This window comes from Bradyrhizobium neotropicale, from assembly GCF_001641695.1.
GTDB lineage: Bacteria > Pseudomonadota > Alphaproteobacteria > Rhizobiales > Xanthobacteraceae > Bradyrhizobium > Bradyrhizobium neotropicale.
Genome location: NZ_LSEF01000024.1, coordinates 57,672 through 140,419, shown reverse-complemented (window position 1 = coordinate 140,419; position 82,748 = coordinate 57,672). Strand labels below are relative to the sequence as shown.

At 64.2% G+C, this 82,748-nt stretch carries 85 protein-coding genes and 1 tRNA gene (1 of these 86 only partly in view); 37 read left to right on the top strand and 49 right to left on the bottom strand.

The window, feature by feature from the left end; translation table 11 throughout:
* Nucleotides 1-147: 147 nt before the first annotated feature.
* Nucleotides 148-402, bottom strand: coding sequence for a PilZ domain-containing protein (locus AXW67_RS03875; RefSeq protein WP_027555238.1), 255 nt, complete (start codon nucleotides 400-402; stop codon nucleotides 148-150).
* 230 nt (nucleotides 403-632) lie between these two features.
* On the opposite strand from AXW67_RS03875, the gene AXW67_RS03870 reads away from it, so the two are divergent.
* Nucleotides 633-707: transfer RNA gene (locus tag AXW67_RS03870), tRNA-Glu, on the top strand.
* Between the two features lie 41 nt (nucleotides 708-748).
* Here the strand turns inward: AXW67_RS03870 and AXW67_RS03865 are convergent.
* Nucleotides 749-1,942 (bottom strand): 6-phosphofructokinase, encoded by a 1,194-nt coding sequence (locus AXW67_RS03865; protein WP_035685462.1) that lies wholly within the window; start codon nucleotides 1,940-1,942, stop codon nucleotides 749-751.
* 45 nt (nucleotides 1,943-1,987) lie between these two features.
* Nucleotides 1,988-3,133, bottom strand: a complete 1,146-nt coding sequence (locus AXW67_RS03860) for a fructose-1,6-bisphosphatase (RefSeq protein WP_063676751.1) — start codon at nucleotides 3,131-3,133, stop codon at nucleotides 1,988-1,990.
* Between the two features lie 669 nt (nucleotides 3,134-3,802).
* On the opposite strand from AXW67_RS03860, the gene AXW67_RS03855 reads away from it, so the two are divergent.
* The 4 genes from AXW67_RS03855 (at nucleotide 3,803) to AXW67_RS03840 (ending at nucleotide 8,141) form a co-directional block, all read left to right on the top strand.
* Nucleotides 3,803-5,125 carry an ABC transporter substrate-binding protein gene (locus AXW67_RS03855; RefSeq protein ID WP_063676749.1) on the top strand — a complete coding sequence of 441 codons (1,323 nt, stop codon included), beginning with the start codon at nucleotides 3,803-3,805 and terminating at the stop codon, nucleotides 5,123-5,125.
* A 58-nt stretch (nucleotides 5,126-5,183) separates the two neighbouring features.
* Nucleotides 5,184-6,119, top strand: coding sequence for a carbohydrate ABC transporter permease (locus tag AXW67_RS03850; RefSeq protein WP_027553568.1), 936 nt, complete (start codon nucleotides 5,184-5,186; stop codon nucleotides 6,117-6,119).
* Between the two features lie 3 nt (nucleotides 6,120-6,122).
* A complete protein-coding gene (locus tag AXW67_RS03845) occupies nucleotides 6,123-6,974 on the top strand; it encodes a carbohydrate ABC transporter permease (RefSeq protein ID WP_063676747.1) in 852 nt (283 codons plus the stop codon).
* A gap of 75 nt (nucleotides 6,975-7,049) precedes the next feature.
* On the top strand, nucleotides 7,050-8,141 hold the full coding sequence (locus AXW67_RS03840) for an ABC transporter ATP-binding protein (RefSeq protein WP_063676745.1): 1,092 nt from the start codon (nucleotides 7,050-7,052) through the stop codon (nucleotides 8,139-8,141).
* Nucleotides 8,142-8,452: 311 nt separating this feature from the next.
* On the opposite strand, the gene AXW67_RS03835 is transcribed toward AXW67_RS03840, so the two are convergent.
* Both AXW67_RS03835 and AXW67_RS03830 read right to left on the bottom strand, forming a co-directional pair.
* The gene (locus AXW67_RS03835; RefSeq protein ID WP_145927400.1) at nucleotides 8,453-8,866 is read right to left on the bottom strand and encodes a gamma-glutamylcyclotransferase family protein; all 414 of its coding nucleotides are present in this window, start codon (nucleotides 8,864-8,866) and stop codon (nucleotides 8,453-8,455) included.
* 34 nt (nucleotides 8,867-8,900) lie between these two features.
* A complete protein-coding gene (locus AXW67_RS03830) occupies nucleotides 8,901-9,545 on the bottom strand; it encodes a hypothetical protein (RefSeq protein WP_082907745.1) in 645 nt (214 codons plus the stop codon).
* A gap of 305 nt (nucleotides 9,546-9,850) precedes the next feature.
* On the opposite strand from AXW67_RS03830, the gene AXW67_RS03825 reads away from it, so the two are divergent.
* The 7 genes from AXW67_RS03825 to AXW67_RS03795 all read left to right on the top strand — a co-directional run bounded on the left by AXW67_RS03825 (nucleotide 9,851) and on the right by AXW67_RS03795 (nucleotide 15,526).
* Nucleotides 9,851-10,555, top strand: a complete 705-nt coding sequence (locus AXW67_RS03825) for a hypothetical protein (protein WP_063676741.1) — start codon at nucleotides 9,851-9,853, stop codon at nucleotides 10,553-10,555.
* 115 nt (nucleotides 10,556-10,670) lie between these two features.
* Entirely contained in the window at nucleotides 10,671-10,877 is a 207-nt protein-coding gene (locus AXW67_RS03820) for a hypothetical protein (RefSeq protein ID WP_145927399.1), read from the top strand.
* Between the two features lie 125 nt (nucleotides 10,878-11,002).
* A complete protein-coding gene (locus AXW67_RS03815) occupies nucleotides 11,003-11,632 on the top strand; it encodes a PilZ domain-containing protein (RefSeq protein ID WP_063676737.1) in 630 nt (209 codons plus the stop codon).
* A 174-nt stretch (nucleotides 11,633-11,806) separates the two neighbouring features.
* Nucleotides 11,807-12,046 (top strand): hypothetical protein, encoded by a 240-nt coding sequence (locus AXW67_RS03810; protein WP_063676735.1) that lies wholly within the window; start codon nucleotides 11,807-11,809, stop codon nucleotides 12,044-12,046.
* A gap of 475 nt (nucleotides 12,047-12,521) precedes the next feature.
* Entirely contained in the window at nucleotides 12,522-13,562 is a 1,041-nt protein-coding gene (locus AXW67_RS03805; protein WP_027553573.1) for a PrsW family glutamic-type intramembrane protease, read from the top strand.
* Nucleotides 13,563-13,636: 74 nt separating this feature from the next.
* Nucleotides 13,637-14,215 (top strand): HdeD family acid-resistance protein, encoded by a 579-nt coding sequence (locus AXW67_RS03800; protein ID WP_063676733.1) that lies wholly within the window; start codon nucleotides 13,637-13,639, stop codon nucleotides 14,213-14,215.
* A gap of 225 nt (nucleotides 14,216-14,440) precedes the next feature.
* The gene (locus AXW67_RS03795) at nucleotides 14,441-15,526 is read left to right on the top strand and encodes a 3-deoxy-7-phosphoheptulonate synthase (protein ID WP_063676791.1); all 1,086 of its coding nucleotides are present in this window, start codon (nucleotides 14,441-14,443) and stop codon (nucleotides 15,524-15,526) included.
* Between the two features lie 57 nt (nucleotides 15,527-15,583).
* Here the strand turns inward: AXW67_RS03795 and AXW67_RS03790 are convergent, their stop codons facing one another.
* The 3 genes from AXW67_RS03790 to epmA are packed head-to-tail and all read right to left on the bottom strand — an operon-like array spanning nucleotide 15,584 to nucleotide 18,040.
* Nucleotides 15,584-15,850, bottom strand: a complete 267-nt coding sequence (locus AXW67_RS03790) for a hypothetical protein (RefSeq protein ID WP_063676730.1) — start codon at nucleotides 15,848-15,850, stop codon at nucleotides 15,584-15,586.
* A gap of 46 nt (nucleotides 15,851-15,896) precedes the next feature.
* Complete coding sequence (locus AXW67_RS03785) at nucleotides 15,897-16,991, bottom strand: lysine-2,3-aminomutase-like protein (protein WP_063676729.1); 1,095 nt, start codon at nucleotides 16,989-16,991, stop codon at nucleotides 15,897-15,899.
* Nucleotides 16,988-18,040 carry an EF-P lysine aminoacylase EpmA gene (gene epmA, locus AXW67_RS03780; RefSeq protein WP_063676727.1) on the bottom strand — a complete coding sequence of 351 codons (1,053 nt, stop codon included), beginning with the start codon at nucleotides 18,038-18,040 and terminating at the stop codon, nucleotides 16,988-16,990. Before epmA ends, AXW67_RS03785 begins: the two co-directional genes overlap by 4 nt.
* Nucleotides 18,041-18,202: 162 nt before the next feature.
* Here epmA and efp point away from each other — a divergent pair, with 162 nt between their 5' ends.
* Together efp and AXW67_RS03770 are read left to right on the top strand one after the other, a co-directional pair.
* The gene (efp, locus tag AXW67_RS03775) at nucleotides 18,203-18,769 is read left to right on the top strand and encodes an elongation factor P (protein ID WP_027553579.1); all 567 of its coding nucleotides are present in this window, start codon (nucleotides 18,203-18,205) and stop codon (nucleotides 18,767-18,769) included.
* 25 nt (nucleotides 18,770-18,794) lie between these two features.
* Entirely contained in the window at nucleotides 18,795-20,417 is a 1,623-nt protein-coding gene (locus AXW67_RS03770; protein ID WP_063676725.1) for a hypothetical protein, read from the top strand.
* 28 nt (nucleotides 20,418-20,445) lie between these two features.
* Here the strand turns inward: AXW67_RS03770 and AXW67_RS03765 are convergent, their stop codons facing one another.
* Together AXW67_RS03765 and AXW67_RS03760 are read right to left on the bottom strand one after the other, a co-directional pair.
* Nucleotides 20,446-20,949 (bottom strand): cupin domain-containing protein, encoded by a 504-nt coding sequence (locus AXW67_RS03765; RefSeq protein ID WP_027553581.1) that lies wholly within the window; start codon nucleotides 20,947-20,949, stop codon nucleotides 20,446-20,448.
* 21 nt (nucleotides 20,950-20,970) lie between these two features.
* Nucleotides 20,971-21,450 carry a carboxymuconolactone decarboxylase family protein gene (locus AXW67_RS03760; protein WP_063676723.1) on the bottom strand — a complete coding sequence of 160 codons (480 nt, stop codon included), beginning with the start codon at nucleotides 21,448-21,450 and terminating at the stop codon, nucleotides 20,971-20,973.
* A gap of 53 nt (nucleotides 21,451-21,503) precedes the next feature.
* Between AXW67_RS03760 and AXW67_RS03755 the strand changes: the two genes are divergently transcribed.
* Nucleotides 21,504-22,055 (top strand): MarR family winged helix-turn-helix transcriptional regulator, encoded by a 552-nt coding sequence (locus tag AXW67_RS03755; RefSeq protein ID WP_063676721.1) that lies wholly within the window; start codon nucleotides 21,504-21,506, stop codon nucleotides 22,053-22,055.
* A gap of 80 nt (nucleotides 22,056-22,135) precedes the next feature.
* On the opposite strand, the gene AXW67_RS40145 is transcribed toward AXW67_RS03755, so the two are convergent.
* On the bottom strand, nucleotides 22,136-22,501 hold the full coding sequence (locus AXW67_RS40145) for a hypothetical protein (protein ID WP_245315402.1): 366 nt from the start codon (nucleotides 22,499-22,501) through the stop codon (nucleotides 22,136-22,138).
* Between the two features lie 90 nt (nucleotides 22,502-22,591).
* Here AXW67_RS40145 and AXW67_RS03750 point away from each other — a divergent pair, with 90 nt between their 5' ends.
* A complete protein-coding gene (locus AXW67_RS03750; RefSeq protein WP_063676720.1) occupies nucleotides 22,592-23,821 on the top strand; it encodes a lytic murein transglycosylase in 1,230 nt (409 codons plus the stop codon).
* Between the two features lie 141 nt (nucleotides 23,822-23,962).
* Here AXW67_RS03750 and AXW67_RS03745 read toward each other — a convergent pair whose 3' ends face one another.
* The 3 genes from AXW67_RS03745 to recJ form a co-directional block, all read right to left on the bottom strand.
* Nucleotides 23,963-24,754, bottom strand: a complete 792-nt coding sequence (locus AXW67_RS03745; RefSeq protein ID WP_063676719.1) for an aldolase — start codon at nucleotides 24,752-24,754, stop codon at nucleotides 23,963-23,965.
* Nucleotides 24,755-24,850: 96 nt separating this feature from the next.
* Complete coding sequence (locus AXW67_RS03740) at nucleotides 24,851-25,660, bottom strand: SDR family NAD(P)-dependent oxidoreductase (protein ID WP_063676718.1); 810 nt, start codon at nucleotides 25,658-25,660, stop codon at nucleotides 24,851-24,853.
* Between the two features lie 87 nt (nucleotides 25,661-25,747).
* Complete coding sequence (gene recJ / locus AXW67_RS03735) at nucleotides 25,748-27,589, bottom strand: single-stranded-DNA-specific exonuclease RecJ (protein ID WP_063676717.1); 1,842 nt, start codon at nucleotides 27,587-27,589, stop codon at nucleotides 25,748-25,750.
* A gap of 279 nt (nucleotides 27,590-27,868) precedes the next feature.
* On the opposite strand from recJ, the gene AXW67_RS03730 reads away from it, so the two are divergent.
* On the top strand, nucleotides 27,869-28,954 hold the full coding sequence (locus tag AXW67_RS03730; protein WP_063676716.1) for a methyl-accepting chemotaxis protein: 1,086 nt from the start codon (nucleotides 27,869-27,871) through the stop codon (nucleotides 28,952-28,954).
* Nucleotides 28,955-29,207: 253 nt separating this feature from the next.
* Here the strand turns inward: AXW67_RS03730 and AXW67_RS03725 are convergent, their stop codons facing one another.
* The 3 genes from AXW67_RS03725 to AXW67_RS03715 form a co-directional block, all read right to left on the bottom strand.
* The gene (locus AXW67_RS03725; RefSeq protein WP_063676790.1) at nucleotides 29,208-29,603 is read right to left on the bottom strand and encodes a (R)-mandelonitrile lyase; all 396 of its coding nucleotides are present in this window, start codon (nucleotides 29,601-29,603) and stop codon (nucleotides 29,208-29,210) included.
* 181 nt (nucleotides 29,604-29,784) lie between these two features.
* Nucleotides 29,785-30,984 (bottom strand): arabinose transporter, encoded by a 1,200-nt coding sequence (locus tag AXW67_RS03720; RefSeq protein WP_063676714.1) that lies wholly within the window; start codon nucleotides 30,982-30,984, stop codon nucleotides 29,785-29,787.
* Between the two features lie 16 nt (nucleotides 30,985-31,000).
* Nucleotides 31,001-31,987, bottom strand: a complete 987-nt coding sequence (locus AXW67_RS03715; protein ID WP_063676712.1) for an aldo/keto reductase — start codon at nucleotides 31,985-31,987, stop codon at nucleotides 31,001-31,003.
* Between the two features lie 143 nt (nucleotides 31,988-32,130).
* Here AXW67_RS03715 and AXW67_RS03710 point away from each other — a divergent pair, with 143 nt between their 5' ends.
* Nucleotides 32,131-33,030 (top strand): LysR family transcriptional regulator, encoded by a 900-nt coding sequence (locus tag AXW67_RS03710; RefSeq protein WP_063676710.1) that lies wholly within the window; start codon nucleotides 32,131-32,133, stop codon nucleotides 33,028-33,030.
* Between the two features lie 20 nt (nucleotides 33,031-33,050).
* Here AXW67_RS03710 and AXW67_RS03705 read toward each other — a convergent pair whose 3' ends face one another.
* Genes AXW67_RS03705 through AXW67_RS03690 form a run of 4 tightly spaced genes read right to left on the bottom strand, consistent with a single transcriptional unit; the run spans nucleotide 33,051 to nucleotide 36,363 of the window.
* Nucleotides 33,051-33,461, bottom strand: a complete 411-nt coding sequence (locus AXW67_RS03705) for an ASCH domain-containing protein (RefSeq protein WP_063676708.1) — start codon at nucleotides 33,459-33,461, stop codon at nucleotides 33,051-33,053.
* A gap of 29 nt (nucleotides 33,462-33,490) precedes the next feature.
* A complete protein-coding gene (locus AXW67_RS03700) occupies nucleotides 33,491-34,168 on the bottom strand; it encodes a cupin domain-containing protein (RefSeq protein ID WP_063676706.1) in 678 nt (225 codons plus the stop codon).
* Nucleotides 34,155-35,195 carry an alcohol dehydrogenase catalytic domain-containing protein gene (locus AXW67_RS03695; protein WP_063676704.1) on the bottom strand — a complete coding sequence of 347 codons (1,041 nt, stop codon included), beginning with the start codon at nucleotides 35,193-35,195 and terminating at the stop codon, nucleotides 34,155-34,157. The genes AXW67_RS03700 and AXW67_RS03695 overlap by 14 nt, the downstream gene beginning before the upstream one ends.
* A 4-nt stretch (nucleotides 35,196-35,199) precedes the next feature.
* Nucleotides 35,200-36,363 carry a flavin monoamine oxidase family protein gene (locus AXW67_RS03690; protein WP_063676789.1) on the bottom strand — a complete coding sequence of 388 codons (1,164 nt, stop codon included), beginning with the start codon at nucleotides 36,361-36,363 and terminating at the stop codon, nucleotides 35,200-35,202.
* A 251-nt stretch (nucleotides 36,364-36,614) separates the two neighbouring features.
* Between AXW67_RS03690 and gcvA the strand changes: the two genes are divergently transcribed.
* From gcvA to AXW67_RS03675, 3 genes are all read left to right on the top strand, one after another.
* Nucleotides 36,615-37,544, top strand: a complete 930-nt coding sequence (gcvA, locus tag AXW67_RS03685; RefSeq protein ID WP_245315400.1) for a transcriptional regulator GcvA — start codon at nucleotides 36,615-36,617, stop codon at nucleotides 37,542-37,544.
* 173 nt (nucleotides 37,545-37,717) lie between these two features.
* On the top strand, nucleotides 37,718-38,461 hold the full coding sequence (locus AXW67_RS03680) for an SDR family oxidoreductase (RefSeq protein ID WP_063676700.1): 744 nt from the start codon (nucleotides 37,718-37,720) through the stop codon (nucleotides 38,459-38,461).
* A gap of 45 nt (nucleotides 38,462-38,506) precedes the next feature.
* Nucleotides 38,507-38,929: a cupin domain-containing protein gene (locus AXW67_RS03675; protein ID WP_063676698.1), complete on the top strand. Its 423-nt coding sequence runs from the start codon at nucleotides 38,507-38,509 to the stop codon at nucleotides 38,927-38,929.
* 35 nt (nucleotides 38,930-38,964) lie between these two features.
* Here AXW67_RS03675 and AXW67_RS03670 read toward each other — a convergent pair whose 3' ends face one another.
* The 7 genes from AXW67_RS03670 to AXW67_RS03640 form a co-directional block, all read right to left on the bottom strand.
* Entirely contained in the window at nucleotides 38,965-39,966 is a 1,002-nt protein-coding gene (locus AXW67_RS03670) for a L,D-transpeptidase family protein (protein ID WP_063676696.1), read from the bottom strand.
* A 121-nt stretch (nucleotides 39,967-40,087) separates the two neighbouring features.
* Entirely contained in the window at nucleotides 40,088-41,092 is a 1,005-nt protein-coding gene (locus AXW67_RS03665) for a 4-hydroxythreonine-4-phosphate dehydrogenase PdxA (protein ID WP_063676694.1), read from the bottom strand.
* Nucleotides 41,089-42,627, bottom strand: coding sequence for a tripartite tricarboxylate transporter permease (locus AXW67_RS03660; RefSeq protein WP_063676692.1), 1,539 nt, complete (start codon nucleotides 42,625-42,627; stop codon nucleotides 41,089-41,091). The genes AXW67_RS03665 and AXW67_RS03660 overlap by 4 nt, the downstream gene beginning before the upstream one ends.
* A gap of 11 nt (nucleotides 42,628-42,638) precedes the next feature.
* Nucleotides 42,639-43,121 carry a tripartite tricarboxylate transporter TctB family protein gene (locus AXW67_RS03655; RefSeq protein WP_063676690.1) on the bottom strand — a complete coding sequence of 161 codons (483 nt, stop codon included), beginning with the start codon at nucleotides 43,119-43,121 and terminating at the stop codon, nucleotides 42,639-42,641.
* Nucleotides 43,122-43,372: 251 nt separating this feature from the next.
* Nucleotides 43,373-44,365: a Bug family tripartite tricarboxylate transporter substrate binding protein gene (locus AXW67_RS03650; RefSeq protein WP_063676788.1), complete on the bottom strand. Its 993-nt coding sequence runs from the start codon at nucleotides 44,363-44,365 to the stop codon at nucleotides 43,373-43,375.
* Nucleotides 44,366-44,420: 55 nt separating this feature from the next.
* A complete protein-coding gene (locus AXW67_RS03645; RefSeq protein ID WP_063676688.1) occupies nucleotides 44,421-45,677 on the bottom strand; it encodes a CaiB/BaiF CoA transferase family protein in 1,257 nt (418 codons plus the stop codon).
* Nucleotides 45,678-45,686: 9 nt separating this feature from the next.
* Nucleotides 45,687-46,481, bottom strand: coding sequence for an enoyl-CoA hydratase/isomerase family protein (locus AXW67_RS03640; protein ID WP_063676686.1), 795 nt, complete (start codon nucleotides 46,479-46,481; stop codon nucleotides 45,687-45,689).
* 116 nt (nucleotides 46,482-46,597) lie between these two features.
* On the opposite strand from AXW67_RS03640, the gene AXW67_RS03635 reads away from it, so the two are divergent.
* Both AXW67_RS03635 and AXW67_RS03630 read left to right on the top strand, forming a co-directional pair.
* Nucleotides 46,598-47,263, top strand: coding sequence for a GntR family transcriptional regulator (locus tag AXW67_RS03635; protein ID WP_063676684.1), 666 nt, complete (start codon nucleotides 46,598-46,600; stop codon nucleotides 47,261-47,263).
* Between the two features lie 134 nt (nucleotides 47,264-47,397).
* A complete protein-coding gene (locus tag AXW67_RS03630) occupies nucleotides 47,398-48,039 on the top strand; it encodes a glutathione S-transferase family protein (RefSeq protein ID WP_063676682.1) in 642 nt (213 codons plus the stop codon).
* Here AXW67_RS03630 and AXW67_RS03625 read toward each other — a convergent pair.
* From AXW67_RS03625 to AXW67_RS03605, 5 genes are all read right to left on the bottom strand, one after another.
* Nucleotides 48,036-48,755 (bottom strand): haloacid dehalogenase type II, encoded by a 720-nt coding sequence (locus AXW67_RS03625; RefSeq protein WP_063676680.1) that lies wholly within the window; start codon nucleotides 48,753-48,755, stop codon nucleotides 48,036-48,038. The genes AXW67_RS03630 and AXW67_RS03625 overlap by 4 nt on opposite strands.
* Nucleotides 48,756-48,877: 122 nt before the next feature.
* Nucleotides 48,878-49,879 carry a class II fructose-bisphosphatase gene (gene glpX / locus AXW67_RS03620; protein ID WP_063676678.1) on the bottom strand — a complete coding sequence of 334 codons (1,002 nt, stop codon included), beginning with the start codon at nucleotides 49,877-49,879 and terminating at the stop codon, nucleotides 48,878-48,880.
* 135 nt (nucleotides 49,880-50,014) lie between these two features.
* The gene (locus AXW67_RS03615) at nucleotides 50,015-51,331 is read right to left on the bottom strand and encodes a homoserine dehydrogenase (RefSeq protein WP_063676676.1); all 1,317 of its coding nucleotides are present in this window, start codon (nucleotides 51,329-51,331) and stop codon (nucleotides 50,015-50,017) included.
* A 26-nt stretch (nucleotides 51,332-51,357) separates the two neighbouring features.
* Complete coding sequence (locus AXW67_RS03610) at nucleotides 51,358-52,578, bottom strand: LL-diaminopimelate aminotransferase (protein WP_027553610.1); 1,221 nt, start codon at nucleotides 52,576-52,578, stop codon at nucleotides 51,358-51,360.
* A gap of 229 nt (nucleotides 52,579-52,807) precedes the next feature.
* Nucleotides 52,808-53,083, bottom strand: coding sequence for a hypothetical protein (locus AXW67_RS03605; protein ID WP_027553611.1), 276 nt, complete (start codon nucleotides 53,081-53,083; stop codon nucleotides 52,808-52,810).
* Nucleotides 53,084-53,336: 253 nt separating this feature from the next.
* On the opposite strand from AXW67_RS03605, the gene AXW67_RS03600 reads away from it, so the two are divergent.
* The 3 genes from AXW67_RS03600 to AXW67_RS03590 all read left to right on the top strand — a co-directional run bounded on the left by AXW67_RS03600 (nucleotide 53,337) and on the right by AXW67_RS03590 (nucleotide 56,539).
* Nucleotides 53,337-55,145: a PHA/PHB synthase family protein gene (locus AXW67_RS03600; protein ID WP_063676674.1), complete on the top strand. Its 1,809-nt coding sequence runs from the start codon at nucleotides 53,337-53,339 to the stop codon at nucleotides 55,143-55,145.
* Between the two features lie 60 nt (nucleotides 55,146-55,205).
* On the top strand, nucleotides 55,206-55,604 hold the full coding sequence (locus tag AXW67_RS03595; protein ID WP_027553613.1) for an MAPEG family protein: 399 nt from the start codon (nucleotides 55,206-55,208) through the stop codon (nucleotides 55,602-55,604).
* 68 nt (nucleotides 55,605-55,672) lie between these two features.
* Nucleotides 55,673-56,539, top strand: a complete 867-nt coding sequence (locus AXW67_RS03590) for an ornithine carbamoyltransferase (protein WP_063676672.1) — start codon at nucleotides 55,673-55,675, stop codon at nucleotides 56,537-56,539.
* Nucleotides 56,540-56,870: 331 nt separating this feature from the next.
* Here the strand turns inward: AXW67_RS03590 and argC are convergent, their stop codons facing one another.
* The 3 genes from argC to AXW67_RS03575 all read right to left on the bottom strand — a co-directional run bounded on the left by argC (nucleotide 56,871) and on the right by AXW67_RS03575 (nucleotide 59,288).
* Entirely contained in the window at nucleotides 56,871-57,854 is a 984-nt protein-coding gene (gene argC, locus AXW67_RS03585) for an N-acetyl-gamma-glutamyl-phosphate reductase (RefSeq protein WP_063676670.1), read from the bottom strand.
* A complete protein-coding gene (locus AXW67_RS03580; protein WP_063676668.1) occupies nucleotides 57,851-58,531 on the bottom strand; it encodes an FMN-binding negative transcriptional regulator in 681 nt (226 codons plus the stop codon). Before AXW67_RS03580 ends, argC begins: the two co-directional genes overlap by 4 nt.
* 226 nt (nucleotides 58,532-58,757) lie before the next feature.
* Complete coding sequence (locus AXW67_RS03575; protein WP_027553617.1) at nucleotides 58,758-59,288, bottom strand: DedA family protein; 531 nt, start codon at nucleotides 59,286-59,288, stop codon at nucleotides 58,758-58,760.
* A 266-nt stretch (nucleotides 59,289-59,554) separates the two neighbouring features.
* On the opposite strand from AXW67_RS03575, the gene parE reads away from it, so the two are divergent.
* The 4 genes from parE to AXW67_RS03555 all read left to right on the top strand — a co-directional run bounded on the left by parE (nucleotide 59,555) and on the right by AXW67_RS03555 (nucleotide 64,150).
* A complete protein-coding gene (gene parE / locus AXW67_RS03570) occupies nucleotides 59,555-61,600 on the top strand; it encodes a DNA topoisomerase IV subunit B (protein WP_063676666.1) in 2,046 nt (681 codons plus the stop codon).
* A 440-nt stretch (nucleotides 61,601-62,040) separates the two neighbouring features.
* Complete coding sequence (locus tag AXW67_RS03565) at nucleotides 62,041-62,826, top strand: outer membrane protein (protein ID WP_063676665.1); 786 nt, start codon at nucleotides 62,041-62,043, stop codon at nucleotides 62,824-62,826.
* Between the two features lie 346 nt (nucleotides 62,827-63,172).
* Nucleotides 63,173-63,358, top strand: coding sequence for a hypothetical protein (locus tag AXW67_RS03560; protein WP_063676664.1), 186 nt, complete (start codon nucleotides 63,173-63,175; stop codon nucleotides 63,356-63,358).
* A 21-nt stretch (nucleotides 63,359-63,379) separates the two neighbouring features.
* Nucleotides 63,380-64,150: an SDR family NAD(P)-dependent oxidoreductase gene (locus tag AXW67_RS03555; protein WP_063676663.1), complete on the top strand. Its 771-nt coding sequence runs from the start codon at nucleotides 63,380-63,382 to the stop codon at nucleotides 64,148-64,150.
* A gap of 79 nt (nucleotides 64,151-64,229) precedes the next feature.
* Here the strand turns inward: AXW67_RS03555 and AXW67_RS03550 are convergent, their stop codons facing one another.
* Nucleotides 64,230-64,994, bottom strand: a complete 765-nt coding sequence (locus tag AXW67_RS03550; protein ID WP_063676662.1) for an outer membrane protein — start codon at nucleotides 64,992-64,994, stop codon at nucleotides 64,230-64,232.
* 194 nt (nucleotides 64,995-65,188) lie between these two features.
* Nucleotides 65,189-66,448, bottom strand: coding sequence for an FAD-dependent oxidoreductase (locus AXW67_RS03545; protein WP_082907744.1), 1,260 nt, complete (start codon nucleotides 66,446-66,448; stop codon nucleotides 65,189-65,191).
* A 118-nt stretch (nucleotides 66,449-66,566) separates the two neighbouring features.
* Between AXW67_RS03545 and AXW67_RS03540 the strand changes: the two genes are divergently transcribed.
* Nucleotides 66,567-66,851 carry a hypothetical protein gene (locus AXW67_RS03540; protein ID WP_027553624.1) on the top strand — a complete coding sequence of 95 codons (285 nt, stop codon included), beginning with the start codon at nucleotides 66,567-66,569 and terminating at the stop codon, nucleotides 66,849-66,851.
* A 61-nt stretch (nucleotides 66,852-66,912) separates the two neighbouring features.
* Here the strand turns inward: AXW67_RS03540 and AXW67_RS03535 are convergent, their stop codons facing one another.
* Entirely contained in the window at nucleotides 66,913-68,439 is a 1,527-nt protein-coding gene (locus tag AXW67_RS03535) for a caspase family protein (RefSeq protein WP_063676660.1), read from the bottom strand.
* Nucleotides 68,440-68,636: 197 nt separating this feature from the next.
* Here AXW67_RS03535 and AXW67_RS03530 point away from each other — a divergent pair, with 197 nt between their 5' ends.
* The 3 genes from AXW67_RS03530 to AXW67_RS03520 all read left to right on the top strand — a co-directional run bounded on the left by AXW67_RS03530 (nucleotide 68,637) and on the right by AXW67_RS03520 (nucleotide 72,598).
* Nucleotides 68,637-69,611, top strand: coding sequence for a helix-turn-helix transcriptional regulator (locus AXW67_RS03530; protein ID WP_063676658.1), 975 nt, complete (start codon nucleotides 68,637-68,639; stop codon nucleotides 69,609-69,611).
* A 287-nt stretch (nucleotides 69,612-69,898) separates the two neighbouring features.
* On the top strand, nucleotides 69,899-71,371 hold the full coding sequence (locus tag AXW67_RS03525; protein ID WP_063676656.1) for a DEAD/DEAH box helicase: 1,473 nt from the start codon (nucleotides 69,899-69,901) through the stop codon (nucleotides 71,369-71,371).
* A gap of 159 nt (nucleotides 71,372-71,530) precedes the next feature.
* Entirely contained in the window at nucleotides 71,531-72,598 is a 1,068-nt protein-coding gene (locus AXW67_RS03520; protein WP_027553628.1) for a GGDEF domain-containing protein, read from the top strand.
* 73 nt (nucleotides 72,599-72,671) lie between these two features.
* Here AXW67_RS03520 and AXW67_RS03515 read toward each other — a convergent pair whose 3' ends face one another.
* The 8 genes from AXW67_RS03515 to AXW67_RS03480 form a co-directional block, all read right to left on the bottom strand.
* Nucleotides 72,672-73,115: a TfoX/Sxy family protein gene (locus tag AXW67_RS03515; protein WP_063676654.1), complete on the bottom strand. Its 444-nt coding sequence runs from the start codon at nucleotides 73,113-73,115 to the stop codon at nucleotides 72,672-72,674.
* Between the two features lie 144 nt (nucleotides 73,116-73,259).
* Nucleotides 73,260-73,670 carry a HesB/IscA family protein gene (locus tag AXW67_RS03510; protein ID WP_082907747.1) on the bottom strand — a complete coding sequence of 137 codons (411 nt, stop codon included), beginning with the start codon at nucleotides 73,668-73,670 and terminating at the stop codon, nucleotides 73,260-73,262.
* A gap of 48 nt (nucleotides 73,671-73,718) precedes the next feature.
* Entirely contained in the window at nucleotides 73,719-74,090 is a 372-nt protein-coding gene (locus AXW67_RS03505) for an SUF system Fe-S cluster assembly protein (protein WP_027553631.1), read from the bottom strand.
* Nucleotides 74,087-75,334, bottom strand: a complete 1,248-nt coding sequence (locus AXW67_RS03500) for a cysteine desulfurase (protein ID WP_063676652.1) — start codon at nucleotides 75,332-75,334, stop codon at nucleotides 74,087-74,089. The genes AXW67_RS03505 and AXW67_RS03500 overlap by 4 nt, the downstream gene beginning before the upstream one ends.
* Nucleotides 75,331-76,635: a Fe-S cluster assembly protein SufD gene (gene sufD / locus AXW67_RS03495; protein ID WP_063676650.1), complete on the bottom strand. Its 1,305-nt coding sequence runs from the start codon at nucleotides 76,633-76,635 to the stop codon at nucleotides 75,331-75,333. Before sufD ends, AXW67_RS03500 begins: the two co-directional genes overlap by 4 nt.
* A gap of 12 nt (nucleotides 76,636-76,647) precedes the next feature.
* Complete coding sequence (gene sufC / locus AXW67_RS03490) at nucleotides 76,648-77,400, bottom strand: Fe-S cluster assembly ATPase SufC (RefSeq protein WP_063676649.1); 753 nt, start codon at nucleotides 77,398-77,400, stop codon at nucleotides 76,648-76,650.
* A 62-nt stretch (nucleotides 77,401-77,462) separates the two neighbouring features.
* Nucleotides 77,463-78,959 carry a Fe-S cluster assembly protein SufB gene (gene sufB, locus AXW67_RS03485; protein WP_063676648.1) on the bottom strand — a complete coding sequence of 499 codons (1,497 nt, stop codon included), beginning with the start codon at nucleotides 78,957-78,959 and terminating at the stop codon, nucleotides 77,463-77,465.
* Between the two features lie 94 nt (nucleotides 78,960-79,053).
* Nucleotides 79,054-80,211 (bottom strand): cysteine desulfurase family protein, encoded by a 1,158-nt coding sequence (locus AXW67_RS03480; RefSeq protein WP_063676647.1) that lies wholly within the window; start codon nucleotides 80,209-80,211, stop codon nucleotides 79,054-79,056.
* Nucleotides 80,212-80,563: 352 nt separating this feature from the next.
* Between AXW67_RS03480 and AXW67_RS03475 the strand changes: the two genes are divergently transcribed.
* Genes AXW67_RS03475 through AXW67_RS03465 form a run of 3 tightly spaced genes read left to right on the top strand, consistent with a single transcriptional unit; the run spans nucleotide 80,564 to nucleotide 82,025 of the window.
* Nucleotides 80,564-81,211, top strand: a complete 648-nt coding sequence (locus tag AXW67_RS03475; protein ID WP_027524593.1) for an alpha/beta hydrolase — start codon at nucleotides 80,564-80,566, stop codon at nucleotides 81,209-81,211.
* A gap of 8 nt (nucleotides 81,212-81,219) precedes the next feature.
* Nucleotides 81,220-81,738 carry a DUF1697 domain-containing protein gene (locus AXW67_RS03470; RefSeq protein WP_063676645.1) on the top strand — a complete coding sequence of 173 codons (519 nt, stop codon included), beginning with the start codon at nucleotides 81,220-81,222 and terminating at the stop codon, nucleotides 81,736-81,738.
* The gene (locus AXW67_RS03465; protein WP_063676643.1) at nucleotides 81,735-82,025 is read left to right on the top strand and encodes a DUF1330 domain-containing protein; all 291 of its coding nucleotides are present in this window, start codon (nucleotides 81,735-81,737) and stop codon (nucleotides 82,023-82,025) included. Before AXW67_RS03470 ends, AXW67_RS03465 begins: the two co-directional genes overlap by 4 nt.
* 12 nt (nucleotides 82,026-82,037) lie before the next feature.
* Here AXW67_RS03465 and AXW67_RS03460 read toward each other — a convergent pair whose 3' ends face one another.
* Nucleotides 82,038-82,361: a DMT family transporter gene (locus AXW67_RS03460; protein WP_082907743.1), complete on the bottom strand. Its 324-nt coding sequence runs from the start codon at nucleotides 82,359-82,361 to the stop codon at nucleotides 82,038-82,040.
* Nucleotides 82,362-82,372: 11 nt separating this feature from the next.
* Nucleotides 82,373-82,748, bottom strand: partial view of a glutathione S-transferase family protein gene (locus AXW67_RS03455; protein ID WP_063676784.1) — the 3' portion only. Its footprint extends 302 nt past the window's final position; only the last 376 of its 678 coding nucleotides appear in the window; its start codon lies beyond the right edge, outside the window; its stop codon occupies nucleotides 82,373-82,375.

Below are 82,748 nucleotides of genomic sequence, written 5' to 3'. Positions count from 1 at the left end.
CTTGCGGCCGCTCGGCGGCCGGAAGGCGCATGGTCTCGGCCGTGGCCGCGGACACCATGCCAAATCCAACGAGACTGATGAGGAGAGTTCGCATCGGCGCGTTTTAGCCCGGACGCAGGCTCGGCGCCATCGGGCATCTTGCCGGGGTCAGACGAACTTGATGCCGGCCGATCGGCCGCGGCGCCAGATCACCTGGCAGCTCCGCCCGGTGCGGGCATCGCGCGCGAACGCCATGCGGATGATGCCCGGGAGCTGGCTCGCATCCTCGTCGAGCGTGATCTTCGCGCCCGTCGTGGAGATGTCCTGGACCAGGCAATGCCGCGCGGCGAACCCGCCGTCGAGCGTGATCCAGGCATGCTGCGACAGCGATTTGCGGGCTGCACGCTTCTTGGGCGGTGGCATTGACGGAATTCTCCCGCTTCAGCGCTATCTCAGGGAACCCTAAGAAACCGTTGAAATCGGGCCGAATACCCCCGGGGCCGGCGCTTATCCCCGGCCCACGGGACCCGTTCCCGAATGGCTTGCCCGCGGGCGGAAAGGCCACTATACGTTCGCCCGCCGCGACCGCCGAGCGTGACTCGCGCGGGCTTCGGCACGGCGAACGGCCGTGCCGTGACAAGCGGCGGGCGTTTGCTCCCTTCGTCTATCGGTTAGGACGCCACCCTTTCACGGTGGAGAGAGCGGTTCGATTCCGCTAGGGAGCGCCAAATTTCCAAGACTCTTTTATTCCAGGCCATCCTATCGCCGCTCAGGACGCGCGATTGAGGAAGATCGGCAGCCCCCGCTTGTTGGAATAGAGCGGACGGTAGCGCTCGGTGTTGTACGTGCTGGCGACGTCCAGCTTGCGCGGCCCGAGCCTGGCGTCGGGGATGGGCACGAGGTCGTAGCGGCCCTCGACCAGCGCTGACATCAGACCGGTCTTGCCTTCCAGGATGGCGTCATAGGCCATGTTGCCGAAAGTCAGGGCGACGAGCTTGTCGATGAAGTCAGGATCGCCCGATCGCAGGTCGTAGGTGAGATCGGAGACGATGGTCTCCTGGCCGGCGCGGCGCTTGATTTCGTCGGCGAGCACTTCGGCCACGCTTGTCCTCTTGCGGTGACCGTAGGCGTCAGGCTCGCCGTATTCCTGCATCTTGTAGCCCTCCCACTCGGCGCCTTCGCTCAGCACGATCAGCGCGTAGTTGCTTGGGTTGGCGCGCTTCTCCTCGAGCAGCAGTCGGATCATCTTGTCGAGATTGACTTTGTACTCCGGTATCACGCACCGGATCGAGGTCGCGTATGCGGTGTAGAGTGCCGTAAATCCGGCATCGCGGCCAAAGATGCGGAAAATGCCGATGCGCTCGTGCGAGCCGACAGTGGTGCGCTGCCGCTGGATCGCATCGCTGGCGCGGGTGATCGCGGTCGAGAAGCCGATGCAATACTCGGTGTTGCGGACGTCGTTGTCCATCGTCTTCGGGATAGCAATGATCTTGACGCCGAGTCCGTTGAGCTTGTCTGCATAGCTGAGCGTGTCGTCGCCGCCGATGGCGATCAGGTGTTCGATCCCGAGCCCCGACAGGTTCGCCAGGACCTGGCCGGTGAGGTCCCAGGTCTTCGTGGCGATTCCGCCCTTGGTGCTCTCCGAGACCGGAAGGTCTTGGCCAGCCAGATGATCGGGCGGCTTTTTCATCTTGGAGGGATTGGTGCGGCTCGAGTGCAGCACGGTACCGCCGCGTCGGTCGATGACGCGGGTGTTTTCGCGGTTGAGCGGTATGAGGTAGTGGGATTTGCTGGCGGGGTCGTCAAGGTTCAGATGCGTGAGGGCCTCCCAACCGCGGCGGAGGCCGACGACCTCGATGTCGTCCTCGCTGCCGCGATAGGTCACGGTCTTGATGATGGCGTTGAGGCCGGGGACGTCACCGCCGCCGGTGAGAATGCCGATGCGTTTTCTCGTCACGCCCATCTCCCAGTATTGGCGTTTCGCAATAGCGTCTGCTTCACACGTTCCTTACTCGGCCGCTTCCGGCTTGCGCTCCTCGCGCAGACGAAAACGCTTCAGGAGTGCGGATACGGTGTCGCGGAAGCCGCCATACTCCAATTCGGAATAGGGCAGCATCGCAGCGCCCGACCAGCCTTGGCTGCGCATCTCGATTGCCTTGCTTTGCGCGCGCCGGCGCACCTCGTCCCACGCCGGATTGTCGAAGAAATCAGTATAGGACTCGGAGAAGCGGCCTTCCCTGTCGATCGAAAAGCCTGCGCAGGAAACGATCGGCAGGCAGTACATGCCAGTCACCGGTGTATTGAGCGGCACCGGCATCAGCGGCATCACGTGCGAGCCGCGCGCATCGCCACCCACGAAGTGCGCCTTGGCGAAGGGAGAGACGATTTCCTCGGGCGCCGGGAAAATTCCCTGGTTCCTGATGATCGCGACCGGGTCATCCTTGCCGGTGTACTTGCCTGCGATCGCGTGAAGACGCTGCGCCGACACGGCGGCGGCAACCTCGCCATATGTTTGAGAGACGATACGATCAATGCCAAAGCGCTCGTTGTCGCGGAGCAGCGCGGCAATCTGGTAGCTGTCCGCGGGCGCCTCGAGTTCGATCACGCTGTCACCCCCGGTGTGATCCATGTCGATGACATGGAAACGGAATCCCTTGATCATCGGGGGCAGCATCAGCCCCGCGCAATACATGGGATCGGCGAAGGCGAGGTAGAGCGGCAGGTTGTAGGCGCCGGGGCCGCACTTGTCGGCGGCGAACACCATGAAGGATTCCGCCGGTCTCGGGGCCGAGAGGTTATGGTCGAAGCTGAGTTCGGCGACGCCCGGACCGGCACCGCGAATGTTCCCGGAAGGTGCGTCTGCGAGGAGATCCTGGCCAGCGCCGTAGAGACCGGACGTCTTCGCAACCGACGTCGCCGCGAGAAACGTCTGCCAGGCGAATTGATGGATCTCGGGATGCCCCTCACCCCGCGTGTGAGTCATGATGATCGCAATGTCGTCGCCGGTGTGACAGACAAAGCCGTCGATCAAGAGACCATTGCAGATCGCCTTCGCGACCCCACCCTCGACGGCTGCCATCATCCGCGAAGACGGTTTTGTATGCCCGCCAATAGAGCCAACGTCAGCCTTAATGACAGAAATGGTGAGTCTCATGAGCGTTCCTCCCCGCACAAGCTCAGCGCCCTGCCTCGGCGCTTGCTGCGCCGGGGCGACGGCGCTGCTCATTCGCGGGAACGAACGTCTGATCTAGCGATTAGGTTCCACCTGGAGGCAATAGATATCTGGACCGCAATCTTGCAGCGGTGCCCGCGGGCGATTCTGTAGCCGCCTTAGATCAAGCGTCTTACTCGACAGCTTCGACACTTTGGAGGCTGGCCAGTCGACGAATTGAGGCCATGGCCGCCGCGTCAAAGCTAGCACTTGATTTCCTGCTGCGACGGGCGACAATGACGTCGCGCTAGCTTCCGGTACCGAACTCCACATAAGACGGAGCAAACCTGTTTGGCCACGGCAATACCGTCGCTGCGCGGGAGGTACCGTTATGACGGTAGGGTTCAAGCGCTGGCTCCGGCGCCGACACGGTCCAGGCCGCCGGTCGTATCTCCGTTGCGATCGCGAGCGATGTAATCGCGCCGTTGCTCTACGCAGAATTCACCCTCTATCGCAGCGCACTCGCCGCCACGGCGCTGCGAGTGGCAATGTATCGCGTCGGCGAAAACGTGCGCAGGCGTTGAACCACGGAGGCGCGATAGACTGAAAGGTACTCCAAGCCGGCGTAAGACTGGCCGAAGCATTAGCTCAGACACACCGAGGGAGGGATGCATGACGACGGTAACGCGGCGCAATGTCCTCAAGGGCGGTACCGCGCTTGTGGGCGGCATGGCCGGCATCCTGGCGACCGGCAAGGCGCCCGCCTATGCGCAAGCCGCCACGGTGCACTGGCTGCGCTGGACCGACTTCGTTCCGGCTTCAGATCAGCTTCTGCGCAACGAAATCGCCAAGGAGGGCGAGAAGGCGCTCGGCATCAAGCTCAATATAGAGACCATCAACGCCAACGATATCCAGGCCCGCATCACCTCGGCGATCCAGTCGGGGTCAGGCCCCGACATCGTCTGCGTCCTCAACAATTGGGGTCAACTTTACGGCGAGAGCGTCATAGATGTCAGCGACATCGCTGAGGCACTCGGCAAGGATCAGGGCGGCTTCTACGAAACTTCTCGCGCTGTCGCCAATGACGGCAAGAGATGGATCGCGGTGCCGTGGTGCATCGTCGGCCTGCAGATCGCATACCGAAAGTCTTGGTTTGCCGAGATCGGCTACACGGATGGAAACTTTCCCCAGACGTGGGAGGAGTATCGCGAAGCCGGCAAGAAGCTGAAGGCGAAGGGACGGCCCATAGGCCAAACGCTGGGTCACACCTTCGGCGATGCGCCCGCCTTCGCTTACCCCTACCTGTGGTCCTGGGGCGGCAAGGAGGTCGAAGCGGACGGCAAGACGGTTGTGCTGAATACCCCAGCAACGGTCGAGTCGGTGAAGTTCATGGTGGGCTTCTGGAAGGACGCCCACGATGAAGGCGGGCTCGCCTGGGACGATTCCAACAACAACCGCGCTTTTCTGTCCGGGACGTGCAGCGCCACGCTCAATGGAGCCTCGATCTACATTGAGGCACTGCGCAAGCCGGATACCTACAGGACGGAGGCAGGCGGGCAACTGAAGGACGACATCCTTCATGCCGCACTGCCCAAGGGCCCCGGCGGGCAGTTCAGCTATCACGTCCCGTTCTCGAACCTCCTAATGGGTTATTCGAAGAACCAGGATGCGGCGAAGAAATTCCTTGGCTGGATTCACTCCAAGGACGTCTACGACAAGTGGTTCGCCTCCCAGAAGGGCTACTCGGTCGGTCCGACCACGGATTGGGAAAAACACAAGCTGTGGGGCGACGACCCGGTCATGCTGCCCTACAAGCAAGCGGCGCGCACAGGGCGCTTCGCTGGCTACCAAGGGCCATCTACGCGCAAAGCAGCCGAGGTCGTAACCAAGTACATCATCGTTGATATGTACGCAAAAGCCGTCCAGGGCATGCCCGCCGAGGATTCCGTGAAGTGGGCAGAGGCTGAGCTCAAGAGGGTCTACGTCCGAGATTGAGCCCTCCTCTCCCCATTTTCGTCTGGCAAGGGAATCTTCCGGCCGACGAGGATCGAACATGTCGATAAGCGCGGTTTCCACCACCACGCTCCGCGAGGCGCCCCCTCCCAGGCGACAGCGTTTGCTCGAGGACGAGCGCTGGCTGGCGTTCGTGTTGCTGGCGCCGACCATCGTGCTGCTCGGCATGTTCATTGCCTATCCCTTCATTCGAGGGATATTGCTGTCGGTCACCAGCTCGCGCGTCGGTATGCCCGGCGACTTCGTCGGCCTCGCCAACTTCTACAAGATCTTCAATGACGGGATCTTTCGTACCGCCGTTTACAACACCTTCCTCTATACGGGCGTGACCACCGTCTTCAAGCTGGGGCTCGGGCTCTGGCTGGCCATGCTGCTCAACCGCAATTTCCGCGGCAAGGCTTTTATCCGTGCTTTCATCCTGCTGCCGTTCATTATTCCGACCGTGCTCTCGACTTTCGCCTGGAAGTGGATGTTCGACCCGACGTTCAGCGTTCTCAATTGGCTCCTCTACCATCTCGGTTTGATCACCGGTCGGATCAATTGGCTGGGCGATCCGGACCTCGCCATGATCTCGATTATCATCGTCAACATCTGGCGCGGGGTGCCGTTCTTCGCCATCAGTCTGCTCGCCGGCTTGCAGACGATCAGTCCCGAGCTCAACGAGGCCGCCGCGATTGACGGCGCCAAGCCGTGGCAGCGGTTCTGGCACATCACCTGGCCGCTGCTGCTGCCCGTGACCATGGTCGTGATGCTGTTCTCAGTGATTCAGACGTTCGCTGACTTTCAGATCGTCTATGTGATGACGGGCGGCGGACCGGCCAATGCAACGCACCTGTTCGCCACTTACGCTTATCAGATCGGCATCGGCACCGGCCTCTTGAGCGAGGGCGCCGCCATCTCGCTCGCAATGTTTCCGGTCCTGCTTCTGGTCGTCATCATCCAGCTTCTCTACATCCGCCGCGTGGAGGTCCGCTGAGCCATGATCGAAGGCGCAAGGTGGCGAAAGTGGGTGTTCTTCTACGTCCCCATGGCGCTGTTCCTGCTTTTCCTGCTGTTCCCGTTCTACTGGATGGTGATCACTTCGGTGCGGCCGGACGGCGAGCTTTACCGGCCCTGGAATTCGAGCAACTACAATCCGTTCTGGACTTGGAAACCGACCTGGGACCATGTCAGGTACCTGTTCGAGGAGACGCTGTTCGCATCGTGGCTGTGGAACACGACGTTCATCGCGCTCGCGTCAACCGCTATCTCGCTCGTGTGTGGCGTGTTCGCCGGCTATGCTCTGTCGCGGCTGAACTTTCCATTTGCCGGCAGCCTGGGCACCGGCATCTTCATTACTTACCTGGTACCTCAGACGCTGCTGTTCATTCCGCTGGCAGAGATCATACGCAACTATCGGCTGGGTGACACGCCTTGGTCACTGATTCTGACCTATCCGACCTTTCTTACTCCGTTCTGCACTTGGCTCATGATGGGCTACTTCAAGGCGGTACCCAAGGAGCTAGAGGAATGCGCGCGCATTGACGGCGCCTCGCGCTGGCAGGCTATGCTCTACATCGTCATCCCGGTGGCGATCCCGGGCATCCTCTCGGCCGGCATCTTCGCTTTCACGCTGTCGTGGAACGAGTTCATCTATGCGCTTGTCTTCCTGTCCTCGCCTGAGCAGAAGACTGTGCCGGTCGGCGTCACATCGGAGCTGATCCGTGGCGATGTATTCTACTGGGGGCCGCTGATGGCTGGGGCCCTGCTTGGATCGATACCGGTTGCTATCGCCTATTCGTTCTTCGTCGAGCATTACGTCGCAGGATTGACCGGATCGGTGAAGGGCTGACAGCACCGAGGATTATGGGATTCGAAAGCGCTTACGCAGACTGCGCATGGACCGTTGGGATGCAGGTGGAAGCGAATGGGCCAGGTCGTCCTCAAGGGGATCAACAAGTTCTTTGACAGCGTGCACGCTGTCAAAGACGTCAATCTGCAGATCCGCGACAAAGAGTTCATGGTGTTCGTCGGCCCCTCCGGCTGTGGCAAGACGACGACGCTCAGGATGATCGCCGGGCTTGAAGCGATCAGTTCCGGCGACATTTCGATCGACGGCAACGTGGTCAATGGATTGGCCCCCATGGACCGGGACATTGCCATGGTGTTCCAGAACTACGCCCTGTACCCGCACATGAGCGTGTACGACAACATGGCGTTCGGCCTGAAGATGCGCAAATTCGAAAAGCCCGAGATTGACAAGCGCGTGCTGGAGGCGGCTGACATCCTCGGCATCGGCGAATTGCTAAAGCGCAGGCCACGCCAGCTCTCAGGCGGCCAGCGCCAGCGCGTGGCGTTAGGCCGTGCTATCGTGCGCCACCCCCGCGTGTTCCTGTTCGACGAGCCGCTGTCGAACCTCGATGCCAAGCTGCGGGTGCAGATGCGCGTTGAGCTGAAGAAGCTGCATCTGCGTCTCGGCACTACAGCCATTTACGTTACCCACGATCAGGTCGAAGCCATGACGCTAGGTGACCGGGTCGTCGTCATGAAGGACGGCGTGGTGCAGCAGGTGGGGGAGCCACTCGAGCTGTACAATCGGCCCGCCAACAAGTTCGTCGCCGGCTTCATCGGCTCTCCGGCCATGAATTTCGCCGCCGTTACTGTGACCGAGGCGAACGGATCGCTGATCGCCGAGAACTCCGGCCTGCGCATCAAGCTGCCGGACGAGGCCGCGCAGCGGCTGCGCGGCCATATCGGACGCAAGGTCATGCTCGGCGTGCGTCCAGAGGACCTCACGGTGACGGGTAGCGTTGATCTCGGCCACCCATGCTTCGATGCTGTGATTGAGGTAGTCGAGCAACTCGGCTCGGAAATCCTGCTCGATATGAAGGTCGGCGAGAGCATCATGGTGGCGAGCGTCGAGCCGACCGCGAGCGTGAGGGTGGGCGACAAGCTGCGCGTTGCCATGCGGCCCACCAGGCTTCACGTTTTTGACGCGCAGACCGAGGCGGCCATCTAACACCGGCAGTTGGCCAATTTATTCCGAGTGTCCCGCCATTCCATCGACTGCGGCGGTTGCGACGATCTCTTGCACATTCCCGGAATTTTCGTTGCCGTCGGCTGGCGTAAAGCCGTTGGCAGCCCGTGAACCTCTCACCCCCGTGGTCTCGACAAAGGCCCGCTTCCGGCCGCTACGGCGGATACAAAGCATGTGGGCCATGGAGCAGCGCAAATCCACCTCGGACGGTCAAGCCGGCGCCCCTCGACGGATACGGCGCTGCTTATTCGCGGAAACGAACGTCTGATGCGAAGAGACCGGTCGTGGAGAACTTAGCGCGAGATCTCTGCGATATATTCGTCCGGCAGTCCTATCTTTCGCGCCACGGCTTGCAGCGCCGCCGCATATTCCGGGTTGCCGATCGGACCCTGCGGCGCAACAGGCAGATTGAAACAAAGCGCGAGCTCGGCGGTGCCGTCGGTCAGCCGCGCCAGCACCGGCTCAGGTCGATACGCCGCGACGCTGGGCTCCGAATATAGCTGGTCGACCTCGGCATGGGTGAGCCGCATGATCGTGCCGTAGACTCGCCCCTCTCCGCCCGGGCGCAACGTCGCCCGCGCACCGAGTATTAGCGCAAAGCGCTCGACATAGGCCTGCCTGGACCGGGATGGCCGCAGCCCCTTCGCTTCAAGGGCCTCAGGGTCCATGAACAATCCGTAGAAGAAGATCGTCACCTGCTCCGCCAAGTTGTCCTCCACACTCTTTTCCGCAGTCCGGGCTCTATCGATTCCGGTCCACCTGCTCTCGCCGCCAAAGACATGCGGCCATCCACATGCAGCCGGCTGCGACCAGTAATCCATGGGCAACGCGAAGGGGCTGCGCGCCGAAGAATTGCGGAATGTACAGGGAGATCCCGACGGCGAAGGGAATGCCGCATGCCTTCGGATAGCGACAGGAGCGCCAAAGCGCCGTTGCGGTCACAATTGCGGAGACGGCAAGCAGCAGCAGGCCGGCAAGGAACATCACAAGGCCCGGGCCGGAACGGATAGCCTCCGTTAACCCGAGCGGAGAGTCAGAGTGCAGCCGCAGCGCTTCCTGCCCGAGCGCATGAAGGCCATAGGTTTCTCCGCCGTAGAACGGCAGCGTAAAGCCGGTCCCGATCATGCTCAGGACGACGGCGACAAAGAGCAGGCGTTCGGCCGAGGTCCCGAGTAGAGAACGTTGCAGTCCGAGCAAGCCTAGCGGCAACAAGGTAAACGCAACAATGGCAAGCATGTGCGAACCCAGCCATGCCCCGGAGCCAAAGGCCGCGGCGCCCAGCAACGACCTCTCGTCGGAGAACGGGCGAAGTGCCGGGTAGATCACGAACAGAATCCCGGAGATGGCAAGAGCGCCGGCGCCGAAGCGGATACGGCTCGCAAACATCGGTTCCTCAAAGGCACTTACATGAGCAGCGGGCCGCGACCCCGCGGCCACGACGAAGCCGGGATGGCTTTTCGCAAATCCGGACGGTTCATCATAGGCCTACGGCCAAGCAATAGTGCTCATCTTCATCGGTCCGGGCCCGCTATTCCATCGACCGTGGTTGTTGCGACGATCTTTTGCGATCCCGGAGCACTCACGACCGCCTCGCCAGTGCGATCCGCAATTATCCCGTGAACCTCCCACCCCCTCGGACTCGACAAAGGTCTGCTTGCGGCCGTAACGGCGAATGCGAGGCAGAAGGGACCATGGAACAGGGCAAATCTGCCTCGGACAGTCGGACTGGCGCCCCCTCGACGGGGGCGGCGCTGCCGCTTTGGCTGCGCGCCCCCAACATGCGGCTTCCACTCGGCCGGCGCGCCACGATGCTGGAGCACATGGCGCGGGCCAGGCCGCAATCTCAGCGCCAGGCTGCAGTGTCCCCGACCGCGCCGTTCCACAAGAGCGGTCGCGACCTCTTCGCCGACTTCCTTGGCCACGTGGTCCTGTTCGGCATCATCGGGCTCTTGTTCCAGTCGCGCTTCCCCCTCTGCCTTGGTCTGTACTCCTTCTTCACCGACGAGGAGCGCGTCGAATGGGCATTCCGAAAAATCGGCATCCGGTTCGAGCCCGAGACGATCGGCCCAGATCTCCTCAAGTGCTTCGTGTCCTGGTTGGGATGGATTTGGTTGCTCGCCTCCTGGAAGGACTCGGCGCCTGCGTGGCTCGCGCCATGGATGCCCCCGTCCGCGTCATGGTCCTTCGTTGGCGGCGCGGCCTTTGTGTTCGCCATCGTCGAGGCAATCTCTACGGCGATGATGCGGCGCACGTTGCCGTGGCTTGGACTGGAGATCAGGCCGGACAGCCTGGGCTGGACAGCGATCAAATTCCTCGCCGGCGCTTGCTTGCTGGCTGCGCTGATTTCCTTCGACAACGCCACGTCGATCATCACCAACTTGCTCGCACGCCTGTGACCGCTTCCAGCCCTGTCAGGTCATCGTAAGCCGCCACGGCTAGCTTCGGAGAGGCTCCGATTCACGGAAGCCCGCTCCGCACCGGGGCCGGCAGCATGGCCACGCGCGGTGAGAGATGAGCCTTTTGGAGCCGCAGAAGCTGCGACAGATCGTGATCGTGTCGCGCGCGCTGGCGCGGCAGGACGGCATCGACTACCGCCAAACCTCGAGGCGTCAGCGGCATCAGTACCGGCGCGAGGCGATCATCACCTTGCTCGGCAACTGGACGCTGGACGACATCCGCCGCGTCGACGGCGTCCTCGCCCTTCGCTGCGACAGTTAGCCCTTCACGATCTCGCGCGCGTTTACCCGAAATTTACCCCTGCTCATGAGCGGCGGTATCATTTGCTTAGAATTTGCCGGCTACCGTGGAAATACGGAATCAATCCAAGACATCGTTGGCCCTCAATGTCCGTCGCAGAGTTCCTCAGGCAGCGCGCAGTGGAAGTCGCCGTGGGCGGCAGCTATTCGCTGCACCGCTGGTATGATTGCGAAGGCAAGCTGCGAACGTTCGCCTGCCGCACCAAGCGCGTCTCGCCGTTCCGCATGATCGTGGACGTCCCGGTTGTCGGCAAGATCGGCGAACGCGTGACGTCCTACTTCGAGGACTTCGGCGAGTTCGAATGCACGATCAGCGGGACGCTGAAATCGGGTTTCCTGATGGAGCTCGAGATGACCCGGGCGCGCCGCGCCTGGATGTCTGAAAAGCTGACTTGGCTCGAGAAGAAGCAGAAGGACGCGAGCATCGCCGAGCACCGTCGGGACGCGCGCTTCGTCCCACAGATCTCGCACACGTTCCTGACGCTCGCCGACGGCAGCACCCACCCATGCTTCATCATTGACGTTTCCACCGCCGGCGTCGCGGTGTCGGCCGAATACGACCCGCCGGTCGGAACGGCGCTTGCGGTCGGCGCCTGCGTGGGACGCGTGATCCGCAAATTCCACAACGGCTTTGCGGTGAAGTTCGCCGAGAAGCAGCAACGCGACGACCTCGTCCGCCTGATCGTACGCTCCTCGGCCGCGCTGCAGTCGGCCTGAGGCCGTCCGGGCGGACGAAATCCGCCGCCGGCCTTTGGCGGAGCCGGCGGCGCCGGAGATCACGATGCCGGGCCGCCCCCGGCTGCCATGCCGCGGCCCCAATGTCGGATCACCCTCGACAAGTCCGCGCCTCGCGCCGGCCTTCATTTGCAGAACTTGCGATCGGGGGACCGAATGGCTGTCAACAAAGTCACCTGGGACAAGGTCGGCCGGGTTTCCGAGCCCGGACGCTACATGTACACCTTCGGCTGGCTCACGATCACGGCCGGCGATATTGCGGTCTGGCAGCAATATCCGGACGCGGCGTTCACACTGCTCGCAGATCCGCTGCTGGACGAGACGACCGGCGACGAATTCCACCTCGGCGCCTTCGATATTGCGCCCGACGCCAAGCCGACGTTCACCACGCATTGACGGGCCGGCGGGCCTCCGCCTCGCCGGCGCACAACGGATAGTGACTGGGCCGGTCTGCCTGCTTGCGCGTTGTCCAGGCATTGGCGAAGCCGGCTCTGGACTTGCTGCGGGGACACGTGCATCGTGGATCGAAGAAACCTTCTTATTTCCTTGATCTAGCTTACCAATCGCAACCTGACGGGGCGTGCGCCTTTGCTGCCATCGACACCGAACAGGTCCTGTCATGCGATTGATTGCGCTTACACTTCTGCTCATGGCAGTGAGCCGAGCCGCATCCGCCCAAACCACGGAATGCGGAACGATCGCTGCGCCCAAAGCGAGGCTTGCCTGCTACGGAAGTGCGGACAACGCGCTGAAGCCGGGCGGATGAACGGAACCTGTCCCGGTCGTTAATGCCGGCGACAGCAGGCGCATGACACATGGTCGCATCGGTGAAAGTGGATAAGAGGGCCGAGGGAACCTATTTTCGACGCCGATGTACCTGATTGAAGCATTACCCACCGTCATCGGAACTGCCGCCATCGCGCCGGCGCTGCTGATGCTGTGGCTTGTCATTGCCGCCGAAGAGCGCCCCGGCCCGCCGGCCCAGGTGTGGACAGCGTTCCTGCTCGGAGCGGCCAGCATTTCGCTGCTGGGCCTTGCCCGCGCGCCCTTCGCCAAGATGGTCGCCGCTCCCGACAACCCCTGGGCGGCGCTGGCGATGCACTCGGTTTTCGGTGTCGCGCTGCCCGAGGAAGCCGTGAAGGTGATCGCCATCGTGGTGGTCTCCTCGACCAAGCGGCGGACCTTCGCCAATCCGATGGACACCGTCGTCTACGGCGCGGCGGTCGGCCTCGGCTTCGCGGCTTACGAGAACCTCGCCTACCTTGTGCAGCATGCCGAGATGTGGCGCTCGCTGGCGGCCCTGCGCAGCGTGCTGACGGTGCCCTTCCACGGCGCCCTCGGCATCATCGCCGGCGCTTATCTGACTATTGCACGCGCAGGCACGGCACTCGGCGCCAACCGCCATCATCGCGACTGGGCCCGTCTCTCCAGCCGCCTCCTGATGCTGGCGGGTCCGCTCGCCCTGCACTCGGCCTTCGACTTTCCGCTGCTGACGCTGCAGCGGATGCCCGATCTCGATCCGTCCTTGCGGATGTGGCTCGGCGCGGCGAGCCTTCTGATCGGCTTCAGCTCGATCGCCTTCGCCATCCGCCTGGTGCGGCGCGTCGCGCGCCATCATGCCCCACGCACCGATATCGCGCGCGAGCGGCTCAGCCAGTTGCGGCGCATGTGGGCTTTGCTGCTGGCCGGCGGCGGCGTCGGCTTTCTCGGCCTCGCCTTCGTGCTGACCTCGATCCATCACTGGCTGATCAACCCCGAGCGCAACCTCACGCTGGCCCTGATTCCGATCGGCCTCACCTCGATCCTGCTCGGCATCGCGCTTCTGATTGTCACAAGCGCGATCTACATTCTCGGCCGCAACCGCATCCGCACCAGCGCGGAAGGCTTTTCGTCGGCGCCGGGCGGCGGGTGAGCTCTCCGGAATGGTAACGCCGGTGCGGCCATACTAGATTGAGCCGCACCCGGTGCTGCGACCTGGAGGCCGCCATGACATCACCTGACGATTTCACACGATTGCAGTCCGCCATGAGCGAGGCGGTGAAGGCGCATTGGAAGGCCTTTTTGTTCGAGGGCATCCTGCTTGCCGCTCTCGGCATTGCCGCGCTGATCCTGCCGCCGCTTGCGAGCCTTGCGATCACGATCTTCCTGGGGTGGATGTTCCTGATCAGCGGCATCGGCGGGCTGATCGTGACCTATTGGGCGCGCAACATGCCGGGCTTCTGGTGGTCGCTGATTTCCGCTGCGCTCGCGGTGCTCGCCGGCATGATCCTGCTGGCGCGGCCAATGCAGGCCGTGCTGACGCTGACCATCGTGCTCGGCGCCTATTTCCTCGCCGAGGGCGTCGCCACCATCATGTACGCGCTGGAGCATCGCCGCGAGTTGAACAGCCGCTGGTCGTGGCTGCTGATCTCGGGCCTGATCGACATCGCGATCGCGTTCATGGTGATCGCGGGGCTGCCGAGCTCGGCGGAATGGGCGATCGGCGTCCTGGTCGGCATCAACCTGTTGTTCGGGGGCGCGACCCTGATCGGTGTGGCGCTGGCGGCACGCAACAGCAACACCTGATGTCCCCTGTCGATTTGGGGGGTGACAAGCCAAAGCGCCTGCGCTATAGACCCCGGCCATGATCACCCTCGCCACCAGCTATTTTTGGTACTTTAGCTACGACAGCTCGCTGGCGGCGGGAGGATCGCGCTCAATCTGACACATTGCAGCAAGACATCCGAACAGCCGCCAGACCTGGCGGCTTTTTTATTGGCCGGCAGGTTCTTCAAAGACAGGAGCCCCGCCGTGTTGAGCACGACCGACGACCTTCGTATCCGCGAACTGAAAGAGCTGAGTACGCCTGACGAGGTGATGCGGGAGATCCCGCGGACCCTCACTGCGACCCGCGTGGTCATGGCGGCGCGCAACGCAATCCATGCCATCCTGAATGGCCAGGACGACCGCCTTCTGGTCGTCGTCGGCCCCTGCTCCGTGCACGATCCCAAGGCCGCAATCGACTATGCGGATCGCCTCGCGAAACTGCGCGAAGACCTCGCCGACCAGCTCGAAATCGTGATGCGGGTCTATTTCGAGAAGCCGCGCACCACCGTCGGCTGGAAGGGCCTGATCAACGATCCCGATCTCGACGGCAGCTTCGACATCAACAAGGGCCTCAGGCTCGCACGCAACGTGCTGTCGGCGGTGAACAATCTCGGGCTGCCGGCGGGCACCGAATTCCTCGACATGACGACGCCGCAATATATCGCCGACCTCGTGTCCTGGGCCGCAATCGGCGCGCGCACGACCGAAAGCCAGATCCATCGCGAACTGGCTTCGGGGCTGTCCTGCCCGGTCGGATTCAAGAACGGCACCGACGGCAATGTCCGCATCGCGGCGGATGCGGTGAAGTCTGCCTCGCACCCGCACCATTTCATGGCGGTGACCAAGCGCGGGCGCTCGGCGATCGCCTCGACCGCGGGCAATGAGGACTGCCACATCATCCTGCGCGGCGGCAGCAAGCCGAACTACGACGCGGAAAGCGTTGCAGCCGCCTGCAACGAGCTGGCGAAATCCGGCGTCGCGCCGCGGCTGATGGTGGATGCGAGCCACGCCAATTCGAGCAAGAAGCCGGAAAACCAGCCGCTGGTCATGGCCGATATCGCCGGCCAGATCTCAGCAGGAGAAAGCCGCATCATGGGCGTGATGATCGAGAGCAATCTCGTCGCCGGCCGCCAGGACGTCGTCGCGGGCAAGCCGCTCACTTACGGCCAGAGCATCACGGACGGCTGCATCGACTGGGCGACCACGGCAACCGTGCTCGAGCAGCTTGCCGACGCGGTCGAGATCCGGCGCAACAACCAGCGCGCCGGGTTGCACGAGCGCACGGCCTGATCGGATGTCTCGCGGGCGGGGCGATGCTGTCGCGCCCTGCCCGCAAACCTGTCTGCGTCAGCAGCCGCGGCAGATGCTCTTGATCTTCTTGTCGAGCAAGGCGTCTTCCTTGTTTACCGGACTGTTCGGATCGCTCAGATTCTTCTCACTCGGAACGTCCGAGGCGCGCGGTTGACGGTGACCGACCGGCGCGGGCAGCACGGCTGATGAGCCCGCCGATGTTCCCGACGTCCCCGATGTCCCCGTGCCCTTGCTGCCGGTTTGCGCAAAGCCCGCGCTGGCGAACGCCACCAGGAGCGACATTGCCACGACGATCTTTCTCATTTGCTCCTCCAATCCTCAAACCGGCGCCGCCCCGCATCCCACCTGCTCAGGTCCCGGGCGGATAGAGATGAACGTCGCCGCAATAGTCAACGATACGATAACGCGTTTCCGACGCCGCTTCACGCCCATCCGGTGCGGTATTTTGCTCCGCCAACACATAATTCGGCCCGACCGGAGACTTGCCCGCGCCGCCGGGAATGTCGATGACATAGTCCGGCTGACACAATCCCGACACCCGCCCGCGCAACTGCCGCATCAGCTCCTGTCCGTGCGCCAGCGTTGTGCGCAGATGCGCGGTCCCCGGCGCGAGATCGCCGTGATGCAGGTAATAGGGCTTGATCCGGCATTCGACGAAAGCTCGCATCAAATCCGACAGAGCGGCGGCGTTGTCATTGACGCCGCGCAAAAGAACGGACTGACTCACCATGGGAATGCCGGCGTCGACGAGCCGTGCGCAGGCGGCCCGGGCCGCTTGCGTCAGCTCGCGCGCATGGTTGGCGTGCAGCGCAACCCAGGTGGTTGCGCCCTCGACCTTCAGTGCCGCGACCATCTCGTCGCTGATGCGCGCGGGATCCGCCACGGGAACGCGGGTGTGAAGGCGGATGATTTTGACGTGATCGATGCCGGCAAGATCGGCCATGATCTCGCTCATCCGCCGCGGCGACAGCATCAACGGATCGCCGCCGGTGAGAATCACCTCCCAGATCTCGCTGTGCGCACGGACGTAATCGATCGCCGCGCGGTAGGCATCGTCCGAGAGCGCGTTCTCCTTGCCGGGGCCGACCATCTCGCGGCGGAAGCAGAAGCGGCAATAGACCGCGCAGACATGAACGAGCTTGAACAGGACGCGGTCGGGATAGCGATGCACGATGCCGGGCACCGGCGAATGCGGATGATCGCCGATCGGATCGGCGCTCTCGCCCGGCTGCATCTCCAGTTCCGCGGCGGTCGGAACGAATTGCCGCGCGATGGGATCCTCGGGATCCGACGTGTCGATCAACTCGACCAGCGCCGGCGTGATCGCCACCGCATAGCGCGCGGCGACACGCTCGAGCGCCGGCAGCGCCGCGGTCGGGGCAAGCCCTTCGGCGACGAGCTCGGCCGGCTCGCGCAAGGTCCGTGCAAAATTGGTCTTCGTCATGTCTCACCCACAGGCGGCGTCCACACCACCTGATCAATCCGCGCTGCGCCGCTTGCCAGCATCACCAGCCGGTCGAAGCCGAGCGCAACGCCGCTCGCCTCCGGCATTTCGGCGACGGCGGCCAGAAAATCCTCGTCGAGCGGATAGGTCTCGCCGTAGCGGCGCTGCTTCTCCGCCATCGACTCGGTGAAGCGCCGGCGCTGTTCCTCGGCATCGGTCAATTCGCCAAACCCGTTGGCGAGTTCGACACCGCAGGCATAGACCTCGAAACGTTCCGCCACGCGCGGTTCGTCCGCCTTCACCCGCGCCAGCGCCGCCTCTGGAGATGGGTATTCGAACAGAATGGTCAAACGGCCCTGCCCCAGATGGGGCTCGACATGCTCGACCAGAACCTTGCTGAAAATGTCCGCCCAGGTGTCGTCCTCGCTGAGGCGGACCTTCCGGGCCGCAGCCGCGGCGAGCGCGGCACGGTCGCCCTCGCCGCCTGAAATGGTCGCAAGCAGGTCGATCCCAGCGAACCTCTCGAAGGCGCCGGCGACGGTCAATAGCTCCGGCTCGGCAAAGGGGTCGGCGGTCCGGCCGCGGAAGGCGAATTGCCCGATCGCGGTCGCCTGCGCAGCCCGGGCGATCACGGCGACGCAATCGACCATGATGGCGTCGTAGGGCGCACCCGCCCGGTACCATTCCAGCATGGTGAACTCGGGCAGATGCAGGTCGCCGCGCTCGCGGTCGCGGAACACCCGTGCGAATTCGAAAATCCGGGGCTCGCCGGCCGCCAGCAGCTTCTTGCAGGCGAATTCGGGGGACGTCCGCAGATAGCGGGTGGCGCGGCTGCCGTCAGGCCGGATGATCTCGGTCCGCGGGGCGTGCAGATGGGTCTCGTTGCCCGGGGACACCTGGAGGACTGAGGTTTCGACCTCGACGAAGCCCTGTTCGGCGAAAAAGCTCCGTACAGCCCCGGTAATGGCCCCTCTGGCTTGGAGGAACGGGCGACGGTCGATGTGCCGGCCGGGCGACCAGAACGGTGAAATCGGCTTGTCCCCAGCCATTAACCGCCCGCTCCGGCCTTGAGCAAAATGCTGGCATCCAACGGCAAAATCAGTATGTTGCGGCCCGAAACGGGCGCCGCGGTCCGATTTGAGACCCCGAGTCCCCCCGAGATTTGACCACGTCCTGGCCGGTGCCGGGCTAAGCAAGCAGGAAATATAGCTTTGAGAGTCATCGCCAGTTCTATTCGCAAGGGCAACGTGATCGAGCAAGACGGCAAGCTCTATGTCGTCGTGAGCGCCGAGAACATCCATCCCGGCAAGGGCACCCCCGTCAGCCAGATCGAAATGCGCCGAATCTCGGACGGGGTAAAGATCTCCGAGCGGTACAAGACCACCGACCAGGTCGAAAAGGCCACGATCGAAGAGCGCAACTACACCTTCCTGTATGAAGATGCCGACGGCTACCACTTCATGAACCCGGAGACCTACGATCAGGTCCAGGTCTCCAAGGACGTGGTCGGCGACGCGGCCGCGTACCTTCAGGAGAGCATGACGGTCAAGCTGTCCATGCACGACGCCAATCCGGTGTCGATCGCCCTGCCGCAGCGCGTGACGCTGGAAGTGGTCGATACCGAGCCGGTGACCAAGGGCCAGACCGCCTCCTCCTCCTACAAGCCCGCGGTGCTCTCCAACGGCGTGCGCACCACCGTGCCGCCGCACATCTCGGTCGGCACCCGTATCGTGGTGATGACCGAAGACGGCTCTTACTCCGAGCGCGCTAAAGACTAAGCTGGCAACCGAGCAATCGGAACAGGTGCCGCCGGGGGGCGAGACAGTGGTTGGGAAGTGTTTCCGCTTCGTCTCGCTGCTTCTGGCGTCGCTTTCGCTGCTGATCGCAAGTCCGCTCACCGCGGAGGAGTTCCGCAGCCCATCCCTGTCGGCCCTGCGCGTCGATTGGCGCGCAGCGCTCGACCAGCTCCGCACCGAGATCAGCAGCCGCCCCCAGATCGCAGGCGACTTCATCTTCGTGCCGCGCCGTTCGGTGCCGCGATACGATTCGCGTGCCATGCCGGCGCTGGTGCAGCTCAACGCGGTCTCCGGGCAATTCTTCACCGGGATTGCGCGCAGCTCAATTCCCGTACTGCTGCCTTTCGATGCCGCCGCCTACCGCGAGGCGCAACGTAACGCGGCCGCACCGAGCCAGTCGCTGGCGCGCTACCAGGCCGATTTCAGTCCCGTCGACATGTTCGATGCCGGCCCCGCCGGCTACAGCGCGAGCTTTTCGCTCGATCCTGGCGCCGGCGACGGCATGCCGGTACGGGTGTTCGCAAGGCCGGTCGAGGTGCAGATCACCGGTTCCGCGCTGATCTACGACGTCGCCGATCCCGCCGGCGGCAAGGGCGAGCAGGTCAAGTCGCTCACAACGCTCTATCCGGACCTGCGCAGGTTCATCCGGGAAGGCTATGTGCGCTACGCCTTCACGCGCTTCGGCGTCGCCTACGTGGTGTCGATCCAATGTCTCGACAGCATCGCGAAGCCGCGGCGGCTCGCCTGCAAGGAGGCCTATCCAGTTGCCGAACGGTTTCTGAAGGCGCTGCGCGTTGCCGGCGGCCAGCGCATGCGGCCGCTGATGGACGTGGCGTCTGACGTCGTCGATCGTCCCGCGGAGCGTTCGGCGGATTTCAGCTACCGGCCGAGCGGCGACATCATCCCAAACACGGGTTACCGCAAGCAAGGTGGCCATCCGGATGTGATGGCCTATGCGCAGATCCGCTTCCCACTGGAAAAGGCGCCCGCTGTCGTGCGTTCGCAATCCTACGGCAGGCGCGACAAGTTGGACGGCCCGACCGCCTATCCCTGGCGCGACAATTTCTGCGAGTCGCGCAGTTTCGAGGTCTGGCAATGCAACGGTGGCTATGGGCATCAAGGCGAGGATATTCGCGGCGCCGACTGCCCACCCGCCGGCGAAGGTAGCGGGCGCTGCGATCCCAAGCAGCGGGCCGTGGTCGCGGTGCGCGATGCCGTGGTGGTCCGCGGCATCAAGGACCAGGCCGCGACGCTCGAGGTCAACAGCCGCACCGAGCACATCCGCTTCCGCTACATGCACATGAACCCGCAGACCATGAACGCCGACGGCGTGCTCAACGGCCGCATGGTCACCGAGGGCGAAAAGATCGGCGTGGTCTCGAACTATCTCGATCATCCCGCCGGCACCTCGATGCACCTGCATTTCGACGTCCAGCTGTTTACCCGCGACGGATGGATCTGGGTCAGTCCCTACGTCACGCTGATCTCGTCCTACGAGCGCCTGATCGGCGCCCGCGGCCGCGAGATCGGCCCGGAGATCGCAGGCGCTTCACAGCCGGTCGCGCATGCGCTGCCGGAGGACGTGATCAAGCCGGACCTGCGCGAGGGCCTCGGCCGCGAGGAGAATTGAGGCCGCGCGCCGCTGAGGCAGCTACGGATTACTCCAAAAGCGTCGTGAGCTGTGCGCCCTCGTCGGCCACGAACACAGCGATTAATTCCGCCGGCTCCGTGCTGCTGGCGTTGGCCGACACCAGATGCGTCGAACCGGGTGGTTCGAAGAAGGACTGGCCGACGCCAAAGGTCTCGACCGGGCCGCCGCCGAGCTGGGAGCGGATCTCGCCCTTGGTGATGTAAGCGGTCACCGAGCCCGCGTGGCGATGCGGCCGGGAGAATCCGCCGGGCCCGTAGAAGACGCGCACGATGGTGACGCGCTTGCCCGGCACGTTCGGCAGCGCGTAGGACGCGATCGGCTCGACCTTGTCGAGCGGCGAGCTCTCGGCAGCCGTCGCACACAGCGGCGCGAGTACACCTGATACCGTGTCCATCGTCACCGGCAACGCCTTGCCGATCGCGAGCGCGAAGCCGAGCCCGGCAACGACGGCAAGCAACATCGACCGCGACGGCATTGGCCGCGGCGCGGCGGTCATCATCATTGTTGTCATGGCAACCTCCTCTCCTCGCGATCAGGACGCCGCTGCATTCGCCGCGGCCGGCCGCTTCGCCGGCGTCCAGCGAAAGGCCGCGCCAAACCGGTTCCAGACGTTGATCGAGGCGATCGCCGAGGTCAGATATGTCAGCTCCGTTTCAGAGAATTCGCGGGCGGCCTCCGCATAGTCCTCCTCGCTGACCCCATTCGGCAGCAAAGTCAGCGCTTCAGCCCAGGCCAGCGCCGCGCGCTCGCGTGCAGAGAAGATCGGCGCCTCCCGCCAGACCGCGACCAGGTGGAGCTTGTCCGCGGACACGCCGATGCGCTCCGAGAGGAGAACGTGATGCTGCACGCAGAAGGCACAGCCGTTGATCTGCGAAGCACGTAGCTTGACCAGCTCGAGGAGCTGCTTGTCGAGGCCGGCCTTGGCTGCGAGCTGACCGAGCGCGAGCACCAGATCATAGGCATCGGGCGCGAGCCGCTTGAAATCTTCGTACTCGCTGCGGGCATGTGGCATTTCGTTCACCTCGTGATATTATAAGAATTCTTACATTGTATGAGAGTTCTTATATGGACCGCAAGCGGGCTGACATCACGAGATCGCAACCAGGTCGAAAAGCGCGCCCCCGGCGAGAAGCGGCCGGACGGGCCGCCGATAGTCCGGTGCGCGTGCCCGCGCCCGGCGAAGGCAAGCGCGGGGAGCAAGGCTATCTCGGCTATCTTCTGCGTCAGGCCCATGCAGCCGTCCGGCTGAAGATGGAACGAACCCTCGCCGATCTCGGCGTGACGTCGCCGCAGTTCGCCGTGCTGACCATGCTCAACGCCTATCCGGGCCTGTCCGGTGCCGACGTCGCCCGCCTCACCTTCCTGACGCCGCAGACCGTCGGCGTGATCATCCGCAACCTCGAGCGCGACGGCGCGATTCTCATGACGCCGCATCCCGTCCACGGCCGCATCCAGCAATGGACGCTGACCGCGCGCGGCGCGACGCTGCTCAGGGCGTGCCGGGAACGCGTCATCGCGCTGGAGAAGCGCCTCGCAGCGGGCCTGGATTCCGAGGCGGAAACCACGATCCGGCGCTGGCTCTCCAACGTTGCAACCGAATTGCAGGACGACGATTAGGCGATGGTTGCGGCGCCTGCCGCACGGTCTGCAAAGCGACAGGCTCAAAGATTGGGATTTTGGATTGGCGCGAAACGGTCCTACCCGTCTCTCAATGCATTCCTGACCTCGCCGGCGGGCCAGGTCTCACCCGATGCAATCACCCGCACACAACTATGGTCTTCGGGATTGACCAGCACATGCGAGCTCACCCGATCGCCGTGCGGTTCGACGTGCAGCTCCGTGTCGGGTTTCCAGCTCAATGTCAGATCGAGATCACCGGGGAAGATCTGCCACCTCGATCCGTCATCGAGTTCAACGACATGACTCTCTGAGTGCGTGCGTATCTTCATCATCCTCCAAATCGTATTGATCCGGGCTGCAAGCGGCTCCAGCATCGTGGTGTCGAGGGAATGCGGCAGTGCGACACTTTGTTCCGCGGGAACAGTGAGTTGGGTCTTGCCCATTCCGTGCCGCGCGCGAGCCTGCGCGGGAACTCAACCGCACGGCCTCAGGAACCGACTCACGGCGGCCCTGTTTCCCGCTAGAATGCGCGCATGAAACAAGCTGATTCCTCGGCCAATCCCACCCGCCGCGCCCTGCTGCAATCCGCACTTGGCGCGACCGCCTTGCTCGCCTCGCCCGCGCGCACCCTTGCCGCCCCGCCCGGCTTCGACGAGTGGCGCGAAAGCTTTCGCGCGCGTGCGATGGCGAAAGGCATTTCGGCCGCGACATGGCAACGCGCGATGGCACGGGTCGAGCCCGACATGAGCGTGTTCAAGCAGATCCGCAACCAGCCGGAATTCAACGAGCAGGTCTGGCAATACATCAACCGTCGCGTTTCCGACCGGCGCATCATCAACGGCAAGATCGCGCTGAAGAACAACGAAGCGCTGTTCGCGCGCATCGAGCGCGATTTCGGCGTCGAGCGTGGCACGCTGCTGGCGCTGTGGGGCGTGGAGTCAGCCTATGGCGATCCCTTGGTGCAGCAGAACCATATGACGCCGGTATTTCCCTCGCTTGCGGCGCTCGCCTGGAACGAGCCGCGGCGCAAAGCCTATTGGGAGACCGAACTGATCAACGCTCTGCGCATCGTCGACAAAGGCTGGAGCACGCCGGAGGAGATGAACGGCTCCTGGGCCGGCGCCATGGGCCACTCGCAATGGATGCCGGAGGTCTGGCTCAATGTCGGCATCGACTATGACGGCGACGGCAAGGTGTCGCCATTCGGCAAGCCCGACGATGCGCTGGGATCGACGGCCAAATACCTGGTTAATCGCGGCAAGTGGCATCGCGGCGAGCATTGGGGCTACGAGGTGCGCGCCTCCGGCAACATGAGCGGCAACCGCACCTATGCGGCCTGGGCATCGGCCGGCATCACCCGTGCCGACGGCCAGCCGTTTCCGCAGCCGAACGCATCCGCGCAAATGTGGACGCCGGTCGCGGGTGGACCGACGTTCCTGCTCGGACCGAATTTCTATTCGGTGAAGAGCTACAATCCCTCGATGAACTATGCGCTGGCGATCTGCCATCTCGGCGACCGCTGCCTCGGCGCACCGCCCTTCATCCAGCCCTTCCCCGGCTCCGAGCGCGCGCTGACGCTCGCGGAGGTGCAGGAGATGCAGACGCGGCTGACCAAGGCGGGCTTCGATACCGGCGGCACCGACGGCCGCGTCGGCAATGACACGATGAAGGCGATCAAGGATTTTCAACAGCGCGCCGGAATCACACCGGCCGATGGTTATGGCGGGCTGAAAGTGCTGGCGAAGCTGCGGCAGGGATCGTAGGGCGCGCTCTATTGCCCGTCATTCCGCCAATCGACGCGAGCCCGGAATCCATTTTTCCACCTCGCTTGCTGCACGATGGCTTCCGGGTTCGAGGCTTCGCCTCGCCCCGGAATGACGATGTGGAGAGTGTAGCACTTCGCCCTAGTGCCGGTACTGCGGCTCTTCCGCATCGAGCTGGCGGCGGATCGCGGCGAGATGCAGACGCGCGGATTCGGAATCGCCCTCGCGCATCTGCTTGTAGGTCTCGGCCGCAATTGCGGGATCGACGGGCAGCACTTTCCGTCCCGTCGACATCGCCAGCACCTGCACCTCGGCGGCGCGCTCGAGATAATAGAGATCGTCCCAGGCCTCTGCGATGGTCGGCGCCAACACCATCACGCCGTGATGCTTCATGAAGACGATGTCGGCATCGCCGACGGCGGAGGCGATGCGCGCGCCCTCGCGGTTGTCGAGCGCGAGGCCGTTGTAGTCGCGGTCGACAGCCGTGCGGCCGTAGAATTTCAGCGCGGTCTGGCCGGCCCAGATCAAGGGGTCACCCTCGGTCATCGACAGCGCGGTGGCGTAGGGCATGTGGGTGTGGAAAGCGACCTTAGCGTGCGGCAGGCGCTTGTGCATCTCGGCATGGATGTAGAACGCGGTCGCCTCGGGCACGCCCTCGCCGTCGAGCACGTTGCCATGGAAGTCGCAGATCAGGAGCTTTGAGGCGGTGAGCTCGCGGAAGGCGTAGCCATAGGGGTTGACGAGGAAGAGATCGTCATGGCCCGGCACCACCGCGGAGAAGTGGTTGCAGATGCCCTCCTCAAAGCCGTTGCGCGCCGCCATCCGGAAGCAGGCGGCAAGATCCTCGCGCGCGGTGCGGATCGCGTCGGTGGCGAGGTCCGGCCGGTTCGAGCGATGGGGCGCGGGTGAGGAGGCGTGAAGGCTGTGCGCCATGGCGAGGGAAACCTCTTTCGATCGGAGACGCCGGCGTTCTACAGGGCCGACGCCCGCGCGTCAGCCCCTCCCGACCGCCACCCTGCCCTGCGCGGTTCACGTCCGCCGCGGCGCGCTCCCTGCGTTCATGCCGCCGTCGATGACGAGCTCGCTGCCGGTGACGTAGCGAGAGGCGTCAGAGGCCAGATACAGCACGCCGCTCGCGATATCCGCGGCCTGGCCGGCGCGACCGAGCGGCGTTGCGCCCCTGGCCCGCTCCTCGGGATCAATCGGCGCGTTCTGGCTCGCGCCGGTGGCGCCGGTCGGAATCTTGCCCCAGATCGGCGTATCGATGATGCCGGGATGCACGGAGTTGACGCGGATGCCGTCGCCCGCCCCCGCACACTCCATCGCGATGGATTTTGCGAACAGCCGCACGCCGCCCTTGGTCGCCGAATAGGCCGACAGCCCCGGCGCACCGCGCAGGCCCGCAAGCGAGGACATCATGATGATCGAGCCGCCGCCGGTCTTGCGCATCAAGGGCAGGCAGTGCTTGACCGACAGGAACACGCCATCGAGATTGATCGCGTTCTGCCTGCGCCAGTCACCGAGCGTCATGTCGACGATCGAGGGCACGGCAATGCCGATGCCGGCATTGGAGACCAGGATATCGAGCCGGCCGTAGCGCTTTGCGACCTCGGCAACGATCTCGACCCAACGCTCCTCGCTGGTGACGTCCTGCTCCAGGAAAATCGCCTTGCCGCCCGCCCTGGTGATGCGGCTCGCGAGCTCCGGCCCCCTGAGCTCGTCGATGTCAGTGATGACGACGGCCGCACCCTCACGCGCGAACAGCTCCACGATCGCTTCGCCGATGCCGGAGGCGCCGCCCGTCACCAGCGCGACCTTGCCCTCAACCTGCCCTGCCATGTTCACTCCCTTTTTTGTTGTTTGAGCGATCTATTTTTTACGCATGATCTTGTCGGAAAACCGCTTCGCACTTTTCCGGATCATGCGTTATCTAATCACGGAGGGGCCCTGATCCGGTAGCGCGACGTCGATGACGCGAAACTGCACGCGCTCGGCCCCCTGGTAGCGGTCGACCGACAGCGCACCAGCAACATGCAGCTGCTGGCCGCGGTTGGCCACCAGCGCATTGCCGAGCTTCTGGCCGACGGACCGGAATGCGATGCCGTTGACGATCGCGCCGTCGCCGGACTTGAAGCGCAGGCGCAGATGCGCCTGCCCGACCTCGTCGGCATAGACGAGCTGATGCGCCGGCAGCGCCAGCACGGCTTCCGGATTGCCGCTGCCAAAGGGTCCGGCGCGATTGAGCGTGGTCGCAAGCTCCGGCGTCACCGCGCGCGCGGACACCGCTCCGTCGATATAGAGCTCGTTGACGTGGCGCGCTTCTGCAACGTCGTGCGCCAGCGCATTTTCGAGATAGGCACGGAATTCGGCCAGCTTTTCTTTTCGCAGCGTCACGCCCGCGGCCATCGCGTGCCCGCCGCCCTTGAGCAGAATGCCGTCGGCAACCGCCTGCCGCACAGCCTTGCCGAGATCGACGCCGGCGATCGAGCGGCCCGAGCCGGTGCCGATGCCGCCGGGCTCCAGCGCGATCGCGAAGGCCGGTCGCGAAAACTTCTCCTTCAGGCGCGAGGCGACCAGCCCGACCACGCCGGGATGCCAGCCCTCGGAGGCGGTGACGATGACGCCGAGCTTGTCCTCGAACCCGATCGAGGCCAGCGCCTCGGCTTCAGCCTGAGCTTCCGCCGCCTGCTCGATGACGCGGCGCTCGTTGTTGAGGCGGTCGAGCTCGGCGGCGATCCGCGCGGCTTCGACGCTGTCGCCTTCCAGCAGCAGCCGTACGCCGAGATCGGCGCGGCCGATACGGCCGCCGGCATTGACGCGCGGTCCGAGCATGAAGCCGAGATGCCAGGCCTCCGGCGGGCCGTTGAGGCGCGCCACGTCCATCAGCGCGGTGTGGCCGACATGGTCGCGCCGCCGCATCGCGATCAGCCCCTTGGCGACGAAGGCACGGTTCAGCCCGATCAGCGGCGCCACGTCGGCGACCGTGCCGAGCGCGACGTGATGCAGCATGCCGAGCAGGTCGGGCTCGGGCATTTCACTAGTCCAGAAGCCGCGCTGGCGCAGCTCGCGATTGACGGCGACCAGCGTGACCAGCACGAGGCCAACGGCTGCGAGATGGCCGAGGCCGGAGAGATCATCGGGCCGGTTCGGATTGACCAGCGCATCGACCTCCGGAAGGTCGAACCCGCATTGATGGTGATCGATCACGACCACGGACATGCCGAGCCGCCTGGCCTCGGCCAGCGGCTCGATGCTGGTGGTGCCGCAATCGACGGTGACGAGCAGCGTCGCGCCCTTCGCGGCCAACGCACGAACAGCTTCGACGTTGGGGCCATAGCCCTCGAAGATGCGGTCGGGAATGTGGATCAGCGGGTCGAGCCCGCAATGGCGCAGGTGCCACGCCAGCAGCGCCGCCGAGGTCGCGCCGTCGACATCGTAGTCGCCGAAGATCGCGACCTTCTCGCCTTTCGCTGCGGCATCGGCGATGCGCTTGGCGGCGGCCTCCATCTCCGTCACGGTGAACGGATCGGGCAGCAGCTTGCGGATGGTCGGATCGAGGAAGTCGGCGACCGCGTCGATGTCGACGCCGCGCCCGGCCAGCACCCGCGCAAGCAGCTCCGGCAGCTGGTGGCGCTGCACGATGGCGAGCGCTCTCGCCGCCCCGCGTGCGTCCAGGCGGTCGCGCCAGAGCTTGTCAGTGAGCGAGCGCGCCACGCCAAGAAACGCCTGAGGCATTTCGACGGGCAAGGCTGTGGCGGGCGGCGTCATGATTCGAGCGTGTTCGAGCGGTCGGGTAAGAATAGCGGCGCGGGCGGCCGCCTTGGATCAGAGGATTCGTCGGCAATCCCCGGCAATTTGCAATCTCCACGCCCCAGAAAGCGGTGGATTGCCGAATTGCTGAGCGATCTGACTACCATTTGAGCAGTCACGCGGACAGCAAATTAAGTGGGCGTTAGGCGGAATCTTCGAAAAAGGCTCGTATTCGATCTGTAATTTGTTGTTCCGCGTTCGTTGCAGGTCAGACCTCATTGCCAAGGGAAATCCCCTATGTCTGCTGCGCTGGGTCTGAAGGCCAGGCCGATTGCAACCGGATCCACTGAACCCACTGATGATGATTCCGACATCTCCGCGCTGATCAACCGCCTCACCGCGGAGGTCAACCAGATCGCGGTCGACAAGACCAAGTCGATCCAACAGATCACCAACCAGATGAAGATGCTGGCGCTCAACGCGCTGATCGAGAGCTCGCGTGCCGGCGCGCAAGGCGCGGGCTTCGCGGTGGTGGCGCAGGAGGTGCGTGGCGTCGGCCAGCAGGTCGAGACCATCGCACGCGAGCTCGAGACTCAACTGACAAAACGCACCGGCGACCTCGTCGCCTCGATCGAGCGGATGAGCCAGCGCTCGCGCGGCGAGCGCATGGTCGATCTGTCGCTCAACGCCGTCGAGCTGATCGACCGCAACCTCTATGAACGCACCTGCGATGTGCGCTGGTGGGCGACCGACTCCGCCGTCGTCGATTGCGCGGCGTCGCCGAGCGCGGCCGCAGTCAGCCATGCCTCGCAGCGCCTGGGCGTGATCCTCGGCGCCTACACCGTCTATCTCGATCTCTGGCTCTGCGACCTCGAAGGTAACGTCATCGCCAACGGCCGCGCCGATCGCTTTCGCGTGGTCGGCCAGAACGTCGCCGGCACGAAGTGGTTTCGCGAGGCGCGGTCCTTGCGCTCCGGCGACGACTATGTCGCCGGCGACGTCGAGAACCAGCCGCTGCTCGGCAATGCGCAGGTCGCGACCTATTGCGCCAGCGTGCGCGCCGATGGCCAGGCCAATGGCGCGCCGATCGGCGTGCTCGCCATCCATTTCGACTGGGAGGCGCAGGCCCGCGCCATCGTGCAGGGCGTGCGCATCGGCGACAGCGACAAGGCGCGCGTCCTGCTGGTCGACTCGAACCTTCGCGTGATCGCCTCCTCCGACGGCCAGGGCATCTTGAGCGAGCGCATCTCGCTCTCGCTCAACGGCCAGCGCTCCGGCTTCTATCACGACCGCTCGGGGGCCCTCGTCGCCTTCCACGCCACGCCCGGCTACGAGACCTATCGCGGGCTCGGCTGGTACGGGGTGATCGTCTGCGGGCCGTGAGGCCCGACGCGGCCGATGCGGAAAATCGGCCGGTTCGCGGGCTCGACCAAAAATCTGAAAAACAACCCCATGCAAAGTAGCGCGGGGCTGTTGGTGCGACCTATTGCGCCGATCCAACCCGTTTGACATGTCGGGCAAAACAGGCGCAACCTGCGAATATCGGGCGGTTCGCCACCCCAGCCCCCAAGCGAACCTTCGTCCCCGATCGCGGCAGCCTCAGCGTCCGTGACGCTGCACGTCGCACACTCATCCATCACTTCCTATACTGCTCGTCACTGACCTTCTCCATCCAGTCCACGGTCTTGCCGCCGGCCGATTCCTGGATGGCGATGTGCGTCATGGCGGTGGTCGAGGAGGCGCCGTGCCAATGCTTCAGGCCCGGAGGAAACCACACGATGTCGCCGGGCCGGATCTCCTCGACCGGGCCGCCGTCGCGCTGCACCCAGCCGAGCCCTGCGGTGACGATGAGCGTCTGGCCGAGCGGATGCGTGTGCCAGGCCGTTCGGGCGCCCGGCTCAAACGTCACCTGGGCGGCATTCGCGCGCGCCGGCTCCGTCGCCTGAAACAGCGGATCGATGCGGACCGCGCCGGTGAACCAATCTTCCGGGCCCTTCTGCGAGGGTCGCGACCCGTTTCTCTTGATGTCGATGTCCATATCACGCTCCTTCACTGGTTCCAATTTTTGCGCATGCGTCCGGCTGATCCCGATCGACACGGCAGCGCCGGCGGCGACGAGCACGTGCCTGCGTGTGATCGTCATGTCCGCGGCTCCCGGCGCGCCGCGGCGGTGGCGATGACAGAGAACGAACACGAGGTCGCTTCGATCCGCCTCATTGCGCATTTCCCTCCATCGCGGCCGGATGCGCCATCAGCCACGCTGCGACGAGCGCGGCGCAGAGCACGGTCATGCTGCTTGCGAGAAATACGACATTCAGCCTTGCTCCGGTTGCGATCAATCCCAGCGCGGGACTCGCCAGTCCCTGCGCCAGATCGAGAAAGGCGGTGTAGGCGCCCATGGCGAGGCCGCGACTTTGCGCCGACACGCGGCGCACCGCTTCGACCCCGAAGCCGGGATAGACCAGCGAGAAGCCGAAGCCGGTGAGCGCGGCGCCGGCGAGGGCCATCTCGGGACGCGTGGCCAACCAGATCAGCGCCTGGCCGGCGGCTTCGATCAGGGCGCAAGAGAGCGCGACCTTTGCCCCGCCGATCGCATCGGCGACGTGGCTGAAGAACAGCCGGGCCAGAATGAAAGCCGTGGCGTAAGCCGTGTAGGCGAGCCATCCGCCCGCCCATCCGCGGTTCGCGAACAGCAAGGCAACGAACGTGGTGACCGCGCCGAAGCCGACGCTGCCCAGCGCCGAGCCGAGACCCGGGACCCAGACGGCACCGGCCACATCGGCGAACGAGACACGGGACTGCTGCACCGGAGCGACATTGCGCAGGGGCGCAACCAGCAGCAGTGTCGCGAGCGGCGCCGCTGATGTGGCGAATGCGACGGCCGCAAAACCGTAGGCCGAATAGAGCGCCGAGCCGGCCGGCGCGCCGATCGCGAAGGCGGCGAACATCGCCGAACCGACCCAGGCGATCACCTTGCCGGTGCTCCCCCGATCGACCAGCGCGAGGCCCCAACTCACCGCCGATGTGATGACAAAACTCTCCGCAGCGCCGAGCAGCCCTCGCCCGAGCAGGAGAACGGCGACCGAGGCCAGTGGAGCGCCACTGAGTCCGAGCGACAGCAAATAGAGCAGCCCTGAGGTCGCGGCTGCCAGCAGTCCGACGACGACGCCGCGTTTCGCGCCCCGCCTGTCGGAATAGTGGCCGGCCCACGGCCGCGAGATCAGCGAGGCCGCGAACTGGCTGCCCGCGACGAGGCCGACCACGAACGTGCCGAGCCCCAGACCATCGTGTACGTGAAGCGGCAGAACGGGCAGCGCGAAGCCGATGACGAGAAAGGCGACGAACACCACCGCCATGATCGGCAGCAGCGTTAGAGCCGCCGACCTCTCCTCGTTCCCCGCGATCGCCGACATTGATGGGCCGCTGGCGCTACCAGGCATAGGCAACCGGCGCCTCGCCGCCCGGACCGGGCCAGATCTTGTCGAGCTTCGCCATCGTCTCCCGCGAAAGGATCAAAGACGCCGACTTCAGATTCTGGCTGAGCTGCTCCACCGTCCGGGGGCCGCTGATTGCCGCGGTGACGATGGGGTTGTGGAGCACCCAGGCGAGCGCCACGTCGGAGGGCGCCTCGCCCAGTTCGTCGCAGAGCGCTTCATAAGCTTCGAGCTGCGGCCGCAGCTTGTCGATCCGCATCTGGAGCACAGGCGAGGCCCGCCGTCCTCCCGCGATCTTGCGCAATACGCCGCCCAACAGCCCCATTCCGATCGGGCTCCAGGGAATGAGGCCGACACCGAAATGACGCAGCGCCGGGATCACCTCCAGCTCGATGGTGCGCTGAGCTAGATTGTAGAGGCTCTGCTCGGAGGCGAGGCCGAGCTGGTTGCGCGCTGCGGCCGCGCACTGTGCGGTGGCGATATCCCAGCCCGCGAAGTTGCTGCTGCCGACATAGGTGACCTTGCCCTCGCGGATAAGCTGCTCCATGGCCTGCCAGATCTCCTCCCAGGGCGTCGCCCGATCGATGTGGTGCATCTGATAGAGATCGATGTGATCCGTCTGCAGCCGGCGCAGGCTGGCGTCGCAGGCGCGGCGGATGTGATAGGCGGAGAGCCGGCGATCGTTCGGTCCGGTCTCCATCGGCTGGTACACCTTGGTCGCCAGCACGATCTTCTCGCGCCGGCCGCCCTGCGCGAGCCAGCGACCGATGATCTCCTCGGAGATGCCGAAACCTTTCTCCATGTCGGGCGATTGCGGACCGCCATAGACATCCGCCGTATCGAAGAAACTGATGCCAGCCTCCAGCGCTTCGTCCATGATTGCGAAGCTGGTCGCCTCGTCGGTGAGCTCGCCGAAGTTCATGGTGCCCAGCGCAAGCCGGCTCACCTTCAGGCCAGTCCGGCCGAGATGCGTGTAGTCCATTGAGATGGCTCCCAGATGTTGCTGCGTAGGCGCAAGACCTCGCGCCGTTTCGATCGGGCCAAATAGCCGACCTGAACCTAGGACTTTCCGTCCCGCGCGATTAGGTGATAGATTTCGTATGCAGTCATTAGTGTGGCTTATCAATGCATCGAGACGACGCGAGCGATCTCCTCGCCTTCCTCGCGGTCGCGAGGGAACGCAGTTTCACGCGGGCCGCGGCGAAGCTCGGCATGACGCAGTCCGCGCTCAGCCAGATCATCCGGAATCTCGAAGAGCGACTTGGCGTCAGGCTCCTGAATCGGACGACACGCAGCGTCACGCCCACTCAGGCTGGAGAACGCCTGTTCGTGAGCATCGGACCCAAGTTCAACGAGATGGACCTGGAACTTGCTGCGCTCAGCGAACTCCGCGAAAAACCGGCCGGGACCGTTCGCCTCACGGCGACGGAGTATGCCGCGGCAGAGATATTGCTGCCCGCGCTTGGGAAGATCTTGCCGAAGTACCCCGAGATCCACGTCGAGGTGATCATCGATTACGGGCTGACCAACATCGTTGCTCAACAGGTCGACGCGGGTATTCGTCCCGGCGAACTCGTTGCCAAGGATATGATCGCCGTTAGGGTCAGCCCCGACCTACGGATGGCGGTCGTGGGCTCGCCTTCCTACTTCGCCGAGCGCAAGCGGCCCAAGGCGCCGCAGGATCTGACCAGCCACAACTGCCTCAACCTTCGCCTGCCGACACACGGCGGCAGCCTCTACGCTTGGGAGTTCGAAAAGAACGGGCGCGAGCTCAATGTGCGCGTCGAAGGCCAGCTTGTGTTCAATAGCGCAGGCTTGCTCCTGGAAGGTGCGCTCAAGGGCCTCGGCCTCGCCTACCTGACCGAGGGCCATGTGCAACCTCACATCTCGCAAGGACACCTGGTGCGGGTCCTCTCGGACTGGTGTCCGCCGTTCTCGGGATATCACCTCTACTATGCCAGCCGGCGCCAGGTTTCGCCTGCCTTCTCCCTGCTGGTCGATGCTCTTCGATATCGCGGGAAATAGCGAAAATCCCAGTGACAAGCTCACCTGGGCGGGAGATCCCCGAAGACCTCGACCAGGCGAAAACGCTCGCACATCAGCATCATGTCCTCGCTGAATCGTCCGAGCCGGCCGAAATAGGCCCGATGGGCGCTGCGCCAATAGGCCAGGCTCCGGTCGCCCTCTCCCTCATCAAACGCAAAATCGGCCTCAACGTCATTGAAGCGCCGATATGTCACCTCGGTGGTTTCGATGACACAGCGCGGTTCTCCGTGTCCATCGAGCACGACCCAGCGCTCACCGGGCGTAGAGGTGTTCGGCTCGTCCTCTGTGCTGCAAGTCGCGGTCTTGACTCCCTTCATGACAAGTTCAAGTAGTTCATCTGCGAGCGCGGGACTGTCGCCGAAGGCGAACGTTCGGAGATGTTGATACCGTTCGGGGATCAGCTCGTTCATGGTTTTCCACCTGCCCTCATCGGGTGCCATCACGGCAGTCGGCAGACGTCCGGATGCATCAGCGGCGCATCCTTCACCCAAACCTTCGCACCCTCTGGACCTGTGACGGCACGCAGCGCTTCGCCAGCCGGCAAGCGGATCCAGGCTTGAGACGTCAGCGCCTGATCGCCGATCGACAAGCTCCCCGCGAGGACGAGCGCTTCGAGCCCACGCGGGTTCTCGATCGTGATCGTCCTGCCCGGCACCCAGCTCTCGATGCGCACGTTTTCGAAGCCGTCGTCGAACAGTTCGATCGCGCTCGCCGCGCCCGATCTCGGGGCCAGAGGACGACCTTCCGCAGGCCGTCGCACGATCTGGTCGCGATCGCCGTCCCGGAATTGCCAGAGACGAACGAAGATCGTGCAGCCGTCCTTCGATGCGGGAACGTGCGAGGTCCCGGGCGGATTGCGGTAGTAGCTGCCGGCCGGGTAGTCGCCGTGTTCGTCCTGGAAGACGCCATCGAGAACGACGACCTCCTCGCCGCCGCCGTGGGTGTGGCGAGGGAATGCGCTATCGGGCGCGTATCGCACGATAGACGTGGCGCGCGCCACCTCGTCGCCGATGCGGAACAGCATGCGCCGCTCGACGCCGGGGGACGGGCTTGGCTTCCACGGCAGCTGTGCGGCGTGAACGATAACCGGAACCGTCAGATCATCATTGATGCGCATTGCGTTGCTCCGTCATGGTCAACACCATTCTGAATTTTGCCTGGCCGGACCTCATCCGAGCGACCGCCTCCGCGGCTCTCTCCAAGGGCACGATCTCGATGCGCGGACGGACGCCCGCGAGCACACTGAAATCCAGCGTCTTTTCGTTCTCGAAGGGCGTGCCAGTGATCGATCCCAATATACTACGCTCGCCCACCACCAGATGTCCCGCAGATACCGGCAGCGGATCCCGTCCCGCCCCCAGCAGCACCAATCGTCCCTGCGGCGCGAGAGCGCCCATGAGCGCTGCGACCGCCTGAACATCGCTTATGGTGGTGACGATCGCTTTCGCGCCGCCCAAGCTCTGCAGACGGGCGAGCGCATCGTCCTCTTTCGAGTCGATGTAGACATGGGCTCCCAGGCCGAGGGCATCATTCGCGATATCCGCGCCGCGTCCGACAGCCACGACCCTGAAACCCATCTTCCTGGCGTACTGAAGTGCGAGATGTCCCAGCCCGCCGATCCCCTGCACGACCACGGTGTCGCCGGCTTCCGCACCCGACTTCTTGAGCGCGTTGAACGTCGCAATGCCCGCGCAGAGCAGCGGTGCGGCCTCTTCGGAGCTCAGTTCGTCCGGAATCGAGACCAGCGCGGTCGCGCGCGCGATCATCATCTCCGCGTAGCCTCCGTCGCAGGATGATCCGACGAAGGGCTGCTTGGAACAGAGCTGGAATTCGCCCCGGCGGCACTGAACGCATTCGTTGCAATGGCCGCCGAGCCTTCCGACGCCAACCCTTTGACCCATTCTCCAGATCGACGGCGTTGCTGCGCCCAGTGCCACGATGCGCCCCACCACTTCATGACCGGGAACGCGCGGCGGGTGCAGAGCCGGATCGGCGCGGTCGATGTCGGCAGCATCCGCGCCGCAGACGCCGCAGGCCTCGATCGCGATCAGCACTTCGCCCGGGCCGGGCGAAGGCATCTGGCGTTCCGCGATTTCGAGCCTGCCGGCCTTCGCGACCTGAACGACGCGATAGGATCGCTTCATATCCTTACCTCCGATGGTCGTCTTCAGATGATTGCGCCGGACGAGACCCGACCTGAGGGCGCGGTGCGCGCAAGCGCGCGATCAAGGACGCGGCGGCGCCTTCCGCCGCGTTCACGGCGCCGGCAAGATAGCCAGGCTCGCGAGCGCTTGTCTCGCTTCCGGCCAGAACGATGTGATCACGCCAGCGTTCCCCGACCCATGGGCGCCGATCCGCAACGGGATGCCCCGCCGCGGCTCGGTCCCGGTTCGTCGCCGTAAGGGGATCGGTCGCCCAATCCTTGATGAGCGTCGCCCGCGGCTCGGCGGCCTCCGGGCCGAACAGAAGAGCCAATTGCAGGACGCACGACGCCACGATCGCATCCTTACCCTGCGATGCGCGGTCTTCGCCGGACAGGCCGAGAAAGCCGAACAGAGCAGCCTTTCCCGAGGCGGTCGTGGCATCGTGGATTTCGACGAGCGGGCCCACCATGCTCTGCGCCGTGCCCGACAGACCCTTCTCGCGCCAGAACGGTCGGTCGTACACCGCGAAGAACTTCGCATGCGGAGCCATCCACGTCGGCGTATTGCGCCAGCGCCGCGCCGACACTGCGTCGATGCCAGGCGTAAAAGAGACGGTCGCCTCGAGCAGCCGCGGCGGCAGCGCGAAGACGATCTGCGACGACCGATCCATCCGTTCGGCGCCGCTCCCGTCGACGAAGCTCAGCTCGACCTCATCGCCATCCAGCCTCGCGGCTGTGGCTCGGGCGCCGAGCTCGATGCTCCCCTCCGGAAGACCGGCGGCGAGCGCCGTTACGATCGATGCCGTGCCGCCGACGACCCGCATGGACACAGGCGCCTGGCCTACTCCTCCGAAGCGTTGTGGGGCTTCGCGCGAGAAGCGATGGAAAAGGACGTCACCGTCACTCCGCTGAGCGAAGCTTGCGAGGCCGAGACTTTCGACCAACCGGCCCAACGACGGCTGCATGTCGGGCCAGAACCAGGACGGACCAAGATCGAAACCATCGCCCGCAGGCAGGCCCTTCTCGTCCACCGAAAGGATGCGTCCCCCGAGCCGCAATCGCGCTTCGAGCAGACGAAAATCGAGACCCGCACGGTGGATCAGATGGGCCACGGTCAGACCGGCGAGGCCTGCTCCGACGATCAGAACGGCGCGATCCGACGACGACACGCTGAGCACCCGAAAAATTGAAACGCCGACCGAAGGTGTTCGAAAGGCGGCGCCTCCGCAAACGGGAAGATCTTGGCGGGCAGAAAAGAAAATCTTTAGCGTGGATCAGCACCACCACCAACAGAGCGGTGGCCGTATGTGCCCGTGTTCCGGATTATCATTGACAGATGCCCAGCTCATCCCAAATGTAAGCCAGTCTGGTCTAAAAAGAAAATCTTCTCACCATGAGATCGCCCGTCTATCTGAATGCGATGCGCGCCTTCGAGGCGAGTGCCAGGCACGAGGGCTTTTCGGCCGCCGCCTCGGAGCTCAACGTGACGCCCGCGGCCGTCGGACAACTCGTGCGCAGTCTCGAGGAGTGGCTCGGCACTCCCTTGTTTCATCGGAGCACCAGCGGGCGGGCGCGGCTCGTCGCAACCGAGATCGCTCAGCGCGCGCTGCCGGACATACGCGCCGGGTTCGACCGGTTGAGCCTGGGCCTCGAGCGGCTCAAGGAGGGATCGGCGAGCGGCGTTCTGACCGTGACGGTCAGCCCGGCCTTCGCGGCCAAGTGGCTTTTGCCGCGCATCGACCACTTCCAGGCCTCGTGGCCGGATACCGACGTCCGGCTCGATACCAATCTCAAGCTGCTGGATTACGCCGCCCAAGGCATCGACATCGGGGTGCGCTATGGCGCCGGGGTCTGGCCCGGGCTGACGGCGCAAAAGCTGATGAACGAGGAGATATATCCGGTCTGCTCACCAATGCTCCTGCGTCGGAGGCGATTGCGCACACCAGCCGATCTGGCCGGTCAAATGCTCATCCATGATGTGTCAGTGGATTCTCGCGCCGGGTTCGCGACATGGAGCACCTGGCTCAAACAGGCGGATGCGCCGGATGTCGCAACGAAACGGGGCTTGCGGATCAACAATTCGGCCGCAGTGCTGCAGGCGGCGATCGACGGACATGGCGTAGCGCTGGCGCGCAGCATCATGGCGCGCGACGATGTGGCGGCAGGCCGGCTGGTGCGGCTTTTTCCCAAGATCGCGCTGGCATCGGCGCTCGCATATTACGTCGTTTATCGTCCGGAATGCGCCGCGCTGCCAAGGCTGGCGGCCTTTCGCGACTGGCTGCTTGGCGAGGCGTCGACGGCCGGCTCTTCTTGCGGCGAGCAGGCGCGCGTTCAAGACACAAGGGAATGATCCCTTACCGATTGTTGTGGCATCGCTCGGACTGTCTGGAGCATTTTCCGGCAAGGAACGCCGGTTCCAGGCAAGAGCTTGCCCCATTGCTCCTGTAAAACGTGGTCCGCATCAGGAGAGCGTGAGGACGGCCCTCATCACCTCACGCTTGCGAAATGCTGAGGAGACGCACCATGAAGATTGTCGTGATCGGCGGAACCGGATTGATCGGATCCAAGCTCGTGGCGAAGCTCAAGCAGCAGGGTCACGAGGCGGTAGCAGCCTCGCCAAAATCGGGCGTGAACGCCGTAACCGGGGAAGGCCTCGCCGCGGCGCTGGCGGGCGCGGATGTCGTCGTCGACGTTGCCAACGCGCCGTCCTGGGAGCCTGCCGCCGTGCTCGAATTCTTCGAGCGCTCGAGCAAAAATCTCGGCGCGACGGAGGCCGCCGCGGGCGTCAAGCATCACGTCGCGCTGTCGATCGTGGGAACCGAGCGGTCGCCCGACATCGCCTATTTTCGTGCCAAGCTCGCCCAGGAGACCATCGTCAAGGCATCTTCCGTCCCCTACTCGATCGTCCGGGCAACCCAGTTCTTTGAATTCCTCGGCGCCATTGCCGAAATGGGGGCCGTCGGGAGCAATATCGTCGTTCCCTCCGCGCAGTTTCAGCCGATCGCTGCGGACGACGTGGTCGATTGCCTCGCGGAGGTCGCAACGGCGCGGCCGCTCAACGGCACGATCGATATCGCGGGACCCGAGAAGGCGCCCTTCAATGAGTTCGTTGCGCGCCGTCTGAAAGCGTCCGGCGACAGCCGTCCAGTGGTCGGAGATCCAAGCGCACAGTATTACGGCGCTCCCATCAGCGACACCTCGCTGAACCCGCTCGGCGAGGCGCGGCTCGGAAAGACGCCGCTCGCAACATGGCTCGCGAGATTCTGAGGAACCGCCATCCCGTATTCACCCAAGGGAAATGAAGGGATCCCGATGCGCAGATTGCTGATCGCGGCGGCGATTTACGCCGCAACTTTCCTGACGGCTCATGCAGCCGAGACGCAGCCGCCAGCGAAAGCGGCCAAAGTGACCGTCGTGTTCGACCAGGCACTGCCAAATGTCCCGGGCAAGAGCATGAAGGGCATACTGGTCGAGTATGGTCCCGGAGGCTTCTCACCGGCCCACATTCATGCGCGCTCTGCGTTCATCTACGCGACCGTGCTGGAAGGGGCCATCCGCAGTCAGGTCAATGACGAGCCCGCCAAGGTCTTTCACAAGGGAGAGAACTTCTCCGAAAAGCCCGGCGACCGCCATGCCGTCAGCGCCAATGCCAGCGATACCGAGCCTGCGAAGCTGCTTGCCGTCTTCGTGGTGGATACGGACGACAAGGAGCTGACGACGCCGATCGCAAAGTAGCGCCGGATCCGCGTGCGGCGGCCCGACGCTCGCTGCTATGATCCCGGGCCTTCAACGAACGCGACCGGCGTCCCCTTCGAGACCCTACCGGCGACACGTTCGGCGTCCCAATTGGTGAGACGCACGCAGCCGTGCGATTGCGCCTTGGAGATCTTCCCCGGCGAAGGCGTACCGTGAATGCCGTAGCCTTCGGCCGACAGGTTGATCCAGACCGTGCCAACCGGATTGTTCGGACCGGGCCTGATCTTGAAGGGCTTGCGGGAACGCACGTCCTTGAAGTGATAGGCGGGATTGTAGCGGTAGGTCGGATTCTTGCTGATCTCCGTCACCTTCAGCGTGCCCGAAGGCGACGGCTTTTCTTCGCTTCCGACGGTCGCCGGATAGAAGCCGATCAGAGCATTCGACTTGTCGAACAGCTTCACCGTCTGCCGGCTCTTGTCGATCTCGACCCTGTCGGCCTTGGCCGTCGCACTGCCTTCTCCGCTGGCGATGTCCACGACGAGGATGGTGTCGCCGGCGCGATCGAAGCGGCGCCCGGGGTTGAGCGTCGCCAACAGCTGCTCGCTCATGTGAAATCTCTCGGCCAAGCCTTCGCGCGGACTGCTGAAGGCGAGCTTCGGGATGTCCTTCATGTCCTCCATCTTCGACGGAAGCCTTTTCAGGAACGGACCCGCGACGTCCTGCTCGGTGATGGTGTATGTCGCCGTCAGCGGCCGGTCGTCCCCGCTCAACGCCTTCCAGACGTCCTCGGTCAGAACGTCCGAGCTCGGAAGCTGCTGGGCTTCCGCATAGGCGCGCAGCGCCTTCCTGGCGTTCTCCCCGAACTTGCCGTCGATCTCACCTGGCGAGAAGTGCGCCCTGTCCAGGAGCACCTGCAGCCGAACGCCTGCCGGCGTCGGCTTCTCGTTCGACAGAGTCTTCTTCGATGGTTGGGCGGAGTTGATGGCGTCCGCATTCATCTCGGCAGCGGACGCCGGCGCGGCTGTCAGGGCGAAGACCAGAAAGAAACAGACCTGCCCCGCTTTCGTGAGCGACATCGCCGCCTCCTTCCGCGGGAGGGCAACTCGTCCAGGCGGCGGAAGTTTCCAGTTTTTTCCGAAAAGCTCGAAAGCTGGGAGCCGGGCCGGCGCAGACGTCACGCGCCCCTTCTTGCATCCCTCAGGCGTCGCGACGAGCGGCCATCTCCGCTGCGAGCAGCAGCGCGGCGCGGCTCGCGCCGATCGATGCGGTCCCCTGTCCTGCGATGTCGTAGGCGGTGCCGTGCGCCGGCGTGCAGATCGGGAACGGAAAGCCGCCGAGCAGGGTCACGCCGCGGTCGAAGCCCATCAGCTTCATCGCGATCTGCCCCTGGTCGTGATACATCGTCAGCACCGCATCGAAGGCGCCGTTCTTCGCGCGCAGAAACACGGTGTCGGCGGGAAACGGCCCCTCGGCGGCGATGCCCTCGCGCTGGCCTGCCGCGACCGCAGGCGCGATGATGTCGATCTCCTCGCGGCCGAAATTGCCACCATCACCCGCGTGCGGATTGAGCCCGGCGACCGCAATGCGCGGCCGCACGAAGCCGGCGCCGCGCATGCAAGCATCGGTCAGCTTGAGCGCGCGGTGGATGCGCTCGCTGGACAGCCGCGATGCGACGTCCTTGAGCGGGATATGCGAGGTGACCCGCGCGTTCCAGAGATGGCCCAGCACGTTGAACTCGCTCGCCGCAGTCTTGAGCCCGGCGACCTCTGCGGAGAACGCGATCTCGTCGTCGTAGTCGGCACGGGCAAGGCGCATCGCCTGCTTGTTGAACGGCGTGAAGCAGACGGCATCGACGCGCCCGTCGCGGCCGAGCTCGAGCGCGTGCCGGTAGTTGGACAGCGCGAACTTGCCGCCGGCAAGGCTTGCCGTTCCTCGCTCGACCTCGGCGGAATCAAGGTGGCCGAGATCGACGAAAAGCGCCGCGCCGTCCGATGCGCGAAAGTCGTCCCCCTGCTCCACCGTCTTCAGCGCAGGCGTGACGCCCGCGACACGCGCTCCCTCATCGAAGATGCGGCGGTCACCGATCACGACGAGCCGGCTGCGGGCACGGATCTCGTCCTGCGCCACGAGCTTCGCCGTCAGCTCCGGACTGATGCCGGCGGGATCTCCCATTGCCAATGCAATGAGCGGCTTTGCAGTCATATGATCACCTTCTCCTTCGCTGTCGTCTCTTTGGTGCGGGATGCCGGCTTGCGCCAGGGGCGCGCGAGCTGCAGCGCGAGCGGGAGCAGCAACAGCGCGATGCCCGCGACGATCAGGCACGTCACCAGCTTGTTTGCAAAGAATATCCCTAGCGATCCCTTGGACATCAGCATCGATTGCCGGAACGCATCCTCGGCCTTGTCGCCGATGACGATCGCCAGCACGAGCGGCGCCAGCGGATAGAACAGCTTCTTGAAGAGATAGCCGACGATCCCGAAGCCGAGCATCATCACCACGTCGAGATAGGAGTTCGATACCGAATAGGCTCCGACGACGCAGATGATCACGATCAGGGGCGCGATGATCACGAACGGAATTCGCATCAAGGCGGCAAAGACCGGAACCGTGAGCAACACCAGCGCGACGGCGACGATGTTGCCGACATACATCGAGGCGATCAGGCCCCAGACGAAGTCCTTCTGATCGACGAACAGCATCGGCCCGGGATTGAGTCCCCAGATCATCAGTCCGCCCATCATGACTGCAGCGGTAGCCGAGCCGGGAATGCCGAGCGAGAGCATTGGCAAGAGCGCGCTGGTGCCGGCGGCATGATCGGCCGTCTCCGGCGAGATGATGCCCTCGACCTCGCCGGTGCCAAAGTATCGGCCGCGGCGCGAGAAGCGCCGGGCAATGCCATAACTCATGAAGGATGCCGCCGTCGGGCCACCCGGCGTGATCCCCATCCAGCAGCCGATCGCAGCGCTCCGCAGCAGCGCAACGCTATGCTGCGGCAGGCGGCCGACCGCGCGGAACACCTCGCCCCAATCAATCTTTGACGAGACCGCACGGGCATGAATCTCCTCCTCGACCGCAACCAGCAGCTCGCCGATGCCGAACAGGCCCATCACGGCCACGACGAAGTTCACGCCCTTGACCAGCTCGTCGATACCCATGGTGAGGCGAACGCTGCCGGAGACGGTGTCGATGCCGATGGCCGCGATCGCAAAGCCGATGGCCAGCGCCACGACGGTCTTGATCGGTGCCGCGCCCCCCATGCCGACGAAGCTGGCAAAGGCGAGGAAATAGACCGCGAAATATTCCGGCGGCCCGAAGGCGAGCGCGACCTGCGCCACCCAGGACGCGAGGAAGGTGATCAGGATGACGCCGATCAGGGCGCCGAACGCGGCCGAACCGAAGGCGGTGGCGAGCGCCGTGGTCGGCCGCCCGTCGCGTGCCATCGGATAGCCGTCGAAGGTGGTGGCGACCGACGACGGCTCGCCGGGAATGTTGAACAGGATCGAGGTCACGGAGCCGCCGAACAGCGCGCCCCAATACATGCTGGAGAGCAGAATGATCGCGGAGACCGGCTGCATGCCGAAGGTCAGCGGCAGCAGCAGCGACACGCCGTTCGGCGCACCGAGCCCCGGCAGCACGCCGACGAGAATGCCGAGCAGCACGCCGACCGCCATCAGGACCAGATGCGGCACGGTGACCGCGATGGTGAAGCCGTGCAGGAGTTCGGCGAGATTGTCCATCAACCTCTCCGTCAGAACCCGAACGCGGCAGCGAGCGCGCCGTGCGGCAAGCTCACCTGGAACATGCGCTCGAACACCACGTAGAGCGCGAGCGCCGTCGCCGCCGCCATCGCGAGCGCACGCGGCACGGTTTGGTGTCTCGGGATCGCAAGCACCGCGAAGACATACAGCGCCGAGGCGAGGTACATCCCGGCCGGCGGGATCGCGGCAACGAAAATCGCAGCCGGCACGAACAGGCCGGCAAGCCGACGCAGCTCGATCGGCGTGATGGCGATGGGAACGCTCGCGAGCGTTGTGGCCGGCAGGAGACCCCGCACCAGATTGTAGAGGCTCCCGAGCACGATGATGACACCGGTCAGGAACGGAAACGTGCCGGCGTCTACGCCCGCGCTCGACCAGCCGATGCCGTTGTCGAGGCTGGAGACGACCACGGCCGCACCGAAGCTGCCGGTGAGGACGGCGGTCGCAAGTTCAAGAGCACGGCGCGATATCATGGCGTGGTCCCCTTGAAGGCTGGGCTATCGCATGTGACAGCAGGGAGCCTGCCGAACGTGCTCGGCCTGCATGGTTCGAGACGCCCGCTTTGGCGGGCTCCTCACCATGAGGGTCTGATATCTCGCCACGAAGCGCGACCTCATCCTGAGGGCCCGCCGCAGGCGGACGTCTCGAACTATGGCTGCAGGCGACCAGCCCACCACGTTTTTCGTCATATGCCCTCGCCCTGCCATTGAAGGGGCTTTCCGCCTCACTTGACGAGCCAGCCCTGCTCGCCCGCGACCTGCTTGACGTGCTCGAGGTCCTCCTTGATGAACTTGTCGAACTCGGCACCGGTCAGGAACGTGTCGACCTGGGATGTCTTCTCGATGTAGTCCTTCCATTCCGGCGTCGCCTGCACCTTCTTCATGAGGTCGACAAAGAACGCGGCCTGGTCCGGCGTGACCTTGCCGGGCAGCCACACTGTCCGCGGCTGCTCATATTGCTTGATGTCGAGGCCCTGCTCGACGCAGGTCGGAACGTCGCCCCAGCCTTCGGTCGCCGTGACCTTGGCGCCCTGCGGCAGCCGCTTCGGGTTGAAAACGCAAAGCGGACGCTGCGTTCCACCCCGCCATTGCCCGAGGCTTTCGCTGGGATTGTTGACGTGGGAGTCGAGGTGTCCGCCGGCGAGTTGTACCGCGGTCTCGGCGCCGCTCTTGAAGGGGATGTAGGTCAGCTTGACGTGGCCGGCCTTCTCGATCATGCGGGTCAGCACTTCATCGGTGTCTTTTGACTGCGCACCACCCATCTTGAATTCGCCGGATGCGGCGGCCTTGAGGTAATCGCCTGCGGTCTTGTAAGGCGCGTCCTGCTTGACCCAGAGCAGGAACTCGTCCTGCGCCATGGCCGCGATCGGGGTGAGATCGGTGTAGTTGAAGGCAACCTTGGACACGAGCGGCTGCTGCCAGGCGTTCGAGGTGCCGAAGATCACCTTGTAAGGGTCGCCCGCGGACGCCTTGCCGTAGACATAGCCTTCCGCGCCGCTGCCGCCGCCCTTGTTGACGACGACGATGGGCTGCTCCGTCAGCTTGTACTTGGTGATGATGTTCTGCACCGCGCGGGCGAGATTGTCGGTCCCGCCGCCCGGCCCGGCCGTAGCCACGAACTCGATCGGCTTTTGCGGTTGCCAGGCGCTGAGCGCCGGCATCGTGCCGGCGAGCACGGTCGCAGCTACCGAGAGCAGAAGTGTTGACGTCCGACCCATGATTTCCTCCACACGATTTCTGGTCTGTTGTTCTTGTGGTCGTATCGACGTCTGGTCAGACGCGTTCCTCGCGCCTCCCCGAAGCCGAAACGATTGCGCCTTCTTTTTCGAGCGCTTCGATTTGCGTTTGGTCCAACCCGTGCTCAGCGAGCACCTCGCGGGTATGCTCACCATAGACGGGCGCGCCGGAAAGGACTTTGCCCGGCGTCTTCGAAAACTTCACGGGAAGGCCGATCGTCTTCACCGGGCCGAGCGTGGAGTGGTCGACCTCGACGACCATCTCGCGCGCCAGGGTCTGCGGATCGCTCAGGGCTTCCAGCATGTCGTGCACGGGTCCGCACGGCACGCCCTTCTCTTCCAGCGCCGCAAGCCAATGCGAGCGAGATTTCGTGCGGAAGCGTTCGCTCAGGACGGCTTCGAGCTCTTTCAGATTCGCCATGCGGTCGCCGCCCGTGACGAAGCGCGGATCGGAGGCGAGCTCGGTTGCGCCGAGTGCTTCCAACATCAACAGCCAATGCTTCTTGTTGGCGCCGCCGACCACGAGCCAGCCGTCCGAGGCTTCAAACGCCTGATAAGGCGCGTTGAGCGGATGGGCCGAGCCCATCGCGCGCGGCGCGGTGCCCGCGGCAAGCGCGATCGTCGACTGCCAATAGGTCTGCACCAGGGCCGCCTCATAGAGCGAGGTCTCGACCCACTGCCCTTCGCCGGTCTTGAGGCGATGCGTATAGGCGGCCAGGATGCCCATGCTCGCGAGCAGGCCGGCGGTGATGTCGGACAGCGGCGGCCCGCACTTCACGGGCGGACCATCGGGACGTTCACCGGTAAAACTCATGATGCCGCTCATGGCCTGCGCGACCAAGTCGAATCCGCGGCGGTGCTTGTAGGGCCCGGTGCGGCCAAAGCCCGACAGCGAGCAGTAGACCAGCGCCGGGAATTCCCTGTGCACCGCCTCGTAGCCGAAGCCGAGACGCTCCATCGCGCCCGGCGCAAAATTCTCGACCAGCACGTCGGCGCCCGCGATCAGCCGCCGCAGCACCTCTTTGCCACCTTCGGTCTTCAGATCCAGCACGATGCCGCGTTTGTTGCGGTTCATCATCAGAAAGGAAGCCGCCTCATCGCCGATCTTCGGCGGCACCGAATGGCGGGTGTCGTCGCCGTTCGGCCATTTCTCGATCTTGATGACGTCGGCGCCCATGTCAGCGAGCATCAAGGTGCAGGTCGGCCCAGCCATGACATGGGTGAGATCGATGACCTTGAGGCCGGCAAGCGGCCCCGAACGGCGGGAGGTGGATTGCGATCGGTCGCTTTGCATCGGCCAGCCCTATTGACCGCGCCACTGCGGCGCGCGCTTGTTGAGGAAAGCATCGAGCCCTTCGCGAAAATCCTGACTCGTGTAGCACATCAGGATGAGGTCTTCGCCCTCGTCCCTCGTCAGCCGCTTCTGCAGGCGGGCGACCGCCTGCTTGGTCGCGTTGAGCGTCAGCAGCGCGTGCCCGGCGAGCATCCGTGCCACTTCGTCGGCGCGCGTCTCCAGCGCCGCAAGGTCCTCGACGACCTCGCCGAGCAGCCCGACGCTTGCGGCCTCCGTGGCGTCGAGGAGACGCGCGGTGAAGATCATATCCTTGACGCGCGCGGCGCCGATCAGCGCGGTGAGACGGCTGACATTGGACATCGACAGGCAATTGCCGAGCGTCCGGGCGATGGGAAAACCGATGCGCGAGCTCTTGGTGCCGATGCGCAGGTCGCAGGCTGCGGCGATGCCCGCCCCGCCGCCGGTGCAGAACCCGTTGATCGCCGCGATCGTCGGCACGCGGCACTGCTCGAGGGTGGTGAGCACGCGATCGATCCGGTTCTCGTAGTCGATGGCGTCCTGCGGCGTCTTGAACTCGCGGAACTGGTTGATGTCCGTGCCCGAGGCAAAGGCCTTGTCGCCTGCACCGCGCAGCACCAGCACCTTGATCGCATGATCGCTGTTGGCCTCTTCGCAAATCGCGGCGAGCCGCTCGTACATCGCGAAGGTGAAGGCATTGCGGGCCTGCGGGCGGTTGAAGGTGATCCGCCCGATGCCGTCCTGGCGTTCAAAAACGAGGTCTTCCGCCTCCACCTGCAGGTCCATTTCCTCAGCCCTTCTTCTTTTTTACATTTTTGAATGCAAAATTTGGGATTTTCAAGCTGGAACTTCCGTTCTCCAGCTTATAAATTCATTTTTGAATGCAAATTGGAGCCTGATCCATGCTTCATGAGGAGGTCGTCGGCCGCATCCGCGCCATCCTGCTCGAGGGCGAAATCCCGCCGGGCGCGCGGATTCCCGAGCGCGAGCTGTGCGACCGGCTGCAGATCTCGCGCACACCGCTGCGCGAAGCGCTCAAGGTGCTCGCCGCCGAAGGCCTCGTGCAATTGCTGCCGCATCGCGGCTCGCGCGCGGCGAAGCTGACCGACAAGGACATGCGCGACCTGTTCGAGGTCTGCCAGGGTCTCGAAGCCCTCGCCGGCGAGCTCGCCTGCGAGCGGATCACTGACGCCGAGATCGACGAGATCGCCGCCGCCCATGCGGAGATGGTGCAGCATTATCGCGAGGGTGACCTGATCCAGTATTACCGCGGCAACCGCGCCATTCACGAGGCCATCGTCACCGCGGCCGGAAATCCCGTGCTCACGGGGCTCTACGCCTCCGTGACCGCGCGCATTCGCCGCGCCCGCTACGTCACGCCGATGACGCCACAGCGCTGGGCACGCGCCGTCCAGGAGCACGAGGCGATCCTGAACGCGCTCCAGCGCCGCGACGGCGTCGGCCTATCCCACATCCTGCGCGCACATCTCCGCCACAAGCGCGAAGAGGTCTTGCAGGCGGGCTTTGCCGAAACGGAAGGAAGCGAGCCCACGCTGCGGATTGCGTGACGTACGAGTGCCCACAGCATTGGCGACGGTCTCTCCGACTACCGCAGCCTGCGCCCCCTCACCGGAAGTCATGACGGCTTGTAAACCTGCACAGATCGGGCAATCCTGATCGTGGCAGGACAGGACCGCGCTACATGGCGATCGAGCTGCACGGCTACCAATACAGCGTCTATTCCCGGATCGCCCGGCTAGCGCTCCATGAAAAGGGCGTGGGGTATAATTGGGTCGAGGTAAATCCCTTCGCAGAGGATTGCCCCGCAAGCTATCTCACAACGCATCCCTTCAAGCGCGTGCCCGCATTTTCTCACGCAGGGTTTGTGCTTTACGAAACGGGCGCCATCACACGCTACGTGGATGAAGCTTTCAAAGGTCCCAAGCTTCAGCCCATGGAGCCGAAAGAGCGAGCGCGTTGCAATCAGATCATCTCGATCGTGGACAGCTACGCATACTGGCCTCTGGTGAGGCAGGTGTTCTCGCACCGGGTTTTCAGGCCGCTCATGAGACGACCGGCGGATGAGGGTGAGTTTCAACGAGGCCTCGCAGCGGCGCCAAGAGTGCTCGCGGCACTGGAGACAGCCGCTGCCGATGGGCACTATCTCTGCGGCAATCAGCTGTCGCTGGCTGACATCCATCTGGCGCCGATGATCGGCTACTTTGTCTTGGCCGACGAAGGAAGAGCGCTTCTTCAGAAGCACCCAAGGCTCAAGGATTGGTGGTCAGAGTTCTCCAAGAGATCTGCGTTCGTGGCCACAACGCCGCGATTGCCGCAAGCCTAGCATCCCAGCCTGTCGGCAACGCCGCCAAAATCCCTGGCAACGATGTCCCAGTTACCGGTGGCCTCGAAGTCGACCTTTTGCAGCGGGCCGTATTCGGTCGGGCGTGCGACGAACGCGGTCTTGAGGCCGTTCTTCTGCGCGGCGGCGAGATCGCCGTTGTGGGCGGCGACCATCATCACCTCCCCCGGCTTGAGGCCGAGCAGGCGCGCGGCACCGAGATAGGTCTCGGCATCGGGCTTGTAGTGCTCGAACAGCTCGGCCGACATCACGAGGTCCCACGGCAGGCCGGCGAACTTCGCCATGTTGGTGAGCAGCGCGACGTTGCCGTTCGACAGCGGCGAGATCACGAATTTTGTTTTCAGCCGCGTCAGGCCGGCGACGCTATCGGGCCACGGATGCAGGCGGTGCCAGCCCTTGGTGAGGTAATCGAGATCGGCCTCGGTGAGGCCCTTGATCGCGAACTTGTCGACCAGCTTTTCCAAGGAGCGGCGATGCAGGTCATCGAGGATGACATAGCCGCGCTCGGGATGTTTTCGCACGTCGTCCATCGACGCCATGTACATGCCGCGCCAGTCGTCGACCAAAGCGGTCCAGTCGGCGGAGATGCCGCGCTGCCTGCCCCACCACATGAAGTCGGTGATCAGGCTGGTGCGCCAGTCGACGACGGTGCCGAACACGTCGAACACCAGGGCCTTGACGGCGGACAGATCGGACATGTGCGCTTCCCCTGTTCTTTTTGTCATTCCGGGGCGATGCGCAGCATCGAACCCGGAATCCAGAAGTTGTGGCGCGAGATTCCGGGCTCCCGCTTCGCGAGCCCCGGAATGACGTCAGAGCATCAGTCCAGGTGGAACTTCGCCAGCTCGCGATGCTCGGCCTTGATGTAGCGCACGGTGCCGGTCACCGAGCGCATCACCACCGTCTCGGTCTCGATCACGCCGTCCTTGCGGAACTTGACGCCTGACAGCAGCGAGCCCGTGGTGACGCCGGTCGCGGCGAACAGGCAGTCGCCCTTGGCCATGTCCTCGATGCCGTAGATCATCTTGGGATCGTTGACGCCCATCTTGGCGGCGCGCTCGCGCTTCTCCTCAGAATCCAGGATCAGGCGGCACTGCATCTGGCCGCCGATGCAGCGCAGCGCCACGGCGGCAAGCACGCCTTCCGGCGCTCCGCCGGTGCCGAGATACATGTCGACGCCGGTGTTGTCGGGATCGGCGCAGTGGATCACGCCGGCGACGTCGCCGTCGGTGATCAGGCGCACCGCGGCACCGGTCGAGCGCACACTCGAGATGATGTCGGCATGGCGGGGACGGTCGAGCACAAGGACGGTGATGGCTTCCGGCGCGACGCCCTTGGCCTTGGCGAGGCTGCGGACGTTGTCGGCGGGCGAGGCATCGAGCTCGACCACGCCCTTGGCATAGCCGGGACCGATCGCGAGCTTCTGCATGTAGACGTCGGGCGCGTGGAGCAGCGTGCCGCCGTCGGCCATCGCCATGGTCGCGATCGCGCCCGGCATGTTCTTGGCGCACAGCGTGGTGCCTTCGAGCGGGTCGACGGCGATATCGACCCTGGGTCCGGCATTGATGCCGACCTTCTCGCCGATGAAGAGCATCGGCGCCTCGTCGCGCTCGCCTTCGCCGATCACGATAGTGCCCTCGATCGGCAGCTTGTTGAGCTCGCGCCGCATCGCGTCGACGGCGGCCTGGTCGGCCGCCTTCTCCTGACCGTGTCCGCGCAGCCGCGCAGCCGACACCGCCGCCCGCTCGGTCACGCGCACGATCTCCAGCGTGAGAATGCGCTCGAGCAGCATCTGCGGCGGGACTGAAATATGGGTCGACATCGGCTCACTCCTTCGAAACAGTTCGGGACTTCTCTGCCCGCATCAATTCGCAACGCCCGCGGTTCGTTCGAACCGCCCTCATTGTTTGAGCATGATCCCTTCAGAAAGCCGCTACACGGCCTTGCCTATCATGCTCTAGTTCTTCTCGATCCGGATGACCTGCGGCCGTCCGCTGATCACCTTGTCGTGCTGCACGGCGGCGAGTGCGCGGCGCACGGCGTCCTCGTGGGTCGCATAGGTGATCAAGATGACGGGCACGGGCACAGCCTTGCCGCTCGTCGGCGCAACGCCGCCATTCGGATGGCGCTGCACGATCGACTCGATCGAAATCTTCTGCTCGGCGAGCCGGGTCGCAATGGCAGCCGCAGTGCCCGGAAAATCGCGCGCCAGGAGGCGAATGTAGTAGCCGCCCTCGTGCCGCTCCATCGGCGCCTTCTTGGTATCGTGCAGATGCGAAACGGGCCGGCCGAACGGATTGGCGCGGATGCCGCGCGCGACATCGGCGATGTCGGCGACAACCGCCGATGCGGTCGCTGCTCCACCGGCGCCGGGGCCGACCAACGTAATCGGCGGAATCCCCTCGCCGTCGATGGTGACCGCATTGGTAACGCCCATCACCTGCGCGATCGAGGAGGATTTCGGTACCATAGTCGGATGCACGCGCTGCTCGATGCCCTTGGCGGTGCGAACCGCAACGCCGAGCAGCTTGACGCGGTAGCCAAGATCGGCAGCCGCGCGCAAATCCTCCGGCGCGATGGACGAGATACCTTCGACATACACCGCGCTTTGAGCAACTTTCGTGCCGAAGGCGAGGCTCGCGAGAATGGCGAGCTTCTGCGCCGTGTCATGACCATCGACGTCAAAGGACGGATTGGCCTCGGCGTAGCCGAGCCGCTGCGCGTCCTTCAGGCATTCGGCGAAGGACAGGCCTTCCTGCTCCATCCGCGTCAGGATGTAGTTGCAGGTGCCGTTGAGGATGCCGTAGACGCGGTTGATGCCTGTTCCGGCAAGCCCTTCGCGCAGCGTTTTGATGACAGGGATGGCAGCGCCGACCGCAGCCTCGAAATTCAGCGCGCCGCCGTGCTTTTCGGCTGATTTGGCGAGCTTGATGCCGTGCTTGGCGAGCAGCGCCTTGTTGGCAGTGACGACGGACTTGCCGGCGCCCAGCGCCGCATCGACCGCCGAAAGCGCGGGATCGCCCGCCCCGCCCATCAGCTCGACGAAGCAATCGACCTCGGGATGGGTCGCGAGCGCGATCGGATCCTTGGCCCATTCGACGCCGCGCAAATCGATGCCGCGCTTCTTCGCCTTCGAACGCGCGGTGACGGCGACGACGCGAATGCCGCGGCCGCTGCGGCCCGCGAGCACGCGAGACTGGGTTTCAATCAGGCGGACAACTTCGGCGCCCACAGTGCCGAGCCCCGCAATACCCACTTTCAGGGGTGCGACCATGACGCGAAAAAACCTGCCGGAGAGAACTAACGACGATTGGCGAGCGGAACGACGTTGTGCAACGTTTCGATGCCGCTTTCAAGGAAGCGGCGCACGCCGCGCGCGGCCTGCCTGATCCGTTGCTCGTTTTCCACCATGGCGATGCGGACATATCCTTCGCCATGCTCGCCGAAGCCGACGCCGGGGGAGACCGCGACGCCGGATTTCTCCACCATCAGGGTTGCGAACTCCATGCTGCCGACGCTGCGAAACGCTTCCGGCAGCGGCACCCAGGCGAACATCGAGGCTTCCGGCGGCGGAATGTCCCAGCCGGCGCGGCCGAACGACTCCACCAGCGCATCGCGGCGCTTGCGATAGGTGTCGCGCATCTCCTTGATGCAATCGTCGGGACCGTTGAGCGCCGCGGTCGCCGCGACCTGGACCGGCGTGAACGCGCCGTAGTCGAGGTAGGATTTGACGCGCGCGAGCGCGGCGATCACGCGCTCGTTGCCGACGGCAAAGCCCATGCGCCAGCCGGCCATCGAATAGGTCTTCGACATCGAGGTGAACTCGACCGTGACGTCCATCGCGCCCGGCACCTGCAGCACCGAGGGCGGCGGGTTCTGCTCGTCGAAATAGACCTCGGCGTAGGCGAGATCGGACAGGATCAGGATCTCGTGCTTCTTCGCGAATGCGACGAGGTCCTTGTAGAAGTCGAGGCTCGCGACATAGGCGGTCGGGTTCGAGGGGTAGCAGACGACGAGCGCCAGCGGCTTCGGGATCGAATGCACGATCGCCCGCTCCACCGCTTCGAAGAACTGCGGCGTCGGCTCCGACGGCACCGAGCGGATCACGCCGCCCGCCATCAAAAAGCCGAAGGCATGAATCGGGTAGCTCGGGTTGGGACAGAGGATGACGTCGCCCGGCGCCGTGATCGCCTGAGCCACGTTGGCAAAGCCTTCTTTCGAGCCGAGCGTCGCCACCACCTGGGTGTCGGGATTGAGCTTCACGCCAAAGCGGCGGGCATAATAGGCGGCCTGGGCCCTGCGCAGCCCGGGGATGCCGCGCGAGGCGGAATAGCGGTCGGTGCGCGGCTTGCCGAGCGTCTCCTTCAACTTCTCCAGCACATGCGGCGGGGCCGGCAGGTCCGGGTTGCCCATGCCAAGGTCGATGATGTCGGCGCCGGCATTCCGTGCGGCCGCCTTGGCCCGGTTGACCTGTTCGAACACGTAAGGCGGCAGACGGCGAATGCGGTAAAATTCTTCCATGGCTCTCTGGGCTCCGGGCAACCGGTCAGGATAGAATCGAACGGCCTTCCAAGGACCATCGAAGAGGGATCCAGTTCCTGCGCGAAAATCACTCCAAATCAGATACTTAGAGCAACTTCCAGCATCAAGGGCTGAACTCCTTCACCCCAACTTTCGGCTGAATTGACATCTTTTAGCACGGACCGGCGGGCGCGCCAGCGATTACGTTGCAGCGCCTAACTCCGCGTTCCTACTTGGCATCCTTGGCGGCAACGGCCTGGCGGTCGCGCGCGGCGGCGAGCTCCGCCTCGATCTTGGCGCGCTTGTCGGGCGGAATGGTCGCCTGATCGCGGTCCGGCGGCAGGTCGTGCACCGGCAGATAAGCGCCGGGCTCCTTGGGATGCGCCTGCGCATCCGCGGGCGTCAGATCCGCGATCTGGCTGGAGCAGCCGGCAAGCGCCAGCGCCGCTATCAGCAGCGCCCCGCACGCAAGCCGCGTCTTTTGCAGGTCCCTCAACGCCAACACTTGGGAAATCCCCTATTCGTCCCAACGCCAGGCTGTCGCAGCTTTACCCGACAACCTGCCCAAGCTCAAACCATTGCTGCCCCAAATGGTGCGAGCGCGAAAACATCCAAGAGCCACCAACCCGCCAGGTGCGGTTTGATTGTGACGGAACCAAGAAAATTTGTCGCAGTGCAACACATCTTCGAGAGTGTTTAACGCCAAACATGCGAGCTTCGCGGTGACGAATACGGAATGAATCGTTACTGTCTTGCCCATGAGTACCGTTACGCCCGACACGCCTACGTCTGAAAAGAAGTTCGATGCGGAAGCCTTCGCGATGAACGTCGCGCGGGCGCTGGAGAGCAGCGGCAAGGCGCTTGCCGCTTACATCAAGCCGCGCGAGAGCGGCGAGGTGCAGGACCGACCGCCGACCGAACTCACCGAAGTCGTCAAGACCTTCACGTCGGTCGCCGAATATTGGCTGGCGGACAGCTCGCGCTCGTCCGATCTGCAGACCAAGCTCGCCAAGGACTACCTCGACCTCTGGGGCTCCGCGGTGCGGCGCATGGCCGGCCAGGAGGCCTCGCCCGCAATCGCGCCCTCACCGCGCGACAAGCGCTTTGCCGATCCGGAATGGAAGTCGAACCAGTTCTTCGACTTCGTGATGCAGCTCTATCTGCTCACGACCAGATGGGCGCAGGAACTGGTGCGCGATGCCGACGGGCTCGATCCGCAGACCCGCCGCAAGGCCGAGTTCTACGTGCAGCAGGTCACCAACGCACTGTCGCCGTCGAACTTCGTGCTGACCAATCCGGAAGTGCTGCGCGAGACGGTCGCAAGCAACGGCGAAAATCTTGCGCGCGGCCTGAAGATGCTGGCCGAGGACATCGCAGCCGGCAAGGGCATGCTCAAGATCCGCCAGTCCAATCCGGACAATCTCGTTGTCGGCGTCAACATGGCGACGACGCCGGGCAAGGTGATCTACCAGAACGAGATGATGCAGCTGATCCAGTATTCGCCGACGACGGAGAAGGTGCTGCGCACCCCGCTCCTGATCGTGCCGCCCTGGATCAACAAGTTCTACATTCTCGATCTCAAGCCGGAAAAATCCTACATCAAGTGGTGCGTCGATCAGGGCATCACCGTGTTCGTGATCTCATGGGTCAATCCCGACAAGCGGCTCGGCAACAAGAGCTGGGAAGACTACATGAAGGAAGGCCCGCTCACGGCGATGGACGTGATCGAGAAGGCCACCGGCGAGATGAAGGTGCATACCGCGGGCTATTGCGTCGGCGGCACGATGCTCGCCACCACGCTGGCCTGGCTCGCCGAGAAGCGCCGCCAGCGCGTGAGCTCGGCGACGTTCTTCGCCGCGCAGGTCGACTTCACCCATGCCGGCGATCTCCTCGTCTTCGTCGACGAGGAGCAGATCGCGGCGCTCGAGCACGACATGCGGGCGGCCGGCGTGCTCGAAGGCTCCAAGATGGCCATGGCCTTCAACATGCTGCGCTCCAACGACCTGATCTGGTCCTATGTCGTCAGCAACTATCTGAAGGGCCAGCAGCCGAGCGCGTTCGACCTCCTGCACTGGAATTCCGATGCCACGCGGATGACCCAGGCGAACCATTCCTACTATTTGCGCAACTGCTATCTGGAGAACCGGCTGTCGACCGGCACGATGGTGCTCGACAACACCCTGCTCGATCTCTCCAAGGTCAAGGTGCCCGTCTACAACCTTGCCACCCGCGAGGACCACATCGCGCCGGCCGAGTCGGTGCTCTACGGCTCGCAGTTCTTTGGTGGCCCGGTGAAATATGTGCTGTCCGGCTCGGGTCACATTGCCGGCGTCGTGAACCCGCCGGCCTCGAACAAGTACCAGTACTGGACCAACGAGAACATCAAGGACGTCAACGTTGCCCAGTGGATGAAGGATGCGGAGGAGCACAAGGGCTCCTGGTGGCCGGACTGGCGCGAATGGCTGGGCGGGCTCGATCCGGAGGAGGTCCCGGCGCGTGCGGTCGGCGGCAACGGCCTCGCCCCGATCGAGGATGCGCCCGGCAGTTATGTCCGCGTTCGCGCATAGCGGAATCTCTCGCGCTTTTGTATAAGCTTCCTTCTCGGACAGCGAGTAGAGGGACTGGTTATGACGCGCGAATTGTTCTGGCTGACACTGACGGTGATCCTGACCGGCATTCTCTGGATCCCCTACATCATCAACCGCTGCCAGGTTCGCGGCCTCGGCGGCGCCATGGCCAATCCCTCGCGCGGCGACAAGCCGCATGCGGAATGGGCGAACCGGCTGATGTTCGCGCATGACAATGCGGTCGAGAACCTCGTGATCTTCGCGCCGCTGGTGCTGATCCTGAACGCGATCGACTATTCCACGAAATGGACCGTGCTCGCCTGCGCCGTCTATTTCTGGGCCCGCGTCGCCCATCTGATCGTCTATTCCCTCGGCCTGCCGGTGTTCCGCACCCTCGCCTTCACCGTCGGCTTCCTCGCGCAGGCCGTGCTGGCGCTGGCGATCTTCAAGGTGCTTTGAGCGCGCATCCGGAGCGTAGCGTAGCGGCGCGTTCGGAGCATGCATGCCGGCAAAGCACCGAGGTCTGGATGCATACAGAGTCCAACCGGGACTTCCTCCAATTCCATGACCTGCGGCCGGACACTGTCCTGTCCATCATCGAACGCGCGCAAGTCCTCGCAGCGGCATGGAATGACCGCGCCATGCCGCAAAACCTCGTTGGCAAACACGTGGCGCTGATCGTCGACGACGGTGGATGGCGGAATACGGCGGCGTTCGATCTCGGCATCCAGGCGATGGGCGGCATCTGCGTGCAGCCGCCGATCAAATTCAATGTCCGTGAAGCAACGGCGGACCTCGCCAGATATCTCGACAATTGGTTCGACGTCCTGGTGGTGCGCACTCGGGAGCTAGCGGTCCTGCAAGAGCTCGCATCGCGCGCCGACGCGCCGGTCGTCAACGCGAGAACGCGATCAAACCACCCCTGCGAAACGCTCGGCGATCTCGCCTACGTCAAGCACAAGAGAGGACATCTCGACGGCCTCAAGGTCGTCGGCGTAGCGCCCGATGACAACATCCTCCGCTCCTGGGTCGAGGCGTCCATCGCGCTTCCGATCAGCGTGACCCAGGCCTATCCGGCGGACTGGCATATCAGGGACATGGCAAGTCCGAACTTCACCGCAACGACCCGGCTGGACGCCTTGTTCGATGCGGACGTCATCATCACCGACTGCTGGCCCGATGGGGTACGCGAGGATCAAGTCGAGGACTACCGGATTTCGGCCTCGATCCTGGACCGGTGCCGTCCCGACATGATTTTTCTGCCCTGCCCGCCCGTCACCAGAGGCCAGGAGGTCAGCACTGACGCGATGTCGCATCCGGCGTGCCAGAGCCCGCCCGCGAAGGCGTATCTCCTGCATGCGCAGAACGCCCTGCTCGAATGGGTCGTCGCATAGTTCCCTCGACGCCCAGGGTAATCGCATGTGACGCGACAGCTTGGGGCGCTGAAGCCTCCACAGTGTCATGGCCGGGCNCCCGGCCATCCACGGCTTGCCCCGCGGCACGAGAACGTGGATGCCCGGGACAAGCCCGGGCATGACGACCTCTCGGGATTGTTCATATGCGATGGCCCCGCCTCGACGCCGGGCTCCGTCGGCTCAAAGTACTGAGAGACGTAGGTCACGCCGGTGTCGTCTCGTGTTCCGGCTCTGCAGCGCACCGCATTGGACGATGCTTCGCATCGCCAGGGAAGCGCGCGCTGCGCTGCGTCCGGGGCACGAGAGGAGCCTACTCCTCCGGCAGGCCCAGCATCAGCCGCATGTTCTGCACGGCCGCACCCGAGGCACCCTTGCCGAGATTGTCGAGCCGCGCGACCAGCACCGCCTGGTGATATTTGTCGCTGGCGAAGACGTAGAGCTCGAGCATGTTGGTCTCATTCAGCGCCTCCGGCTCGAGCCGGCCGCCCTTGGTCGCCTCGTTCTGAAGCGGCATCACCGAAACGTACTTTGAGCCGGCGTAGCGCTTGGCCATCGCGGCCTGAAGATCGGCGCCGCCCGGCTTGCCCGGCAGCGTGTCGAGCTGCAGCGGCACCGAGACCAGCATGCCCTGCCGGTAGTTGCCGACCGAGGGAATGAAGATCGGCCGCCGCGTCAGGTTCGAATAGAGCTGCATCTCCGGCAGATGCTTGTGCTCGAAGCCCAGGCCGTAGAGCTCGAAGGACGGCGCGCTGCCGTCCTCGAAGCTCGCGATCATCGACTTGCCGCCGCCGGAATAGCCGCTCACCGCATTGACGGTGACGGGATAATCCTGCGGCAAGAGGCCGGCATCGACGATCGGCCGCAGCAGCGCGATCGCGCCGGTCGGATAACAGCCGGGATTGGAGACCTTTTTCGCGGCCTTGATCTTGCCGGTCTGGTCCGGCGTCAGTTCGGGAAAGCCGTAAGCCCAGTCGGGCGCGACCCGGTACGCGGTCGAGGCGTCAAGCACCTTCGGCGCCGAGGCGCCCATGCTGTCGACGAGGGCGACCGTCTCCTTGGCGGCGTCATCGGGCAGGCAGAGGATAACGAGATCGACCTCCTCCATCAGCGCCTTCTTCGCCGCGGGATCCTTGCGCTTGTCGTCGGCGATGGTCTTCACCGTGACGTCGCTCTGGAGCTTGAGGCGCTCGTTGATGCCGAGCCCGGTCGTGCCGGAGCCGCCGTCGACGAAGACGGTGGCGGGCCTCATTGCCACACCGGTGGTCGGTGCTTGCTTGGTGTCGGCGAGGCTCATGGCGCGCTCCTTTCGAGCATGTTCGTGTCGTCTGCAAAAACCTGATCAGTGAAGATTTGCGGCCGGGTCTGCCGCATCAAGTGTGAAATCTCTCTCGCGTCGGCATCGCCCTCGCCAAGCGCGTTTGCGACCGCCGCGAAATCGGCGTCCGATTTGTGCTGGTTGAGCTTGAAGCTGCCCTCGACCTCTTCAACCGTCATGACCAGACCAACGATCGCTTTCTTCATCGTCTCGCGCCGTCCGGCCGTCATCTTGGCCGACCTCCACAGCGGCTTCGGCAACAGCCAGCTCTCGAACTTGTCGCTGAGCACATCGATCTGCACCGACAACTCATCATCCGACAACAACCGCACCGGGCCGGTCAGATGAACCGACTGGTAGAGCCAGGTCGGCACCTGGTCCGGCGAGACGTACCAGTCCGGCGATACATAGGCATCCGGGCCGCTCACCGCGAGCAGCCAGGACGACACTCCGTCCGCCAGCTTTACCAGCGGATTGTGACGAGCAACGTGAAAGGCCGCGTGCGGCGTGCCGTCGTCGGCGTAGGTCAGGTAGAACGGCAGCGCAGACGCGACCGGCTTGTGGCCGTCAAAGGCGCACATCGTGCCGAAGCCGCGCTCGTCCGCGAATTTGAGGCTCGCGGCGCGGTCCTGCTTGAAAAAGGGTGGCGTGTACATCGTGGTCTCCTGCTGGGCCTCCTCGGGGGAGCCGCCGGATCAGATCGCGCTGACAGGAGAGAGAATGCCGCGGATCGGGTCCAGCGGCAAAGACGATGATCTCAAACGCGATCGACCGCCCAAACCGCTAGGCTGCGGCGGCGGCGACGGGCGAACAGGATGGTCGCGGCGTTGATCATGGCGCGCGGCTATAAGGCCAGGCGCGGTTCCCGTCAAGTTCAAGCCATCAGAAGAACCGCCAGATCCATTCCATGATCTTCGCGATCACATCGCCGAACATCAGCAGCACTGCCGCCCAGACCAGCGCCGAGACGAAGTTGGCGATCTGGAAACTCCAATAGGGCATCTCGAAGATGCCGGCGGCGAGCGGCACGGAGGCGCGTAAGGGGCCGAAGAAACGTCCGATGAAGATGCTGGGCACGCCCCAGCGGCGCACGAAGGCCTCGCCCTTGGGAAGCAGTTCCGGATAGCGCGACAAGGGCCACATCTGGGCGACCTGTTCCTTGTAGCGATAGCCGAACCAGTAGGAGACCCAATCGCCGAGGGCGGCGCCGAGGCCACCGGCAATCCAGACCGGATAGAAGCTGATGCCGCTGACCCCGATCAGCGCGCCGATCGCGACCAGAGCGCCCCAGGCCGGGATCAGGAGCGAGATGAAGGCCAGCGATTCCCCGAAGGCCAGCAGGAAGACGATCGGAGCGGCCCAGGCCTGGTGCACGCGCACGAAGTCGGTCAGTGCGTGCGCATACTGCTCCATTCCAGATAGCCTTCCCGCCCCATCAAGGTCAGATAGAAAAGACTGGTAAGCCAAGGGCTTGCGTGACATCAAGTCACAAAGCCCGGTCAGAAGCGGACGAGGGTGTCAAATTGCCGGGATTTGGTGGGCCTGCGGCGTAAAATCGCCGGGATTGGCTCGCAACCACACCGCCCGGCTCGCCCTGTGGTCACCTTTTCGGGCCAGCCGTGCCATAGTCAGGCCAACCGATTCGCCGCCTATGCGGCCCTCAAAACGCATCAAGATATATGTCCAAGCAGTTGAAAACGAAAGCAAAAGACGACCTGTTCGGCGGCAGCGAGGCAAAAAAGCCCGCGCCGGCGAAAACCGCCTCGCGGGCAAGCGGCGGCGAGGCCGAGTACACGGCCGCCGACATCGAGGTGCTGGAAGGCCTGGAGCCGGTCCGGCGCCGGCCCGGCATGTATATCGGCGGCACCGACGAGAAGGCCCTGCACCACCTCTTCGCCGAAGTCATCGACAACTCGATGGACGAGGCGCTGGCGGGACATGCGACCTTCATCGAGGTGGACTTGAGCGCTGACGGTTTCCTGACCGTCACCGACAACGGCCGCGGCATCCCGGTCGATCCGCATCCGAAATTCCCGAAGAAGTCGGCGCTCGAAGTCATCATGTGCACGCTGCACTCCGGCGGCAAGTTCGACTCCAAGGTCTACGAGACCTCCGGCGGTCTGCACGGCGTCGGCATCTCCGTGGTGAACGCCCTCTCCTCCCTTCTCGAGGTGGAAGTCGCGCGTAGCCAAAAACTCTATCGCATGACGTTCGAGCGCGGCCACCCGAAGGGCAAGATCGAGGATCTCGGCAAGGTCAACAACCGTCGCGGCACGCGCGTGAGATTCAAGCCGGACACCGACATCTTCGGCGCCAAGGCCGCGTTCAAGCCGCAGCGTCTGTTCAAGATGACGCGTTCGAAGGCCTATCTGTTCGGCGGCGTCGAGATCCGCTGGAATTGTGCGCCCGAGCTGCTCAAAGGCATCGAGGACGTGCCGGCGGAGGCGACGTTCCACTTCCCCGGCGGCCTGAAGGATTATCTCGCCGCTGCGATCCACGCCGACACGCTGGTGCATCCCGACATCTTCTCCGGCAAGTCCGGCCGCAACGGCGCGCACGGCGCCTGCGAATGGGCCGTGGCCTGGACTGCGGACGCCGATGGTTTTCTCTCGTCCTACACCAACACCGTGCCGACGCCCGACGGCGGTACGCACGAATCCGGCCTGCGCAGCGCGCTGTTGCGCGGCCTGAAGGATCACGCCGAGCGCGTCGGCCAGGGCAAGCGCGCAGCCTCCGTCACCTCCGAAGACGTGATGGTCGGTGCGGCCGTGATGCTCTCCGTGTTCGTGCGCGAGCCTGAATTCCAGGGCCAGACCAAGGATCGTCTGGCGACCGCCGAAGCGCAGCGCATCGTCGAACAGGCGATGAAGGATCCGTTCGACCACTGGCTCTCGGGCAATCCGAACATGGCCAACAGGCTGCTCGACTTCGTGATCGATCGCGCCGAGGAGCGCCTGCGCCGCCGCCAGGAAAAGGAGACCGCGCGGAAAACCGCCGGCAAGAAGCTGCGCCTGCCCGGCAAGCTCGCCGACTGCACCGACGCAGGCACGGAAGGCTCCGAGCTCTTCATCGTCGAGGGCGACTCGGCCGGCGGCAGCGCCAAGCAGGCGCGCGACCGCAAGACCCAGGCCGTGCTGCCGCTGCGCGGCAAGATCCTCAACGTCGCCTCCGCCGGCAAGGACAAGTTGACGGCGAACGCGCAGCTCTCCGATCTCGTGCAGGCGATCGGCTGCGGCCAGCTTGCACAGTATCGCGAAGAGGATCTGCGCTATCAGCGCATCATCATCATGACCGACGCCGACGTCGACGGCGCTCACATCGCTTCGCTGCTGATCACCTTCTTCTACCGGCAGATGCCGCGGCTGATCGATGAAGGCCACCTCTTCCTCGCGGTACCGCCGCTCTACAAGCTCACCCATGGCACGAAGTCGATCTACGCCCGTGACGACGCGCACAAGGAGGCGCTGATCAAGAGCGAGTTCAACGCCAACGCCAAGGTCGAGGTGAACCGCTTCAAAGGCCTCGGCGAGATGATGCCGGCGCAGCTTAAGGAAACCACCATGGACCCGGCTAAGCGGACCTTGCTGAAAGTGGTCCTGCTGGCCGATGACCGCGACACGACAGCGGATTCGGTGGAGCGCCTGATGGGCACCAAGGCCGAGGCCCGCTTCGCCTTCATCTCGGACAAGGCCGAATTCGCCAGCGAGGAGTTGCTGGACGTCTGAACCGGCGACTTCCCCTCAAAAGCCCCGGCTCAGCCCGGGGCTTTTTTGTTTGCGGTGACGGCACTTGCTTCGTTCCAAAGATCCATGCGGTCAGCCAGGCCTCGGTTAATCCCGACACGCCGGACGCGCGCCGCGACTCGGCCAGCGACTCACAGGTGCCGAGGCCGAGGGAGGGATTGCCTCCATTCCGGACGAAGCCGAGTTTGCTAACGGGAGATTACTGGACACCGAATCTAAAAACTCTTGTAATACACTGAAACTGCAATACTTTTCTGCATCTCGCAAAGACGCCGCAAATGGCCGCCGACGGGCGTTTTCCGGCGACTGTGCCTGCCCGGCAACAGCATTTTGGTCGGAACCGTCTATAGTCCGGGCATCAGATCACTCGGACTTCAGTGCGCTCGCGCCTGCCAAGCAGACCAAAGGTTGGGGATTTTAACATGAAGAAGATTTTGCTCGCTCTGACCGCGGTTGCGGCGATGACGGGTTCGGCCTCGGCGGCCGACCTCGCGGCCCGTCCGTATGTGAAGGCCCCGATGCCCGCTCCGGTTTACAACTGGACCGGCTTCTACGTCTTCGGCGGCGGCGGTGGCGGCCTCTCGAACTCCGACCAGTTCATCCAGACCACGACTGGCGCGGTTCCGCTCACCATCACCCAGCGTCAGGGTGGCTCGGGCTGGTTCGGCACCGTCGGTCTCGGCTACGACTGGCAGTTCAGCGGCACCTGGGTCGCCGGCGTGTTCGCTGACGGTCAGTTCGGCAGCATCCGCGCCACCGTGCAGGATCCGTTCGCACAGATCACCGCCAACCAGAAGCTGGAAGACTCCTGGGCCGCTGGTGTTCGCCTCGGCTGGCTGGTCGCCCCGAACGTTCTGTCCTACGTGAACGGCGGTTACTCCGGCGCTCACTTCGGCAGCGCCAACTTCACGACGCTGACCGGCGCGGACGCAGGCATCCACGTCAACGGCTTCAACCGCAACGGCTGGTTCATCGGCGGCGGCGTCGAGAACAGCCTGAACATCTTCGGCATCACCTCGCCCGGCTGGTTCATGAAGACCGAGTATCGTTCGGCCTTCTACAACACCAAGACCGAGACCGAGCTCAGCAACATCACCAACCTGCCGACCCCGAATCGCGACATCCGCGCCAACAGCTGGAACCAGACGATCTCGACCTCGCTGGTCTACCGCTTCAACTGGACCGGTCCGGTCGTCGCGAAGTACTGATCCGGCCTAAATCGCCAAACGTCAAAGCCCCGGCATCGCCCGGGGCTTTTTCGTTGCGGCACTCAATTCCCCACGCTGCTTTCAGCAACTGGCAGGCGCCCCGGAGTTGCGCCGCGATTTCGCTCAGTTCGGCATCGGCCGGTCGCGCCGCGCGTGTCGCGATAGGCCATAGCCTCGGCTGGCGCGATGCCGAACCGCAAGATATCGGCGTCGTCCGAATCTTCTTCGGCCCGGCCGCCCATTGTATCCGAACCGAAGCTACGGCTAGTCTGCGCCCAAGTTTTCGCGACTTGGGGCAATCGTTCATGCCGCAGCGCGACAGAAGCAGTCCGATGGGGAGGATACGATGCGCAGATTTCTGCTGATCGCAGGCCTGTTTGCTCTCGCCATCGGCCTGCTCTGGATCGGACAAGGCACGGGTACTGTTCCCTGGCCTCGATCGAGCTTCATGGTCAACCAGCTGCAATGGGCCGGCTATGGCGCAGCCATGGCCAGCTTCGGGCTGGTCCTGATCTGGCAGAGCAACCAATAAAAGAAACGAAGGAATAAAGGCATGACATCCAGTCGGTTCGATCTCCGCGGCAAGGTCGCGATCGTCACGGGAGGCAATGGCGGCATCGGGCTCGGAATGGCCCGCGGGCTCGCCGACGCCGGGGCCGACATCGCTGTCGTCGGGCGCAACGAGGCGAAGTCGAAAGCGGCGGTCGAAGACCTCAAGCAGCGCGGCGTCAATGCCATCGCGGTCGCGACCGACGTGACCGACAAGGCCGCGATCGAAGCCATGGCCGCTCGCGTCGCAAAGGAGCTCGGCCGCATCGACATCCTGATCAACAATGCCGGCATGAGCATCCGCAAGCCGCCGCACGAGCTCGAGCTCGACGAATGGAGCAAGGTGATCGACACCAACCTCACCAGCGCCTTCGTGTGCTCGAAGGCCGCCTATCCCGCGCTGAAGGCGTCGGGCGGCGGCAAGGTGATCAACATCGGCTCGATGATGTCGATCTTCGGCGCGAGCTTTGCGCCGGCCTATGCGGCGAGCAAGGGCGGCATCGTGCAGTTCACGCGCGCCTGCGCCAATGCCTGGGCGCCGGACAACATCCAGGTCAACGCCATCCTGCCCGGCTGGATCGACACCGACCTCACGCGCGGCGCACGGCAGCAGGTGTCGGGGCTGCATGAGCGTGTGCTGGCGCGCACGCCGGCGGGACGCTGGGGCGACATCAACGACTTCGCCGGCATCGCCGTGTTTCTTGCCTCGCCCGCGTCGGACTTCGTCACGGGCACGGCGATCCCCGTCGACGGCGGCTTCTCAGTGATGGCCTGACGCGCGCGCCTTGCCTGACGCAGCAAAAAAGCCCCGGGCATCACCCGGGGCTTTGGTTTGTCGTGAGCGTTGCGCGAGCTCAGTAGCGCGCGATGACCGGCGCGTCGAACTTGTAGCTTCCGCGCACGACCGCCCACTGAATGTCGCGCGGCTTGGCATCGAAAGTGTAGTTGGCCGTGGTGCCGCCGAGCTGGTAGGTCTGGCCGCCGAAGGCCGCATAGTTGTACTCGAGGCCGACGATCCAGTTGCGGGTGATGCCGTATTCCCAGCCGGCGCCGACGGTCCAGCCGTTGGCCCAGTGGGTCTGACCGCCAGAGCCCAGTCCGGCCGCGTCGGTGACGTTGAGACGGTTGTTCACGCCGGCATAGCCACCCTTGATGTAGAACAGATTGTTCTGCACGGCGAAGCCGGCGCGCCCGACGACCGTCGCGAGCACGTTCGCGCGCCAGGTGAACACGTCGTTCCTCGGACCGAACACCGTGTTCACGACGGTGCCCTTGTTGTTGAGCCCGGAGATCGTTCCTTCCATGCCGAACACGTAGTTGTTGGCCTGCCAGTTGTAGCCGATCTGCGCACCGCCCATGACGCCCGAGCTGCGCTGACGATAGCCCTGCCCCGGCGTCAGATCGCCGAAGCCCCCGCCGTTGCCATTGTTGATGAACTGCTCGTTGGTCCAGGCGCCGCCGATGTGGCCACCGACATAGAAGCCGGTCCAGTTGAAGAGCGGCTCGATATAGGCGGGCGCCTTGGTGTAGGGCCGCGCAGCAAGATCAGCGGCGGAAGCAGCGCCGGTCGAAACGAGCGCAGTCGTGCAGGCAAAAGCAGCAATCAAATTGGAACGCATGGTACACCCCTTGTCCTCGATGGGGCGCACGCTCACAGACAGTTCTTACTAAAATTGAAATCAACCGATCGGGCGTGTCGGGATTCGTATTTTGACGTTCCGAATCCGGCTCCATTGTTGCAGCGGCGCAACGCGCGGCAACGGATTTAATACGCTGTTATCCCTACCGAATTCTTGCGCGCGAGAGCCAACGATCAGGGCATTTGCGCGGCCTTCGACGCGACATGCTCGGGCCGTATGCCGAGCGCGAGCAGGCGCGCCGGAATGCCCTGGAGCCACGGCACCGCCGTGATCAGACGAATGATCAGCGGCACCTTCAGCGGCTGGTTTCCGGGCTTCAAGGCAGCGCCGATGATGTTGTTCTGCACGACCACCTGCATCGCCTGCGTCATCTTCACCGGAAATTCGCGTCGCGCGCGCACCGCGTCGAGCTCGTGCTCTGACGGACAACCGCGGCTGATCTTGTCGGCAAGCAGATTGGCGGTTGCGACCGCATCCTGCACGGCGAGATTGACGCCGACGCCGCCCACCGGCGACATCGCATGCGCGGCATCGCCGATGCAGAGCAGCCCCGGCCGTGTCCAGTGCTTCAGCCGGTTGATCGCGACCGTGAGCAGCTTGATGTCGTCAAAACTCTTCACGTCGGCAATTCCCGATCGCAGCACGGGCGCCATGCGCACAACGTCGTCGAGCAGCGCCGGCAATCCCCTCGCCTTAACAGCCTCATACTGTCCCTTGGCGATGACATAGGCGCATTGCCAGTAGTCGCCGCGGTCGAAGGTGACCATCATCTTGCCGGGCTCGATGCGCGCGAACAGGTTCTCTGTCTCGTCGGCCCTGCGGCCGACACGGAACCACAGCACGTCCATCGGCGCGCCGATCTCGTCGAGCGCAAGGCCCGCGCGCTCGCGCACGATCGAATGCCGGCCGTCGCAGGCGATGGTCAGATCAGCCTCGATATCGAGCGGCCCTTCGGGCGTCGTCGCGCGCACGCCGGCGATGGTCTCGCCGCGGCGGATCAGGTCGACGGCCTCCGTGCTCATCATCACCCTGAGCGAGGCGAAGCGCTTGCCGGCCTCGCGCAGGAAATTCAGAAAGTCCCATTGCGGCATGAAGGCAATGAACGGGTATTTGGTGCGGAGCCGGCTGAGATCGGCGATCCGCACATGCGTGCCGCCGAACAGGCCGTCCATCGTCTGCAGGCGTTGATGCGGCAGCTTCAGGAAGCCGTCGATCAGACCGAGCTCGTCCATCACCTGGAGCGTCGAAGGATGCACCGTGTCGCCGCGAAAATCGCGGAAGAAGTCCGCATGCTTCTCCAGCACCACGACGTCGATGCCGGCACGCCCCAGGAGATAACCGAGCATCATGCCGGCGGGACCACCGCCGACGACGCAGCAGCGGACCTTGAGGGAGCGCCGTTCGGGCGGCTGTGGCGACGTGCCTGGGTCCATGATCGGCTCCCATTTACGCACTAGTTTTATTGCACTGCAGCAAGTCGCAATTTGGTTTGCTGCTTGCGCGAATGATCAGTAATTTTGTTGAAGTTTCTATTGATTTCAGGAATTTACGTTGCGTACCGTACTTATATTGGTCGGCATCTGGATTCTGATCAACGTACTTTTCGTCGTGGTCATGATCCCGTCGCGGAAGCCGCGAAAGCCGGGCCCGGGCGAAACGGGAACGCTTGCCCCGGCGCGGATCGACCAGAAGGGCCACCCGGTGGAGGAGCAGGACAAGGTCCTGTTCCGGCACGTGATCATCTCGATCGCCCTGGGCGCGTTCTTTTCGCTGACGCCGCCTTTGATCGAGGCGATCGACTCCATCAAGCGCTTCTTCGGCAAACATCGCCAATAGCGACGTGCCCGAAGAGGGCCTGCTCAACGGATTGCGCCGGTTCCAGCCGGCGGCGACTGGCTCAATTCTTGCTGCGGTTCGCCGTGCGAAAGCTCTTGATCTCCGAGACGCTGCCGTCGCGATAGGTCAGTTCGACCGAGATGAACTGCGTGGCCGGCGCGAGCTTCATGTAGAGCGGCAGCATGCCGGCGTTGATCGAGGTAGGATCGCGCATGTCGCAGGCCGGCATCTTCAGCACCTGGTTGGGCACGGCGGTGTCAATGCCGATGCGGACCTCGCGGATGGCGCAGCGATACGACACGAGATGGGTGTAGTAGACGAGCAGCCCGTTGAATTCGCGGAACGAGAGCCAGCTCGTGGCGGTCATGTCGAGGATCTTGCGCTGGTCGCGGATCAGCGCGGCCTCGGGATCGAACTTGATCGGGAACGGGCCCTGCATGTCGCCGGAGGCGTCGATGTAGCGCACCTCGATCGTGCCGGCCTGCGCGTCCGGCGGCAGCTCGATCGACGGGTTCGGCACCCGCTTGCGCGTGCGCTGGTCGAGCGTATCGAGGAAGCCGGTCTCGCGGAAGTCGCCGCCGCCGGCCATGCGCCAGGAAATGCCGAGCGTCGGGTCGGCGAAGGAGAACGAGACGCTCCACCCGCCATTGTGGCGCGAAAAGCTCGCGATCGGGGCGTTGGTGGATTCCTCCTTCGGTACGCGCGGCACCGACACCGGCGGCAGCGCCGCGACCTTCTGCGGCGGCGGATCTGCCGGCCGCGCGGCCGCGGCCGCCGCATCCTTCGCGAGGCCGCTGAGGAAGACGTCGTCGACCATCTGGTCGAAATAGACCGGCACCTGCTTGTGCTTGACGGTATCGGCCATCTCGCTGACGAGACGGCGGGTGCGCTGCGCCACCTGCACCAGGTTTTCGCCGGGCTGCAACAGCTCCTTGGCGAAGGTGCGCGTGAACACCGAATTCGGGTTGGCGTCGTCATTCGACAGGCGATCGAGCGCGGTCTGGCGCGGGCCGGCCGAGAACACCGAGAAGACGCCTTCTGGCAGTTGCGTCATCGGCGCAAGCCCGCCGCCGCCGGCAACCGCGCGCGTGCCGGCACGCTCGAACGGGTTGTTGCGGCAGGCGTCGAACACCAAGATCGAGGTCCGCGCCTTCTTGTTCTGGAGACGCTCGACGATGCGATCGGCAAGGATCGAAGCGTCGCGCACCAGTTCTTCCTGGCCTTCAGTCGCCGCCGGCACGTCGGTCGGCAGCAGATAGTTCTGGCCGGCGATCTCGAAACCGTGGCCGGCGTAGAAGAAGAACGCGGTGTCGCCGGGCTCGATCGCCCTGTCGAAGGCGAGCAGCGTCTCGGAAAATTGCTGCCGGTTCTGGTTCTCCGCCACCATCACTGAAAAGCCGAGCTGCTTCAGCGTATCGCCCATCGTGCGGGCGTCGTTGACGGCCTTGAGCAGCTTCGGAACGTTCCTGTAGTCGTTGTTGCCGACGACGAGCGCGACGCGCTTTTCGGCGTGGGCGCTAACCGCAAAGCCGCTCAGGCCTGCCGCCAGGCCAAGCGCTGCCAAAATTCTGAAAAGCCGATGCGCCATCGAAAATCCCCGTTGCGGAGGGCTGTCTGACCGGGTTCCTTCACCGGCCTTCGCCCCTGCCGCTGCTGATTTCATAGTCGGCCGAGCGGTGGTGACGGTTCAACAGGCGGAACCGACCGGCGCGACTTCTGACCTATGGCAGATTCCGCCGGAATCTGCTTTTTCTTCTGTAATTCCGTTTGAGACCGGGGACTGCCGTGTATCGCTGGTGCACCGACGAGGTCGAACCGCAGGACCGCTTCGACTATTGGCGCGAGGTCCGCGCCAAGGGGCTGTTCGGCGTCACGGCGGAGCTCGAGCGGGAACGGCGCGCCGACTTCGTCGGCGAGTTCTCGCTGCGCAAGCTCGGGGGAGCCGGCTTTGTGGAGTTGAAGGCCTCGCCATACACCGTCGAGCGCAGCAAGGCCGACATCGGCTATGCCCCCGGTGACAGTATCTGCGTCTACCAGCAGCTTGGCGACGGCGGCTGGTTCGGCGGCCTGCGCGGCGGCGATTTCGCCATTCCCAATGGCAGCTTCGCCACCAGCCATACCGATCTGCCCTACCGCACGGTGCCGCTCGGGACTGCCGGATTTCACCTGCGGATCCTGAAAGTGCCCGTCGGCGGTATTCCAGGGCAGGACAAGCGCATGCGCGGGCTGGCGCCGAAGACCTTCACCGACTCCACCCTGGCGCCCCTGCTGAACTCCTGCTTTGCCGATCTCGGTGAGACCGCCGCGGACGATGCTTCGGCCGAGACCACTACGCTCGTCCAGGCGCTGGCCCATCTGGCGTTGATCGAGCGCGGCATTGTCGGGCCGGGCAGCCGGCGTGGCCAGGCCGCGCTGCGGACCGCCCGTCTCTCCCTGGCGCGCCGCCTGATCGCACAGGACCTCCGGAATCCTGATCTGACGCCGACCATGGTGGCGGACCAGCTCGGCGTCTCCGTGCGCCACCTGCACATGCTGTTCGAAATGGCCGAGAAGAGCTTCTCGCAGACCGTCACGGACGAGCGCCTGAAGCAGAGCCGCCGGCTGATGCGCGAGGCGCCGGATCGGCTGATTGCGGACGTCGCCGCGGCCTGCGGCTTCGAGAGCCTGGCGACCTATTACCGGGTCTTCAATGCCGCCTATGGCATGGCCCCTGGCGATTTCCGGGCCCAGACCTCCGAGGGCGCCGACAGACGTGGCTGAGGTTCCCGCCGAACTGCCAAACAGAGGCGGAAAAGCCAAGCTGCGTCCGCTATTTGGGCAAAAACCTCAGGTTTTTAAGGGTCTTCCCGCGCCCGCTCCATTGACTTTGGCCGATTCCCCCCTATGTTCCGGGTCGACGCGGCTCAAATCGAAGAGCGATTCCTGAGCCTGGCGCTTTGTTCGCGTAAGTCAGCACCCCAAGCTTCTTTGAGAGCGCGCCGTTTCGGGGTGGAACGCGACAGCCTTTTTACCCTCGATTCCGAACGGCGGTTTCGACCAGAGGCTCAATGTCTTTTTCAAATCTCGGACTATCCGAAAAAGTCCTCGCCGCAGTGGCGGCCACCGGTTACACCAACCCCACCCCCATTCAGGAACAGGCGATCCCCCACGTCCTCGCACGCAAGGACGTGCTCGGCATCGCCCAGACCGGCACCGGCAAGACCGCGGCTTTCGTGCTGCCGATGCTCACCATCCTCGAAAAGGGTCGCGCCCGTGCGCGCATGCCGCGCACGCTGATCCTGGAACCGACCCGCGAGCTCGCGGCGCAGGTGAAGGAGAACTTCGACCGCTACGGCGCCGGCCAGAAGCTCAACGTCGCCCTCCTGATCGGCGGCGTCTCCTTCGGTGACCAGGATGCCAAGCTGATGCGTGGCGTCGACGTCCTGATCGCGACGCCGGGCCGCCTTCTCGACCATACCGAGCGCGGCGGTCTCCTGCTCACCGGCGTCGAGCTGCTCGTCATCGACGAAGCCGACCGCATGCTGGACATGGGCTTCATTCCCGACATCGAGCGCATCTGCAAACTCGTTCCCTTCACACGGCAGACACTATTCTTCACCGCGACCATGCCGCCGGAGATCCGGCGCATCACCGAGGCCTTCCTGCACAACCCGCAAAAGGTCGAGGTTTCCAAGCCCGCGACCACGGCCGTGACCGTCACGCAGTCCCAGGTACCCGCAGGGCGCGAGGCGCATGAGAAGCGCGAATTGCTTCGCCGCCTGCTCCGCGAAGCCAAGGACCTCAAGAACGCGATCATCTTCTGCAATCGCAAGCGCGAAGTCGCCATCGTTCACAAATCACTTCAGAAGCACGGGTTCAGCGTCGGCGCCTTGCACGGTGACATGGACCAGCCGGCCCGCATGGCGGCGCTGGATCAATTCCGCAAGGGCGAGCTGCCGCTTCTGGTTGCCTCCGACGTCGCCGCCCGCGGCCTCGATATTCCCGAGGTCAGCCACGTCTTCAATTTCGACGTTCCCCACCATCCCGACGACTACGTTCACCGCATCGGCCGCACTGGCCGCGCCGGCCGCACCGGTACTGCGATCTCCATCGTGACGCCGCTCGACCAGAAGTCGATGGCCGCGATCGAAAAGCTGATCGGCCAGAGCATTCCGCGCGCCGAGGGCGATTACGAAGTCCACGCCGAGACGGCCGAGCAGAGCGAGCGCCCGCGCGAGCAGCGCGGCCGCGAGCGCTCCCGTGGCGGACGCGGCAAGTCGCCGCGCGGTCAACAGCGCAGCCACGACCGTGAACGTAGCCACGAGCCGCGCGAACCGCGCAGCGAAGCGCGTCATGAATCCGAGGCAAGGCATGCGCCCGAGCCGCGTCGCGGCGGGCGTCAGCAGGCGAACCCCTCGCACGTGCCATCAATTGGCCGGCCCGAGCCGCGCCGCCAGCGCGAGGTCGATACCGAGCCCGGCGATCACTCGCATCTTCCGGCATTTCTGCTGCGACCGGTGCGCTCCCCCGCCGGTGCCTGAAGCGCGAATGCGGTTTGGTTGAAGAAAGCCGCTCTACACTTTTTCGGATGCATTCGCGACCGGCCGTTTACCGACCGTTCACGATCGTCCGTTAGCCTACGAACATAATTTAAGCATTGCTGCGGTCGATGGCGCACCGACCGCTGTGGGGTATGTTCTGTGGTCAAGGTGCTCGATGAACACGAACGCACGATGGCGTTCGCCGAGGTAGCGCTCGGTCAAATCAGATCGCTCAAGCAGACCGCAATTCCCCGCAATTACGAGATCTGGTACGTCTACGCCACCGGCTACAACGCGCCGCTCAACAAGATCATCAACGAGACGCTGGCGCGCAACGGCAGGCTGACCGAAGCCGATCTTGAGCAGATCTACGAGACCTATCTCTCCCACATCAAGACCACCGACCGCATCGACAAGGTCGGCGCGCGCGTCATCGGCGAGATCGACGACGTCATGAAGGTCCTGAGTGAAGCGCTCGGGATGACCAGCTCCTACGATGTCAGTCTGTCGGGCGCGACGGCAAAGCTGGCCTCGGCCAAGAGCCGCGAGCAGATCAAGTCGATTGTCGAGACGCTGGTGCGCTCGACCAAAGAGATGCGCGACACCAACAAGGCGCTGGAAGACCGGCTGACGCTGTCGAAGAACGAGATCAGCAATCTCCAGCAGAGCCTCGAGGCGATCCGCGCCGAGAGCCTGACCGATCCGCTGACGGGCCTCGGAAATCGCAAATATTTCGATCGCATGATCGGCATGGCCGTGCAGAACGCACTCGCCTCAGGCGAGCCGCTGTCGCTGCTGCTGTTCGACATCGACCATTTCAAGTCCTTCAACGACTCCTACGGCCATCTCACCGGCGACCAGGTGCTGCGCCTGGTCGGCCTGTCGCTGAAGCAGACCATCAAGGGGCAGGACATTACCGCCCGCTATGGCGGCGAGGAGTTCGCGGTCGTGCTGCCCAACACCGCGCTGCGCCAGGCCCTCACGGTTGCCGATCACATTCGCCGCGCCGTGATGGCGAAGGAATTGAAGAAGAAGTCGACCGGCGAGATCCTCGGCCGCGTCACCATTTCCGTCGGCGTCTCCATGCTCAAGCAGGGCGACGACACCGACGCGTTGATCGAGCGCGCCGACGCCTGCCTCTACGCCGCCAAGCGCAACGGCCGCAACCGTGTGATCTGCGAGGCCGATCCGGAATACGCAGTCGAGACGCACAGCCGGGTGGCTTAGGTCTTATCTCACGGTAAGGAAATCGTAGGGTGGGCAAAGGTGGGTTGCGCCGTGCCCACCATCTTTCCAATCCTCATCTTGAGCGGTGGGCACGCTTCGCCTTGCCCACCCTACGGACTGTCTTCTTGGTGACTTGCTTCTTGGGGGCAGGCTTCTTCGATTTCGTCTTCGCCGCCTTCTTCGTCTTCGGCCGCTTCTTCACCTTGGCGCGCTGGGCGGCGGCGAGCGCCGCCCTCGCCCATTGCGCAAGCTCCTCGGAATCGTCGAACAGGCGCGCGGGCAATTGCCAGTAGGAGTTGACCGTCACCGTCTTGGCGCGGGTCTGATACTGGAACGGCCCTGAGCCCTCGGCCTCATAGTCAGGGATGGTCTGCTCGTCGGCGCGGAAGAACAGGCCGGCGCGCAAGGCCAGCGCGAAGTTGGTGCCGTCGGCGGAGATGCCGTAGCCGGAAAACATCTTGCGGATGGTGACGGGGCCGAAATCGGCGAACAGGTCGATCAGGAATTCGCGGTCCATGGGAGGCTTCCGCTTGTAAGAGGGCCAGCCTTCATAACTCCGGCGTCATTGCGAGCGAAGCGAAGCAATCCAGACTGTCCCCGCGGAGATGGTCTGGATTGCTTCGCTGCGCTCGCAATGACGAATTAGGTAGTGGTAGCGGGGCTACCCCTCGACCTTCGCGGGCCGCAGCTCGACCGACTCGCCGCAGCCGCAGGCGGAGACCTGGTTGGGGTTGTTGAAGACGAACTGGGCCTGCATCTTGTCGGCCTTGTAGTCCATCTCGGTGCCGAGCAGGAACAGCACGGCCTTGGGATCGACCAGGATCTTGACGCCCTTGTCCTCGACGACCTCGTCGGTCGGGCGGATCTCGTGGGCGTATTCGACGGTGTAGGACTGGCCGGCACAACCGCCGTTCTTCACACCGACGCGCAGGCCCACGATCTCGGAATCGGCGCGCTGGGTCAGCTCCGTGATGCGCTGCGCGGCAGCATCCGTCAGCCGCATCACCTGCGGGCGCGGCCGCCGCGGCTTGGGGGTGGAAGCTGGTGTTGAGCCTGACGATACCTGGGTCATCTCAGTCATATGATCCGTTACGGGGCAAATTCAATGCCGGACGCGGCGTCACCACATGTTGAGCACGAGGCGCGCCTCGTCGCTCATCCGTTCGGGTGACCAGGCCGGCTCCCAGACGACCTTGACGTCGACCACGCCGACGCCGGGAACGCTGGCGACCGCGTTCTCCACCATGGTCGGCAGCTCGCCGGCAGCCGGGCAGTTCGGCGTCGTCAGTGTCATCAGCACGTCGACGGAGCGATCGTCCTTGATCTCGACCTTGTAGATCAGGCCGAGCTCGTAGATGTCGGCCGGGATTTCCGGGTCGAACACGGTCTTCAGGCCGGCGATGATCTCGCGCGTCAACCGCTCGGTCTCCTCCGGCGGCAGCGCCGAATGGGTCTCCATCGGGTTAGCTTTGATTTCGGCCGTGTCACTCATGCGAACAGATCCCGTGCCTTCAGCAGCGCCTGTGCCAGATGGTCGACTTCTTCCCGCGTATTATACATGCCGAACGAGGCGCGGCAGGTCGCAGTCACGTTGAACCGCTCTAAAAGCGGCATCACGCAATGGGTGCCGGCGCGCACCGCGATGCCCTGGCGGTCGATCACGGTGGCGACGTCGTGGGCGTGCGCGCCCCTGAGCTCGAAGGAGATTACCGGGCCCTTGCCGCGGGCGGTGCCGATCAGCCGCAGCGAGTTGATTTCGCGCAGCCGTTCCTGGGCGTAGGTGACGAGGTCGTGCTCGTGCGCGGCAATGCGCTCCTTGCCGATCGAGTTGACGTAGTCGATGGCGGCGCCGAGGCCGATCGCCTCGACGATGGGCGGGGTGCCAGCCTCGAACTTGTGCGGCGGGTCGCCATAGGTGACCCAGTCCTGCGCAACCTCGCGGATCATCTCGCCGCCACCGTTGAAAGGCCGCATCGCGACGAGGTGCTCGTGCTTGGCGTAGAGCGCACCTATGCCAGTCGGACCATAAACCTTGTGACCGGTGAACGCGTAGAAGTCGCAATCGAGGTCCTGCACGTCGATGGGCAGATGCACCGCGCCTTGCGCGCCGTCGACCAGCACCGGAATGCCGCGATCGTGGGCCAGCCGCACGACCTCCTTGATCGGAACGAACGTCCCGAGCGCATTCGACATCTGCGTGATGGCGACGAGCTTGGTCTTCGGCGTCAGCAGCTTCTCGAACTCGTCGATCAGGAAATTGCCTTCGTCGTCGACTGGCGCCCATTTGATCACCGCGCCATGGCGTTCCCTGAGGAAATGCCAGGGCACGATGTTGGAATGGTGCTCCATGATCGAGAGGACGATCTCGTCACCGGCCTTGATGTTCGGTTCGCCCCACGACGACGCCACGAGGTTGATCGCCTCGGTGACGTTGCGGGTGAAGATGATCTCCTCGGTGCGGCGGGCGTTGACGAATTGCGCAACTTTTATGCGCGCCCCCTCATAGGCTTCCGTCGCGGCGTTGGCGAGATAATGCAGGCCACGATGCACGTTGGCATATTCGGATACATAAGCCTGCGTCATGCGGCCCAGCACGGACTGCGGCTTCTGCGCCGAGGCCGCGTTGTCGAGATAGACCAGCGGCTTGCCGTAGATCTGCATGGCGAGCGCCGGAAAATCCTGGCGCACGCGCGCGACGTCGTAGGCTCCGTTCAGGACCGCCGGATGCGTGCTCATGATCGCCGCTCCAGCCAGCGCTCGGCAAGCCCGATCACATGCTCGCGCAAATCATCGTCGGCGATCTGCTCGATCGCCTCGCCCACGAAGGCCTGGATCAGCAGCGCCTGGGCCTGCTTCTCCGGCAGGCCGCGCGCCTTCAGATAGAACAGCAGGCTGTCGTCGAGCGCGCCGGCGGTGGCGCCATGGCCGCAGGAGACGTCGTCGGCAAAGATCTCGAGTTCGGGCTTGTTGTCGGCTTCGGCCTCGTCCGAGAGCAGCAGCGCGCGGGTCATCATCTTGCCGTCGGTCTTCTGCGCGTCGGGACGGACGATGATGCGGCCCTGGAACACCGAATGGCCGCGGTCATCGATCACGGCGCGGAAGGTTTCGCGGCTCATGCAGTTCGGCACGGCATGATCGACCACCAGCGACAGATCGCCGTGCTCGGTCTTCTTGAGCAGGTTCACGCCGTTGAGCGAGAGCTCGCTGCCCTCGCCCGCAAACGTGATGAATCCCTGGAGACGGCTCACTGCGCCGCCGCTGGTCATGTTGAAATAGTTGAGTTTGACGTTGGCGCCGACCGTCACGAACTGCGAGGTGATGTTCACCGCGTCAGCCGCATCGTCCATCAGACGGATATAGGCAACGTCAGCGTCATCGCCGATCGAGACAAGCACGGCGTCGTTGACCTGGTAGGCGCCGGCGCCGGCCGCGACAAAGCTCTCGATGATGGTCGGACGAGCCCCCTTCCCGATCCGCACCTGCGAACGGGTGAAGTTCGATGCGGACGGCACGGTCGCCACGTGAATGATCTGGACCGGCGCGGAGAGTTGCGCGCCGTCGGCGATCGACAGCACGACACCATCGGTCGCCATCGCCGCGTTCAGCGAGATCACCGCGTCGGCGGAAGCTGTCGTGAGCAGATCAGCGCTCTTGTCCAGCGCCTCGCGCAAGGTCGTCACGCTCACGCCGGAAGGCAGTGCCTTCACGTCCGATAAATCGGCCGCGAACACGCCGTCGACCAGCACCAGCTTGCTGGCGCCTGCAAACGCATGCGCCTTCACGGCGTCCGCCGCGCGAGACAGGGCAGCCGCGTCGGGCGCAGCCGCAAGCGGCAGCACCTCGCCGACCAGCGCGCGCAGATCAGTGTATTTCCACTCCTCGATCCGGCGGTGCGGCAGGCCGAGACGCTCATAGGTCTCGAACGCCTCGCGGCGCACCGCAACGACCGCCAGCGAACCCGGCAGCCGGCCTTCGGCGCTGGCGAAGAGATCGCTCACCGCGCGGCCGCTTCCGGTCTTTGCCACAGCAACGTTCATCGCAAACAATCCTTATGCGGCGTCCTCGAACTGGGCGTAGCCAGACTCTTCCAGCTCCAGCGCCAGCTCCTTGCCGCCGCTCTTCACGACGCGGCCCTTCGACATCACGTGCACGAAGTCGGGCACGATGTAGTTCAGCAGCCGCTGATAGTGGGTGATGACAACCATCGCGCGCTTCGGTGAACGCAGCGCGTTGACGCCGTCGGCCGCAATCCGCAGCGCGTCGATGTCGAGGCCCGAATCCATCTCGTCGAGGATGCACAGGCTCGGCTCGAACAGCGCCATCTGCAGCACTTCGTTGCGCTTCTTCTCGCCGCCGGAGAAGCCGACGTTGACGCCGCGCTTGAGCATGTCCTGCGGGATGTTCAGCGATTTCGAGACCTCGCGGACCTTCTTCAGGAAGTCCGGGGTCGAATATTCGCTCTCGCCGCGCGCCTTGCGCTGCGCGTTCAGCGCGGTGCGCAGGAAGGTCATGGTGGCGACGCCCGGGATCTCGACCGGATACTGGAACGCCAGGAACACGCCCCTGGCGGCGCGCTCCTCGGGGTCCATCTCCAGAAGGTCCTCGCCCTTGAACAGGATCTGGCCGTCGGTGACCTCATAGCCGGGTTTGCCGGCGATGACATGGGAGAGCGTCGACTTGCCGGAGCCGTTCGGCCCCATGATCGCGTGGATCTCGCCCTCGTTCACGGTCAGCGTCAGCCCGTGGAGGATCTCACGCTCCTCGACGCGAACCTTCAAATCCTTCACTTCAAGCAAAGCCATCTTGGTTTCCAGTCTATTCAAATGATGCATGGAGCGCCGAGGCGCACCGCGAGGGTCGGCAATTAACCGACCGACCCTTCAAGCGAGATCGAGATCAGCTTCTGAGCTTCCACCGCGAATTCCATCGGCAGTTGCTGGAGCACGTCCTTGACGAAGCCGTTGACGACGAGGCCGACAGCCTCTTCTTGGCTGAGGCCGCGCTGGATGCAGTAGAACAGCACGTCCTCGGAGATCTTCGAGGTCGTCGCCTCGTGCTCGAACGTCGCCGACGAGTTCTTCGCCTCGATGTATGGCACGGTGTGCGCGCCGCATTTGTCGCCGATCAACAGGGAGTCGCAGGCGGTGAAGTTGCGCGCGCCGGTCGCTTTCCGGTGTGCGGTGACGAGGCCGCGATAGGTGTTCTGCGACTTGCCGGCGGCAATGCCCTTGGAGATGATCCGGCTCGACGTGTTCTTGCCGAGGTGAATCATCTTGGTGCCGGAATCGACCTGCTGGAAGCCGTTCGAGATCGCGATCGAGTAGAACTCACCGCGGGAATTGTCACCGCGCAGAATGCAGCTCGGATATTTCCAGGTGATCGCCGAACCCGTCTCGACCTGGGTCCACGAGATCTTGGAGTGGTTGCCGCGGCAGTCGCCACGCTTGGTGACGAAATTGTAGATGCCGCCCTTGCCTTCCGAGTTGCCGGGGTACCAATTCTGCACCGTCGAATATTTGATCTCGGCGTCATCGAGTGCGACGAGCTCGACCACCGCGGCATGGAGCTGGTTCTCGTCGCGCTGCGGCGCTGTGCAGCCTTCGAGATAGGAGACGTAGGAGCCCTTGTCGGCGATGATCAGCGTGCGCTCGAACTGACCGGTGTTGCGCTCGTTGATGCGGAAATAGGTCGACAGTTCCATCGGGCAGCGCACGCCCGGCGGCACGTAGACGAACGAGCCGTCGGAAAACACCGCCGAGTTCAGCGTCGCATAGAAATTGTCGGAGGTCGGCACCACGGAGCCGAGATACTTCTGCACCAGCTCGGGATGCTCGCGGATCGCCTCCGAGATCGGCATGAAGATCACGCCGGCCTTCTTCAGCTCCGCCTTGAAGGTGGTCGCGACCGAGACCGAATCGAAGACCGCGTCGACCGCGATCTTGCGCCGGGCAGGATCCTCCTCACCAACCTTCGGCTCGACGCCTTCGAGCATCGCGACTTCCCGCAGGGGAATGCCGAGCTTCTCATAGGTCTTGAGAATTTCCGGATCGATCTCGTCGAGCGAGGTGACCGACTTCTTCGGCTTCGGCGCCGCGTAGTAGTAGATGTCCTGGAAGTCGATCTTGGGATATTCGACGCGCGCCCAGGTCGGCTCGGTCATGGTCAGCCAGCGGCGATAGGCCTCGAGCCGCCACTGGAGCATCCAGGCGGGTTCGTTCTTTTTCTGCGAGATGAATTTTACGATCTCTTCCGACAGCCCCTTGGGGGCCTTCTCGGAGTCGATCAGGGTCTCAAACCCATAACGATACTGGTCGACGTCGATGCGCTTCACGCGCTCGACCGTCTCTTGTACGGCTGGCATTCCATCCTCCGCTCGCGGTTTCAAGGACCGCGGTGGATCAAACTCGGACGACTATTACGATGTTTCTTGGCGGAAAGCACGTGCTTAGAACCGTTCAAGCCGTGTTTCGTGCCTGTTCTCTAAGTAGGGTATTACCCAGCTTTCGCCAAGTCTCCAAGGCCCGATTGATATCCTCGACCTGCGTGGACCAGCCCAGACTGAGGCGCACCGCTCCCTGGGCCACATCAGGGCCAAATCCCATGGCCGAAAGCACATGAGACGGCTGCACTTTTCCCGATGAACAGGCCGAGCCCGAGGACACCGCGATGCCCTCGAGGTCGAAACCAATCACGGCGGTCTCGGCCTTCAGCCCGGGCGCGGTGAACAAGACGGTATTTGGCAACCGCTGCACATCGCCGGAAAAGATCGTCGTGCCTGCAATGGCAAGGAGCCCTTTTTCCAAATGATCTCTGAGGGTTGCCATGCGCTCCGCATCCTCAGAAAGAGTCTGAACGACCGCCTTCACCGCAGCGCCGAAGCCAGCAATGCCCGCGACATTCTCAGTTCCGGCCCGGCGGCCGAGCTCCTGCCCACCCCCGCGCAGCACGGGCTCAAGCCCGGCCACTCCCTCGGCCACGACCAGCGCGCCAACCCCCTTGGGGCCGCCGATCTTGTGTGCAGAAAAAGTCGCAAGGTCTGCGTCTATCGCCTTGATATCTAAGGGACTTTTGCCGAGCGCCTGGATCGCATCGACATGCAGCAGGCCGCCAGCCTCGTGCACCATCTTCGCCGCCTCCGCAACCGGCTGAAGCGCGCCGGTCTCGTTGTTGGCCGCCATGATCGAGACCAGCGCCGGCGCGCCGGCGCCGAGCAAGGCCTTGAGGTGATCGAGATCGACCACGCCGGAGCGGGTAACCTGCACCTGGGCGATCCTGTCGGCCGGGAACCGGCCGCCGGCCACCACCGAGGGATGCTCGACCGCCGACACCAGAAGTCGTTCGACCGGGCCGCCCGACCGGCCGCGCAGGCCAGGTGACAGCGCCAGCGTGTTGGCTTCGGTTCCGGCCGAGGTGAAGATGACGTTCCGCGGCAGCGCGCCCACGGCCGCCGCCAGCGCAGCACGGGCCTCCTCGACCAGCCGGCGCGCATCGCGCCCTTCCGCATGCACCGAGGACGGATTTCCGACGAGGTCCCATGCGGCCAGCATGGCCGCCCGTGCTTCCGCGCGGAGCGGAGTGGTCGCATTCCAGTCGAGATAGACGCGGTTCGGCATGAAGTAATATGTTACCTAACTCTCGAGAGGTGGCCTTCTGCGCTGGATCGCCCGACATGGGCCGCGGCCGCGCGCTTGGCAAGCGCGATTCCCAAACCGCGGCGCGCGATGACGCGGCGATGACACGCTAACATCTTGAGGGGATTGGGCGATGTTCAAGATGCTTGCTTTTTGACCCTCAGCCTATGTTAGAACGCGCCCGTCAAGTCACCGCGCGCTATCAGCGCATCACCGCAAGGCGCGCCTTCTCACCCTTCATTCGTGCTTTCGTCGGCGTCGCTGTCGATGAGGCCACGACAATCGGTTGATTGCCAAGGACCATCCCTCAAGGGAATCAATCAAGAGATCATCGATGCCCGAAGTCATTTTCGCCGGCCCTGCTGGCCGTCTCGAAGGCCGCTACCACCCGGCCAAGCAGAAGAACGCGCCGATCGCGATGATCCTGCATCCGCATCCGCAGTTTCACGGCACGATGAATCATCAGATCGTGTACCAGTGCTATTACGCCTTCGCGCATCGCGGATTCTCCGTGCTGCGCTTCAACTTTCGCGGCGTCGGCCGCAGTCAGGGCTCGTTCGATCACGGCACCGGCGAATTGTCGGATGCCGCAGCGGCGCTCGACTGGGCGCAGACCATCAATCCCGAAGCGCGCGCCTGCTGGGTCGCCGGCTTCTCCTTCGGCGCCTGGATCGGCATGCAGCTCCTGATGCGCCGTCCCGAGGTCGAAGGCTTCATCTCGATCGCGCCGCCGGCCAACCTCTACGACTTCTCCTTCCTTGCGCCCTGCCCGTCCTCGGGCCTGATCGTGCATGGCGAGAAGGACGCGGTGGTGCCGCCGAAGGACGTCAACACGCTGGTCGAGAAGCTAAAGACGCAGAAGGGCATCGTGATCGACCAGCAGGTCATCCCCGGCGCCAACCACTTCTTCGACGGCAAGCTCGAGCCGTTGATGGAGACCATCACAGCCTATCTCGACATGCGGCTCGCCAACGTGCGCTGAGGTCCGTCATGGGCGCGTTCGTGGCATTGCTGCGGGCCGTCAATGTCGGCGGCACCGGCAAGCTGCCGATGACCGAGCTCAAGGCGATGTGCGAGGAGCTCGGCTTCGTCGCCGTGCGGACCTACATCGCGAGCGGCAACGTCGTCTTCACCAGCCGCAAGTCTGAAGCTGCAATCAAGACCGCCCTCGAAAAGCGCCTGCATGCCTATGCCGGCGCTCCGGTCGGCGTGCTCATGCGCAGCGCGGCCGAGATGGCCCAGGTCGCAGCCGACAATCCCTTCCCGAAGGCCGCGCCCAACCGCACGGTCGCGATCTTCCTCGACAAGGCTCCGCCGGCCGATGCGCTCGCCGGCATCCGCGGCCAGAACAACGAGGAGGTCCGCCTCGGCCGCCGCGAGATCTATGTGCACTATGGCGACGGCATGGGGACATCGAAGCTCGTCATTCCCGCGGCCAAGGCCGGCACCGCGCGCAACATGAACACCATCGCGACGCTCGCGAAGATGGCCGCGGAGCTCCAGCCATGAAGGCGTATCTGGTGCTCGACCTGTCGGTGAACGACTTCGCCGGCTTCAAAACCTACGTCGCCGAAATCCCGGCCTTCATCGCCAAGCATTCGGGACGCTACATCGTTCGCGGCGTCCAGCCGACGACGATCGAAGGCGACTGGACGCCCGAGCGTCTCGTCGTCATCGAATTTCCGGAGCGCGAGAAGGCGGAAGCCTTCCTGAGCGATCCCGACATTCAAGATCTCTTCAAGCTTCGTCACGCAACAACGACCAGCAAATTGCTGCTGGCCGACGGATGCACCTGATCGCGGCTCGCCCTACGCCAGCTTCAGCGCAGTGATCCCCATCAGCACCAGCGTGATACCGGCGATCTTCATCGCGCTCAGCGTCTCCCCGAACAGCACGACGCCCAAGAGAAACGTTCCGGCCGCGCCGATACCGGTCCAGACCGAATAGGCGACGCCGACCTCCAGCACCTTCAGCGCCCGTCCGAGCAGGAAGACAAAGGCGGCGAGCAGCACGAGCGAGGTGATACTCCAGCCGAAGCGCGTGTAGCCTTCCGCATATTTCATCGAGATCGCCCAGCCGACGTCGAGCGCGCCGGCGATCACGAGCATGAGCCACGCCAACGACGGCGACACCGGCGTGCCCTTCAGGCGGCGAGCTTGAGCAGATGCGCATCGTGCCGCACCAGGAAGGCGCGCAGCAATTGCGGATAGTCCGCGCCGACCGCCGTGCGCGCGCTCGGACGCTTGGCAAGCTCCGCCCGCCACGCCCGCACCTTCGGCACATCGTTGAAGATGCCGTGTTCGGCAAGCTCATCAAACAGATCGAAATAGCGGAAGATGGGGGCAAACACGGCGTCGACTAGGCTGAACTGCTCGCCGGCGAAATACGGACCCGTGCCGAGCGCCGCCTCGACGCGGGAGAATTTGCCGGCGATGGCCCGGCGCTTGCTGTCGAAAGTCGCAGGGTCGCTCGTGGTCTCAAGACCCCAGAGATCGCCGAGGATCGCCGAGCCGAACTCC

Coding starts and splice junctions, on each gene's coding strand:
- AXW67_RS03875 (WP_027555238.1), bottom strand. CDS start 402: ATGCCACCGCCCAAGAAGCGTGCAGCCCGCAAATCGCTGTCGCAGCAT.
- AXW67_RS03865 (WP_035685462.1), bottom strand. CDS start 1,942: ATGGGCGTGACGAGAAAACGCATCGGCATTCTCACCGGCGGCGGTGAC.
- AXW67_RS03860 (WP_063676751.1), bottom strand. CDS start 3,133: ATGAGACTCACCATTTCTGTCATTAAGGCTGACGTTGGCTCTATTGGC.
- AXW67_RS03855 (WP_063676749.1), top strand. CDS start 3,803: ATGACGACGGTAACGCGGCGCAATGTCCTCAAGGGCGGTACCGCGCTT.
- AXW67_RS03850 (WP_027553568.1), top strand. CDS start 5,184: ATGTCGATAAGCGCGGTTTCCACCACCACGCTCCGCGAGGCGCCCCCT.
- AXW67_RS03845 (WP_063676747.1), top strand. CDS start 6,123: ATGATCGAAGGCGCAAGGTGGCGAAAGTGGGTGTTCTTCTACGTCCCC.
- AXW67_RS03840 (WP_063676745.1), top strand. CDS start 7,050: ATGGGCCAGGTCGTCCTCAAGGGGATCAACAAGTTCTTTGACAGCGTG.
- AXW67_RS03830 (WP_082907745.1), bottom strand. CDS start 9,545: ATGTTTGCGAGCCGTATCCGCTTCGGCGCCGGCGCTCTTGCCATCTCC.
- AXW67_RS03825 (WP_063676741.1), top strand. CDS start 9,851: ATGGAACAGGGCAAATCTGCCTCGGACAGTCGGACTGGCGCCCCCTCG.
- AXW67_RS03820 (WP_145927399.1), top strand. CDS start 10,671: ATGAGCCTTTTGGAGCCGCAGAAGCTGCGACAGATCGTGATCGTGTCG.
- AXW67_RS03815 (WP_063676737.1), top strand. CDS start 11,003: ATGTCCGTCGCAGAGTTCCTCAGGCAGCGCGCAGTGGAAGTCGCCGTG.
- AXW67_RS03810 (WP_063676735.1), top strand. CDS start 11,807: ATGGCTGTCAACAAAGTCACCTGGGACAAGGTCGGCCGGGTTTCCGAG.
- AXW67_RS03805 (WP_027553573.1), top strand. CDS start 12,522: ATGTACCTGATTGAAGCATTACCCACCGTCATCGGAACTGCCGCCATC.
- AXW67_RS03800 (WP_063676733.1), top strand. CDS start 13,637: ATGACATCACCTGACGATTTCACACGATTGCAGTCCGCCATGAGCGAG.
- AXW67_RS03790 (WP_063676730.1), bottom strand. CDS start 15,850: ATGAGAAAGATCGTCGTGGCAATGTCGCTCCTGGTGGCGTTCGCCAGC.
- AXW67_RS03785 (WP_063676729.1), bottom strand. CDS start 16,991: ATGACGAAGACCAATTTTGCACGGACCTTGCGCGAGCCGGCCGAGCTC.
- epmA (WP_063676727.1), bottom strand. CDS start 18,040: ATGGCTGGGGACAAGCCGATTTCACCGTTCTGGTCGCCCGGCCGGCAC.
- AXW67_RS03765 (WP_027553581.1), bottom strand. CDS start 20,949: ATGACAACAATGATGATGACCGCCGCGCCGCGGCCAATGCCGTCGCGG.
- AXW67_RS03760 (WP_063676723.1), bottom strand. CDS start 21,450: ATGCCACATGCCCGCAGCGAGTACGAAGATTTCAAGCGGCTCGCGCCC.
- AXW67_RS03755 (WP_063676721.1), top strand. CDS start 21,504: ATGGACCGCAAGCGGGCTGACATCACGAGATCGCAACCAGGTCGAAAA.
- AXW67_RS40145 (WP_245315402.1), bottom strand. CDS start 22,501: ATGGGCAAGACCCAACTCACTGTTCCCGCGGAACAAAGTGTCGCACTG.
- AXW67_RS03750 (WP_063676720.1), top strand. CDS start 22,592: ATGAAACAAGCTGATTCCTCGGCCAATCCCACCCGCCGCGCCCTGCTG.
- AXW67_RS03745 (WP_063676719.1), bottom strand. CDS start 24,754: ATGGCGCACAGCCTTCACGCCTCCTCACCCGCGCCCCATCGCTCGAAC.
- AXW67_RS03740 (WP_063676718.1), bottom strand. CDS start 25,660: ATGGCAGGGCAGGTTGAGGGCAAGGTCGCGCTGGTGACGGGCGGCGCC.
- recJ (WP_063676717.1), bottom strand. CDS start 27,589: ATGACGCCGCCCGCCACAGCCTTGCCCGTCGAAATGCCTCAGGCGTTT.
- AXW67_RS03730 (WP_063676716.1), top strand. CDS start 27,869: ATGTCTGCTGCGCTGGGTCTGAAGGCCAGGCCGATTGCAACCGGATCC.
- AXW67_RS03720 (WP_063676714.1), bottom strand. CDS start 30,984: ATGTCGGCGATCGCGGGGAACGAGGAGAGGTCGGCGGCTCTAACGCTG.
- AXW67_RS03715 (WP_063676712.1), bottom strand. CDS start 31,987: ATGGACTACACGCATCTCGGCCGGACTGGCCTGAAGGTGAGCCGGCTT.
- AXW67_RS03710 (WP_063676710.1), top strand. CDS start 32,131: ATGCATCGAGACGACGCGAGCGATCTCCTCGCCTTCCTCGCGGTCGCG.
- AXW67_RS03705 (WP_063676708.1), bottom strand. CDS start 33,461: ATGAACGAGCTGATCCCCGAACGGTATCAACATCTCCGAACGTTCGCC.
- AXW67_RS03700 (WP_063676706.1), bottom strand. CDS start 34,168: ATGCGCATCAATGATGATCTGACGGTTCCGGTTATCGTTCACGCCGCA.
- AXW67_RS03695 (WP_063676704.1), bottom strand. CDS start 35,195: ATGAAGCGATCCTATCGCGTCGTTCAGGTCGCGAAGGCCGGCAGGCTC.
- gcvA (WP_245315400.1), top strand. CDS start 36,615: ATGCGCGCCTTCGAGGCGAGTGCCAGGCACGAGGGCTTTTCGGCCGCC.
- AXW67_RS03680 (WP_063676700.1), top strand. CDS start 37,718: ATGAAGATTGTCGTGATCGGCGGAACCGGATTGATCGGATCCAAGCTC.
- AXW67_RS03675 (WP_063676698.1), top strand. CDS start 38,507: ATGCGCAGATTGCTGATCGCGGCGGCGATTTACGCCGCAACTTTCCTG.
- AXW67_RS03670 (WP_063676696.1), bottom strand. CDS start 39,966: ATGTCGCTCACGAAAGCGGGGCAGGTCTGTTTCTTTCTGGTCTTCGCC.
- AXW67_RS03665 (WP_063676694.1), bottom strand. CDS start 41,092: ATGACTGCAAAGCCGCTCATTGCATTGGCAATGGGAGATCCCGCCGGC.
- AXW67_RS03660 (WP_063676692.1), bottom strand. CDS start 42,627: ATGGACAATCTCGCCGAACTCCTGCACGGCTTCACCATCGCGGTCACC.
- AXW67_RS03655 (WP_063676690.1), bottom strand. CDS start 43,121: ATGATATCGCGCCGTGCTCTTGAACTTGCGACCGCCGTCCTCACCGGC.
- AXW67_RS03650 (WP_063676788.1), bottom strand. CDS start 44,365: ATGGGTCGGACGTCAACACTTCTGCTCTCGGTAGCTGCGACCGTGCTC.
- AXW67_RS03645 (WP_063676688.1), bottom strand. CDS start 45,677: ATGCAAAGCGACCGATCGCAATCCACCTCCCGCCGTTCGGGGCCGCTT.
- AXW67_RS03640 (WP_063676686.1), bottom strand. CDS start 46,481: ATGGACCTGCAGGTGGAGGCGGAAGACCTCGTTTTTGAACGCCAGGAC.
- AXW67_RS03635 (WP_063676684.1), top strand. CDS start 46,598: ATGCTTCATGAGGAGGTCGTCGGCCGCATCCGCGCCATCCTGCTCGAG.
- AXW67_RS03630 (WP_063676682.1), top strand. CDS start 47,398: ATGGCGATCGAGCTGCACGGCTACCAATACAGCGTCTATTCCCGGATC.
- AXW67_RS03625 (WP_063676680.1), bottom strand. CDS start 48,755: ATGTCCGATCTGTCCGCCGTCAAGGCCCTGGTGTTCGACGTGTTCGGC.
- glpX (WP_063676678.1), bottom strand. CDS start 49,879: ATGTCGACCCATATTTCAGTCCCGCCGCAGATGCTGCTCGAGCGCATT.
- AXW67_RS03615 (WP_063676676.1), bottom strand. CDS start 51,331: ATGGTCGCACCCCTGAAAGTGGGTATTGCGGGGCTCGGCACTGTGGGC.
- AXW67_RS03610 (WP_027553610.1), bottom strand. CDS start 52,578: ATGGAAGAATTTTACCGCATTCGCCGTCTGCCGCCTTACGTGTTCGAA.
- AXW67_RS03600 (WP_063676674.1), top strand. CDS start 53,337: ATGAGTACCGTTACGCCCGACACGCCTACGTCTGAAAAGAAGTTCGAT.
- AXW67_RS03595 (WP_027553613.1), top strand. CDS start 55,206: ATGACGCGCGAATTGTTCTGGCTGACACTGACGGTGATCCTGACCGGC.
- AXW67_RS03590 (WP_063676672.1), top strand. CDS start 55,673: ATGCATACAGAGTCCAACCGGGACTTCCTCCAATTCCATGACCTGCGG.
- argC (WP_063676670.1), bottom strand. CDS start 57,854: ATGAGCCTCGCCGACACCAAGCAAGCACCGACCACCGGTGTGGCAATG.
- AXW67_RS03580 (WP_063676668.1), bottom strand. CDS start 58,531: ATGTACACGCCACCCTTTTTCAAGCAGGACCGCGCCGCGAGCCTCAAA.
- AXW67_RS03575 (WP_027553617.1), bottom strand. CDS start 59,288: ATGGAGCAGTATGCGCACGCACTGACCGACTTCGTGCGCGTGCACCAG.
- parE (WP_063676666.1), top strand. CDS start 59,555: ATGTCCAAGCAGTTGAAAACGAAAGCAAAAGACGACCTGTTCGGCGGC.
- AXW67_RS03565 (WP_063676665.1), top strand. CDS start 62,041: ATGAAGAAGATTTTGCTCGCTCTGACCGCGGTTGCGGCGATGACGGGT.
- AXW67_RS03560 (WP_063676664.1), top strand. CDS start 63,173: ATGCGCAGATTTCTGCTGATCGCAGGCCTGTTTGCTCTCGCCATCGGC.
- AXW67_RS03555 (WP_063676663.1), top strand. CDS start 63,380: ATGACATCCAGTCGGTTCGATCTCCGCGGCAAGGTCGCGATCGTCACG.
- AXW67_RS03550 (WP_063676662.1), bottom strand. CDS start 64,994: ATGCGTTCCAATTTGATTGCTGCTTTTGCCTGCACGACTGCGCTCGTT.
- AXW67_RS03545 (WP_082907744.1), bottom strand. CDS start 66,448: ATGGACCCAGGCACGTCGCCACAGCCGCCCGAACGGCGCTCCCTCAAG.
- AXW67_RS03535 (WP_063676660.1), bottom strand. CDS start 68,439: ATGGCGCATCGGCTTTTCAGAATTTTGGCAGCGCTTGGCCTGGCGGCA.
- AXW67_RS03525 (WP_063676656.1), top strand. CDS start 69,899: ATGTCTTTTTCAAATCTCGGACTATCCGAAAAAGTCCTCGCCGCAGTG.
- AXW67_RS03515 (WP_063676654.1), bottom strand. CDS start 73,115: ATGGACCGCGAATTCCTGATCGACCTGTTCGCCGATTTCGGCCCCGTC.
- AXW67_RS03510 (WP_082907747.1), bottom strand. CDS start 73,670: ATGACCCAGGTATCGTCAGGCTCAACACCAGCTTCCACCCCCAAGCCG.
- AXW67_RS03505 (WP_027553631.1), bottom strand. CDS start 74,090: ATGAGTGACACGGCCGAAATCAAAGCTAACCCGATGGAGACCCATTCG.
- AXW67_RS03500 (WP_063676652.1), bottom strand. CDS start 75,334: ATGAGCACGCATCCGGCGGTCCTGAACGGAGCCTACGACGTCGCGCGC.
- sufD (WP_063676650.1), bottom strand. CDS start 76,635: ATGAACGTTGCTGTGGCAAAGACCGGAAGCGGCCGCGCGGTGAGCGAT.
- sufC (WP_063676649.1), bottom strand. CDS start 77,400: ATGGCTTTGCTTGAAGTGAAGGATTTGAAGGTTCGCGTCGAGGAGCGT.
- sufB (WP_063676648.1), bottom strand. CDS start 78,959: ATGCCAGCCGTACAAGAGACGGTCGAGCGCGTGAAGCGCATCGACGTC.
- AXW67_RS03480 (WP_063676647.1), bottom strand. CDS start 80,211: ATGCCGAACCGCGTCTATCTCGACTGGAATGCGACCACTCCGCTCCGC.
- AXW67_RS03475 (WP_027524593.1), top strand. CDS start 80,564: ATGCCCGAAGTCATTTTCGCCGGCCCTGCTGGCCGTCTCGAAGGCCGC.
- AXW67_RS03470 (WP_063676645.1), top strand. CDS start 81,220: ATGGGCGCGTTCGTGGCATTGCTGCGGGCCGTCAATGTCGGCGGCACC.
- AXW67_RS03465 (WP_063676643.1), top strand. CDS start 81,735: ATGAAGGCGTATCTGGTGCTCGACCTGTCGGTGAACGACTTCGCCGGC.